The following is a 105,947-nucleotide window of genomic DNA, read 5'->3' on the forward strand; positions in this document are numbered from 1 at the left end:
TCTGCTTTGCCTTCGATTTCGGCCAGCGGTTTTTCGAAATCCATATACTGGGTCATGTGATGCCTCTTGACGATACGCTGGTCCCGTATATGGCGCTGATTTGCCGGGTTTGCAACGTGGCGTCAGCGGCGGGTCACAGTTGCAGAACCGGATAGAGCGAGGCCACCAGAAGGAGAGCCATCGTCCAGTTGAAGACCGCCAGCCTGCGCGGGTTGGTCAGGACGCGCTGCAATTGCTGGCCCGCGACGGTCCACATCGTGACCGATGGCAGGTTCACGGCGGCAAAGAGCATCCCCGCGAGCGCCAGCAGGAGCAGCCCGCCATCGCCCACGTAAACGGTGATCGCGGTGAGCGCCATGGCCCAGGCCTTGGGGTTTACCCACTGGAAACCCGCCGCCTGAAGAAAGCTCATCGGGGTGCCGGCGGAGTCGGATTTGCGCACCGGTGCGGCATGGGCGATTTTCCACGCCAGCCAGAGCATATAGATCACGCTGCCGATCTTGAGCGCGGTATAGACCACGGGAAAGCGGTCAAAAATCTGCACCAGCCCCGCGCCCACGGCAAACATCATCACCATGAAGCCGACGGAGATGCCCAGCATATGCGGGATCGTCCGGAAAAAGCCGAAGTTGGCCCCCGAGGCCATCAGCATCAGGTTGTTGGGCCCCGGTGTGGCGGAGCTGACGAAGGCGAAAAGCGCGAGGCCGGTGATGAGTTCAAATGTCATACCGCAATAATTGCGCCGCTGTGGGGGTGATAAATTGCGAAATGCGCCGGATTGTGGTTATCTGCGCAATGTATGGCAGATATTGACGAAAAATCACATCAGATATTGCGCGAGTTATCCCGCGACGGCCGCATCAGCAATCTGGAGCTTGCCGATCGGGTGGGCCTGTCGCCCTCGGCGTGTTTGCGGCGTGTGCAGGAGCTTGAACGGCGCGGTGTCATCACCGGCTACCGGGCGGTGCTGGACCCGGCGGCGATGGGCACGGGGTTCGTGGCCTATATCGGTGTTGGCCTGAAGGATCATTCCAAGGCCAGTCAGGAAGCGTTCGAGCGCGCGATTTCGCGTGCCCCCGAGGTGCGCGAGTGTCACAACATCACCGGGTCGATCGAGTATCTGCTGCGGGTGGAAAGCGACGATCTGCGCGCCTACAAGCGGTTTCATACCGACCGGCTGGGCGCCTTGCCGCAAGTGGCGTCGATCACCTCCTATGTCGTGATGGGGTCGCCCAAGGACGAGCGGGCCTGATTGTTTCCATTTTGGCGACAATGCTGACCAAAGGGCGCATTGTTTCGCTGGTGGCGTGGAAACACTGTGTTTCCGCCGCATTTCTTGTGGATTTCCGGGGGGTCCGTATTTTGCGGCTGCCTTGATTGTGCAGACACACTGTGGAGCGGTGCCGATGACGATGTTGAACTATTTGCAAGCTGGCGTGCTGGGCGCGATGTCTGCGCTGTTCGTCTATGATCTGGGCTTTGACCGGGGGGCGCATGGCGCACCGGTGCCGCCCGCCACAAGCGCTGTGCATACCGTCGTCTGAGCGGCGGTTCTTTTTGCAAAACGGCCCGTGCAGGGATGCGCGGGCCGTTTTGCGTTTGACGCGGATCAGCCCGCGATCATTTCGGATTGGCGCACGATGACTTCGGCCTGTTTGATGCTGGCGATGTCGACGAGACGGCCCTTGTAGACCGTGGCTCCTTCGCCGTTGGCCTTGGCCTGTTCCATCGCGGCGAGGATTTCGCGGGCTTCGGCCACGGCAGCGTCGGAGGGGGTGAACACCTCGTTGGCGAGCGCGATCTGTTTGGGGTGGATGGCCCATTTGCCGACCATGCCCAGCGTTGCGGAACGGCGGGCCTGCGCGCGGTAGCCTTCGTCGTCGGAAAAGTCGCCGAAGGGGCCATCGACCGGCAGCACGCCGTGGGTGCGGCAGGCCGCGACAATCGCCGTTTGCGCCCAGTGCCACGGATCGGACCAGTGTTTTTGCCCGTCGTGCAGCATGTAGTAGTTTTCCTGCGTGCCGCCGATGCCGGTGGTCTGCATGCCCATGGAGGCGGCAAAATCCGCGGCGCCGAGGCTCATCGCGGTCATGCGTGGCGAGGCGGCGGCGATTTCCTCGACGTGGGCGACGCCAGCGGCGGATTCGATGATCACTTCGAACTGGATCGGTTTCGTGCGCCCCTTGGCGGTTTCGATTGCCGTGACCAGCGCGTCGACCGCGTAGATGTCGGCGGCGCAGCCGACCTTGGGGATCATGATCTGGTCAAGCCGGTCGTCGGCCTGTTCGAGCAGATCCACCACGTCACGGTACCAGTAGGGGGTGTCGAGCCCGTTGATGCGCACCGACAGGGTCTTGGTGCCCCAATCATGCGCGCCGATGGCCTCGATCACGTTGGCGCGGGCCATGTCCTTGTCGGTGGGGGCGACGCTGTCTTCGAGATCGAGGTTGATGACATCCGCCGCCGAGGCCGCCATCTTGGGAAAGAGTTTGGTGTTCGATCCCGGGCCGAAGAGCTGGCAGCGGTTGGGGCGCGCGGCGGGGGCGGGTTGCAGGCGAAAGCTCATGGGGAAATCCTTCGAGACATAAAATTGCGTCAGACGTTGCGTTGTGATTATTAAATTGCGCGCCATGCCGCAAGTGCATTTTGCACCCGCAGCAAAGCGTGTTTTGCACTGCTACGCACAAATTGTGCACGTAGCGCGAAATTTTCGGCAGGATCGTGCGGAGAGATGCCCGGTGGCGCGCGATACGAGATTGATTTGCGCGCCGTTTGGCGCAATCTGCGCGTAAATCGACACATTTTTCGGGGAGAATCACGTCATGATCGAGACACCGTATCTTTTGTTTCTGGGCGACGCGCCGGACCAGCTGTCTGCGAAGGTCGCACAGGGCATCAAGGACTGGCGCCCGGACAATGCCGTGGGCCAGTTGCGCATGGAAGGCTGCAAGGCCGATGTAGGTCTGACGGACATGACGCTGGCGCAGGCGCGCGAAGCGGGGGCCAAGACGCTGGTGATCGGGGTCGCGAACCGCGGTGGCTATATCAGTCAGGCGTGGAAGAAGGTGCTGATCGAGGCGCTGGGCATGGGATATGATCTGGCGTCGGGGCTGCACAACCTTTTGGCCAACGAGGGCGATCTGGTGGCGGCGAGCCAGATCAACGGTCAGACCCTGCATGACGTGCGTGTGCCCAACGTCGAGTATCCCATTGCCAACGGTGTAAAGCGCACCGGCAAGCGGGTGCTGGCCGTGGGCACGGATTGTTCGGTGGGCAAGATGTATACCGCGCTGGCGCTGGACGAGGCGATGCGCAAGAAGGGCATGACATCGACGTTCCGGGCGACGGGGCAGACAGGGATCCTGATCACCGGGTCGGGCGTGCCGCTGGACGCGGTCGTGGCCGATTTCATGGCAGGGGCGGTCGAATATCTGACCCCCGACAATGACGCCGATCACTGGGACATCATCGAGGGGCAGGGCAGCCTGTTCCACGTCAGCTATTCCGGGGTGACGCTGGCCCTGATCCACGGTGGCCAGCCCGATGCGCTGATCCTGTGTCACGAGCCCACGCGGCCCCACATGCGCGGGTTGCCTGACTATACGCCGCCCAGCCTCGCGGCGGTGCGTGACACGGCCCTGACGCTGGCGCGGGTGGCCAACCCCGCGTGTGAAGTGGTGGGCGTGTCGGTCAACACGCAGCACCTGTCGGAGGCGGAGGCCGACGCGTATCTTGCCAAGGTCGAGGCGGAGATGGGGTTGCCCGCGGTCGATCCGTTCCGTCACGGGGCGGACAAGCTGGCGGATGCGTTGGCGGCCCTGTAAAGCGGGAGCGTCCGGTCGGTTCTGCGGGATCGAGTTTAGGGGCAAGATGAAGGTGCGGACGGCGGGTTTTGCGCGCCGTCGCGCCGGGCAGAAGGGGCAGCATCATGCAGATCGACATACGTCACGACACGTTCAAGTTGGCGCAGGTGTTTACCATCAGTCGCGGATCGCGCACCGAGGCCAACGTGCTGAGCGTGCGGATCGAGGATGCGGGGCATGTGGGGCGCGGTGAATGCGTGCCCTACGCGCGCTATGGTGAAACGCTCGACAGTGTGACCGCACAGATCGAGGGATTGCCGGAGACGGTCGACCGTGCCGGTCTGTATGATCTTCTGCCGGCGGGGGCGGCGCGGAATGCGGTTGATTGTGCCTTGTGGGATCTGGAGGCCAAGCGCAGCGGCACGCCGGTGTGGCAGTTGGCCGGTCTGGAGCGGCCCGCGCCGCAGGTCACGGCCTATACCCTGTCGCTCGATACGCCCGAGCGGATGCAGGCGCAGGCGGCGGCCCACGCCCGTCGCCCGCTGCTCAAGATCAAGCTGGGCACGCCCGATGACATGGCCCGTCTGGAGGCGGTGCGCGCCGGGGCGCCCGACAGCACCATCATCGTGGATGCCAACGAGGGGTGGTCGGCGCAGGTCTATGCCGATCTGGCGCCGCATCTTGTGCGTCTGGGGGTGGCGATGGTCGAACAACCGTTGCCCGCGGGCGAGGATGAAGCCCTGTTGGGGATGGACCGCCCTGTGCCGGTCTGTGCCGACGAGAGTTGCCATGATCGCGCCAGCCTGCCGGCCCTTGAGGGCAAGTATGACATGGTCAACATCAAGCTGGACAAGACCGGCGGGTTGACCGAGGCGCTTGCCCTGCGCGATGCGGCGCGGGCGGCGGGATTTGACGTGATGGTGGGCTGCATGGTGGGGTCGTCGCTGGCGATGGCGCCTGCGGTTCTGGTGGCGCAGGGGGCTGCGGTTGTCGATCTGGACGGGCCGCTGTTGCTGGCCGAGGATCGCGCCGCGCCGTTGACATTCGATGCCGCCGGGGTGCATCCCGCGACGGCGCAGCTTTGGGGATAGAAGAGAATGCGGACAGTTTATGTAAACGGCGAGTACCTGCCGGAGCACGAGGCCACGGTATCGATTTTCGACCGCGGGTTCTTGATGGCCGACGGGGTCTATGAGGTCACGTCGGTGCTGGACGGCAAGTTGATCGATTTCGACGGCCACGCGGTGCGTCTGAGCCGGTCGCTGAACGAGTTGGAGATGCGCAACCCGATCTCCAAGGACGATCTGCTGGAGGTGCACCGCGAGTTGGTCCGCCGCAACGAAATCGACGAGGGGCTGGTGTATCTGCAGGTGACCCGCGGGTCCGACGGTGATCGCGATTTCGCCTTTCCCGCCGAGGAGACGGAGCCGACCATCGTGCTGTTCACCCAAAACAAGCCCGGTCTGGCCGACAGCCCCGCGGCCCGGAAGGGCGCCAAGGTGATTTCCATCGAGGATATCCGCTGGGGCCGCCGCGACATCAAGACGGTTCAGCTGCTTTATCCGTCGATGGGCAAGATGATGGCCAAGAAGGCCGGTTGTGATGATGCGTGGATGGTCGAGGACGGGATGGTGACCGAAGGGACCTCCAACAACGCCTATATCGTGAAGGGCGGCAAGATCATCACCCGTCATCTGGGCAACGAGATCCTGCATGGCATCACCCGTGCCGCCGTGCTGCGCTTTGCCCGCGAGGCCCAGATGGCCGTGGAGGAGCGTAGTTTCACCATCGCCGAAGCGCAGGAAGCCGATGAGGCGTTTACCACGTCGGCGAGTGCGTTCGTGATGCCGGTGGTCGAGATTGACGGGGTCGCGCTGGGCGACGGTACGCCGGGGCCGGTGGCCACGCGGCTGCGCGAGATCTACCTCGACGAGATGCGCAAGGCGGCGCAGTGACATCGCCCGCGCCGCTGACCCGTGAGGCGTTGGCGGCGGCGGTGGGCACCACGGTGGCCCGCTCAGACTGGGAGCGGGTCGATCAGGACCGCATCGATGCCTTTGCGCAGGTCAGCGGCGATCACCAGTTCATCCACACCGACCCCCGGCGTGCCGCGGCGACGCCGTTTGGCGGGACGATCGCCCACGGCATGCTCAGCCTGTCGGTGCTTGTGGGGATGGCCAGCCGCGTTTTGCCCCCGGTCGCGGGGCAGCGGGCGGTTGTGAATTACGGCTTTGACCGGGTCCGGTTTATCGCGCCCGTTCGGGCGGGGGCACGGGTGCGCGGGCAGTTCGATCTGGCGCAGGTGACAGAGCGCGGGCGCGGGGCGCTGATGTTGCGCTATGCCGCGCAGGCGCTGGTCGAAGGGGCCGACCGCCCGGCGCTGCGGGCGGACTGGCTGTTGCTGTACCAGTTCGAGACCTAGCCTTTGTCGGTGCCGACATTTTCGGCGAAGGCGGTTTTGAACGCCTCTTGCTGGGCGCCGCTGGCATCGGTCTGGTAGTTGGCTTTCCACGCGTCCATGGACATGCCGTAGAAGAGCTCGCGCGCCTCCATCTTGTCCATTTCGATGCCCCGTTCGGCGGCGGCTTCCTGGTACCAGCGCGACAGGCAGTTGCGGCAAAATCCTGTCAGATTCATCATGTCGATGTTCTGCACATCCGTGCGGTCCTGCATCAGGTGCTGTTGCAGACGGCGGAAGGCGGCGGCCTGAAGTTCGATTTCGGTCTGGGTGGGGGTATCGGTCATGGGATGCTCCTGTTGTCGGATCAAAGATGGGCGCGGGCGCGGGCCGCTTCAAGCAGGGGGGCCAGCCGGTCGGCCCACGCGTCCTGTTGCGCAGGTGTGGCGATGACGTCGTTGCGCAACTCGATCAGCACATGCAGACGCCCGTGGGCCAACGCGTGACGGTCCATGCTGTCACCGCGCAGCGCACCGGTATAGGGCTGGTTGTCGCCCACGGTCAGATCCTTCTGCGCGCGCAGCAGATCGAGCGTCGGGCCGCTGAGCCGTTGGTCGGCGGCGTAGAGGATGCCGATTTCCCACGGCCGGGGCGGACGTCCGCGCAGCTGTGGCGTGAAGCTGTGGATCGAAACGATGGCGGTTTCGGGGCGGTCGGCCAGCCGCGCCTGTTCGCCGTGGTAGGGCCGGTAGCACAGATCGAGCCTGCGGGCGCGTTCGGTTGGACCGGCGTTGCGGTTGGCGGGGATAAGCGTGCCGTCGTAGAGCTTCATCAGCAGGGTTGGGTCGTCTTCGCCGCGGTTGGGATCGATCACCAGACGCGAGAAATTCGACAGCAGCGCCGGGCCGTTGAGCCGTTCGGCCAGTGCCCGGCTGACCCCTGCCGCGCCGGGGTCATAGGCGATGTGACGGGCCATATCGGCGGGATCAAGCCCCAGATCGCCGCCCGCAATGGCGCGGGGCACCGTGTTGGCGGCATGATCGCAGGTGACAACCCATCCGCCGGTGCGTTCGGACCCGAAAGTATTGAAAGGACGGTAGTCAGAGGTATCTGTCATCGTGGCGTTCCCATAATGGGCCAATTGATAGTCGCGGACGGCGCGAAAGAAAACATCCGCCGCCGTCCGTGTGCACAGCCGCGCAAAAAATGTGGTTGTCGTTGGACACGGGTCGTCAATTGCGTGTATGTGACCGCTAACATAACCGGATCGAAGTCGAGGAACCGCCATGAGACGCCAGAGAAACGTAAAGATTGTCGCCACATTGGGACCGGCTTCGGAGACGATGGAGATGATCGGTGCGCTGCATGACGCGGGCGCGGACGTGTTCCGGTTGAACATGAGCCACGGCAGCCACGAAGAAATCGCTGAAAAGCACCGCATCATCCGCGAGATCGAGGCGGAAACCGGATCGTCGATTGCCATTCTGGCCGATTTGCAGGGCCCCAAGCTGCGGGTGGGGGTGTTTGCCAACGGCTCCGAGGAGCTGGAGGAGGGCGCGCGTTTCCGGCTGGATCTGGACGAGGCCGAGGGCAATCTGGAGCGCGTCTGCCTGCCGCATCCCGAAATTTTCGAAGCACTGGAGCCGGGATCGCACCTGTTGGTCAATGACGGCAAGATCCGGTTGAAGGTGATCGACTGTGGCGGCGACTATGCCGATTGCGAAGTGATCACCGGCGGCACGATTTCCAACCGCAAGGGCGTGAACGTGCCGGATGTGGTGTTGCCGCTGGCGGCCCTGAGCGACAAGGACCGCGCCGATCTGGAATTCGTGTGCGAGCTGGGGGTCGACTGGCTGGCGCTGTCGTTCGTGCAGCGCCCCGAGGATGTCGAAGAGGCCCGCAGCCTGGCCAAGGGCCGCGCGGCGCTGTTGTCGAAGATCGAAAAGCCGTCGGCGGTGGAGCGGTTCGACGATATTCTGGATGCCAGCGACGGCATCATGGTGGCGCGGGGCGACCTGGGCGTGGAACTGCCCGTGCAGAATGTGCCGCCGATCCAGAAGCGTCTGGTGCGCCGCTGCCGTGCGGTGGGCAAGCCGGTCATCGTGGCGACGCAGATGCTCGAATCGATGATCGAAAGCCCGATGCCCACGCGTGCCGAAGTCAGCGACGTGGCCACGGCCATTTACGAAGGCGCCGATGCGGTAATGTTGTCGGCGGAATCGGCGGCGGGCGATTATCCGGTGCAGGCCGTCACCACGATGGACCGCGTTGCCTCGGAGGTGGAGCAGGACCCCACCTATACCCAGATTATCGAGGCCAGCCGCACCGCGGGCCGCGCCACCGTGGCCGATGCCATCGTCGCCGCCGCCCGCGAAATCGCGGAGACGACCGACATCAAGGCGATCTGCTGCTTTTCGCAATCGGGCACCACGGCGCTGCTGACCGCGCGCGAGCGGCCCCGCGTGCCGATCATCGCGCTGACGTCGAATGTGCGCACGGCGCGGCGGCTGGCGCTGAGCTGGGGCTGCAACTGTGTGGTGACGGGAGAGGTCGACCGGTTCAAGTCGGCCGTCGTGAGCGCCGTTCGCGCCGCGCTGAGCGAGGGGTTTGCCACGGCGCAGGACCTTGTCGTCGTCACAGCGGGCGTGCCTTTCAACGTGCCGGGCAGCACCAATATCCTGCGTGTGGCCCCCTGTGACGAAAAATTGATTTTTGCATCTGATCCGGAGTAACGTCTGCAAAAGACTTTACGAAGGAGGCGGGCATGGACCCTGATCTGGCGCTTGTTCTGGGCATAATCCTGGCGGCATTTTCGGTGCCGTCGATCCTGTCGGCGCTGAGCGACAGCCGGGCGCCGCGGGCATCCGCGATCACTATCCTGATTGCCGGGGGGCTGATCATGATCGCCCTGACCGGCAAGCCCGGCGGCTATCAGCTGGCCGATGTGCCCGATGTGTTCGTGCGCGTCATCGGCCAGTACCTGCGCTAGCCGCTGAATCCCTCCGACGGGGGCGATTCAACACTTGCCAAGGGGCGTGGCCCATCCTATACGCCAGCTTCATTCCTGCGCGGCCGGCCGAAGTGGCATGCCGAGTGCGCGCATCAACCGTAGACGATAGGAGACGGAAATGCCCAAGATGAAGACGAAGTCGAGCGCCAAAAAGCGCTTCAAGATCACGGCGACCGGAAAGGTCATCGGCGGTCAGGCCGGCAAACGCCACGGCATGATCAAGCGGAGCAAGAAGTTCATCCGTGACGCACGTGGCACGACAGTTCTGTCCGAGCCAGATGCAAAGATCATCAAGGGCTTCATGCCCTACGACCGCTGATAAGGAGAGCCTGATATGTCCCGTACCAAAGGTGGAACAGTCACCCACGCCCGTCACCGCAAGGTCGTAAAAGCCGCTAAGGGTTATTACGGTCGCCGCAAGAGCACCTTCAAGGTCGCACGCCAGGCGGTAGACAAAGCCAACCAATACGCCACGCGTGACCGCAAGAACCGCAAGCGCAACTTCCGCGCCCTGTGGATCCAGCGCATCAACGCCGCCGTACGCAGCCACGACGAAGCGCTGACATACAGCCGCTTCATCAACGGTCTGAACCTGGCCGGTATCGAAGTGGACCGGAAGGTTCTGGCCGATCTGGCCGTGAACGAGCCCGAAGCGTTTGCTGCGATCGTCAAGCAGGCACAGGCGTCGCTGGCGGCCTGAGCCGACCGAAGCGATCCGGAATTTTGAAAGCCGCCCCTGTCACGGGGGCGGCTTTTGCTTTGCGGGGCAGGGATGGCGCCGTGATCATGCGGCGGCGCTGCCCAGCCCGTCGATGCGCGACAGCCATTTGGCGACCGTTTTGTCCGGCGCCTTGCTCGCGCCCGACAGAAAGGTGAACCGTGCGGGGCGGAACCCGATGAAGTTGAGCACCTGACCGCGCAGCTGGTGAATGAGCGCGCTGCGGTACATCAGCGATAAAAACCAGCGCGGGGTGTCGGAGGTCAGGATCACCCGTGCGGTCCGCCCTTCCAGCATCGGGCGCGGCATCTTGCCCGCCGGAACGCGGGTGTCATAGGCCCGTCCGGGCAGCAGGCTGCGGTCGAAGGCGCCCTTGAGCTTGGCCGGAATGCCGCCCCACCACATCGGCGACAACAGCACGAAGTGTTCGCACCATTCCAGATTGCCGATGAGCTGTTCCAGCCCGTCCTCGAGCGGTTTGTGGTGCTGCGTTCCGGCGAGGCCGTAGTCGATATCGAAATCCAGCGTGTCGATATGGATCAACCGGACCTCGTGCCCTGCCGCCCGCGCCGCCGTGGCGTAGCAGGTGGCCAGCGATTTGTTCAAAGACTTCTGCGCCGGATGACCGTTGAGGATGAAAATGCGTTTCTTCATGGGAGTTCTCCTGAAAATGACCGTGGTCAATATTGAGTAATTCCAAAAATGACCGTGGTCAATATAAATTTGACCGCGGTCAGAATTACTGCCAGAAGGGGGTATGGACAAACCATTGCAACCCCGCGCGCTGGCCACCCGTGCCAAGCTGATCAATGCCGCCGAAACCCTTGTGGAGACAGGCGGATTCGAGGCGCTGCGCGTGGAAGAGGTGGTCGCGGGGGCGGGGGTGGCAAAGGGGACATTCTTTGCACATTTCCGCGACAAGGACGCGCTGATGGAGCGGTTGATCGGGGCGCGGTTCGAGGAGCTACTGCGGCAGATGAACGAATCGGACACGCCAAGGGACGTGCCGCAGTTGGTGGCGGCGCATCTGCCCCTGATGCGGTTCATGACCTGCGAGCGGTATGTTTTCGATCTGATCCTGCGCTATTCCGGTGCGGCCCTGATCGAGCGGATCGGCCCCATTGCACAGTGCATCGGCCAGCACGAGGCGCTGCTGCAACGCTGGATCGCGCAGGGGGCGTACCGCACGGATGCCCCGCTCAGGCTGCTGGCCGAGGGGGTGCAGGCCTTTGTCATCCAGACACTGGCGCTGACGTTTTGTGCACTGCACACCGATATGGCGATGCAGCGGCGGCTCGAGACCTATGTGCAGGCGTGGTTGCTGCCGGCGGCCTAGGGCCGTTTGTGGGCCGTGGGCAACCCTTCGGCGAGCGTGTGATAGGGCTGTTGATCGCAGGTAAAGATCGCCATTTGCGGACCGGAATAGACCGATGGGTCATCGAGCGTGCCGACCTTGACCACCACGACCGGCCGGTCGGGCAGGCGGGTGACCAGATGCGTGCCGCAGGTGGGGCAGAAGTCGCGGGTGCGCGGGGCTGGCAGATCGCTGCGGGCGAATTGTGTCACGGTGCCTTGGGTGGTGCGGTAATCGTCGGCGGCGACCATCATGAAGAAGTTCGGCCCGCCCCCCGAGATATACTGGCATTCGCGGCACATGCACTGGGCCTGCCACTGGATGTCGCCGGTCACTTCGTATTTGATTTCGCCGCAGTAGCAGCCGCCGGTGATGGTCATGGCGCGGGTCCTTTTGCTGGGGTCGGGAAAGGGTACAAAGGCACCCTAGACCATTGCGCGGCGTGTCCAAAGCCCCAAGCGCGGCGGCCCTGACGGGTTGCGTTTGGGCGGAGGTGTGGTAGCACCGCGTGCGATACCACGAAGGACGTGATGGACATGGACGACCTCAAGCAGAAATACCTGACCCGAATTGCCGATGCTGCCGATGAAGCAGCACTTGAGGATATCCGGCTGGCCGCCGTCGGCAAGAAGGGCGAAGTGGCGCTGAAGATGCGCGAGTTGGGCCGCATGACCCCCGAGGAGCGGCAGACGGCCGGCCCCGCGCTCAACGCGCTGAAGGACGAGATCAACAGCGCGCTGGCCGCCAAGAAGGCCGGTCTGGCGGATGCGGCACTGGATGCGCGGCTGCGCGACGAATGGCTGGACGTGACATTGCCCGCCCGCCGCCGCCCCGCAGGCACGATCCATCCCGTCAGCCAGGTGACCGAAGAGGTCAGCGCCATTTTTGCCGAGATGGGGTTTGGTGTGGCCGAGGGCCCGCGCATCGACACCGACTGGTACAACTTCGACGCGCTCAATATTCCCGGCCACCATCCGGCCCGCGCCGAGATGGACACGTTCTACATGCACCGCGCCGAGGGCGACGACCGTCCGCCCCACGTCTTGCGCACCCACACCAGCCCCGTGCAGATCCGCACGATGGAGGAGCGCGGAGCGCCCCTGCGGATCATTTGCCCCGGCGGTGTGTACCGTGCCGATTATGACCAGACCCACACACCGATGTTCCATCAGGTCGAGGGGTTGGCCATCGACAAGGATATTTCGATGGCGAACCTCAAGTGGGTGCTGGAAGAGTTCTTTGCCGCGTTTTTCGAGATCGACGGCATCAAGACCCGGTTCCGCGCGTCGCATTTCCCGTTCACCGAACCCTCTGCCGAAGTCGATATCCAGTGCTCGTGGGTCGACGGGCAGTTGCGCATCGGCGAGGGCGACGGCTGGATGGAGGTGCTGGGCTCCGGGATGGTGCATCCCAAGGTGCTGGCCGCCGGTGGCATCGATCCCGAACAGTGGCAGGGCTTTGCCTTTGGCATGGGGATCGACCGGATTGCGATGCTGAAATACGGGATACCCGACCTGCGCGCGTTCTTTGACAGCGATCTGCGCTGGCTCCGGCACTATGGATTCGCAAGTTTGGATCAGCCGAACCTGCACGGTGGCCTGAGCCGCTAGCGCGACCGGTGGGGCGCGTGATCGCAGCACCACGCTATCGTGAGGTGACAGCGGCGCACCTGTGGCTAGGGTCGGCGGTATGAGACTATTTTTGTTGCTGTTTGCCGCGGTGTTCCTGCCTGCGATGGGGTCGTCCAAAGCGGTGTGTCACGCCGACGTGCCCTGTACGCTGGGCGATCGGTCGTATCACGTGCGTGCGCCCGATGACTGGGACGCGGCCACGCCGATGCCGGTGCTGTTGCATTTCCACGGCTGGGGCCGACAGGGCGATCTGATCGTCAACCACGGCCGCATTGCCGGTCATACCCGCAACCGTGGCGTGCTGTTGCTGGCGCCCAACGGGTTGGGCCGCAGCTGGGATTTCTGGCGCGCGGGCAGCCGCGACACCGATTTTGCGCTTGCCGTCATCGAGGACGCGGCCAAACGCTATCCCATCGACCGCAGCCGGATTTACGTCTCGGGCTATTCCTATGGGTCGGCGATGGCGTGGCGCTTTGCCTGCGAGGGCGGTGACGGGGTGGCGGCACTGCTGGCGATCAGCGGAACGATCCCACAGGACGAAACATGCGCCAGCCATCCGCGTGACATACGCCACGTGCACGGATTGGCCGATCCGGTGCTGGAATATCCCTTCGGGCCGGGTGGTGATCCGCGCGGTGCCGTGCGTCTGTGGCGCGACACGCTGGGCTGCGGTGCGGGCGAGACGGCCCCCGATTACGCGATCCGCCCGTTCCTGACGTTGAGCCGGACCGTCTGGGACAGTTGCGCCGCGGGCGGACGTGTCACGCTCGACACGCATCCGGGCGGCCATTTCATCCCCCACGGCTGGATCGGCTGGCAGCTGGACCAGTTGGCGGGCCGCGCGCCGCGCTATCCCTGAGGGGCCTTAATCTGCGTTGAAACCAGCGCGATAAGGCGTTACCCACGGGACCGAACCGGGGCAGCCCGCCCACGTTGAGGACGCACGCGATGAAATTCACCCTTTCCTGGCTCAAGGACCACCTTGAGACGACCGCTTCTGTCGATGAGATTACCTATGCGCTGACCGATCTGGGGCTCGAGGTCGAGGGGGTCGAGAACCCCGCCGCAAAGCTGGCGGATTTCACGCTGGGCTATGTCAGATCGGCCGAAAAGCACCCCGATGCAGACCGGTTGCGCGTCTGTCAGGTGGACACCGATGAGGGCGTGCAGCAGATTATCTGCGGTGCCCCGAACGCCCGCGAAGGCATCACTGTCGTCATCGCCAAGCCCGGCGTTTATGTGCCCGGCATCGACACGACGATCGGTGTGGGCAAGATCCGCGGCATCGAGAGTTTCGGCATGATGGCGTCCGAGCGCGAGCTGGAGCTGTCGGAGGAACACGACGGCATCATCGAGCTGCCGTCGGGCGATGTGGGCGACAGTTTTGTCGACTGGCTGGCCGAGCATGACCCCGCGAAGGTCGATCCGGTGATCGAGATCGCCATCACGCCCAACCGCCCCGATGCGCTGGGCGTGCGCGGGATCGCCCGCGATCTGGCGGCGCGCGGTCTGGGCAAGCTCAAGCCGCGTGACGTGGATGCGGTCGAGGGGGCGTTTGCCTGTCCCGTCAGCGTCAGCATCGACGACGACACGCTGGAGCAGTGCCCGGTGTTCTATGGCCGCGTGATCCGTGGCGTGAAGAACGGGCCGAGCCCTGCGTGGCTGCAGGACCGTTTGCGCGCCATCGGTTTGCGCCCGATCAGTTTTCTTGTCGATGTGACCAACTTTTTCACCTTCGACCGCAACCGGCCGCTGCACGTGTTTGACGCGGACAAGATCGCGGGCAATGCGCTGCGCATCCACCGCGCTGTAGGCGGCGAGACGCTGGTGGGGCTCGACGAGAAGGAATATACCTTTGCCGAAGGGATGACCCTGATTTCGGACGCAGACGGTGTCGAGAGCATCGCCGGTGTCATGGGCGGTTTGCCCAGCGGGGTGACCGAGCAGACGGTCAATGTTTTTGTCGAGGCGGCCTATTTCGATCCGGTGCGCACCGCCTATACGGGCCGCGCGCTGAAGATCAATTCGGACGCCCGCTACCGGTTCGAGCGGGGCATCGACCCCGAGTGGACGCCCTACGGTATCGAACACGCCACGCGGATGATCATGGATCACGCGGGCGGCGACGCCTCGGAAGTCGTGATCGCGGGCAAGGTGCCCGACACATCGCGGGCCTACAGGCTCGATGCCAAGCGGGTCATATCACTGGTCGGTATGGAAATCCCCGAGAGCGAGCAGCGCCAGACGCTGACGTCGCTGGGCTTCCGGCTGGACGGGGATATGGCGCATGTGCCCAGCTGGCGCCCCGATGTGCAGGGCGAGGCCGATCTGGTCGAGGAGGTCGCGCGGGTGGCGTCGCTGACCAAGCTGGAAGGGCGGCCCCTGCCGCGCCTGAGCGCGGGCGTGCCGCGCCCGATCCTGTCACCGCAGCAGCGCCGTGAAGTGGCCGCGCGCCGCACCGCGGCGGCACTGGGGTACCACGAGTGCGTCACCTACAGTTTCATCGACCGTGCGTCGGCGGGCCTGTTCGGCGGCGGCGATGACACCACGCGGCTGGAGAACCCGATCAGCAGCGACATGAGCCACATGCGCCCCGATCTGCTGCCCGGTCTGTTGCAGGCCGCGGCCCGCAATCAGGCGCGGGGCCATGGCGATATGGCGTTGTTCGAGGTCGGCCCTGCGTTCAGCGGGGGCGAGCCGGGCGAGCAGCATCTGCAGGTCGCGGGCCTGTTGGTGGGCCGGACGGGCCCAAAGGACGTGCTGGGGGCTGCGCGGGATGTCGATGTGTTCGACGTGAAGGCCGACGCCGAAGCGGTGCTGGCGGCGATCGGTGCGCCCGCGAAGGTACAGATCCTGCGCGGCGCTGCCGACTGGTGGCATCCGGGCCGTCACGGCAAGATCTGTCTGGGTCCGAAAAAGGTGCTGGGGGTATTTGGCGAGATCCATCCCCGCGTGCTGGCCGCGATGGATGTGAAGGGCCCGGCGATGGGGTTCACCCTGTGGCCCGCAGAAGTGCCTTTGCCGCGCAAGGCCGGTGCGACCCGTCCGGCGCTGCGCACCACCGATCTGCAGGCGGTGGAGCGTGATTTTGCCTTTGTCGTGGACGCCGGGGTCGAGGCGCTGACGCTGGTCAATGCCGCGATGGGGGCCGACAAGGCGCTGATCGCCGACGTGCGCGTGTTTGACGAATTCATTGGTGGCAGTCTGGGTGCGGGCAAGAAGTCCCTCGCCCTGACCGTCCGGTTGCAGCCCACCGACAGGACCTTGAAAGATGCCGATATCGAAGCAGTTGGTGCCAAGGTTGTCGAGAAGGTGACCAAGGCGACAGGTGGTGTTCTGCGCGGATAGGTCTGCGTTTGGCGCCCTTGTCGGAATGAGTTTAGGGGCAAGATGAAGGCCGGGCTGCGGTGGGTGCCGCGCCCGGGGCTGTCATGGAAGGGAGCGTTCGATGCTGAGAGTTTATTTATCCGGTGAGATCCACACCGACTGGCGCGCGCAGATCGTGGCGGGTGCGCAGGGGCTGGATGTGCAGTTTTCCGGCCCTGTGACGGATCATGCGGCCAGTGACGATTGCGGTGTTGCGATCCTTGGTGCCGAGGACAAAAAGTTTTGGCACGATCGCAAGGGCGCGCAGATCAACGCGATCCGGACCCGCAAGGGCATTGCCGATGCCGACGTTGTCGTCGTGCGGTTCGGGGACCAGTACAAGCAGTGGAACGCGGCCTTTGACGCAGGTTATGCGGCGGCGTTGGGCAAATCGCTGATCATCCTGCACGGGCCCGATCACGCCCATGCCCTGAAGGAAGTGGATGCGGCCGCGCTTGCGGTGGCGGAGGCGCCGGAACAGGTTGTCGATATTCTGCGCTATGTGCTGGAGGGGCAGATGCCGGGCTGATCAGCCCGCGGTCTGTGTTTCGCGCCAGCCCTTGATGACGAGCGCGAGCCCGACGCCCAGAAGCCCGAGAGCGGCGAGCCGGTCGATGTCGATGCGGTGCGCGGCGGTGGCGACCACACGCCGGGCCAGCAGCGCGTAGGCCCAGATAGAGGCGGCATCGAGCGCGATGAACACAACCCCGTAAATTGCCGATTGCACCACGATCGAATGGTCCGTCGAGATGAAGCCCGGAAACAGCGCGATGAAGAACACGATCGCCTTGGGGTTCGTCACGCAGGCGAAGAAGCCCGCAAGAAATGCCGAGCGGTCGTTTTGCAGCGCGGGGCTGTCGGCGGTGGCGTGACGGGTCCAGCTTTGCCATGCGAGGTAGATGACGAAGCCGCCGCCCGCCATTTGCAGGAGGGGCAGCACGGTATCGGCCAGCCCGATCAGTGTTTTCAGCCCCACGACCGCGATGGTGATATGCACCGCCGACCCCAGTGCATCGCCCGCGATGGTCAGTCCAGCGGTGCGGGGGCCGTATTTGACGACCTGTGCCGCTGCCAGCGCGCATGAGGGGCCCGGCAGCGCCACGATGAGCAGGGTTGCGACGAGAAAGCTTGTAAAGAGGATCGGATCCATGCGGCACCTTTGTATCAGCCGGTGCAGCATGTCCCCGTTGCCCGCCCGTTTGCAAGGGCGAGCAGGGAGGTGATCAGTCCCGCGGGGGTGTCACGAGGCCTTTTTGCACGGCGGGGCGTGCTTCGAACCGGGCGACATAGTCGACGAGATTTGTGTGCGCGTCCCAGTCCAGCGTGTCCTTCACCCCGTAGAAATCAAGCGCGCGCAGCCAGGGGGCGATGGCGATATCGGCGATGGTGTAGCTGCTGCCGGTGATCCATTCCTTGCCCGCGAGTTCGAGGTTGAGCACGGCCAGCAGGCGTTTCGCTTCGTCGATGTAGCGCTGCTGCGGGCGTTTGTCTTCCCATTCGCTGCCCGCGAATTTGTAGAAAAAGCCGAGCTGGCCCAGCATCGGGCCAAGGCCGCCCATCTGGAACATCAGCCATTGCAGGGTGTGCGCGCGTTCGGTGCCGGTGCTGCCCATCAGCGTGCCGGTTTTTTCGGCGAGGTAAATCAGGATCGCGCCGCTTTCGAACAGGCCCATGGGTGTGCCGTCGGGGCCGTTGGGGTCGATGAGGGCGGGGATTTTGTTGTTGGGGTTGAGCGACAGGAATTCGGGGCTTTTGACGTCCGAATCCGACAGCGTGACTTTATGCGCCTCGTAGGCAAGGCCCATTTCCTCGAGCGCGATCGACGCTTTGACGCCGTTTGGCGTGGGGAAGGAATAGAGCTGGATGATGTCCGAATTGGCGGCGGGCCATTTCTTGGTGATGGGGAAGGCGCTGAGATCAGCCATGGGAGGCTCCTTGTTGTGATGTCATCAACCTAGGGTTTTTTCCCCGCAATAACAGGATGGGAAATGTGCGTTTCCGTGGTACCAGATGTGCATCGGCGCATAGGGTGGGAGCCTTGGGGCCGTAATTGAAACCAGGGACAGAATTATCATGCTTAACGAATTCAAGGACTTCATTGCCAAGGGCAACGTCATGGACATGGCGGTCGGGATCATCATCGGGGCGGCGTTTACCGCGATCGTCAGCTCGCTTGTTGCGGATTTGATCAACCCGATCATCGGTCTTTTCACCGGCGGTGTCGATTTTACCAATAACTACGCTGTGCTGAGCGGATCTGTGCCGGATGGTGCATCGCTGGAAGAAGCGCGCGAGTCAGGTGCGGCGGTCTTTGCCTACGGGTCGTTCATCATGGCGGTGATCAACTTCCTCATCATTGCGTTTGTCGTGTTCTTGCTGGTCAAGCAGGTGAACCGCATCAAGGCGATGACCGAGAAGCCGGAAGACGTGGCCCCGGAGACCGATACCGGTCCGAGCGAGCTGGATGTGCTGTTGGAAATCCGCGATCAGTTGGCCAAACAGCCCTGAGCGGGTGGCACGTTGAAATCTGAAGGAAGGGCGCCCGGCGAGGCGCCCTTTTTTCGTTCTGGCCGGTGGCCGGTTCAGATGTCTTCGGTGTTGCCCGGCACGATCCGCAGGATTGTGCCGCGTGCCTCGCCAGTTTTGGCGTCGGTCAGGGTGATGCCCTGCGCGGTTTTGCTAATCTTTGTGCAGCTGTTCTGCGGCCCGTTTGTCCAATCGACACAGTAGCCGTCACCATTGATGGACCATGTGCCGCGCAGGGCCGGTCCGTTTGGCAGGTTCGCCCCGGTGCTGCCATCGGCACCGTAGTAGACCGGCGCTTCGCCGGCGGGTGTCTGGATATAGACCGTGTGGCCGGTCAGCAGCGCGTCGATCTGGCGGCTGTCCAGTGTTGTTTCGGCACAGGCGCTGCCGGCGGCCAGTAAAGTTACCATTGCAAGACCCTTCATTTTCGGACTCTCCTGTCGATGAGTGAATATAGTCAACATACTTGTCTAAAAGAGATAGTCAAGTATGTTGACCAGTGGGGGCGTTATGTCTGAAGTGCCGGATCATATTGGAGTCGATTTATGGCGGAGTTTTCGCGCGTTCGAAGCGCGGATGTACGACCGGCTGGCGCAGGCGGGCTTTGACGACGTCACGGTGGCCGATAGCGAGGTGCTGGTGCAGATCGGCCCGCAGGGCAAAACCATGGTGGCGCTGGCGCAGGGGCGGGGGGTGTCCAAGCAGGCGGTGCAGGGGCAGGTGGCGAGCCTTGTGCGGCGCGGATATCTGGAAGTGGCCCCCGATGCGCAGGACCGGCGCGCGCGCCGTGTGACCCACAGCGCGCGGGGCCGCGAAATGGTCGCGGCACTGGCCAGCATCAAGTCCGATATGCAGGCCGAGCTGACGCAGACGGTCGGGGCGCAGGGCCTGCAGCAGTTGCGCGAGGCGCTGGCGCAGCTGCGCGATGCGCTGCGCCAGACTTAGGCGTTATTTCAGCGCCAGTTGCGGCGAGATCACATCCATGCCGAGCGCCTTGCCCACCGCGTAATACGTCAGTTTGCCCGCGTGCACGTTCAGCCCGGCCAGCAGGTGCGGATCATCGGTGCAGGCCTGTTTCCATCCCTTGTCGGCCAGCGCCAGCATGAAAGGCATCGTGGCATTGCCCAAGGCGATGGTCGAGGTCCGCGCAACCGCCCCCGGCATGTTGGCCACGCAGTAGTGCATGATCCCGTCCACGTCATAGACCGGATCTTCGTGGGTGGTGGCGCGCGAGGTCTCGAAACACCCGCCCTGGTCGATGGCCACATCGACAAGCGCCGCGCCGGGTTTGAGTTCGGACAGCTGTGCCCGGCTGATGAGTTTCGGAGCGGCGGCACCGGGGATCAGCACCGCGCCGATGATCATGTCGGCCGCGCGGGCCAGTTCGATGGTGTTGCCCGCACTTGCGTAGCTGGTTTTGAAGGTGCCGCCGAATGCGTCGTCGAGATAGCGCATCCGCGCCAGTGAACGGTCCAGCACGGTCACATCCGCGCCCATGCCAGCCGCGATGCGCGCGGCGTGGGTGCCCACGACCCCGCCACCGATCACCACCACGCGGGCAGGGCCGACGCCGGGCACGCCGCCCATCAGCACGCCGCGTCCGCCGTTGGCCTTTTGCAGCGTCCACGCGCCGACCTGTGGCGCCAGACGGCCGGCGACTTCGGACATGGGGGCCAGCAGCGGCAGGCCGCCCGCGGCATCGGTCACGGTTTCATAGGCAATCGCGGTGCAGCCGCTTTCGAGCAGGTCGCGCGTTTGATCGGGGTCGGGGGCGAGATGCAGGTAGGTGAACAGCAGCTGGCCCTCGCGCAGCATCTTGCGCTCGACGGCCTGCGGTTCCTTGACCTTTACGATCATGTCGGCGGTGGCGAAAATCTCGGCTGCGGTGTCGATGATCTGCGCACCCGCGGCGGTATAATCGGCATCCTCAAAGCCCGCGCCCACGCCTGCGCCGGTTTCGATCAGGACGCTATGGCCGTGGTTGACGGCCTCCTGGGCTGCGTTCGGCGTCATGCCGACCCGAAACTCCTGCGGTTTGATTTCCTTGGGGCACCCGATTTTCATGCTGCGTTCCTCCTCGCATGTGTTGCGTGAACGGTAGCGCCAGTCGGGTGCAACTTGGCGTCGATTATCGCTCGTCAAAGGGGGCATTATTAGAATAGATTGCGCTAACTCTTCTGTTTGACGCAAAGGATGTGCGCCGATGAGCCTGGATTCGATTGATCGCAAGATCCTGCATGCTCTGCAGCGGCGGGGCCGGATGTCGAATGCCGACCTGTCCGAACAAGTGAATCTGTCGCCCTCTGCCTGCCACCGCCGGGTGCAGCGGATGGAGACGGAGGGGTATATTCGCGACTATGTGGCGTTGCTTGATCCGCGCAAGTTGGGCGTGCCGACGACCGTCTTTGTCGAGATCACGCTGCAGGGGCAGGCCGACGAGGTGCTGGATGCGTTCGAGCGGTCAGTGGCGCGGATACCGGATGTGCTGGAGTGTCACCTGATGGCGGGATCGGCGGATTACCTGCTCAAGGTGGTGGCCGAGAACACCGAGGATTTCGCCCGCATCCACCGCCAGTATCTGGCACGGTTGCCCGGCGTTGGGCAGATGCAGTCGAGTTTTGCGTTGCGCACGGTGTTCAAGACGACCGCCCTGCCGGTGTAGCTGCCGCCGCGTCAGAATGGATTTTCGCGCAGCACTGTTCCACGATGCACGCTGGGAGAGGCAAATGACGCGACTGAAGATCATGTTTTCGCATGCCGCCGTGGTGGTGATGGCGCTTGCCGCGCTGGCGGGGATCGTGACGCTGGCGCTGGGTGCGCCCGCGTGGGTGTGGCTGGCGGTGCCCTTGGGGGTCGCGGCGCAGATGCTGAATGAATACAACCTGCACCGTCATGTGTTCCACCTCGCCCCGCCGCGCCGCCAGTGGGCGTTCGATCTGCTGTACCAGGCGCATTATGGCCACCATGATTTCCCCACCAACACGGCACTGTTTTTCGTGCCGGTGTGGGTGGCGGTGCCGATGCTTGTGGTTAACTTTGCGCTGGTCTGGGCGATTGCCGCGTTGGCGGGTGTGGGGGCGGCGTTTTACGTGGCGGTGGCCATCGTGCCGGTGGGCGGGGTGCTGACGTTTCTGTGCTACGAATGGTTCCACATGACGGCCCATCTGACGGTGCCCAAGACGCGGGTGGAGCGGCATGTCACGCAGTTGCACAACCAGCACCATTTCCGCGATTTCGCCAAGTGGTTCCACGTATCGCCCGGAGGCGAGATCATCGACCGCGCGATGGGCACCGCGATCGACCGGGACACGCTGAAATCGCAGCAACGCATCGAATTCATCCGCACGCTGGGCATGCGCCCCGATGATCCGCGTCTGGTGGCGGCGCGCCGCCGGTTCGCCAGCCGCTATGGGCTGAGCGCGCGGGACATCGAACGCGCCGCGGCGGCTTAGTCGGGCATCTGCCAGTAGGTGCCGTGGCTGTTTTGCCGTTCGCGCACGGTGGGCATGCGGGCGCTGGGGGGTCTTTCCCCGGTTTTCAGCAAGCGGCCCAGATCGTCGAGCACCCCGCGGTTGCGCGCGTAGATGTTGTGGTTGAGCGAAAACACCTCGGTGCCCACGGCGCTGACGTCGATCGTATCGACACCTGCCACAACGGTCGGCCCTTCGTCGCCCACATCGCCCAGCCGTATGTAGTTCTTGCGAAGCGATTTGGACGCCAGCAGTGCCAGATCGGTGGAGGCGGCGTAGAGGGTCACCCCTTTGGCAAAGCGGGTGAACCTGTCGGCGATGCTGCGGAATTGGTCCGCGTCCAGATCGGGGGCCGCGAGGATCAGCTGATCGATGGGTTTGTCGGTGCGCTGTTCCAGCTTGGTGCCCGCGCGCTTGAACAGTTCGGCCAGCGCTTCGTTGCCCATCGAGTGGGCAATCAGATGCACCTTTTGCACCCCCTCGACGCGGAACACTTCATCGAGGAAGGCGTCGATGTGCGGTGCCGCGTTTTCGGCGCTGTCCATGTCGGCGCCATAGTCCTGTGTCGCCCCGACGCTGGGCCAGCTGTAGAGAAAGGTCGGCCCGTCGAATTGCAGGTCATAGGCCAGTTGCGCGGTGCGAAAGGAGGCCGCGCGGAAGGTCGTGTTGAAGCCGTGGATGAACACCAGTGCGGTATCTGCATAAGCCTCTGCGTTGGCGGCGGCCTCGGCGGCCATTGCGCGGAATGCGTCGGGCTCCAGTATCGCGGTTTCATGGACGGTGAAATGGCGCGCGGGGTCTTCGGCCTCTTGGTAGAGGGTGACGGAAAACACGGTGATGTTGCGCGGCAGTTCGATGCGCCCGACCTTGTGGGCGTTGGTGGGGATCGTGATGTCGGTGTAGCCCAGCGTTAGCGCGGCGGCGCGGTCATATCCGAACACCGGGCCTATTTCGGTGTCGCTGGCCACTTTGCGGTCGGTGCCGAAAAACACGCGCTGGGCGGTGAAATCGGTGCCGCCTTCGATGATGGCCGGTTCCTCGATGGTGGGGGGCATTTCGATGGCGTCGGGTTGTTGGCCTGACAGGGTTCGGTAGAGCAGATCGTCGATGGCGTAAAAGTTGAAGTAGACCAGAACACCGCCGAGTACGAATGCCAGCGCCGCCAGCAAGCCCGCGGTGGAGCGCGATACGCGTTTCATCAAGATCCCCCATCCGTAAAGTTGACCCTACGTTACCACAGGTTGTATCCGAATGCGCGTGTCTTGAGCGGGGCGGCCAAAGAAAAACCCCCGCGACCGGTGGGTGCGGGGGTTCCAATTTCCGAGCATCGCAAGGATGATTTACATCATACCTTCGCGTTGTGCTTTCTTGCGTGCCAATTTACGGGCACGGCGGATCGCTTCGGCTTTCTCGCGTGCTTTTTTCTCGGAAGGTTTCTCGAAATGTTGCTTGAGCTTCATTTCACGAAACACACCCTCGCGCTGAAGTTTCTTCTTCAGGGCGCGCAGCGCTTGATCGACGTTGTTATCGCGAACACTAACCTGCATGTGGTTTTCACCACCTTTCTAAGTTGAGTTGCAAGGATTTGCAGGAAGTGGCCTATTAGCAAAGCTGTGCTAGTTTGTCCAGCGTTGCGCCAGCCGAAGGATGAAACCATGACCGATGCCGCCCAATCCCCCAAGGACCGCCTGTTGGAGGCTGCATTGATGCATGTGCCGTTCGATGGCTGGTCCGATGCGACGTTCCGCGCGGCGGTGGCCGATTCGGATGTGGACAGGGCGGTTGCCGACAGCGTGTGCCCGCGCGGGGCGGTGGATCTGGCGCTGCATTACCACCACAAGGGCGATGCCGCGATGCTCGCGCGGCTGGAGGATGCCGATCTGGAGGACATGCGGTTCCGCGACCGGATTGCGGCCGCCGTGCGGTTCCGGCTGGAGGCGGTCGAGGACAAGGAAGCGGTCCGCCGCGGCACCACGCTGTTTGCCCTGCCGATGTATGCCGCGGACGGCGCGCGCGCGATCTGGGGGACCTGTGACGCCATCTGGACCGCGCTGGGCGACACGTCGGACGATGTGAACTGGTACACCAAGCGGGCCACGTTGAGCGGGGTTTATTCGTCGACGGTACTGTACTGGCTGGGCGACAACAGCGAAGGGCATGCCGACACATGGGCGTTTCTGGACCGGCGCATCGACAATGTGATGCAGATCGAGAAGCTCAAGGCGCAGGTCAACGACAATCCGCTGCTGAGCAAGTTGATGACCGGTCCCAACTGGCTGCTGGGCCAGATCAAGGCGCCGGGGCGGGTGCCGCGCGGCGATCTGCCGGGGCGGTGGACCACGCCGCCTGTGGATTAGGGTTTTGACCCGCCGCGCGGGCTGCTAAAGGGGCCCGAAACGCAAGCCCAAGGTGGTTGTCCGGCCCGTGCCCAGTGATCTGATCGACCTCGAAAACATACATCTGGTGCGCGATGGCACGCCGGTGCTTGGCGGTGTGACGCTGCGCGCGTCGGAGCGGCGGATTGCTGTTCTGGGGCGCAACGGCTCTGGCAAGACCACGTTGGCGCGGGTGATGGCCGGGGTGCTGCCGGTCGACAGGGGCCGCGTGCGCATTGCCGGTGTCGATGTGGCCCGCGACAGGCGCGGCGCGTTGGGTGCGGTTGGATTGCTGTTCCAGAACCCCGACCAGCAGATCATTTTCCCCACGGTCGCCGAGGAGTTGGGATTTGGCCGACGCCAACAGGGGCGCAGCGCGGCCGAGGTTGCGCAGGATGTCGACGAGGTGCTGGCGCGGTTCGGCAAGCGCCATTGGCACCATGCGGCAATCGCGCGGTTGTCGCAGGGCCAGCGGCAACTGGTCTGTCTGATGGCCATCGTGATGATGCAGCCACGGGTGATCGTGCTGGACGAGCCGTTTGCCGGGCTCGACATTCCCACGGCGATGCATCTGACGCGTACGCTGTCGCGGATTGACGCCTGTGTCGTGCACATCACCCATGATCCGGGCAGCGTGGCAGGATACGACCGCGCGCTGTGGATCGAAGGGGGTGCTGTGGCGCAGGATGGACCGGCCCCGCAGGTTGCGGCCGCCTATCAGGCGCGGATGGAAGCGATAGGAGCGGTGGATGATCTCTCTGACCTCGCCGGTTAGAACGCGGGCCCATGGCTGGCCTGCGGGCGCCAAGCTGGCGGCGCTCTGCGTCGCGACGGTTGCGCTTTTTGCGTGGTCGTCGCTGTGGGTGCAGGGGGCGGTTGCGCTGCTGGTGCTGTGCATTTACGCGGCGCCGGGGCCGGTGTTCCTGCGCTACGGTCTGCGCCGTCTTTGGCCGCTGTGGCCGTTTGTGGTGATCTTGCTGGGCTATCATCTGTGGATCGGCAGCCCGGAGACCGGAGCGGTCATTGCACTGCGCATGGTGTCGGCGGTGGCGCTGGCCAATTTGGTGACGATGACCACCGGTCTGACGCAGATGATGGGGGTCGTGTCGTGGATGCTTGCACCAACGCGCCGCCTTGGCATCGGCACGCGCGCGATTGAGCTTGCGGTGGCGCTGGTGGTCCGCTTTACCCCGGTTCTGGCGGACAAGGGGCGCGGGTTGACCCAAGCGTGGCAGGCCCGCGCGGCCCGCAGGCCCGGATGGCGCATCGTGGTGCCGTTTCTGGTGCTGGCGCTGGACGATGCCGATCACGTGGCCGATGCCCTGCGGGCGCGTGGCGGGTTGTAACGATGATTTGGAAATTGAACGAAAGAGTATGCCGATGGAACGCGATGTAGCACGAATTGCCCTGTTTGCGGCGCTGATTGCAGCACTGGGTCTTATCCCGCAGATTACGCTGGCTTTCGGGGTGCCGATCACGGCGCAGAGCCTGGGCGTGATGCTTTGCGGGACGGTTCTGGGGGCGCGGCGCGGGGCGCTGGCGGCGGCCCTATTCGTGGGGTTGGTGGCGCTTGGTCTGCCGTTGCTCGCGGGCGGGCGCGGGGGTCTTGGGCTGTTTGCGTCGCCCACGGCGGGGTTCCTGATCGGGTTTCCGGCGGCGGCCTTTGTGGCGGGGGCCGTGACGCATGGTTTGCGGGCCATGCCGGTCGGCGTGGCGGCGGGGATCGGTGCCGTCGTGGGCGGTGTCGGGGTGCTTTATGCGTTCGGGATCGCGGGGCTGGCGCTGGTGCTGGACAAATCGCCGGCAGAGGCGGCGCTGCTGGTCACGGCGTTCCTGCCCGGGGACGTGATCAAGGCGGCGGTGGCAGGTGCCGTGACAGCGGCCCTTTACCGCGCGCGGCCTGCGGTGGTGGCGTCACGCGCCTAGGATCAGGGTGGTGGCGATGCCACCGGCCGCCGCAATCGTGGCGAGACCGGTACCGCCCGCGTGCGTTTTCATGTCGTGCCAGAGCCGAACGGCGTTGATGGTGCCTGATGCGCCGATGGGGTGGCCACGCGCCAGCGCCCCGCCCCCCCGGTTCACGCAAGCCGGGTCGAGGCCCGCGCCCTGCACACAGGCGATGGCCTGCACGGCAAAAGCCTCCATCACTTCGATATGATCAAGATCGGACGGCGACATCCCGCAGGCCGACAGCGCATCGCGGGTGGCGGCGATGGGGGCTGTGCCGGGTTGATCGGGCGTCGCGCCGCGGGTGACGCCGCCCAAAATGACGGGGGCATGGGTCTGGCCGCCCCGTGCACGGATGATCCGCTCGGACACGATCACGCAGAACGCCGCTGCATCGGCGGCAACGGCCATATTCGCGGCGGTAATCGTGCCGGTCACCACGGGCGCGCGGGCGGCGATACGTGTGTTGAGCGGCCGCGCGAATGCGTCATGATCAAGCCCCGCCAGTGCGGTGATTTCGCCCGGCGGGACGGGGCTGGCGAGCGCCTTGCGATGGCTGTCACAGGCCCATCCATCCTGCCGGGCTCGGTCGATGCCCTGATCGCGGGCGAGCCTGTCGGCGGCCTGCGCCATATCGGGGTCGCGCTCGGGCCAAGGGGTGAAGGGCGGTTGATCGTAGGGGCGCGGAGGGCCGCCGCCCGGATCGGTTGCGAACCGCTGGGGTCTGCGCGAATAGCTTTCGACGCCGCCGGCGATCACCACATCCGCGGCGCCGGATTGTACCAGCCGCGCGGCCAGCAGCAGCGCATCCAGCCCGCCCGCGCACTGCCGGTCGATGCTCAGCCCCGCGACCGTGTCGGGCAGCCCCGCCGCCAGCCCGATCAGACGCGCGGGATTGCCGCCACCACCCATGGCGTTGGACACGATCAGCTCATCAACCTGCGCCGCATCGATCCCCGCCTGCCGCAGTGCGGCGTTCAGCACGGGCGCGCCCAGATCCGCCAGCCCGAGGTGGGCCAACGCGCCACCGCGCGGCGCAACCGGAGAGCGGGTCGCGGCCAGCATGTAGGCCTTCATGTGGTGGCCCGCGCCAGATCAGCGGTGGCCGTCAGGTCCGGTTTGCCGGAATCGAGCAGGGGCAGCGCATCGACGAACAGGATCCGGTGCGGGACCGCATGCGCCCCGAAAGCGGTGCGGCATTCGGCCCGCAATTCGGCCTCCAGCGCGGTGTCGGCGCGGCTTTCGACCACGAGCGACACACGCGCGCCGCGTTTGCTGTCGTCTTCGGCGATGGCCACGCAGGGGGGGATATCGGTCTTGTCGGCGAGAAACCGGTCGATTTCGTCGAGAAACAGGTTCTGGTCGGCCACCGTGATCATGCGCCCCGCCCGTCCGCGCAAGAACAGATTGCCCTGCGCATCCAGCCGCCCGCTTTCGCCAAGGCTGAGCCAGCCGTCGGCGTCGCGGCGGGTGTGGGGGTTGGTGCCGGTGAGGTAGCGCTCGAACACATAGGGGCTGCGGACCCAGATGATGCCATCGCGGATGTCGAGCGCGACCCCGTCGTAGGCCCGCCCGACCGATGCCGCAGGCGTGGTCGTGTCGCAGATCGTGATAAAGCTGGTTTCTGCCGCGCCGTAGAACACCAGACATTCTGCCTTGGGGCAGGCCTTTGCCATGGCTTCGCGGGTTGGCGCGTCGAGCGCCCCGCCGCCGCACAGCACCAGCCGCAGATCGGGCAGGGCGGGACCGTCCGCCAGCAACAGGCGCAGCTGTGTGGGCGTCGCATAGAGCACGCTGACCCCTGATTTGCGCAGGGCGGCGGCCTGTGCTGCGGGTTTGTCTCCGTCGAGTGCGGAGTAGGCGAGACCCAGATGCAGCGCTTCGAGGGCGGCGTAGAGGGTGAGCGAATGGCTCAGCCGCCCCAGCGTCGCGATATGGTCGTGGGAGGTGTAGGAGAAGGCGGCGGCATTGGCGCGAAAGCTCGCGATCCAGCTGGCCTGCGTGCGCAGGACCTGCCGCGGTGCCCCCGAGGTGCCGCCCGTCAGGGTGACGAAGTGATCGGCGGGAATATCGGGCAGGGTGCCGCCGCTGGAGGAGACGCAAAAGCCCCGGTCGCGGCCCAGAGTGGCCCCCAGCAGCCCCAGTGCGCGGCCCGACGGGCGGTCCGCGATCCCCGTTTGCGGGGGGCCGTCCGCAGGGCGGATGCACTGGCCCTGTGCATGGACGGTCGCATCGGCGTGCCACTGGAATCGGGTTTCGGAGTGCATCTGTAGGCTCTGGCAATTCGGGTCGGGCTGCAAAGGGGTCTCGCGCCGCGCTGCGTGCTATCCTAAGCTGTGCGTCGACCGATACCACCCCTGAAAGGAATACCCATGACCCAGATGATGCGCGCTGTCGAGATCACCAGCCCCGGTGGCCCGGAGGTTCTGGCGTTGACGCAACGCCCGGTGCCGCAACCGCAGGCCGGACAGGTCGTGCTCAAGGTGGCCTTTGCCGGGGTCAACCGGCCCGATGCATTGCAGCGGGCGGGGGCCTATGATCCGCCGCCCGGGGCCAGCGATCTGCCGGGGTTGGAGGCCGCCGGCGAGGTGGTTGCCATCGGCAGTGGCGTGTCGGGGATCGCGCTGGGCGATATGGTCTGTGCCCTGCTGCCCGGCGGGGGGTATGCCGAATACGTGGCGACGCCCGCCGCGCATTGTCTGCCGGTGCCTGCGGGCATGGACATGGCGCAGGCCGCCTGTCTGCCGGAGACGTTTTTCACCGTCTGGTCGAACGTGTTCATGCGCGGTGCCTTGCAGGCCGGCGAACGGTTTCTGGTGCACGGCGGGTCCAGCGGCATCGGCACCACCGCGATCCAGTTGGCGCATGCCTTTGGCGCGCGGGTGTATGCCACCGCGGGATCGGATGAGAAATGCGCCGCCTGCACCGATCTGGGGGCCGAGCGGGCGATCAACTACAAGACCGAGGATTTCGTGGCGGTGATGAAGGAGGTTGGCGGTGCGAACCTGATCCTCGACATGGTGGGCGGCGCGTATATTGCGCGGAACCTCAAGTCCCTGGATATGGACGGACGGCTGGTGCAGATCGCGTTCCTGCAGGGCCCGAAGGCCGAGATCAATTTTGCGCCGCTGATGGTGCGGCGGCTGACGGTCACCGGATCGACGCTGCGGCCCCAGTCCGATCTGGCCAAGGCGCGTATCGCGGAGCAGTTGCGCGAAGCGGTGTGGCCGCTGCTGGCGGCGGGCAAGGTGGCGCCGGTGATGGACAGCACCTTTGCACTGGAGGATGCGGCCAAGGCCCACGCCCGCATGGAAAGCAGCGATCACATCGGCAAGATCGTCTTGCAGGTCGACGCCTGATAAATCGAAGGGCTGCCTGCACCGCAGACAGCCCTTCCCCCCTTACATCGGGTGGTCTCAGGTGCCGTAGACGACCCCCCACATGTAATCCTCGAACCGGCCTTCGGAGAGCGAAACGGGCAGGATGCCGCCCCAGCTCCAGACGCGGAATTTGAAATGGCCGCTGTCGTGGCGCCACCAGTCGCCGTGGTCGATGTTGAGCGCGCCTTCGAACACGACCCAGTGGTCGGGAAAGGCCACGCGCGGCGCCGGATTACCCGCCAGTGCCGCGCTCACCATCATCAGGCCCACGCCACCCGCCTTGCACGCGGTATCGCAGGATTTGACCGCGGCCTCTTCGCCCCAGACGGCGCAGCTTTCGTAGGTCACATCGCCCAGCATCAGCATTTCGCGCAGCCAGCCCTTCATCTCCCACGGGGTCGTCACACCCTGAACGATGCCCTGCTCCCAGCCCTGTTCGGTGCCGTCGATGTCAAACAGCGCATTTTCCGCGTCCCGCATGGCGGCCATCACCATCCAGTCGGCCTGATTGACGAGCCCTGCGGGGCTGCTCGATTTGACGAGCGCCGAGGGATGCAGGGTTTTCGTGCGCATCCGTGCGTGTCCCTTTTCGAACAGGTCGATGCAGAAGCGGGCGTAATCGTCGGGGCGCCGCTTGGCATAGAGATAGACGATCGCCGCGGGGCCACACAGCGGCGTGCGGGCCTGATCGACAATCAGCGGTGTGGCAATATTGGCCGCGATCTGGTCGGCGACGGTGGCGCGGTCCAGTTCTGGCCACGCGCCGGGGCCGGTGCCTGCACGAAAGGCGGCCAAACGGTTGGTGTGGTCCGTCGGCACGGGGCGGGCGGGCGCTGCACCACCGACACCGGTCCAGACCGATTGCGGCTTGGGATAGCCTGCGTCGACCCGTTCGGTCGTGGTGTCGTACCTCCAGTATTCGTCCCCCGAAAAGAAGTACACTTTGCCCGCCCGGTCCCCCGTGCCGCCCAGAACCGCATCGAACGGACCGGTCAGGCCGGACCACGCCGATGCGATGGATTTGGGGTAGCCTGCGTCGATCTGGTTCTTGTCCCAGTCGTAGCGCACGTAGTGCGACCCCTTGAAAAAGTAGAGTTTGTTGTTTGTCGGCAGGGTGACGGCCGCGTCGACGCCGCTGCTCCAGACGCCGGACCAGCCCGATGCGATGCTGCGCGGATAGCCCGGATCGGTGTGGTTGGTCTGCGTGTCGTAGCGGGTATAGCGATCACCCGAGAAGAAGTAGATCTTGTGCGCCCTGTCGCCCTGGCCTTCGACAACGGCATCGGGGTTGCGCGGCACCCCTTTCCAGAAGCGGGCGATCGGCTGCGGATAGCCGGGGTCCGTGCGGCCCCGTGCCAGATCAAATCGCCAGTACTGGGCTCCGGAGAAGAAATACATTTTGTTGTTTGTATGGGTATGCGCGGCGTCCAACATGTGAATGCTCCGATGGCTGAAAATATGAATTTGTCCAAGTCCCGCAAAATGGCGGGCTTCATATCTTAGGCACGGGGCGGGCGTTCCCGCTATGGGGGAATACCCTACTTTGGGGGACTTATTTGCCGCTCAGCGGATGGGATCGAACAGCGCATCGGTCATGCGGCAGTCGCGCAGCACGTCGCGTCCGCAGGGCACGGGGTCAAGCGATTTGGACAGGCAAATCCGTGCTTCGTGGATGTAGCCGTCGCGGCAGGTGATGGTGATGCCGTCGGCCTCCAGATCGGGATTGGCGTCAAGAAACGCCTCTTCGATGACGGCTGCGGGCAGTTTGACCTGACGCTCCAGTTGCCGCAGCACGGCGGGCCGGGTGATGCGGGCGTAGGCGTCGCGCGACAGGGCGTAATAGTCGGTGGCGGTCAGATCGGTGCAGGTGCCGTGTTTTTTCCACTGGTGCCACGCCAGACCGCCGGTGCCCATGATATCGGCCATGTCGGCCGTCATGCCCCGCGAGGGCGGGCGTTTGGCGCTGCGGCAGTAGGAGGGGAAGCCACGCTCGAACTGCGGCCAGAGCCCGTGCAGGATCCAGCCGTGGTCGTGACGCGCATCGCATTGCGGCGAATTGCGCGCATCGCCTTCGCGCGCGCACCAGTTGGCCGACCAGCTGAGCGCCATGACGTAATAGTCGAATTCGCCGGCCACCTCGCCTTCGGCCGCGGCGGGCAGCGCGGGGGTCAGCGACAGCAATAGGGCGGCAATCAGGCGGCGCATCTGGGGTCTTTCCTTATGGGCGGTTGCCCTCTATATAAGCCACAAGTTCCCCCACAATGGAAACGGTTCCGGTTCTCGGGACAGCCCAGCCAGGCGACGGGGAAGTTGTGTTCATAGGAGAGAGACATGTCGAAACTGCTGCACCCCAAGGCGACCGCCGTTTGGCTGGTCGACAACACCACGTTGAGCTTCAAGCAGATTGCCGATTTCACAGACATGCACGAGCTGGAAATCCAGGGCATCGCCGATGGCGACGTGGCCGTGGGTGTGAAGGGGTTCGACCCCATCGCCAATAACCAGCTCGAGCAGGCAGAAATCGACAGCGCAGAGGCCAACCCGCTGCACAAGATGAAGCTGAAGCCCAATGCCGCCGCTGCGGGCGAGGAAAAGCGCCGTGGTCCGCGCTATACCCCGCTGTCCAAGCGTCAGGACCGGCCTGCGTCGATCCTGTGGCTGGTGAAGTTCCACCCCGAACTGGCCGATGCGCAGATCAGCAAGCTGGTGGGCACCACCAAGCCGACCATTCAGGCGATTCGCGAGCGGACGCATTGGAACATCGCCAACATCCAGCCGATTGATCCGGTGGCGCTGGGCCTGTGCAAGCAGTCCGAGCTGGACGCCGCCGTGCAAAAGGCCGCGGCCAAGCGGGCCGCCGAAGGGTCGGTGATGACCGACGACGAACGCCGCAAGCTGGTCAGCACCGAGCAGAGCCTTGGCATGGACAACGAGCCGCGCATTCCGACCGCCATCGAGGGTCTGGAGACGTTCACGTTGACCGATGATGCGTCCGACGACGAGGAAGACACCAAGAAAGACAGCGATTTCGCGGATGCCGACAGCTTCTTCAACCTGCCCGAAGGTGACGCGGACGCCGAGGACGACGACAGCAAGTAAGAGGTGCTGCGGGAACTTACCGGCCTGCCGGTGGTTGCATTGATGGGACTGCCCGGTCTGGGTGGTCCCTTTTTCACCTCTGGCCGGGCCGCGCAAAGACACGAGGACGCGATGATCGAAACCAGCGTGATGATTCTATGGGGACTGTGTGTCCTGATGCTGTTGATGAGTGTTGCGCCGCTCAGCAAGCTGCCGCACGGGGCGATCCGCGGGCTGGCGTTTCCGCGCCAACAGCTGTTTTGGGCCGGTGTCGGCGGTGGTGTCGCTGCCGTCGTGCTTGGCGGCGGGATCTGGCTCGTTCTGGGCTTTTTCGTGGTTGCCGTGATCCAGGCCGTCTATATCGCGAAATTCACGCCGTTCTGGTGGCGCCAGTCCGTGGCGGCGGATGATGCTTTGCTGGCCGATACCGACCGCCATCTGGCGCTGCTGGCCGCCAACGTCAAGAAATCGAACCGTTCCTACGACCGGCTGGTGCAGATGATCCAGCGCGAGAGCCCCGATATCGCCATGGCGATTGAGGTGGACCAGCCGTGGATCGACGCGCTGAAAGGGCCGCTGGAGCGGCATTATCCCCATTGGATCGAAGTGCCGCTCGATACCGGATACGGCATGTGCGTGATGTCGAAGCTGAAGCTGAGCGACTGGGAGGTGCGCGAGGTCATCACCGAGGGCGTGCCGTCGATCCGCACGGTGGTCGAGTTGGCATCCGGCGGGCACGTGCGGTTGTATGTGGTCCATCCCGAACCCCCCATCGCCACCCACGACACCAAGGGCCGCGACGGCGAGATTGCGTTGGTCGGTCTGGAGGCCGAGCGCGACAGCATGCCCACGATCGTGACCGGGGATCTGAACGACGTGGCGTGGTCGACCACAACGCGGCGGTTCCAGCGGTTGTCGGGATTGCTGGACCCGCGGGTCGGGCGCGGTTTCTACAACACGTTCAGCGCCTTTTACTGGTGGGCCCGCTGGCCGCTGGACCATCTGTTTCACGACCCCCAGTTCCGGCTGATCGGGATGGAGCGGTTGGGCAAGATCGGGTCGGACCATTTCCCGATGATGTTCAAGCTGGCGTTGGCCAATGCGCCCGCGCAGGAAACCGACCCCGGTGCGAAATGCCCCGTGGAGGAAGAAGAGGTGCGCGACATGATCGCCGAAGAGCGGGACCGCAAACGCACCGCGATCGGCAGTGATTGGGAAGACGAATAGCCACATCCCGCACCCCTGTTTTGCAAAATCGCGCGGAGACGGTTGCCAGAGCTTTTCGATTCGGGTGATAAGACGCTGATCCGCGTCAGTGGACGCATGAAATTTACCGGTTTTCCGCTGCTGTACGCGGTCGCCCCGCGCGGGGCTTGATCGCGAAAGGCCGGAAAGGGCCGCCTGCTTTGGGAGGAGCGGGCGGCTCGTTTATTTTCAGAGGGATTTGCGGGCCTGCATGGCGGCGGTGATGGTCCCGTCGTCGAGGTAGTCGAGTTCTCCGCCGATGGGCACGCCCTGGGCAAGCGAGGACAGGGTCACCTGACCGTCGAGTTGGTCGGCGATGTAATGCGCGGTGGTCTGGCCGTCGATGGTGGCGTTGAGCGCGAGGATGACTTCGGTGACGTTTTCCATGGCGATCCGGTCGAGCAGGCGCGGGATGCGCAATTCCTGCGGGCCGATGGCGTCGAGCGCCGACAGCGTGCCGCCGAGCACATGGTAGCGCCCCTTGAACACGCCCGAGCGTTCCATGGCCCACAGATCGGCCACGTCTTCGACGACGCACAGCTCGCCGTTGGCACGTTTCTCGCTTTCGCAGATGTCGCAGATGTCCGATGTGCCGACGTTGCCGCAGTTGAGGCATTCGCGGGCGGTTGCGGCCACATCCTGCATGACCTGTGCCAGGGGTGTCAGCAGCAGGCTGCGCTTGCGGATCAGGTGCAGGACCGCGCGCCGCGCCGACCGCGGCCCCAGACCCGGGAGCTTGGCCATGAGTTCGATCAGGGCTTCGATATCGCTGGTCGAACTCACGCGGCGGCTCCGGGTCGAGAGGGGGGGATTGAGTTTAGGGGCAAGATGAAGGGGCGGTTGCGATCAGAACGGCAGCTTCATGCCCGCCGGCAGGCCGAGGCCTTCGGTGAGTTTGCCCATCTCTTCCTGCGCGCGGTCGTTGGCTTTGCCCTGTGCGTCCTTGATCGCGGCGAGGATCAGGTCTTCGACGACTTCCTTGTCGTCGCCGTTGAAGATCGAGGGATCAATGTCGAGGCCCTTGAGTTCGCCCTTGGCGGTGCAGGTCGCCTTGACCAGACCGGCGCCCGCTTCGCCCTCGACCATGATGTTGTGCATTTCTTCCTGCATCTCGGCCATTTTGCCCTGCATTTCCTGGGCTTTTTTCATCATCCCGGCCATATCGCCGAGCCCGCCTAGTCCTTTGAACATGGGTGTTCTCCTGTCGTTGTGTTGGTGTTGATATGTGGGTTGCGCCTGCGCGCGGCAAGGTCAGTCTTCCTCAAAGGGGTCCCATTCGTCTTCGACTTCGGGCAGGGCCTCTTGGACGGCCTCTGCGGCGATGTCTTCGGGGGTGCGGATGGCGGTGATCTTGGCCGTGGGGAACTGCGCCATGACCGCCTGCATCAGGGGGTGCGCTTCGGCGTCGGCCCGCAGGGCATTTTGTTTGGCGTCGCGCACGGAGGCGATGGTCGGCGCGCCGCCGTCGTTGACCACCGTGACCGCCCAGCGGTTGCCGGTCCACAGTTGCAGTTTCGCGCCCAACCGCTGGGCCAGATCGCGCGGTGCTGCATCGGTGGGCACAAATTCGATCCGGCCGAGTTGGTAGGCGGCCAGTTGCAGGGTCGTTTCCACCTCGACCAGCAGTTTGACGTCGCGGTTGTGGCGGATGAGGTCCAGCACGTGATCGAAGCTGGGATAGTGCGCGAGGGCCGAGACGGCCTGTGGCGCGATGGCGGTGGCGGGCCCTGCCGCGGGCGCCCCGCTTTGCTGTGGCATCGGGGTGCCGGTGGCCTGTGTCCGGCCCGCACCCGCGGTGCCGCCGCCCGAACCGCCACCACCGTTGCCGCCGGGTGGAGGGGGCGTGTTTTGCAAGCTGCGCACCAGTTCGTCGGGGGCGGGCAAATCGGCCACATGGGTCAGCCGGATGATCGCCATTTCGGCGGCCATCATGGCGTTGGGGGCGCCTGCGACCTCGTCCAGCGCCTTGAGCAGCATCTGCCACAGCCGTGTCAGCACGCGAATGGGCAGGGCATCGGCCATGGCGCGGCCCCGATCGCGTTCTTCGGGCGAAATGGTCGGATCCTCAGCGGCGTCAGGGGTGATTTTCACCACGCTGATCCAGTGTGTGATTTCGGCCAGATCGCGCAGCACGGCCATCGGGTCGGCCCCTTCGGCGTATTGCGCGGACAGTTCGGTCAGCGCCCCTGCCGCGTCGCCGCGCAGGATCATGTCGAGCAGGTCAAGCACGCGGGCGCGGTCGGCAAGCCCCAGCATGGCGCGCACCTGCACGGCGGTGGTTTCGCCCGCGCCGTGGCTGATGGCCTGGTCCAGCAGGGAGGTGGCATCGCGGGCCGATCCTTCGGCGGCGCGGGTGATCAGGGCGAGCGCGTCATCGGCGATTTCCGCGTCTTCGGCGGTGGCGATCCTGCGCAGCAGGGCGATCATCACCTCGGGTTCGATCCGGCGCAGATCGAACCGCTGGCAGCGCGACAGCACCGTGACCGGCACTTTGCGGATCTCGGTGGTGGCGAAGATAAACTTCACGTGCTCGGGTGGTTCTTCGAGCGTTTTAAGAAGGGCGTTGAAGGCACCGGTCGACAGCATGTGCACTTCGTCGATGATGTAGACCTTGTAGCGTGCCGAGGCGGCCCGGTAGTGCACGCTGTCGATGATTTCGCGGATGTTGGCGACACCGGTGTTGGAGGCGGCGTCCATCTCGATGACGTCGACGTGCCGGCCTTCCATGATGGCGGTGCAGTGTTCGCACACGCCGCAGGGGTCGGTTGTGGGCCCCGATGTGCCGTCGGGTCCGATGCAGTTCATGCCCTTTGCGATGATCCGCGCGGTCGTGGTTTTGCCGGTGCCGCGGATGCCGGTCATGATGAAGGCCTGCGCGATGCGGTCTGCCTCGAACGCGTTTTTCAGCGTGCGCACCATCGCTTCCTGTCCGACGAGATCGGCAAAGGTTTCGGGGCGGTATTTGCGGGCAAGCACGCGGTAGGCGGCGGGTTCTGTCATGGCGGCTTTCGCTGGCGGATGTGGGGGCGGATTCGGATGCAGCCCCTAGGCTAGAGCATCCAGAGGATACCGCCAACCGCAATGCTCCCCAGTGCGAAGATCGTGGCGAGCAATTTCATGCGCCGTGTCGGTTGGGCGTGGGTTTCGGTTTCGGACAGCCGGTTAAGTGTGGCGCAGGCGGCGTCCTGTGCGGCCCAGAAGATATAGACGGCGGTGACCACGAAAATCGAGGCGACGGCCTTGGCGGCCCATGTCGGTTCGAAGGCACCGAACACGGCCTTGAGGCCCACGGCCACGGCAAGCGAGGCCATGCCCGTGCGCATCCAGCCCGCAAAAGTGCGCTCATTGGCCAGTACAGTGCGGTCTTCGGCCCAGTCGGTGCGGTCCTGGGCGAGGTCATTTTTGTTTCCCATTGAACTTATGTGGGGCGGTTGCGTTAATCTGGCAAGCGAAAGGGAGAAATGACATGCGGCTTAGGGGGATTCGGCGCAGCCGGAATGTGGAGGTCCGGCGGGGCGGTCGGGGTGGACGTGGCGGCCGTGCGGGTGGTCTGGGCATCGTTGGCATCATCGTTGTGTTGGCCATCGGATATTTCACCGGCATCGATGTGTCGCCCCTGTTGCAGGGGGGCAGCGCGCCACAGACCCAGACCAGCCGAGGCGTGACAGAGGCCGACGCGGCCGCGACGCAGTTCAGTGCGCAGGTTCTGGCCACGACCGAGGATGTCTGGACGCAGGTGTTCCGCGAGCAGTTGGACCGTGAATACGTGCCGCCCAAGCTGGTGGTGTTCAGCGGTGTCACGCAAAGCCCCTGCGGCAATGCGAGCGGGGCCACCGGACCTTTCTATTGCTCGGCCGACGACAAGGCGTATCTCGATACCCAGTTTTTCACGGCGCTAGACCGTCAGATGGGGGCCGGTGGCGATTTTGCCGCCGCTTATGTCATTGCCCATGAAGTCGCCCACCACGTGCAGAATCAGTTGGGCATCCTGCCGCAGGTCAATGCCGCCCGCCAACGGTCCAGCACGGTGGAGGCCAATGCGCTGACCGTGCGGTTGGAGTTGATGGCGGACTGTCTGTCGGGCGTTTGGGCACGCAATGTGCAGGGCCTGATGGAGCGCGGTGATCTTGACGAGGCGCTGAATGCGGCGCGCAAGATCGGGGATGACTATCTGCAACGTCAGGCGGGCCGTGTGCCGCAGCCCCATACGTTTACGCACGGCACGTCGGAACAGCGCGCGCGGTGGTTCGGGCGGGGCTATGACACGGGTCAGGTGGGCCAGTGCGATACGTTTGACGCACAGCGCCTGTAAGACCGTTTGAAGGGGGGCGCGTTGCGCTGCCCTTCAGGGGTGTCGGTTGTGAGAAACCTTTGTCGGGGCGATGTGCTTTCCTGCGCAAAATACCGGATATGGTTTGGGACAGGGGTGTGATGGCCCCTTTCGGTATCTTTTCTTTAAAAAGACCCTGTCGGGGCGACGCGCTTTGCTTTGCAAAGCGCTTGGGTGAGAGATTGATAACGACCCAAGCGGGACTCGTTACGGCTGCTTCCTTCCGGATCTGACCGGGTTGGCGAGGCGCCTGCCCGCACCAACCTCTCGACCGCTGATATAGGCAAAGCGGCGCGGTGATGCAAGATCACAGGATGACCTGAAGGCGCGCAAATCCATTTTCCGTCATGCCCTGCACAGAGGGCGCCAGATGGGCGATGTCGCTAAAATGGGCCTGTGCCTGCGGACTGATGTCCATATGCACGGGCCGGGCGCCCAAGGCGGCAAAGGACCAAGGCACCGCGCCTGACCACGGATCGGCGGGGTCGGTGCGCAGAACGAACGCCAGCGCGCGCGGCAGATCGCCCAGATCATGGTGCAGGATATCGTCCAGCGCGCAGCCGGGATAATTGCCACCGCCCGCCACACGGAACTGCGTGGTCAGCAGGGCAAAGCGGTCGTCGTCGCGCAAGGGGATGCCGTTGCACATCATGTCGCCGATCCGTTCGCCGGGTTTGCGCGACAGGTCGATCCGGTAGCGCAGGCCGAAGATCGTGTCGTACTGGAAAGCGGGAACATCGGGGTTGAGCAGCGGCTGGCTTTCGTCGCGCGGCTGGATTGTGTGGAACAGGCTGGCGCTGTGTTCGAGCCATTCGCGCACGGCGTGGCCGCTGGTCCGCACGCACATCAGCTGGTCGTTGAACGGCACGAGCCCCGCGATGTGGCGGCGGCGCACGACACCCGGCGCGATCTGCACATAGTTTTCCGGCCCGTCGCGCCCACCCGTCCCGTGTGCGGCGGTGGCAGCAATGATCGGCAGGCCGCCGAGCGAATTCTCAAGCCCCTGTTGCTGCGCCAGCAGGTGCATCGCGCGGGCAATCAGGCGCTGTGTGGGGGCAGGGGTCAGCAACGAAAAGCAACTGTGCAGCGTTTCACCGATCTGGGCGACGGGTTCTTCCAGCGCGCGTTGGGTTGCGATGTGTGCGGGCGTGCAGATCGCCGAGACATCCGGATCAGGCGGCGTGTGCAGGTGTTGCGGGCGCAGGGCGCTCTGGGCCGTGGCGATTTGCCAGCCACCCTGCGGCCCGCGCTGCATTTCGATGTCGATGAGCCCCAGATCGGAGCCGTTGTGTCCGGGCATCACCGCGGGCACCCCGGCAAGCGTGCCGCCTTCGCTGTCGATGCCGATGCGTTTTTCGTAGGTGAGCGACGGCAGGCGGCGGTGGGTGTGGCCGATGATCATGGCATCGACCGTGTTGGTCTGGGCGATGGCCAGCGCCCCGCGCAGGCGTGGTTCTTCGGTTGCGCCATAGCCCGCGCCCATGTGGGCCAGCACGATGATGATATCCGCGCCGCGGGTGCGCAGGTGCGCGCTGGCCTTGCGTACGAACGGGCCAGGATCCTCGATTTCGAGAGCCGCCCCGAGGTGGTGACGGTGCCAGTTCGCGGTTTCCTGCGGCAGCACCGACAACAGACCGATACGCAGCGGCGCGTCGGGGTGCCCGTCGAGCGGCACGTCGATCAACGCGCTCGATTCCAGCGGGGTCAGGTCAACACCGCTCAGATTGGAGGTCAGGATGGGCATGCCGAGCCGTCCGGCAAGGGCGGCAAGATAGGGTTGGCCGTGGTCGAAGTCGTGATTGCCGACACCCACGGCCGTATAGCGCAGGTGGTTGAACGTATCGACGATGCAGTTGGGTTCGGATGGGTCCGCCTGTGCCAGCCACGTGGCCAGCGGCGTGCCCTGAAACGTATCGCCGTTGTCGAACAGGACACACGCGCGTCCGTCCTCTATCGCTTCGTGGCGGGCCTGCGCGATCAGGTGGGCGAGCCCGGCAAGCCCCGTGCCGGGAGCCGGTTGGTCCTTGATGTAGTCATGCGCCAGCATCGTTCCGTGCAGATCCGTCGTCGCCAGCACCCGAAGTCGGGCGCGCGCGGTCGGGGCGTTGGGATCGGCATGCAGCATGGAAAAGCGGTTCTTCTACCTGTGGTTGGTAAAGACATGCCACAGCGCGCCGGGGGCGGCAATATCATCCGTTTGGCTGGCCTTGGCGCAGGCGAGCGGCTACATCGCGAAATGAACAGGGTGGGACTTGGTATGAGAATTGCGGAAAATGTGACGTTCGGGGGGTCCGGGCTGGACCGTGCAGGCGATATTCGCGGCGATGCGCAGGCGCTTGCGGCGGCGCGGCGCGATCCGGCAGCCACCACGATGGTGCTGTGGCGGGGCAAGCCGCTGATCTCGATGGACAGGCCGGCGCATCTGGCGCGCATCGCGCTGGACCATCCCGCGCTGGCCGGTGCCCGCGATCCCGCGATCCTGCTGGGCCGCGAGGACGGCGCCCCGGTTTTCGCAAGCGACCTGTCGCACTGGACGCCCGAAGGGTTGGACGAAAGCGCCTTGGGCGGATTCCTTGACCCCAGCGAGCAGCGCCATCCCGATCTGCCCGACACGCTGGCCTTTGCCGAATTGCGACGTGTGATGACGTGGCTGAACCCGCGGGATGCCGAGCTTGCCGCGACGGGCAAGGCCGTGTGGGGCTGGCACGCCACCCACCGGTTCTGCGCCCGCTGCGGCAGCGACAGCGACATGGCCGAGGGCGGATGGCAGCGCCGCTGCCCCAGCTGTGGCGCATCGCATTTTCCGCGCACCGATCCGGTTGTCATCATGTTGATTACGCACGGGAATTCGGTGCTTGTCGGGCGTTCCCCCGGCTGGCCGGACGGAATGTATTCGCTGCTGGCCGGTTTCGTGGAACCCGGCGAGACGCTGGAGGCCGCCGTGCGCCGCGAGGTGATGGAAGAGGCGGGGGTGCAGGTTGGCGAAGTCGGCTATCTGGCGAGCCAGCCCTGGCCGTTTCCCGCGTCCCTGATGATGGGGTGTTGGGGCCGTGCCACCAGCCGCGATATCACGATCGACCCCGCCGAGATCGAGGATGCCCGCTGGATCAGCCGCGAGGAGATGATGGAGATTTCGGCCGGCGATCACGCCACCATCCTGCCCGCCCGCAAAGGCGCGATTGCACAATTTTTGATTGAAAACTGGCTTGCGGATCGACTGGATTAGCTAGAAAATGCCGCTCAATAATGAAAAATCTGGGCAACATGCGGGTCAGCAATGAAATTCTCTACCAAGGAAGACATCGAAGCACCGATTGATGCGGTTTTCGACATGCTGAGCGAATTCGAAAACTTCGAGCGGTCTGCCATGCGCCGGGGGGCCGAGGTACAGCGGGTCGATACGCTGAGCGCGCCGGGCGTGGGCATGATGTGGCAGGTGGTGTTCGATCTACGCGGCAAGAAGCGTGATCTGGAAATCGAGTTGATCACCTACGACCGGCCCGGCGAGATGGTGTTCGAATGTACGTCGCAGGGTTTGATGTGCCTGATGTCGATCGAATGCATGGCCCTGTCGCGCAGCCGCACCCGTGCGATGATCGCGCTGGATATCAAGCCGCTGAACCTGTCGGCGCGGTTGCTGGTGCAATCGCTGAAGCTGGCCAAGACGTCGCTCACGAAGAAATACAAACTGCGGGTGGCGGAATACGCCAAGACGCTGGAAGACCGCTACAACCGCACCGCCTGAAAGCGCTAGGCCGGAATGTCCCAGCGGCCCGGATGTGCCGGGTAAACGCCCAGAATATCGAGCATATTGGTGAAATATCCCAGTTCGTCCAGCGCGCGTTTGACCGCCGGATCGTCGGGATGCCCTTCGATGTCAGCGTAGAACTGCGTCGCGGTGAAGGACCCGCCCACCATATAGCTCTCGAGCTTGGTCATGTTCACACCGTTGGTGGCAAAGCCGCCCATCGCCTTGTAGAGCGCGGCGGGGATGTTGCGCACTTCGAAGACGAAGGTGGTCATCATGCGGTCACCGCGGCGGGTGTTGTCGATGTCAGGCGCCATCAGCAGAAATCGGGTGGTGTTGTGGTCGAGATCCTCGATCCCGTCGGCGAGCACGTCGAGTCCGTGAATCTGCGCGGCGACCGCGCTGGCCAGCACGCCCTGATCGGCGGCACCGCCCGCAGCCAGCTCTTCGGCGGCACCGGCGCTGTCAGCGGCCGCTTCCCACGTGATGCCACGCGCTTCGAGAAAACTGCGGGCCTGCGGCAAGAGCACCAGATGCGCGCGCACATGTTTGATCTGGTCCAGAGTAACGCCGGGTTTTGCCATCAGCGCAATGCGCACCCGCACAAACGCCTCTTCGATGATGTGCATACCGCTTTGGGGCAACAGCCGGTGAATATCGGCAACGCGCCCGTAGGTGGTATTTTCGACCGGAAGCATGGCCAGATCGGCCCGCCCTTCGCGCACGGCCCGCAGCACACCTTCGAATGTGGCGCAGGGCACCGGAATACCGTCTGGCCGTGCCTGCAGGCAGGCTTCGTGGCTATAGGCACCCATGGCCCCCTGAAAGGCGATGCGCGGGGCTTTGTTCGCACTCATCTCGTCGGTCCTTTCGAAAAACTGTGAATGGGGGCGTTTGGTCGCGGTAACTACACCTTGCCTGTTGGAAGGGAAAGCAATAGATACCGCTCCAAATCGACACGAACAACGCAAAGTGATGGACCCCCGATGGATACAATGATGGTTACCAAAGTTGCCGCTGGCGTTCTGGGCGCGTGGCTTGTTCTGCTGCTGGGCAAATGGGCCGGCGAGGAAATGTATCACGCCGAACTGCATGGCGAGCCGTCCTATTCGATCGAAGTGGCGTCGGATGAGCCCGAAGAAGAGGTCGAAGAGGTGCCGTTCGAAGAACTGATGGCCGCCGCCGACATCGACGATGGTGCAAAAGTGTTCCGCAAATGCTCTGCCTGCCACAAGGTCGAGCCCGGCGCGAATGGCGCTGGTCCCTATCTGCACGGTGTTGTCGGCCGCGATATCGCTACCGCCGACGGCTTCAGCTACTCCGGTGCCCTGTCCGAAAAGGACGGTGAATGGGATGTGGCCGCACTCAACGGCTTTCTTGAAAAGCCATCCGACTGGGCACCCGGTACGTCGATGGGTTTCAGCGGTTTGAACAAGCCCGAGGACCGCGCCAACGTCATCGCCTATCTCGACAGCCTGGACGACTGATCCACCGCGATCTGTGACAGAATTGCCAAAGGCCGCCCTTCGGGGCGGTCTTTTTGCATATTGCGGCGTCATTTCGGCAAGATCACAGAGTTGCAACTTGTCACTTGGCCCGCGCCGCCTTTAGCCTACATTTTCCGGAACCCGTTCGGTCAAATGCCTAAAGGAGCCTCTTATGATGCAGCCCCGTGCCCAAACCCTGCCCCGGTCCAGACCGCTTTGGTCGGGTCTCATGGTTCTTGCCGCCGCTGTCGGGATCGGCACAGCGGCAGCCGCAGACGGACACGAGACCATCATCGAGAGCCACGGGTATTCGTTTTACGGGGATCTGAAGTATCCCGCGGATTACACCCATTTCGACTATGTGAACCCCGATGCCCCGAAGGGCGGTGAGATTTCGCTGCCCTTCGTGGGCACGCTTGATTCGATGAACCCCTATTCGGGCAAGGGGCGCGCGCATCTGTTTTCGATCTTTGCCTACGAGAGCCTTTTGGGCGAATCGCCCGCGCAGGACGGTCTGCCCGCCGATGTTTACGGCGAGGCCTATTGCCTGCTGTGCGAAACGCTGGAGTACCCCGAGGACAAATCCTGGGTGCAGTTCAATATGCGCAAGGACGCGACGTTTTCGGACGGCACGCCCGTCACGGCGCATGACATCGCGTTTTCGCACAACCTGCTGCTGGACGAGGGGCTGCAATCCTACGCCAATGCGGTGCGCAAGCGCATCCCCAAGGTCGAGGTCATCGACGACCACACGATCAAGTTCTATTTCGCGGAAGGCATTTCGCGGCGCAGCCTGATCGAACAGGTGGGCGGCGTGCCGGTGTGGCCGTCGAAGTGGATGAAGGAAAACGGTGTCGGTCTGAAGGACAGCTGGCTCGACAGCCCTCCGGGGTCGGGGGCCTATGTCATTTCGGATGTCGATCTGAGCCGCAACATCACGCTGACCCGCAACCCCGATTACTGGGGCAAGGACCTGCCGATCAACAAGGGGCGTTTCAACTTCGACACGATCCGGCTCGAGATCATCAGCGACGATACCGCGTCTTTCGAGGCCTTCAAATCCGGGCTCTATACCTTCCGCCGCGAGGGTGACTCCAAGAAATGGGCGGCGGGATACGAGTTCCCGAAGGTGACCAACGGCTTCATCAAGAAGGAAGAATTGCTCGACGGGTCGCCCCCCACGCCTTCGGGGGTGATCTTCAACCTTGGCCGCGAGGTGCTGCAGGACCGTGACGTGCGCAAGGCCATTTCGCTGATGTTCAACTTCGAATGGACCAACGAATCCCTGCAATACGGATTGTTCGAGCAGCGCACGTCGTTTTCCGAAGGCACTCCCGTGATGGCACAGGGCGTGCCGGAAGGGGCCGAGCTGGAAATATTGACGTCGCTGGGTGATCTGGCGCCGCCGGACATGCTGAGCGATGAGGTAGTGATGCCGCACACCTCCAGCGCCGCGCGCCTGCTGGACCGTCGCAACGCGCGTGCGGCGCAGAAACTGCTCGACGATGCGGGATGGGAAGTGGTGAACGGCCAGCGCCAGAAGGACGGCAAGCCGCTCAAGCTGAGCTTCCTGTTCAATTCGACCGCGTCCCCGACCGTCACGGCGGCAATCGAGAATTTCGTGTCCAACCTGACGTCCATCGGCATTGATGTCGCGTTGGAGAAAGTCGACAGTTCGCAATACACCACCCGCGAGCGGGCCCGCGATTATGACATGGTTTATGATGCCTATGCCGCGTTTCTGGGCACGGGCACGGGTCTGGCCCAATACTATGGATCAGAGGCGGCGGAATATTCGCTGTTCAACCCCGCCGGATTGGCCAGCCCGATGGTCGATGCGATCATCGAGGCATCGCTGGCGGCAGAAACCCGCGAGGAAGAGCAGGCGGCCATGACCGCGCTGGACCGTGCGCTGCGCTATGAATTCTTCATGATCCCGATGTGGTACAACCCTGTGACATGGGTGGTTTATTACGATCAGTACAACCACCCCGAAACCCAACCGCCATATGCCACTGGTCATCTCGACTACTGGTGGTATGACGAAGAAAAGGCGCAAAAACTGCGCGACGCAGGCGTGTTGAGGTAACAAGACCCCATGGGCAGCTACATTCTTCGGCGGCTATTGCTGATCATACCGACGTTGTTCGGGATCATGCTGGTCAACTTTGCGCTGGTGCAATTCGTGCCCGGCGGTCCGGTCGAGCAGGCCATTGCCCGTGCGCAGGGCGGCGGTGATGTGTTCGGCGGGTTTGCGGGCACCAACAACGACGGTGGCGACGACGCGCTGTCGCAAAGTGCCAGCAGCGAATATGTCGGAGCCCGTGGTCTGCCGCCAGAGTTCATCGAAGAGCTGGAACGCGAGTTCGGGTTCGACAAACCGCCGGTCGAGCGGTTTTTCACGATGCTGGGCAACTACGTGATGTTCGATTTCGGAGAGAGCTATTTCAGGTCGATCTCTGTCATCGACCTGATCAAGGAAAAGCTGCCGGTGTCGATCACGCTGGGGCTTTGGTCCACGCTGATTGCCTATCTCGTGTCGATCCCGCTGGGCATCAAGAAGGCGGTCAAGGACGGGTCGCGGTTTGACACATGGACATCCGGGGCGATCATCGCGGCCTACGCGATCCCGGGCTTCTTGTTCGCGGTGCTTTTGCTGGTGCTGTTCGTGCCCGCCAACTGTTTTCGCATTCCGGGGCTTGCCGACATCTGGGAAAACGGAGCCACGTTCAACCCTACCTGCTACGAGCTCTTCCCGCTGCGCGGTCTGACGTCGGAGAATTTCGATCAGCTGAGCGCGTGGGGCAAGGTTAAGGACTATGTCTGGCACATCACATTGCCGGTGCTGGCCTCGACCATATCGGCGTTCGCCACGCTGACGCTGCTGACCAAGAACAGCTTTCTCGACGAGATTAAGAAGCATTACGTGATGACCGCCCGCGCCAAGGGTCTGTCGGAGCGCAAGGTGCTGTACGGCCACGTGTTCCGCAACGCGATGCTGATCGTCATCGCGGGCTTTCCTGCGGTGTTCATCGGGGTTTTCTTCGGCTCCAGCCTGATTATCGAGACGCTGTTCAGCCTTGATGGCCTCGGGCGGCTGGGGTTCGAGGCAGCGGTCGCACGGGATTATCCGATCGTGTTCGGCACGCTGTTCATTTTCGGGCTGATCGGGCTGGTGGTCGGCATCCTGTCGGACCTGATGTACGTGCTGGTGGATCCGCGTATCGACTTTGAGAAGAGAGAAGGCTGATGCAGGCGCCCAATCCGACCCCCGCCAGCGACGCGCCCGCGCCCGTTGTGCCCGCACGGCGCCGCATGTGGCTGTCGCCGCTCAACCAGCGCCGCTGGCGCAACTTCACGCGCAACCGGCGGGCCTATTGGTCGCTGTGGATTTTCGCGGTGCTTTTCACGCTGTCGCTGTTTGCCGAGTTTCTGGCCAACGACAAGCCGATCCTGATCCAGTATCGCGGCGCCTATTACACACCGATTTTCCAGTTCTATCCCGAAACCGAATTCGGCGGGGATTTCCGGACCGAGGCAGCCTACCGCGATCCCGAGGTGCGCTGCCTTGTGGCGACGGGCGGGCTGGACCTGTGCTTTGACGATCCCGAGGGGTATCTGGAGGACGCGCAGGACGGTGTGGTCGAAGGCGAAGAGATCGCGCAGGGCTGGATGATCTGGCCGCTGATCCCCTATAGTTTCGACACGCCGGTGGACCGCCCCGGTGCAGCACCGCTGCCGCCCAACGGCGAAAACTGGCTGGGCACGGATTACACGAAACGCGACGTGCTGGCGCGGGTGATCCACGGTTTCCGGCTGTCGATCCTGTTCACGCTGCTGGTCACCGGTCTGTCGACGGTGATCGGGATCATCGCGGGCGCGGTGCAGGGGTTTTTTGGCGGGTGGCTGGACCTTATATTCCAGCGCATCATCGAAATATGGACATCAACGCCGTCGCTGTATGTGATCATCATTATGTTTGCCATTCTGGGGCGAAGTTTCTGGCTGCTGGTCTTTTTGCTGGTGCTGTTCAGTTGGACGTCATTGGTGGGCGTGGTGCGGGCGGAATTTCTGCGAGCGCGGAACCTTGAATACGTGCGGGCGGCCCGTGCGCTGGGCGTCAGCAACACCACGATCATGTTCCGCCACATGCTGCCCAACGCGATGGTGGCGACGCTGACCATGCTACCGTTTCTCATTACCGGTGCCATCTCCTCGCTGGCGGTTCTGGACTATCTGGGCTTTGGCCTGCCCGCATCGGCCCCGTCGCTGGGTGAGCTGACGTTGCAGGCGAAACAGAATCTGCAGGCGCCGTGGCTGGCGTTCACCGCGTTCTTCACCTTTGCGATCATGCTGTCGCTGCTGGTGTTCATTTTCGAAGGGGTCCGCGATGCGTTCGATCCCAGAAAGACGTTTTCGTGATGGCAGACAATCGGCTTCTGGACGTGCAGGATTTGCGCGTGTCCTTCCGGCAGGATGGCAAGATGGTGCCCGCCGTTAAAGGCGTGTCGTTCCATGTGGCGCGGGGTGAAACCGTGGCTTTGGTCGGCGAGAGCGGGTCTGGCAAATCGGTGTCGGCGTTGTCGACCGTCAGCCTTCTGGGGGAAACCGCGCAGGTCGAAGGGTCGGTGACCTATGAAGGCCAGCAGATGATCGGCGCCGATGAGGCGTTGCTGCGCAAGGTCCGCGGCAACGACATCAGCTTTATCTTTCAGGAGCCGATGACGTCGCTGAACCCTTTGCACACCATCGACAAGCAACTGGCCGAAAGCCTCGCGCTGCATCAGGGTCTGACCGGCGATGCCGCGCGGACGCGTATTCTCGAGCTGCTCGACAAGGTGGGGATCGTGGATGCCGAAAGCCGATTGGGCAGCTATCCGCACCAGCTGTCGGGCGGGCAACGCCAGCGCGTGATGATCGCGATGGCGCTGGCCAACAAGCCTGACGTGCTGATTGCGGATGAACCGACGACGGCGCTGGACGTGACCATTCAGGCGCAAATCCTTGAACTGCTGGCCGATCTGAAAAAGACCGAAGGCATGGGGCTGTTGTTCATCACACACGATCTGGGCGTGGTGCGCCGCATTGCGGACCGGGTGTGCGTGATGCAGCAGGGCGAGATTGTCGAACAGGGCCCCACGGCGCAGATTTTCGACGATCCGCAGCATCCCTATACCAAAAAGCTGCTCGGCGCGGAGCCGGAAGGCAGCCCCGCACCGGTGCCCGCCGATGCCGAGACGATTGCCGAGACCGAGAACCTGAAAATCTGGTTCCCGATCCAGCGCGGATTGATGCGCCGGACGGTCGGCCACGTCAAAGCCGTGAACGATGCCACGCTGAGCGTGCGGGCCGGCGAAACCATCGGGATTGTGGGCGAAAGTGGTTCGGGGAAAACGACGCTGGCGCTGGCGATCATGCGGCTGATCGCCTCCGAAGGGCGCATCACCTTCATGGGCGATGATATTCGCAAATGGTCGACCAAGCAGCTTCGGCGCTTGCGCAAGGACATGCAGATCGTGTTTCAGGACCCCTTTGGCAGCCTGAGCCCGCGGATGACGGCGATGCAGATCATCGCGGAGGGTTTGACCATTCACAATGTCGATCCGGACCGCAACCAGCGTGAGTTGGTGCGCGATGTGATGATCGAGGTGGGGCTGGACCCGGCCACGATGGACCGCTATCCGCACGAATTTTCCGGCGGCCAACGCCAGCGGATCGCCATTGCGCGGGCCATGGTGCTGCGACCGCGCCTGTTGGTGCTGGACGAGCCGACATCGGCGTTGGACATGACGGTGCAGGTGCAAATCGTCGACCTTTTGCGGTCCTTGCAAGTCAAATACGGACTTGCCTATCTTTTCATCAGCCATGACTTAAAAGTTGTGCGTGCTATGTCTCATCGTGTGATGGTGATGAAACGCGGCGATGTGGTGGAATATGGCGACGTGAACGATTTGTACGACAACCCCAGGACGGACTATACCCGTACCCTGCTACAGGCGGCCACGTGAGCCTCTATTCGAGGTTTATGAAATGGCGCGAAAGCGATGATAACGCGGCCGGTATGCCGCCGTCGCTCTACCGCTATGTGTTTCGCAATTCCCGCAAATCGCAGATATCCGTCACCGTTCTGACGCTGATCCTTGCCGCCCTGCAACCCGCGACGCTGGAGCTGCAGCGGCGGGCATTGGATGATGCGGTTGCCGACAGCAATTACGATCTGCTGATCTGGCTCGGCATGCTGTATCTGGCGGCGCTGGTGGCACAGGCGCTGGTCAAGTTCGCCATGCGGGTTCTGCGCGAGATGATTTCGACCGGGATGGTCCGGACCCTGCGCGGATCGGTCTACAACTGCGTCTACACCAAACGCCCGCCCAACGCGAAAGCCACCGATGAAGTCGACGACGGAGCGGTTGTGTCGATCCTCGCCAACGAGGTCGAAAAGCTGGGCGGGTTTGCGGGCTCTGCCGTGTCGGGGCCGTTATTGCAGGTGGGCACGCTGGTTTTTGTGCTGGGCTATATGCTCTATATTGACCCCTTGATCGCGACCATTGCCATCGTGCTGTATGCGCCGCAGTTCGTCATTGTGCCGCTGTTCCAGCGCAAGCTGAACGATCTGTCCCGGACCAAGGCGCAGCGGCTGCGCACGCTGGGCCAGAACGTGATCGAAAGGCCGGATGACGAAAAATACGGGAAAGAACCGCCGCAAAGCTACAACCGGCTGAGTGACGAGATCCTCAAGCTGCGCAATCGCTTCGTGCTGACCAAACATGTGATGAAGGCGATCAACAACATGCTGATTGCGCTCGGGCCGTTCGGGGTGATTTTCTACGGCGGCTGGCAGGTGATCGAGGGCAATACCGAAGTGGGCGTGATTGTCGCCTTTATTTCGGGGCTGGAACGGATCGGGGGGCCGATCCGCGAGCTGGTGCAAAGCTACCGCGAGATTGCGGATGCGCATATGCGCTACGATCTGTTGCTCGACACTTTCGAGAAGGTCGAGGAAGGCAGCATGAAGCAGGCCGCCGAAGCCTGAACGGCGTCAGCTGGGCCCGATCATGAAGCAGTTCACGTTACGCGCCTGTAGCCTGCGGCACGCGAGGTCCGCGGTTTCGCGCGTCATTCCGAGGAAATTGGCGTCAAAGCCCTGCGGTTTGCGGATCACCTTGCGTAGGCTGCCGTCAAGCGTCGCCATTTCGGCGAGTGCGGTTTTCAGCAGCACCTTTTCTGCCTTGTAGCGGCTTGCGTAGCGCCCGACGTTCACGCCCCAGTGGCGGCCGCCCGATGTCGACACGCGGGTGACGACTTCTTGCGGCGCGGCTGCTTTTGCCCGCGGCTGCGCGCCGATGACCACGAGACCCTTGGGCCGGAGGGCAGGGCGCAATGTGGCCGCGGCGGACGCAAGGACAACCTCCTGTGCGGGGGTCGCGGTGACGGTGCTGGACGCGGTGGCGGTCACGGCAGCGGCAACAGCGGCGTTGATGGCATTGTCGAGTTCGGCGTCAGAGACGCCAGCCACGACCACCGGTGCTGCCGGTGCGGCGGATGTGCCGGGCCGCAGTTTTGGCCGTTTGGACGATTTGACCGCGCCGACAAGGCGGATGGTCTTGCCCGTCGCGCCCGGTGCCGGTTTGCCGTTATCGGCGATATAGGCCGGTGCCTTGGGCTTGCGCAAAGGTGCTTTGGACGGGGCGCGGCGGAAGCCGAGATCCATCAGCTCCGCGACCTTGGCGTTGCGCGATGTGGTCGATTTGCCGCCGAAAACGGTCACGATGATACGCTCGTTGCCCCGCTCGGCGGAGGCTGTCAGGTTGAAACCCGCAGCGCGCGTATAGCCGGTTTTGATCCCGTCTGCCCCTTTGTAGGCGCCCAGGAAGCGGCGGTTGGTGTGGGACACTTTCTTGACGCCCGCATCGGCGGTAATGCGTGAAAACAGGTTATAGTATTGCGGAAAGTCATAGAGCAGGTGGCGGCCCATGATCGTCATGTCATGCGCCGTCGACATATGGCCGTTCTCGGTTAGACCGTGCGCGTTCTTGAAGGTGGTGCGGGTCATGCCCAGCTGTTTGGCCGTTCGGTTCATGCGGCGGGCGAATTTGGCTTCGGAGCCGCTGATCGCTTCGCCGATCGCCGTGGCCGCGTCATTGGCCGAGCGGACAGCGGCGGCACGGATGAGATACCGCAGCGCGATGCGCTGGCCGGACCGCAATCCCAGCTTGCTGGGCGGTTCGGCCGCGGCCTTTTTCGTGACGCGCACCTTGGTGTCGAGGCTGATTTCGCCTTTCTCGATGGCCTGGAACGCGATGTAGAGCGTCATCATCTTGGTCAGGGAGGCGGGGTGCAGACGGGTGTCGGCGTTGCGCGCGTGCAGCACCTCACCGGTACGCGCATCGATCACGTAGGCCGCATAGGGGGCAGCCATTGCGCTGATCGGGACCAGTACCAGAAACCAGACTGCTGCTAGAATGAATAGCCCGAAACGGGCCGGCTGCATGCGCCGCACCTTCATTGGAAACCTGCCTTATCTGCCTCGGGGCCCCCGATTTTTCGAGTGACCATATTTTTGATTGTCAAAAACGTAGCACGGTTGCGTGCCCCAAGAAAGCCTTATTGCTAAAGGCAAATCATGAATGTTGCCTTACCGTCACCGCAGATATTGAGGTGGGTCCAGCGGGGGGCACTACACCGGCGATTGTGGCGGGAATGTGGCACGAATGGGGCGGGCTGCCGCATTTCAAAGACCCGAGTCAGTGCGCGGTTGTCAGGGTGTCGATCAGCTTTGGCAGCTGTGACAGATCGGTGATTTCGGCGAACCGGTCGCTGTCGGGCGGCTCGGCGTGTTCGATGGCCCAGGCATGTCCGTGCGGCACCATGATCCCCCAGCCGCCCGCATCGATCATGGGGCGCACGTCAGAGGCCATCGAATTGCCCGCCATCAGACCCTGATCGGCGCCGGTGCCATGCGCGTCGAAGATGCGCCGGTAGGTGGGGGCGGTTTTGTCCGACACGATTTCCACCCCATGAAACAGATCACGCAGCCCCGATTGGGCCAGTTTGCGTTCCTGATCCAGCAGATCGCCCTTTGTGATCACGAGCAGCTTGTACCGCTGACGCAGGGTTTCGACCGCGTCGGCGGCATGGGGCAACAGCTCGACCTCGTGGCTGAGCATGTCGCGGCCCGCGTCGAGGATCTGCTGCAAGACCTTGGCCGGCACCCGACCGTCGGTTATTTCGATCGCGGTCTCGATCATCGAAAGGGTGAACCCTTTGATACCAAAGCCATAATGCGGCAGATTGCGCCGCTCTGCGGCCAGCAGACGCGCCATCAGATGCGGCCCCTCGGCGTGCTCGGACAGGAGTGCCGCAAAATGGTCCTGCGTCATGGCGAAGAACCGCTCGTTGTGCCAAAGTGTGTCGTCGGCATCGAGGCCAACGGTGGTGATGGTGTGGGGCATTGTCGACAGGGGCCTTTTCTAACGGGCGCATGACGTTATATAGACAGCCTAACGCCTAGCTGAAAATTGATTTACCGCAGGAGCAGAAATGCACCTTGTTCCCTATATGATGGCCGGTCCCCAAGACGGTGACGACACCGAATTGCTGACCAAGGTCAAACCGAAGACCAAGCGGCCGCCGATGTACAAGGTGATGCTGCTCAATGATGACTTCACACCGATGGAGTTCGTTGTGCATGTTCTTGAGCGCTTTTTCGGGCTCAATCATGCGCAGGCGTTCGAGATCATGCTGACGGTGCACAAAAAGGGGCTGGCCGTGGTTGGCGTGTTCAGCCACGAAATTGCCGAGACCAAGGTGGCGCAGGTCATGGATTTCGCCCGCCGGCATCAGCATCCTTTGCAATGCACCATGGAAAAAGAAGAGTAGATGCTCGATTCCCGTTTGCCGCTTGCCCTTGACGGGGGCGGGCTGGAATGGCCCGAAGAGGGCAAGATCGCCGTCTATGGACCCGCCGCCGATGCCGATCTTGACGGTGTGCCCAAGGACCGTGCGGAGATCATTCAGGGGTTCAAACCCGTCTACGATGTCTGGGCCGCGCGGGGATATGGTGTATCGACCGTGGGCGAAGGCCCCTATGCCGCAGCGCTTGTATGCCTGCCACGCGCCAAACGCGAGGCGCGGACCCTGATCGCCGAAGCCTGCGCCGCAAGCGAGGGCGTGGTCGTCATTGACGGGCAGAAGAACGAAGGCGCCGACAGCCTTCTCAAGCAGATGCGCGCCCGCGTGACGGTGCATGGCCCGATCTCGAAGGCCCATGGCAAGCTGTTCTGGATCGACGCACCCGCTGCGGATAATTTTGCCGATTGGCAGGCGGGGCCCGAACGCACGGATGGTGGTTTCTGGACCGCGCCGGGGGTGTTTTCCGCCGATGCGGTCGACGTGGCGTCGGCGCTTCTGGTCGACGCGTTGCCCGAGAAGCTGGGCAAACAGGTGATCGATCTGGGCGCGGGCTGGGGGTTCCTGTCGGCGCATGTCCTGACGCGCGAGGACGTCGAAGCCGTGCATCTGGTCGAGGCCAACCACATGGCGCTGGAATGCGCGCGCCGCAATGTCACCGATCCACGGGCAATGTTCCACTGGGCCGATGCGACCGAGTGGACCTGCGAGGCGCGCATCGACACCATCGTGATGAACCCGCCCTTTCACACCGGACGGGCGGCGGAACCCCAGATCGGGCAGGCTTTCGTAGCGTCAGCTGCGCGTTTGCTGTCGCCGCAGGGCCATCTTTGGATGGTGGCGAATCGTCATTTGCCCTATGAAGCGGAGCTGAAGACCCGTTTTGCCCAGGTTGAAGAGATCGGCGGCGATGCGCGGTTCAAACTGTTCCACGCGACCCGGCCCCTGCAGGCGCGTCGCTGAGGCTTCGGGCCAGAGGATAGACCCCCATGTCATTTTCGATTTCCGGCAAGACGGCGATTGTCACCGGTGCTGCCAACGGCATCGGTTTGAGCATTGCCAAGCGGTTCGCCGACAAGGGCTGCAACGTGATGTGCGCCGACATGGACGAAAAGAAGCTCAAGGAAGAACTGGGCGATGCCCGTGACGAAGGCAACATCCGCTTTTTCGCGGGCGATCTGCGCCAGCGGTTGACCATCGCCAATCTGGTGTCCGCCACCATCGACGCATTCGAACAGGTCGACATTCTGGTTAATGCCTCGCGGCAGGTGATGCCGACCGATGCGCTGAATGTCGATGATACATCGGTGCAGGTCTTGATGGAGCAGAATGTGATGACCGCGCTGCAGCTCAGCCAGCAGGTCGCCAAGCGCATGATCAAACAGGCCGATGACCAGCCGGAGGGGCAGATCGGGTCGATCATCAACCTCAGTTCCACGGCCGCCCACAACACGCAGCCCGAATTGATGGGCTATTCGATGGCCGCAGCCGCGCTGGACCAGATGACGCGGTCGATGGCGCTGACGCTGGCGCCGCACCGGATCAGGGTGAACGCGGTCGCGTTCGGGTCGGTGATGTCCGCGTCCCTCAAGGCGTCGGTCGCCGAAAACCGCGAATGGCGCGACGATATTCGCAACCACACGCCACTGGGCCGGATTGCGGCGCCCTCCGAGCTGGTCGAAGCGGTGCAGTTTCTGGCCGCCGACAGCAGCAGTTTCATGACGGGCGAGATTATGGTGGTGGACGGCGGTCGGTCTTTGTTGGATGCTGTCAGCGCGCCCGCCCACTAGGGTGTCACGACCACCTGACAGAAAGACCGCTCATGACTGCCCCTTTCGAGACCGAAAAGACCCGCGCCGCCACTTGGTTCCGGGAGCTTCGGGATCAGATCGTCGCCGCGTTCGAGGGGCTGGAGGACACCGATGCCGCAACTGACAAGCCTGTCGGTCGGTTCGAGGTCACCGAAACATCCCGCAGTTCGGAAGACGGATCGGACGCAGGCGGTGGGCTGATGAGCGTCATGCGGGGGGGGCGTGTTTTCGAGAAGGTCGGCGTCAATGTGTCGACGGTGTACGGCACCCTTGGCGCACGCGCCCAAAAGGCGATGGCCGCCCGCGGTGTGCCGGGCATGGAAGACGATCCGCGGTTCTGGGCCTCCGGCATCAGTCTGGTGGCGCATATGCAAAACCCGCATGCGCCTGCGGTGCATATGAACACGCGTATGTTCTGGACGCCGGGCGCATGGTGGTTCGGCGGCGGATCTGATTTGAACCCCTGCATCGAATACAGCGACGACACGGCCCATTTTCACGCCACCCAGCAGGCGCATCTGGACCCGCATGGCACCGACATCTACCCCAAGCTGAAGGCCTGGGCCGACGAGTATTTCTATATTCCGCACCGGCACCGCGCCCGTGGGGTCGGCGGTATCTTTATGGACGATCGCAACACCGGCGACTGGGAGGCGGATTTTGCCCTGACCCAAGATATCGGCCGCGCTTTTCTGCCCGCTTATCTGCCATTGGTCGAACGCCGCCGCACGCAGCCCTGGGATGATGCCGACAAGGATGCTCAACTGGTCCACCGCGGGCTCTATGCCGAATATAATCTGGTCTATGACCGCGGCACGAAATTCGGGCTGGAGACAGGGCATGATGCAAATGCCGTGCTGATGAGCCTGCCGCCGTTGGCGAAGTGGCACTGAGCGTCGATATTGCTGTTTTCCGGCTTGACGCGGGACGGGCACTGTCATAATCCACCGCCCACGGCGGCGTTATAGCTCAGTTGGTTAGAGCGAACGACTCATAATCGTTAGGTCCCTGGTTCAAGTCCAGGTAACGCCACCATTTTCCTCCCGATTTAGATCGTCTCCGGCTGCGTTTCGCGCGTGGTATGGTGATGCGCGGCCTTTCCCCAAACGCCCTTGATAGTTACAATTACAACTGTTCTGCCTTGGGGCAGCGCGCGGCGGGTCCGACGGCCAAGGGGTCGAATCTGTCGTGACAACACATCCATCGTCGCCTAGCGTCGATCACGACAATAACCGCACGGCCGCGCCCCGAAAGGGCGGCACGCAAGCGGACCAAAAGGGAGACAACGATCCATGATCTTTACACGCAAATCCTTTCTCGGGCTGGCGGGTGCCACGGCGTTGGCCACGGCGCTGGGTGCCGTGCCTGCACTGGCGCAAGACGTGACACTGCGCATGCACCAGTTCCTGCCGCCACAGGCCAATGTGCCGAACCTGATCCTGTATCCGTGGGCCGATCAGGTCGAGGAGGCCAGCGGCGGGCGGATCAAGATCGAACGCTACCCCGCGATGCAGCTGGGCGGTAAGCCACCGGAATTGATGGATCAGGCGATCGACGGCGTGGCCGATATTGTCTGGACCGTTGTGGGATACACCCCCGGCCGCTTCCCCTCCACCGAGGTGTTCGAGCTGCCGTTCATGATGTCGGACGCGCGGGCGGCGTCTTCGGCCTATTGGCAGATGTTCGAAAAGCACATGAAAGATACCGAATTTGCCGATGTGAAGATCCTTGGCACGTGGGTGCACGGACCCGGCGCGATCCACGCCAGCAAAGAGGTGCGCACACCCGCGGATATGGAAGGCCTGAAGGTGCGCGGCGGATCGCGCCTTGCCAACGAATTGCTGAGCAAAACCGGGGCGACCCCCGTGGGCATGCCCGTACCGGCCATCCCCGAAGCGTTGAGCAAGGGTGTGGTCGATGGCGTGACGATCCCGTGGGAAGTGACCGGCGCGCTGAAGGTGCCGGAACTGGTGGGCCACCACACCGAATTCGAAGGCAACGCGCTTTATACGCTGACCTTTGTGCTGGCGATGAACAAGGACAAGTTCGATAGTCTTGATCCCGAGCTGCAACAGGTCATCGAAGACAATTCCGGTCTGGAATTCTCGATCTTTGCGGGTGGCACGATGCAGGATGCGGACGGACCGTCGCGCGATGCTGCGGTGGCTGCGGGCAACAACATCGTGACCGTATCTGGTGATGATCTGGAAAGCTGGCGCACCGTGTCGCAGCCCATCTATGACGAATGGATTGCCGAGATGGACGGCAAGGGCATTGACGGTCAGGCGCTGATCGACGAGGCCCGCTCGCTGATGGACGCCTACCAGCAGTAATCCCGAAACAGACCGAGGCCTGCGCCGACCTTTTGGTGGCGCAGGCTTTTTATCGCCCCTCCCTCCCTTTTGCGCGCCAGAGAGTTGCCGATGCACCGCATTATCCGACTATTGACCCATGTCACGGCGCTGATCGGGGGGATCGTGCTGATGGCATTGATCGTGCTGACCACCCTGTCGATCATCGGGCGCACCCTGAACAAGATGCTGCATGCCGATTTTTTCGATACGCAGCTGACCGGGGTATCGCAATTCCTGCTTGATCTGGGGGTGGGCGAAATCAACGGCAACTACGAGCTGCTCGAGGCGGGCGTTGCCTTTGCCATCTTTGCGTTTTTGCCGGTGTGCCAGTTCTACGGTGCGCATGCCAAGGTGGATGTATTCACCTCGGCGCTGCCGACCCGCGTCGTGCGCTGGATCGTGGCGTTCTGGGAAATCGTGCTGGCGGCCGTCATCGTGTTGATCGTGTGGCGGCTCGCCGGGGGGATGGAGCGGTATTACAGCAACGGCGAGACGACGTTCTTTTTGCAGTTTCCCGTCTGGTGGGGATATGCGGTCAGCTTTGTCGCCGGCGTGGTTGCCTGCATCACGGCGGTCTATTGCGCAGGCGCGCGTGTGGCAGAGGCGCTGCGCGGCGTGATGATCCTGCCGACCGAGCACGGGGAGCATTGAGCATGAGCAACCTCGAACTGGGCTTCTGGTCTTTTCCCGTTCTGCTGCTGATGGTGTTTTTGCGCGCGCCGATCGGGTTGGCGATGCTCCTGTGCGGTTTTGGCGGCTGGTTCATGGCAATGGGGGGCAATCCCACGCCGTTGCTGGCCAAGCTGAAATCCGAGACCTACACCACTTTTTCCAGCTATTCGCTAACCATCATTCCGCTGTTTCTACTGATGGGGCAGTTTGCGACCCTTTCGGGGATGAGCCAGGCGCTGTTCCGCGCGGCCGAGAGCTTTCTGGGGCACCGGCGGGGCGGGGTGGCGATGGCGGCGGTGGGGGCCTGCGCGGGCTTTGGCGCGATCTGCGGGTCGTCGTTGGCCACGGCGGCCACGATGTCGAAGGTCGCGCTGCCCGAACTTCGGCGCTACGGCTATTCGGGCGGGTTTTCCACGGCGACGCTGGCGGCGGGCGGCACTTTGGGCATCCTGATCCCGCCCTCGGTGATCCTCGTCATCTACGCAATCCTGACGGAGCAGAACATTGCCAAGCTGTTTCTGGCGGCGTTCATTCCCGGCATTCTGGCCGCCTTGGGGTATGTGCTGACCATATCGATCTATGTCCGTCTGCACCCCGATGCGGCAGGCACACGCCCGCCTGTGCCGATGGCCGACAGGTTCCGCGCGCTGGGGGCGACGTGGCCGGTTCTGGTGATTTTCCTCGTTGTCGTCGGTGGCATCTATCTGGGCTGGTTCACTCCGACCGAAGGCGCGGCGGTGGGGGCCGCGGGCACCGGTCTGGCGGCCCTGCTGCGGGGATCGTTGGGGTGGCACGTGCTCAAGCAAAGCCTGATCGGCACCGCCCGTACCACCGCGATGATCTTTTTCATCGTGCTGGGGGCCAGTTTCTACAACGGATTTCTGGCGCTGTCGGGCGTGCCGCAGTACATGGCGGATTGGGTCGTCACCCAAGGGTACAGCCCGTGGCTGGTGCTGAGCATCATCCTCGTTTTCTACCTAATCTTCGGGTGTCTGATGGACAGCCTGTCGATGATCCTGCTGACGGTGCCGATCTTCTTTCCGGTGATTTCGGCGATGGATTTCGGGATGACGCCGGAACAGGTGGCGATCTGGTTCGGCATATTGGTTCTGATCGTGGTGGAGGTGGGGCTGATCACGCCGCCGGTCGGGATGAACCTGTTCATCATCAATTCAATGGACCGCCAGACCCCTATGACCCAGACCTACAAGGCGGTGATGTATTTCGTGGGCTCCGATCTGGTGCGGGTGGTGATCCTGGTGATGTTCCCGTCCATCACCCTTTTCCTGCTGTCCTGAGGGGCGGTTCATCCACAACGAAAAAGGGCCGCGCATGTTGCGCGGCCCTTTGTGTTTTAACGGACAGGGATGCTTATGCGTCGCCGGTCCACGCCATCCGCGCGGGATGGTATTCAAAGCTGATGTGGTGCTCTGCGCCGACCAGACCCTCTTTGGTGTGGTTGTAGAGCGACCGCCAGTACGGCTGGATCGTGACGCCTTCTTCGAGAACCAGCTGCTCGGCCTTTGCCATGATCGCGCGGCGTTTTTCAACGTCGGCTGTGGCAAGTGCTTCGGACAGCATCGCATCGAATTCCGCGTTGGACCAACCGAATTCGTTCCACGCCTCGCCCGAACGGTACGCCAGCGCCCAGACCTGTACGCCCAGTGGACGGTGGTTCCAGTTGGTCGAGGAGTAGGGATACTTCGCCCAGTCGTTCCAGAAGGTCGAACCGGGCAGGATCGTCCGCTTGACCTTGATGCCCGCGTCGCGCAGCTGGGCTGCGACCGCATCGGTGGTGTCCTTGCGCCATGCATCGTCGATCGACGTCAGCTCGTGCTCGAAGTCGGCCATGCCGGCTTCTTCCATCAGCGCCTTGGCACCTGCAGGGTCATGCGCGATACGCTCGACGTCGGCGTATTCGGGGTGCATCGGTCCCACGTGGTGGTTGTTCGCCACGATCCCGCGACCGCCATAGCCCAGCTCCAGCAGGACGTTGTTGTCCACGGCCATCGCCAGCGCCTTGCGCACGCGTGCGTCGGCGTAGGGCTTCTTGCCATCCACTTCGGCCAGCTGGTTGGGGCGGATCACGATGGTCGATGCCGACGCGATTTCGTTTTCGACCCAACCGTCGAGGCTCGACATGATGTCGATGAACTCGCCTTCCATGGAATAGAACGCATCGACTTCCTCGCCTTCGGCTGCCGCAACCCACAGGGCCGGATCGGTGCCGTAGTCGATGTATTCCAGACGGTCGATGTAGGGGCCGCCATACACGTCGGTGCCCCACCATGTGTGGTCCTCGTTCTTGACCAGAACCGCCTTCACGCCCACTTCGAGCGATTCAGGCAGGTAGGCGCCGGTGCCGATGGGGTTGTCGACCATCGAATCCGCGCTGAACGAGCTGTGGGTGATCGCCGCGGGATAGTCCGCCATGCCGGCAATCAGCGTGATGTCGGATGCGGGCAGCGACAGCTTGACCGTGTGGCTGTCGACCACTTCGATCGCGCCTTCGATCGCCTGCTCGGTGTCGGCGTCGATCAGCGTGGCAAAGCGGCCCGCCATCGAGTTGCCTTCGAGCTTCTTGTCGCACCAGCCGGTGATGTTGCGCGCCACGTCTTCGGCGGTGAAGTCGTCGCCGTTGTTCCACTTGACGCCCTTGCGGACATTCAAAGTGTACTCGGTCGCGTCATCGTTGATTTCCCAGCTTTCGAGCAGTGCCGGAGAGAAGGTGCCGTCGTTCTCGTAGATCGCGAGATATTCCAGCCACCCGCGCGAGAAGTTGGCAATCTGGCTCCAGTCGTAGGTGCGCGGATCCTTGAGGGCGCGCACTTCTTGCTGCATGCGCACGGTGCCGCCCATTTTCTTGTTTGCATGTGCAGCAGCCTGCGCCGGTGCGGTCATGCCCATCATCGCGTATGCGGTCGCCGCCGTGGCGCCAAAGCTGCTGGCGGTTGCCAGAAACTCGCGGCGGCTCACTTCATCACCGCGGGCCGCTTTCGCGCCATCAATCACGGTTTGCGGCAGTGGTTTGCCGGTGCGTGTGGTAAATGTCATTGTCTTCCTCTCTGTTGTCGGCGGCACGCTTGCGCGCCTTTGTCCGCCTTGTGCCACGATTTTACCGTGGCTGGTGATCGCAGTTTTCTGCTTTTTAGCCCGCCGTCCCGCAGCGCGGGCGTGGGCGAACCGTATGGCCGGATGATCCGACGAAGAGTGACCGCCCGTCAAGCAACCTATGACGTGGTGGGCCGGAAATGGGGCAGATTTCGCGGGTGAATCCATGACACGGCCCTGCGCAATGGGGCAGAGCCCCTCAATGGTGTGGCGCGGGGCGCGAATCTGTGTCCGAGCCTCACAGGTTTGTGAACTGCGATTGCGCGGCTGTATTCCGGCTAACTCGCGGAATCGGCTTGATTTACCCAAGGTCACCTTCGCGGTTTGGCCTCGGTGCCGTCGCGTCTCAGCGGGGAGCGTATTGGCGGCTTTCCGGACTTGCGCCATGCGGCCTGTGCGTGGCCCGGAAATCCGCCGAGCGGACGGCAAAAGGGCGCGCCACCGTGGACGCATCCGCGTGAATTTTCCCCGTGGGCGACGCGCCAATTTCTCCCGACCCAACGCGCCTTAGCTGTGCCGCATCGCAGCATCACGCCATTGCACAAGCGGCGCCCGACCGGCGACAAGCGCATTCGTGTCCTCGACCGCACAGGTCATCAGATCGCCGACATCGAGGTCTTCGACCATCTGAACTGGCAGACCCAGCGCCGCGCGGGCGTCGGTCGTGATCATCGGCAGCCAGTCCGCCATGGGCGGATCCAGATGGGCACCGAGTGCCGCAAGATGCAGCGCGGCCATTGGATCAAACTGGCCCATGGGACAAAAGGCATCCGCAATGTTGTCTGACGCGGTGAGCACCGGCACCCCGCCTTTGCGCAGTTCACGCAGGCGCGTCAGGCCGCGTCGGTCGGGGGTGCCGGAGCGTCGATCCTGCAGATACAGATTTGTCGTCGGCAGGGCGCATACCGACGCGCCGCAGTGGGCGAGTTTGTCGATGATGCGCGCCACGTCATCGGGCGCGCGGTCCATCAGGCTGACGGCATGGCCGCACAGGATCGGCCCGTTGAACCGGACATCGCGCGCGGCGTCGGCAATCGCCTCGAGCCCGTTGAGATCGCCAAGGCCCTCATCGACGTGGAAATCCACCGGCAATCCGGCCTCCGACGCTGCGCGGAACAGGGCGCGTATTCCGTCGATCATCCGGTCCTGACCGTGCACGAAAGCGCCCAGAACCCCACCGTCCGCCGCGATCCGTGCGACGAGCGGTCTGACGAAATCGGGATCGGCATAATCCTCGATTCCCACAAGGCAGGCGCGTTGCAGCGTCAGGTCGGGCGTGTCGGCGGCCAGTTCGGCAAAGACCTCCCACGCCAATGGCGCCTCTGGCGTATCGCCCCAATCGACATGGGTGCGCAGGGTGCGGGTCCCTGCGGCGCGGGCCTCCGAAATGCCGCGCCGTGCGCGCTGTCGCAGGTCATCGGCCGTCCAGTGCTGTTTGTCGGCGCGTTGCGCCGCGATCGCCTGTTTCAGATCGCCCGCCACTGCGCCCATGCGGTAGATCGTGTGGCACTTGTCCAGATGGCAATGCGCTTCGGTCAGGGGCGGGAGGATCAACGGGGCTGGCCCTTCTGGCGCACCAGGCCGCAGGTGTCTGAGCTTGCCGTTTTCGACAACGGGCACACCGCGCAGGCAATCGCCCGCCGGCGTGCCGCCCATGCGGTCGGGATCGCGCAGAAGCGTTCGGGGGATCATCACCTGTGTCATCGGCCGCCTTTCATCGTGTCGCCTCACAGCTAGGCCGCGGGCGCGGGGCGTCCATCGCGCAGGGACTTGTGCGGGGATGGCAAAACAGGCACCTGTTGCGGATGAATGATCAAATCAAGGGTTTGCTGCTGACAGCGCTGGGGGTGCTTTTCGTTGTGCCAGACAGCCTGTTCGTGCGGCTGATAGATGCGCCACCGCTTACAATCGCGTTCTGGCGGTTGCTCAATTCCGGTCTGCTGATCGCGGTTGGATTGCTGATCTGGCAAGGAACGGCCCCGTTTCGCGCCGTGCTGGGCAGCGGTTGGGCCGGGGTCATCTATGGTGCGGGGGTGGGCCTCAGCGGTCTCTTGTTCGTGTTGGCGGTCGAGAACACATCCGTGGCCAACGTGGTATTCATCATCGCGTCGATGCCGGTGTTCGCGATGCTCTTCAGCCGTGTCTTTCTGGCCGAGCGGATCAGCCCGCGGATGCTGCTGACGACGGTGGCGGTGTTTGCGGGGTTGGCCATCATCGCCTACGGATCAGGCGAAACCGAAGGCGCGTCATGGCGCGGCGATATGCTGGCGTTGGGCGTGTCGGCGATTTTTGCCGGCGCATTGACCGCGGCACGCCACGCAAAACACGTGTCGATGGTGGCGGCTGTCCCGATGGGGCATGTGGCGATGGCGCTGCTGATCCTGCCGTTTGCCACACCGTTCGCCGTGGCAGTCGATGCGGTGCCCGTGCTTGGCCTGCATGCCGGTTTCATCATGCTGAGTTCGATTTTTCTGGCGCTGGGGCCGCGGTTCATCACCAGCGCCGAAGTGTCCTTGCTGGTGCTGGGCGAGAGCGTTTTCGCGCCGCTTCTGGTGTGGGCGATGCTGGGCGAAGACCCGGGCCGCTGGACGCTGATCGGCGGCACGGTCGTTCTGGCCGCGCTGTTTGCGTCAAACCTTTGGGTGTTGCTCAGAAATCGGCGGAAACACCCGGCAGGTTGAGCGCCTTGACCAGATCGCGCAGTTCCTGACGGGCCGCGATGTTCGAGATGTTGAGCTGTTTGACCCCGATATCCTTGAGATCAAGCAGGGTCAGCCCGCGGGGAAACAGCTCGCGGAAAATGACCCGTTCGTTGAAGCCCGGTGCAATGCGGAACCCGATCCGTTTGGATAGGTTCTGGACCGCGCGCTCCATCTTTTCCTTGTTGACCATGCGTTGTGCGCCCATGCGGTTGCGCACCACGACCCAGTCGATGGGCGGCAAGCCGGCCTGCGCGCGCAACTGCCGCGCGTTCCAGACCATTTCGGAATAGACGGACGGGCCGGTGATCTTTTCGCCGCTGGCGTCGGTGTGGGCCAGCAGATCGAAATCGATGAAGCTGTCGTTCAGCGGTGTGACAAGCGTGTCGGCCAGACTGTGGGCGACCTGGCTCAGCCGCGTGTGCGATCCGGGGCAGTCGATCAGGATGAAATCGTTGTTCGGCTCCAGCTCTGCCACAGCGGCGGACAGGCGGTGGTCATAGACGTTTTCACCGGGCTTGAGCGCAGAGGCGTCAATTTCCGGCAGTTCGTGGCATTTGGGGCTGGGCAGGTCCAGACCGCTCTCGGCCAGAAATTTCGCCCGGTTGTCGGTGTAGCGCCCGAAGGTGCGTTGACGCAGATCCAGATCCAGGGCGCTGACCTTGTGCCCCATGCGCGCCAGTGCGGTGGCCAGATGCATCGAAACGGTTGATTTGCCCGCTCCGCCCTTTTCGTTTCCAACGACGATGATATGCGCCATGCCCGTGGTCCCTTTGCCATTCCTGCCTTTGCGCAGGATATTGTTGTAGGACACTATATGTGGGGTTTGGGCCTTTGGGAAGCGGCGAACGCCCCGAATCCGGTGGATCGGGGCGCTCTTGGGTCAGTTCACAGGCCGATAAACAGGTCCGCGAGCCAAATCCACAGCGGAATGCTCAGGATCGCGACGGGAGTGCCCAGACCGGTCGAGGCGCCCACATAGGCCGACGGATTTGCTTCGGGCAGCGCGCCGCGCATTGTAGGCGGGCCGGAAATGTCCGAACTTGAGGCCGCCATCACCGCCAGCAGAACAATGCCGCCTGCCGAAAATCCGGTGAGCTGATGGGCGATCATGCCCAGACCAAACCCGATTGCCCCGTGCACCAGCGGTGCGCTCAGACCATAGAGCACGTAGGCGTGGGCGACCTTGCGCAGCTCCGACAGCCGCGACCATGCTTCCATGCCCATCACCAGCATCAGGATCGACAACAACCCCCGGAACAGCGGCTCGTAGAAGCTGGCATACACCGCTTCGGGACGGCCCAGCACGCCGATCGCGATGCCCAGCAGTAAGGCCGAGATGGCACCGCTTTGCAGCGTGTCCGTCAGGATCCCCCGCACAAGGGTCCGGTTCTCGGAGGGGCCATCGTTGTCGGCGCTGCCGGTTCCCCCCAAGGCCATGGTCGCGGCGCCATTCTGCGGGATCACGTTGCGCGACCGCGCCTGTGCCATCTTGGCCATCAGGATCGCCGTGACGAGCGCCGCGATATCCATGAAGGGATAGAGCGCCCCGATGAACCCTTCGTAGGCGATGCCGTCCGCATCCAGCATGGCCATTGCGGCCGCGAGCGTCGAGGCAGAGACCGCGCCGAACAGACCCACCGTGGCCATCCCGTCCATCGGGGACACGCCCCGCAGCCGCGCCAGGCTGCGTGACCCTAAAAGCACGATTGCGATACCGGTGAGCGCCGCCGCCGCTGCGGGCACTGCGAGCGAGACGAGATCGGCTTCGCGGATCGAAATGCCCGCGCCCAGCCCAACCTTCAGCAGCAACAAAAGCACCACGAATTTATAGACCGGTGTCGGCACTTCCAGCTTGCTGCCCAGAGCGGCGAGCATCATGCCGCCCAGAAGAAAGGCCAGCGTCGGCTTTTGCAGCTGGCTGAGCACTGTGGTGGCGATGTCTGCGAGTATATCCATGATCGGGCTCCTGATCGGTGGGGTTTCGATGGATATGGCGCAGCGGCGATATGAAGAAAAATATAACTTTTGGGTATTTTCGTTCTATTTATGTGAACGAAAGGGGCTGTCATGTTGAATTACCATCATTTGCGGTACTTCCGCGCTGTCGCGCACGAAGGCAATCTGACTCGCGCTGCGGAAAAACTGAACCTGTCGCAATCGGCGCTCTCGACCCAGATCAAGGCGCTTGAGGCGCGGCTGGGCCAGCCGTTGTTCGACCGCGTCGGACGTCAGTTGCAACTGACCGAGGTGGGGCGCATCGCGCTCGATCATGCGGACCGTATTTTTGCGACGGGGGCAGAGCTCGAGGCGACGCTGGCGCAGACCGCAACCCACGTGCCGCCGCTCAGGGTGGGTGCGCTGTCCACACTCTCGCGCAACTTCCAGATCCAGTTTCTGCGGCCCGTATTGGCGGGCGGGGATACGGAAATCATTTTGCGGTCGGGCGGTGCGGATGATCTGCTGGGCAGCTTGCGGGCGTTGGGGCTCGACGTTGTGCTGACCACCGAAGCGCCGGGCACCGCGGTGGCGGGGGAGTTCAGGACCCACCGCATCGCGGCACAGAGGGTGGCCCTGCATGGCCCCCCCGCACGGTTGCGGCACAAGACCCTGCGCGATCTGTTGCGGGCCGAGCCGCTGATCCTGCCGACGGGGTCGATCAGAACCGGGTTTGACGGGTTGATGGCGCGTCTGGACGTGACGCCGCGCATCGCCGCCGAAGTGGATGATATGGCGATGGTGCGGTTGCTGGCCCGCGATGATGCAGGTCTGGCGCTGGCACCCGATGTGGTGCTGGCCGATGAAATCGCGAGTGGGCGGCTGGTCACCGCACCTTTCGATCTGGACCTGACAGAGACATTTTATGCGGTGACCGTTCCGCGCAGCTTTCCGCATCCGTTGCTTGAAGGATTGCTGCGCTAATGCGCGGGCGTGTCCTGGCTGAAGATGTTGCGCCATCCCTGCGGGTATCGCTGCCAGATGGAGCTGACAAACATCGTCTCCTCCGCCTCACGGCCCCGGCGGCGATAGGTGGCGCGGTAGCTGATAAGCGCGTAATCAGCGCCCATCGCCCGCACGCGGATGTCCGTGAGCGTGTAGTGGTCGACACCGGGGCCATCGTGCAGTTGGCTCACATGTGCGTCCTTGCCCGCAAAACCGTCGGGATATACACCCAGAAAACTGTCGTGCAGCGCGGCGGCATCGGCGGCGGGGTCCCCCGCGACAAGCGCCTCCCAGACCGCTCGTTCGCACGTCTCGATTGTGTGTCGCAGAGTGTCGGTCACGGCTGCCCCGTGCCCAAACGAAAAAGGCGCAGCCACGGGGGCTGCGCCTTTGAAAAACACATGGCAGGGTGCGGGATCAGAAGCCCAGACCTGCGTATTTGTTCTTGAACTTGGACACGCGGCCACCGGTGTCCATCAGACGGCTGGAGCCGCCGGTCCATGCGGGGTGCACGGAAGGATCGATGTCGAGCGACAGCTGGTCGCCTTCGGCGCCCCATGTCGATTTCATTTGCACCACTGTGCCATCGGTCATTTTGACGTTGATGACGTGGTATTCGGGATGTGTATCGGCTTTCATCAATCTGACCCTTACGCTTTGAGTGGCTTGTAGTTGGCGTTTTCGGTGATACGTGCCGATTTACCGCGACGCGAGCGCAGGTAGTACAGTTTGGCACGACGCACACGGCCGCGGCGGACCACGGTGATGCTGTCGATGTTTGTCGAATGCAGGGGGAATACACGCTCCACGCCTTCGCCAACCGAAATCTTGCGAACCGTGAAGGAACCGGCAATGCCCTTGCCGTTCTTGCGGCTGATGCAAACGCCTTCGTAGTTCTGCACACGGGTGCGTGTGCCTTCGGTCACGCGGAAGCCGACACGAATGGTGTCGCCTGCGCGGAAGTCGGGGATTTCATTTCCCAGTTCGGCGACTTGTTCCGCCTCGATTTGTGCGATCAGGTCCATCTGATCTTCTCCTTTGATGCTCGTGGTATGCCACGAAGATGTTTGTCATGATCCCAGAGCTTCGGTCTGTTCTGTCGGGCCTACCGCGGTGGCCCATCGAAGGTAGCATCGTCATTTCTTAGGTCTGTCGACGCCACGCGCCAACAACCGGAATCGCATAGCGCTCCGGTTGCGCGCGGTATAGGGGGGATTGCGGGCCGGATCAAGGGGCCGCGGTGCGCCGCTACTTGCTGTATTTTTCCCACATGTCGGGGCGCCGGTCCCGCGTCAGGGCCTGTGCCTGCGCGTGGCGCCACTTCTCGATCTCGGCGTGGTTGCCCGACAACAGCACCGGCGGAATGGCGCGGCCCTGCCACTCGGCGGGTTTGGTGTACTGCGGATGCTCCAGCAGGCCGGCGGAATGGCTTTCCTCAACGGTGCTTTCGGCGTTGCCGAGCACGCCCGGCAGCAAGCGTACGGTCGCATCGATCATCGCCTGCGCGGCAAGTTCACCGCCCGTCATCACGAAATCCCCCAACGACACCTCGGTGATGTCGTAATGCTCGATAACCCGCTCGTCGACGCCCTCGAACCGCCCGCACAGCATGGTCACACCGTCACAGGTGGCCAGGTCGCGCGCCATCGCCTGGTCAAAGCGGCGGCCCCGCGGGCTCATGTAGAGTATTGGCCAGCGGCCTGTGGTCTGACGCTGGACCGCATCGATGGCGGGTCCCACCACATCGGCGCGCAGGACCATACCCGCGCCGCCGCCCGCGGGGGTGTCATCGACATTGCGGTGCCGTGTCAGCCCGTGGCGGCGCAGGTCATGCGGGTGCAACTGCCAGCGCCCGTCCTGAAGCGCCTTGCCGGTCAGGCTGGCACCCAGAGCACCGGGAAAAAGCTCGGGAAACAGGGTGATGATGTGGGCCTGCCAGACACCGGCATAATCAGGCGTTTCGCGCATCAATTCGCGCGGCTGCAGGGTCGGGCGCACCCGTTGTTTGCCGTGGGAACGGTTTGCGGCGCTCATGTGGTCTGTCCCGATGTAAGAATGGCGTGTTTGGCGGCCTTGCGGGCCGCTTTGTCGGTATGGGTCCGGTTGGCCTGCAAAAGGGCCGCCAGCGTCGCATCGTCGGCGCGGCGGTTCTGCGGCGGCTGCGGTTCCATGCGGGCGCGCAGATCGGTGGGCATATCGCATAGATCCAGCACCGGATCGGCGGGGCCCAGCGGCCCATCCGCGTGGTCTTCGAGCGCGAAGCGTTCGACGCGGGCGGGTACCCGTGCGGCAATATCGTCGATCACGCCATCGAGGTCGGATGCACCGGGGTACTGCGCGGCAAACGCCGCAAAGTCGAGCGTCAGCGAGGAGGCGGTGACATGCTCGGCCCAGGCCGATCTGATCCAGTGATCCGGTTGGCGCGTCCCAAAGCAAAAGACAATCTCGGCCTGGGGGAAGGCCGCGCGCGCACGGTCCCAGTAAAGGTACATCAGAACCGGTGCCGCGCTGTAGTCGGCCAGCGGGCCGCGCCCTGGCAAATGGCCCGACAGCTCTTCGGCCGACAACAACAGCGTGCGCCGCGGCATGCCCGGCAGACCGGCGAGCAGCGCATCGAAGCGGCGCTGCACTTTATCCAATGCGTCGGGGGTGCCGTAGGTCGAGTAGCCCCGCGTGGCGTGCATCAGATCGGTCATCTGGCCCTTGAGGCGGATGGCCAGCGCAGGCATCAACAGCTTCCGGTTGGCCCGCAGCACCGACTGCACCGAGGATGTGCCGGTTTTGTGAAACCCTGCGTGGATGACGATACGGCGGGGCATCAGGCGGCCCTTGCGATCAACGCGCGTTTGGCATCGCGCAAATCGGTGCCCTGCATATCGCCGCGGTTCAGCTCCAGCAGGGCGGCATCCAGCGCGGGATCGGGATCGGCGTCTGCATCGGGCGGCGGGGCGAGCCCCTTGCGCCGGGCATCCGGCACCCCAACGCAATCCAGCAGCAGATCAAGAGTGCCTAACGGGCGTGTGTTTTCAGCCGCTGCATCGGCGCGCAGAACCGACAGGTGGGGCACTGCTTCGGCCACGGTGTCCACGGCGGCGGACAGATCGGCAGACCCGGCAAAGCGCGACACGTAATCGTCCCGGTCCAGCACCATGCGCGCGGTGCGCAAATGCTGGCGGTAGGACCGGTGCAGCCAGCCGTCCGCATCCCGTATCGTGTAGAACAGGATGATTTCGTCGTCCGGTACCGCCGCTTCGAAGGCCAGCGCGATTGCCTGCGCGAGCTTTGGTGCCGCCGTGTAGCCGCGCAGCCCCTTGCGGCCCGGCAACCGGCCCGACAGCGCTTCGGCGGACAGGATAATGGTCGGCGCGCGAACCTCGCTCAGGCTTTGCGCAAGGGACGCGGCCTCGAATTTGACCATTCCGAGGTCCAGATCGCTGCGGCTGACGCTGTAGGCGCGTGCGGATGTGCACAGCGCGGCCATGCCGGGGCGAAACAACATGTGGACATGCGGTGCAAGCGCCGCGCGGTTGGCGCGCAGGGTCTTTTGCAGGCGGCTGGCGCCCGTGTGGTGAAATCCCGGATGGATGAGGATGCGGCGCACGTCAGTCCTTGGCCTGCGGCAATATTCCGTCGGGCGGATCGGCGATCAGGCGTCCGGCAGCCAGATCGACCGTGGGCACAGCTGCTTTGGTGAACGGCAGGAACGTGGTTGTGGAGGTTCCGCTCAGCTGCAGTTCCAGCAGATCGTCGGCGCCGTGGTTCTGCACCGTCTTGACCCGCCCCAGCTGCACGCCGCCGGTGTCGAAAACATCGAGGCCGATCAGATCGGCGTGGTAGAACTCATCGTCGGGCAGCGACGGCAGCTGATCACGGTGGGCGAAAAGCTGCACACCGCGCAGCGCGTCTGCGTCTTCCTTGGTGGCGACATCCGCGATGCGGGCCGAAAACCCGTTTTTGATCGGCCGGATCAGCGCAAGGCTGAACTGGCGCGTGCCGCTTTCATCGCTGAGCGGGCTATAGGTTTCGATGTCTTCGGGCGTGGCGCAAAAACTCTTGATCCGCAGCTCTCCCTTGACCCCGTAGGACCCGGATATAACGCCCACACAGACGGCTTCATCACTCATTGCAGCAACTCCGAATCAACGCAGATCGTGCCGGTCCACTGGCCCTCGCCCGCGGCGCATTCGCTGCGCATCAACAGGCCGTTGAGATGAAAGCCCAGCACCGCGCCAAGCATCAGCACGGTCAGGAATTTTAGCAGGCGGAACATCAGCGGTCCTCGATGTGCAGGGCGGGCGCGCGGCGCTCCCAGCCCTTGGTTTCAAGCTCTGGTGTCAGGGATACATCCTTGGGCCAGCCAAGGCAAAGGTAAGCCACCAGTGTCCAGCCGTCGGGCACATCCAGATCGCGTGCAAGGCGGGCGGGTTCGAGCACGGAGACCCACCCGATACCAAGCCCGTGCGTCCGCGCGTGCAGCCACATCAGGGTCACCGCACCCACGACCGAGTAGCGGCGCATCTCGGGCATGGTGCCGGCGCCCAGTCCGGCGCCCTTGTCGGTGGTATCGTCGCAAAAGATCGCCAGCTGCTCGGGCGCTTCACGCATGCCGCTGAGTTTCAGCGAGGCATAGAGCTTGGCCGTATCGCCGGCGTAACCGGCCAGCGCGGCGTCATTGGCGGTCTGGAAGTTGTCGAGTGCGGCGGCACGGGCGGTGTCCGAGCGGACGCGGATCACGCGCCAGGGCTCCGACAGGCCGACGGAGGGGGCCAGCGAAAGCGTGGCGAGGCACGCGTCGATGAGCGCCTCGTCCACAGGGTCTGTCTTGAAGTGGCGCACGTCGCGGCGCCACTTCATCAGGTCGGTCAGACCGGCACGAAAATCGTCCGAAAACTCATGCATGCCGGGCTGATCCGCCTTATTCTTCTGCCGCTGCGGGCTCTTCGGCGGGCGCGTTGGCGGCTTCGGCCGCGGCGGCGGCCTTGTCAGCCTTCTCCTGGGCGCGGTCCTGGGCTTTCTTGCCCGGTGTGCCTTTGTTGGGGTTGTTGCGCTCGGTCTTCTCACGCACGCCGGCAGCTTCCAGCATCCGCTGGATACGGTCGGTGGGCTGGGCGCCGTGGTCGAGCCAGTACTGGATGCGCTCCATGTCCATTTTCACGCGCTCTTCGCTGTCTTTGGGCAGCAGGGGCGAATAGGTGCCCAGCTTTTCGATGAAGCGACCGTCGCGTGGCATGCGGCTGTCGGCAGCAACGATACGGTAGAAGGGGCGTTTCTTGGAGCCACCGCGGGCGAGACGAATTTTCATAGCCATGATATTGGTTTCCTTAGCTTTTATCGGTGTGTTGTTTGTGGTGCTGAATGACTTCAGCGATGATGAAGTTGAGAAACTTCTTGGCAAATTCCGGATCGAGATCCGCCTGGTTTGCCAAATCTTCGAGCCGTGCGATCTGGTCCGCTTCGCGGGTTGGATCGGACGGGGGAAGGTCGTGGCTGGCTTTGAGTTTCCCCACTGCCTGCGTATGTTTGAACCGCTCGCCCAGCGTATAGACGAGGATGGCGTCGAGCCGGTCGATGGAGGCGCGGTGGTCGGCCAGCACTTCGGCGGCGCGTGTTACGGGATCGGTCATCGGGGCCTCCGTAGGGGTGTCTGGCGGGTGTCACACGATGTGCACAGCCTGTACACAGGGCGTACACCGGCGCGGTGTGCAAGCAAACGGAGCCGGGTCATTGCGCGAGCTCCGCGGGACCGGGATGCCGGTACAGCATTTCGGTGCCCATGTTGATGTTGTCGTAGGTCCGCTCCAGCGTGGCGCCCAGACGTTCGGCCAGCGCGACCGAGCGCGTGTTGCCCGGCACGATGTTGCTGGTCAGGGTGGTGAACCCCATCACGTCATAGGCATGCGCGCGCACGGCGGTGGCGGCCTCGAATGCGATGCCGCGGCCTTCGAAGTCGGGATAGACGATCCAGCCGATTTCGGGTTCGGGCCAGCCGTCGGGGTTCCAGATGCCGCAAATGCCGATCGGCGCGTCCGAGCCCTTGAGCGTGATGGTCCAGAAGCCGTAGCCGCGCAGGTGCCAGTGACCGATGACGCTGGCAAACCAGCGCCACGCCTGATCCCGCGGCATCACGCCGCCAAATCCGACAGAGCGCACGGGATCGGCATAGAAGGCGATGATGCCATCCACGTCGTCGGCCACGGGGCCGCGCAGGACCAGCCGGTCCGTTTCGATCCGGGGCGCGGGGGTCATCACAGGCCCAGCTCCTCGACCGAGACGCCGTCAAGCAGCGGTTTGGTGAACGACCGGTCGTAGCGCAGGATGCATTTGGTGCGTTTCGCGTGATCGTAGGCGCGCAGGCAGTCGGGGTCCTGCCACATCCGGTCGCGGTAGATTTCGTAATCGGCCAGCGACGGGAAGGAGAAGTGGCAATAGGCGATGTCGTTTGGCCCCTCGTGCGGCATGTGATAGCCGTGATGGGTGCCGCCCAGCTTGGCCACAAGATGCAGCCACGCCTTGGCGTAAATCTCGAACTCGGGCAGTTTTGCCGGATCGATTTCGTATCTGACGGTGCAGGTGATCATTTCTTTTTACCGAACCCCGACAGGCCGGGGGGCAGGGCCATGCCGCCGCCGCCCAGACCGGGCAGTTTGCCGCCAATCTGTTTCGCCGCCGCTTCGAGGGCTTTCGGGTCCATGCCCTGCGCCATCGCTGCGGGGTCCATGCCGCCCTTGCCCATCATGCCCTTCATGGCCTGTTTGAGCATGCCGCCTTTGCCCATCTTGCCCATCTTTTTCATCATGTCCGACATCTGGCGCTGCATCTTCATCAGCTTGTTGAGGTCGGAGACTTCCATGCCCGCGCCGCGCGCGATGCGCTTCTTGCGGCTGGCCTGAAGGATCGCGGGGTTGGCGCGTTCCTTTTTGGTCATGGAGTTGATGAGCGCGATCTGCTGTTTGAGGATCTTGTCGTCAAGACCCGCATCCTCGACCTGTTTGGCCATTTTGCCCATGCCGGGCATCATGCCCATCATGCCCTGCATGCCGCCCATCTTGATCATCTGTTCCAGCTGCATCTTGAGGTCGTTCATGTTGAACTGACCCTTGGCCATGCGCTTCATCATCTTTTCGGCCTGTTCGGCCTCGATGGTTTCCTGTGCCTTTTCGACCAGTGCGACGATGTCGCCCATGCCCAGAATACGGCCCGCGATGCGTTCCGGCTCGAATGTTTCGAGCGCGTCCATCTTTTCGCCCAAGCCCACGTATTTGATCGGCTTGCCGGTGACCGCACGCATCGACAGGGCGGCCCCGCCGCGCCCGTCGCCGTCCATCCGGGTCAGCACCACGCCGGTGATGCCGATGCGGTCGTCGAAGTTCTGCGCGGTGTTGACCGCGTCCTGACCCGTCAGCCCGTCCACCACCAGCAGCGTTTCGCGCGGGTTGGCGACATCGCGCACCGCTTCGACCTGCGCCATCAGTTCTTCGTCGATGGACAGGCGGCCCGCGGTGTCGAGCATGTAGACGTCATAGCCGCCCAGACCCGCCTGCGTCTTGGCGCGTTTGGCGATGGCGACAGGCGTTTCGCCCTTCACGATGGGCAATGTGTCGACACCGATCTGCGTGCCGAGAATCGCGAGCTGTTCCATCGCGGCGGGCCGGTTCACGTCAAGCGAGGCCATCAGCACGCGCTTGCCGTCTTTTTCCTTGAGCCGTTTCGCCAGTTTCGCGGTGGTGGTCGTTTTACCGCCGCCCTGCAGGCCGACCATCAGGATCGGCGCGGGCGGGTTGTCGATTTTCAGCGCGCCGGGTTCGCCTTCGCCGGTGAGCGTGTCGATGAGCGCGTCATGCACGATCTTGACGACCTGCTGGCCCGGCGTGATGGATTTGGTGACGGCCTGTCCGGTGGCCTGATCCTGCACCGCCTTCACGAAATCGCGGGCCACCGGCAGGGACACGTCCGCCTCGAGCAGGGCCACGCGGACCTCGCGCAGGGCGGTTTTGACGTCCTCTTCGGAAAGCGCGCCCTGTTTGGTCAGACGGTCAAAGACACCCGAGAGGCGTTCGCTGAGATTTTCAAACATGGGCGGCGGCCCCTTTTCATCGGTTGCGGGATGCCCCCAATCTAGGAAGGCCCGCGTGAATACTCAAACCCCGTACCGGTGAAACCGGCGAAACCATGCAGTTTTGCCCCCGTGGGCGTATGACGCTGACGGGGGGCGATCCTGAAACAGACAGGACCGGAAGGCACGGCTTCCGGGGAATTTGGGCCGCATTTACGGGCTGCGGGCGTCCGAGTCAAGCCGGACGCCCGCGGGGGATCAGAGTGCCGCGATTTTTGCGCGCGCGTCGCTGACGGCCTGATCGCCTTCGGCCATGATCCGGTCGGCGGCGATGATTTCAACATCCGTGATGCCGATGAACCCCATGATGTGGCGCAGGTAGCCGGAGGCGAAATCGATGTCGGAGCCGACCTTGGTGCCGCCGCTGGCCAGCACGATGATCGCCCGTTTGCCCTGCAGCAGCCCCACGGGCCCGTCGGGGGTGTATTTGAATGTCAGGCCGGCGCGGCAGATGTGGTCGATCCAGGCCTTGAGCGTCGAGGGCACCCCGAAGTTATAGACGGGCGCTGCGATGACCAGCGTGTCGGCGGCCTCGACCTCGGCGATGAGTGTGTCCGACAGGGCCAGCCGGTTGCGCTGCACCGCGCTGCGGTCATCGGCGGGGGTGAAATTGGCGGCGATCCAGGACTGGTCGATGGGGATCAGGCCTTTGTTGGTGTCGCGCACGACGACCGGGCCGCCCAGCTTTTCGGCGGTTTCACGGCCCAGCGTGTCGGAGGTCGAGGCGCCGGGGTTGGCGGAGGAGGTAATGTAGAGTGTGGACATGATGCGTTCCTTGCGTTGCTTGACGTCCAAGGTAGCGATTGCAAATCCGCACGATAGCCCTAAGATCGAACATTGAGTGTTCATTTATGCACGGCTTATTTCGTGCCTGAGCGAGAGACGATGCGATGGAAAACTGGGACGAGGTCAAGACTGCCTTTCAGGTGGCGCGGATGGGGACGGTGAGCGGTGCTGCGGATGCGCTGGGCGTGCATCATGCCACCGTGATCCGCCACGTCGACGCGCTGGAGGGGCGGTTGGGCGTAAAGCTGTTCCAGCGCCACGCCCGCGGCTATACCGCCACCGAGGCGGGCGAGGATCTGCTGCGCGTCGCACAGGCCACCGAGGACCAGTTCGGCCAACTGCTCAACCGGATCAAGGGGCGCGGCACGGATGTGTCGGGCGAGCTGGTGGTGACATCGCTGGTGTCGATGACGCCGCATGTCGCGCCGCTGCTGGCGGCGTTCCAGCGCGAACACCCCGAGGTCATCGTGCGCTACATGACGGGCGACCGGTTGTTCCGGCTGGAATACGGCGAGGCCCATGTGGCGATGCGCGCGGGCGTCCAGCCCGACCAGCCCGACAATGTGGTCCAGGCCTTTGCGGCGCAGCGCGTCGGTCTTTATGCGGCGCGGTCCTATGTGGCGCAATACGGCGTACCGACAGGGCCCGAGGATTACGTCAACCACCGCTTTGTCGGGCATGACGACGTAGACAGCCGCGCGCCGCATTTCAAATGGATGTCGGCGCATTTGCCGCGCGACTGCGTGGTGTACCGCAGCCGCGACAACAGGGTGCTGGACGATGCAGTGCGCGCGGGCGCGGGGATCGGCTTTCTGTCGGTCAGGGCCGCCGCCGAAAATCCCGACCTGATCGAGATCGAAGCGCCCCGCGCGGAATGGGAAGGCAAGTTGTGGCTGGTCACACACGTCGATCTGCACCGCACGAGCAAGGTGCAGGCGCTGCTGACCTTCCTCAAGGCGCATGTGAGCGAGACCGGCCTGTGACGCCATCGGCGCAGGGCCATCTGGCGATGCTGAGCTTTTCGGCGCTGGTGGCGGGGTCGTTTTCTCTGGGATCACTGGTGGCCAACGAGATTTCACCACTGGCGCTGAACACGGCGCGGTTTTTCATTGCGACGGCAGTGGTGGGCGCGGCGGTGATGGCGCGGGGCGGGGTGCCGCGTGCAGCGCTGCGCGCGCCGTGGCGGTACCTGCTGCTGGGCGGGTTGTTCATCACCTATTTCGTGCTGATGTTCGAGGGGCTGAAAACCGCGCCGCCGGTCAGTTCGGCCGCGGTGTTTACGCTGGTGCCCGCCATTTCGGGGGTCGTGGCGTGGTTCATGCTGCGCCAGCGCACCACGCCGCGCATGGCGTTGGCACTGGCGATTGGCGGGGCCGGCGCGCTTTGGGTCATTTTCCGCGCCGATCTGGCGGCCCTCTTGGCGTTCGACGTGGGGCGGGGGGAGATCATATTTTTCTTCGGATGTGTGGCCCACGGGATCTATACGCCGCTGGTGCGGCGGCTGAACCGGGGGGAAAGCGCGCTGGTTTTCAGCTTTGGTACGCTGATTGCGGGATCGCTATTGCTGTTGGTGGTGGGCGCGCGGGACGTGTGGGCGACCGACTGGACGGCGCTGCCGGGGCTGGTGTGGATCACGATTTTCTATGTCGCGATCGCGGCCAGTTCGATGACCTTTGTCCTGCTGCAATTTGCCAGCCTGCGCCTGCCCAGTGCCAAGGTCATGGCCTATACCTATCTGGTGCCCACGTGGGTCATTTGCTGGGAGGTGGTGCTGGGTGCGCGGTTGCCGCCCGCGCCCGTGGCGGCAGGCATCGGTCTGACGGTGCTGGCGCTTGTGCTGCTGCTGCGGGACGACGGTGTGCAAAAGGCCGGGAACCAATAGTCCGCTTCGTGCGTTGTCACTGCAATTATCGTTTAGAAAGGACAGAAAATGCGCACCATCATCTACCTCGTCGGCCTTGTTGTCGTCGTGGTTGTAATACTTCGACTGCTCGGCGTCGCGTAACGCCGCCCGAACCCTTTCAAACGAAACTACCACCAAAGGAGCGCCCAAATGCGCAATATTATTTATCTCGTCGGCCTGATTGTTATCGTTCTGGCCATCGTCCAGTTCGTTTTGTAATCAATCAGGGGCGTCTGTTACGGCAGACGCCTCTTTTGTTTTGACGTCGCGCAGTTCCGTTTCCAGAAAACGTTCGAACGCGTCGAGGTTCACCGGTTCGAATTGCCCGAACCCCTGCATCCAGACAGACGCGCCCCGCATCGCGTCCGGTTCCAGTTTGCACCATTTCACCCGCCCGCGTTTTTCCTGCGTGATCAGCCCCGCCTGTGTCAGCACCTGAAGGTGTTTCGAGATCGCCGCCAGTGACATGTCGAACGGGTCGGCCACATCGGTGACGGCCATGTCATCCTCCAACAGCATCGTCAGGATCGCCCGTCGGGTCGGATCGGCGAGGGCGGCAAACGTGGTGTCGAGCGCGTGGGTCATGCCCTTGTCATAGTCGCTGGTCCGGCGGAGGGAAAGCGATCTGCGTCCGCGGGGCCGCAGGCCGTCGCCCAAGATCAACCAGATGGTTGAATAAGACAAATGCGGTTCTGCGGCGTTGATTGCGCGTGAAATGGCCGGAATGCCGCAGGACGTACGATTTAATATCAAGCGATTTCAGTGTCTTGGCAGCGCTTCACGGCCTGTTGACTCGGGGCGGCGGCCCAAGTACCACCCTGCCAACACATCCAATCGGGATATGCGTGTGACAGATCAGGACCGCCAAGAGCAGCTCAAGGCACTCGAAGCCCGGATCGCCAGCGCAAAAGGGCTGCAAGAGCCCAAGCCCCGGGCGGATGAGCATTATTCCCAGGCCCAGATGGCCTGGCGGATGGTGATCGAGCTTGTGGCCGGTCTGGGGATCGGTTTCGGCATGGGATACGGTCTGGATGTCCTGCTGGGGACGCTGCCGCTGTTCATGGTGCTGTTCACGATGCTGGGTCTGGCGGCGGGCGTCAAAACGATGCTGCGATCCGCAACCGAGATGCAGGATAAAAAGCTGGCCGATGAGGCCGGTGAGGTAAAACCACCCCGCAAGGGTGACGAGAGTGAAGGGGCCTGAAGATGGCAACAGAAGCGAACGGCGGCGAAGAAGGCGGTTTGGTCTTTCACCCGATGGACCAGTTCATCGTGAAGGATCTTTTCGGTGACGGCGCGGTAGGTATCTTTACCTTTACCAATGCCGCGCTGTGGACATGCCTTGCCGTTCTGGTCGTGTTTCTGCTGCTGGTTGTCGGCACCTCCAAGCGCGCGGTCGTTCCGGGCCGGATGCAGTCGGTGGCCGAGCTGGCCTACGGTTTTGTCTACAAGATGGTCGAGGACATCTGCGGTAAGGAAGGGGTCAAGTATTTCCCCTATATCATGACGCTGTTCATGTTCATCGTCTGTGCCAACTTCCTCGGCCTGATCCCCACCGCCTTTACGCCCACGTCGCATTTTGCGGTCACCGTGGTGCTGGCGTTTGCGGTTTTCATCACCGTGACCGTGCTGGGCTTTGTCAAGAACGGCGCGTCGTTCCTGAGCCTGTTCTGGGTGTCCTCCGCGCCGCTGGCGCTGCGCCCCATTCTGGCGGTGATCGAGCTTATTTCCTACTTCGTGCGCCCCGTGAGCCACTCCATTCGTCTGGCGGGCAACGTCATGGCGGGCCACGCGGTGATCAAGGTTTTCGCGGGTTTTGCCGCCCTGCTGGCGGTGTCGCCCATCGCGATCCTCGGCATCACGGCGATGTACGGTCTGGAGGTCCTCGTGTCCTTCATCCAGGCCTACGTCTTTACCATCCTGACATGCGTGTACCTCAAGGACGCGCTGCATCCGCACCACTAACAACCACACGACCCTTTCCGGCGGGCTTTGCGGCCCGTCAGACTACCCTCAACTTCCAATCGTAAGGAGAATTCACATGGAAGGCGAACTCGCACACATCGGCGCAGGTCTGGCAGCAATCGGTTCCGGCGCAGCCGCGATCGGTGTTGGCAACGTGGCCGGCAACTATCTGGCCGGCGCTCTGCGCAACCCTTCGGCAGCTGCGTCGCAGACTGCTACACTGTTCATCGGCATCGCTTTCGCAGAAGCCCTGGGGATCTTCGCGTTCCTCGTTGCTCTGCTGCTGATGTTCGCCGTCTAAGCGTCTGACGTTTATTCCTTACGCATTGGGCGGTGCGGGCCACCCCGCATCGCCCATTGGATTAAATGTTCTGACAGGAGGCCATGATGGCAACTGAACCAATTGATGTCGAACTGGCAGGCACATGCGTCGGCCCTGACGGCTCTGCCATCGGGATGCCTCAGCTGTGTTTCGACTGGTGGGGAAACCAGATTTTCTGGCTTGTTGCGGCGCTGGTCGCGATCTTCCTGATCCTGTCGCGCATCGCATTGCCCCGGATCGCCGCCGTGCTGGCGGAACGTCAGGGGACCATCACAAACGACATCGCCGCGGCCGAGGATCTCAAGGCCAAAGCTGTCGACGCCGAGGCTGCCTATGACCAGGCGCTGATCGATGCCCGCAGCGAAGCGGCGCGTATCGTGGCCGAAGCGAAAGCCGACATTCAGGCCGATCTGGATATCGCGATCGAGAAGGCAGATGCCGAGATCTCCGCCAAATCCGCCGAGTCCGAAAAAGCCATTTCGGAAATCCGCGCCGGTGCGGTCGACAGCGTCAAGGCTGTGGCCAAGGACACCGCCAAGGAAATCGTGGCCGCATTGGGTGGGACGGCAGACGCCAAGACCATCACCGCGGCCGTCACAGCCCGGATGAAAGGATAAGCCCCATGCGTATCACACTGACATCCGCGCTGGCCCTTCTGGGCGCGACACCCGCGCTGGCTGCGAAAGGTCCGTTCTTTTCGCTGGGCAACACCGACTTCGTGGTGCTGCTGGCGTTCCTGCTGTTCATCGCGGTGCTGTACTATTTCAAGGTGCCCGGCCTTCTGGGCGGAATGCTGGACAAACGTGCCGACGGCATCAAGTCCGAGCTGGAAGAAGCCCGCAAGCTGCGTGAAGACGCGCAGAAGCTGCTGGCCTCTTACGAGCGCAAGCAGAAGGAAGTGAAGGATCAGGCGGACCGTATCGTCACCACGGCCAAGCAGGAAGCGGCAGCCGCCGCCGAGCAGGCCCGTGTCGATCTTGCCAAATCCGTTGAGCGCCGTCTGGCCGCCGCCGAAGAGCAGATTGCTTCTGCCGAAGCCGGTGCCGTCAAGGAAGTGCGCGATCAAGCTGCGATGATTGCCGTGGGTGCCGCCCGCGATGTGATCGCCAAGCAGATGACCGCAGCGGAGGCCAACAAGCTGATCGATGCCGCGATTGCCGACGTGGATGCCAAGCTCCACTAGGCCGCGCTGCAAGGTTCAAGACGACAAAAGCCCCGGTCCTGTGCCGGGGCTTTTTGCATCCAACGGATAGAACGCCCTGACGCGCAAAATGGTTCGCTGCATTTTTGCATAGCTGCTCCGCGATAAATGCCATTCTCAAAGCGCGGAGCAGACCCCATTTCCTTGACAACGGACACAGCGATGTCCCACCGGAAAGGAAATGAAAAATGCTGAAACTTGCCACCGCAACCCTGATCGTCGTCACCGGCCTGAGCGCCCCTGCCTTTGCATTCGGCAGCCCCACGAGCGGTGATCTGACCCCGACCGTTGACTATCCCGGTCCCGACACCGACACCGACCGCGACACAGATCGCGACTGACATCATTTAAAGGCGCGCCTTCGGGGGCGCCTTTCGCTTTTGTATATGTACGTTCGGATGCCGCCAATGCGCGGAAAGAGCGACGGCAGATCAAGATCGGGCGCGATGCCCAGCTGATCCATGGCTGACAGATACTCAGCTTTCTGTTTCGTGATCGAGACGCTGGCGCGCGATGTCTTCGTGCCGGTCGGCGCGTTGTTGATCGACGAGCGATCGTTCCACGTAGGACAGGTGGCTTTCAACGGCGGCGCGGGCGGCGGTAGCATCGCGGTTTACAAGTGCGTCGCGAATCGCGCGGTGCTGGTCCAGCAGGGCGGCGCGGGTGGTCCGCTGTTTGAACATGACCTGACGGTTATAGAACACCCCGCCGCGCAGCAGATCGAACATCGAGCGCATCATGTGCAGCATGACGACATTGTGGCTCGCCTCGATGATCGACATGTGGAATTGCGCGTCGAGGGTGGCTTCGTCCTCGGCGCTTTGGGTGTCGTGGGCGGTTTCCATCTTGGCGAAGATGGCGTTGATGACCGCGAGATCGGTATCGGAGCCCAGACGCGCGGCACGCTCTGCAGCGAGCCCTTCCATATCGCGGCGGAAAGACAGATAGTCGATGACCGCTTCGTCGTGGCGGGCGAACAGGGCGATAAGTGCGGGCGAAAACGCCGAACCCAGCACATCGGCGACATAGACGCCGGCACCCGCCCGTGAGGCCAGAAGGCCCGCGTCTTGCAAGCTGGCGATGGCGTCGCGCAGGGACGGCCGCGAAACCCCGAGACGTTCGGAAAGTTCGCGTTCGGACGGCAGCCGTTCGCCGGGCCGCAGGATGCCACGCAGGATCAGTTCCTCGATCTGCCGGATGACCGCCGAGGAGAGTTTTTCGGGATTGACGGGGCGAAACGGCATGGCGGCATCCTTTAATTGGTCAAATTATATGACCACATGTCCGGCCCAGCAAGCAGCCTTTGTCTCGGGCGCGTTAACCTGTCCTTAACGAAGGCGCGTTTTTGGTGGCGCATGGATGTGCGTGTGGTGTTCTTTTTGATCGGGGTGGCGGGGCTGGCCGCGTGCAACACCGGCGGGCCGCATTTTCGCGGATTGCCCGCGACGGTCGTGACCGTGGAAGGGTCGACCTTTGCCGTGCGGGTGCGCGGGGAGCTGGCAGAGGCCATTCGCACCAACAGCCAGTACGCGCCACGGTTGGGGCCGATCCGGGCGCGGGCCGCGCAGGCGATGGCGCAGGTGTCGGGCTGTCCGGTGATTGAAGTGCGCGGCGATCAGGCGCAGGCGCTGGGCATTCTGGATTGTGGGGCACCGGGCCGGCGTATCCCGCCCGAAGCCAATGCCCCGCTGGCCTATGACTGCGTCCCGGTGCGCGGCAGTGAAATCCGCGAATTGGGGGGGGTGCGGGTCGAGATCGACTGCGAGCCGTCGTTGTAGGCCCAATATCTTGTGGATAAGTGTGGCCTTGCCGCCGTTGGTTGTGTGTCCCTGTTGACAGAGGGCCGGACAAACCCGCACGTTTGGTCACCTTTGGAATCACCCGCGGGAAGGACCCCGTTTGCGCTTTTCGAAACTCAGGCTGACCGGCTTCAAGAGCTTCGTCGATCCGACCGACCTGATCATCGCGGATGGTCTGACGGGGGTCGTGGGGCCGAACGGCTGTGGCAAATCCAACCTGCTGGAGGCCTTGCGCTGGGTGATGGGCGAAAACCGCCCCACGGCGATGCGCGGCGGGGGGATGGAGGACGTGATTTTCGCCGGGGCGGCCACGCGGCCCGCGCGCAATTTTGCGGAAGTGTCGCTGCATATCGATAACGCGGAGCGGCTGGCGCCCGCGGGGTTCAATGACGACGACAATCTGGAGATCGTGCGCCGGATCACCCGCGATGTGGGCAGTGCCTACAAGGCGGCGGGCAAGGATGTGCGCGCCCGCGATGTGCAGATGCTGTTTGCCGATGCGTCCACCGGTGCCCATTCGCCCGCGCTGGTCCGGCAGGGCCAGATTTCCGAGCTGATCAACGCCAAGCCCAAGAACCGGCGCCGTATTTTGGAGGAAGCGGCGGGGATTTCGGGGCTGTATGCGCGGCGTCACGAGGCGGAGTTGAAGCTGAACGGGGCGGAGGCCAATCTGGCGCGGGTTGACGATGTGATCGAGCAACTGGCCGCGCAACTGGCGCAACTGGCGCGGCAGGCCCGTCAGGCCGCGCGGTACCGCGAGATCGGCAATGAGCTGCGCCGCACGGAAGGCACGCTGCTGTACCGCCGCTGGCGCGAGGCGGATGATGCGCGGGGGGTGGCCGAGGAGGAATTGCGCACGCGGGTCAGTGCCACCGCACAGGCCGAAGGATTGGTGCGCCAGTGTGCCAAGGGCCGCGAAGAGGCCGAGACCGTCCTGCCGTCGCTGCGCGAGGAGGATGCGATCGCCGCGGCCGTCGTGCAGCGGTTGCTGGTGCAGCGGGACACGCTGAGCGATGAGGAAGGCCGCGCGCAGAGCCTGATCGAGACGCTGACGGGCCGGATTGCGCAGCTGGGCCGTGACATCGAGCGCGAGGGCGGATTGAACCGCGATGCGGTCGATACGATTGCGCGGCTGGAATGGGAAGCGACCGAACTTGCCAAGGCGGGCGAGGGCCACGCCGACGCGCTGACTGCTGCATCCGAGGCCGCACAGGAGGCTGCATCGGTGTTGCAGGCGCGGGAGGGCGATCTGAGCCAGCAGACGGAGGACGTGGCGCGGCTGGCGGCACGGCACGGATCGGCGCAACGGTTGCTCGACGATAGCCGCAAGACACAGGCGAAATCGGAGACCGAAGCCGAAGCGGCCCGGATCGCGGTGGCATCGCATCAGGAAAAGCTGACGAAAGCGGCCGAAGATTTCGCCATCGCGCAGGCAGATGAGCAACGCGCCGTGGCCGCGGCGAGCGCGGCGGAGGGTGCGTTGATCGCAGCCGAGGAAGCCCGCGCGCAGACCCAGTCGCGCGAGGCGGATGCCCGTGCCGAACGGTCGCAGGCCGAGGGCGAGATGAACGCGCTGCGCGCCGAGATGACCGCGCTGGCCAAACTGGTTGAACGTGACACCGCCGAGGGCGGCCAGATCCTGGACAGGTTGCAGGTCGAACACGGGTTCGAAAAGGCGCTCGGGGCAGCGCTGGCCGATGATCTGCGCGCGCCCGAGGTGGATGAGGATGGCCCGTCGGGCTGGGCGCCACTGCCCGGCTATGACAGGGCCCAGCCCTTGCCCGCCGGGGTGACGCCGCTCACCAATCACGTGTCCTGCCCCGATGTGCTGGAGCGGCGGATGGGCCAGATCGGTCTGGTCGATCCCGACGACGGTCCACGCCTACAGGCGGCGCTGCAACCGGGCCAGCGTCTGGTGTCACCCGAGGGCGATCTGTGGCGCTGGGACGGGTTTCGCGCCTGGGCGGAGGACGCTCCCTCGGCCGCCGCGCTGCGTCTGCAACAGCTCAACAAGCTGGAGCGGCTCAAGCAGGGGCTGGAGCAGGCCAGCCAGCGCGCCGAAGGGGCCCGCCGCGCGCACGACAGTCTGACCGAACAATTGCAGGCCGAAACGGAGGCCGACAAACGCGCCCGCGATGCCCGCCGCGACGCCGACCGTGCCGTGGCCGATGCGGGGCGGGCGTTGAGCCGGGTCGAGGCGGATCGCAATCTGGCCGAAGGGCGGCTGGAATCGCTCGGGCTGGCGGTCAAGCGCCACGAGGACGAGGCGATCGGCGCACGGGCCCGTGTGCGCGAGGCCGAGAACGCGCTGTCCGATCTGGGTGATTTGCAGACCGCGCGCGACAGTGTCGAGGATTTGCGGATGACGGTCGAGGCCGCCCGCATCACCATGATGTCGCGCCGGTCGGCCCACGACGAGCTGCGCCGCGAGGGCGAGGCCCGCACCCGCCGCAGTCAGGAAGTGACCAAGGAGTTGAGCGGCTGGCGCCACCGTTTGGACACTGCCGAGAAGCGCAGCGCCGAGTTGGTCGAGCGCAAGGAAGCATCAGAGGCGGAGCTCAGCGTTGCGGCGGCGGTGCCCGCCGAGATCGCCGAGAAACGCGAGGCGCTGGGCACCGAGATCGCCCGCGCCGAGGCCCGCCGCGCACAGGCGGCAGATACATTGTCGGCGGCGGAGACCGCGTTGCGGGCGGCAACGCTGGCCGAGCGTGACGCCGAGCGCGAAGCCTCAGAGGCCCGCGAGGCCCGCGCCCGTTCCGAGGCGCGCAGCGATGCGGCCCGCGAGACCGTGACCGCCGCCGCCGAGCGCATCGCCGAGGACCAGCAGCTGACCCCGAACCAGTTGCTGACACAGCTGGATGTGAACCCCGACCAGATGCCTGCCGCGGATGTGTTGGAGGCCGACGTGGGCAGGCTCAAGCGGCAGCGCGACGCGCTGGGGGCGGTCAACCTGCGGGCCGAGGAAGACGCTAGGGATGTGCAGACCGAGCACGACGAACTGGTGGCCGAAAAGGCCGATCTGGAAGAGGCCATCAAGACCCTGCGCGCGGGCATTGCCAGCCTTAACCGCGAGGGCCGCGAGCGGCTGCTGACCGCGTTCGAGCAGGTCAATTCCAATTTTTCGTTGCTCTTTACCCATCTGTTTGGCGGCGGCGAGGCCAATCTGGTGATGGTCGAGAGCGATGACCCGCTGGAGGCCGGTCTGGAGATCATGTGCCAGCCGCCGGGCAAGAAACTGTCGACCCTGAGCCTGTTGTCGGGGGGCGAGCAGACGCTGACCGCGATGGCGCTGATCTTTGCGGTGTTCCTGGCCAACCCTGCGCCGATCTGTGTTCTCGACGAGGTCGATGCGCCGCTGGATGATGCCAACGTGGGCCGGTTCTGTGATCTGCTGGACGAGATGTGCCGCCAGACCGACACCCGTTTCCTGATCATCACGCACCATGCGGTGACCATGTCGCGGATGGACCGGTTGTTCGGCGTGACCATGGCCGAGCAGGGCGTCAGCCAGTTGGTGTCTGTCGATCTGAAGAAAGCCGCGCAGATGGTCGCGTAAACGTGCATGGCGCGGGCGGGCCCGCGGGCATAGTTTGACCGCCATGAGACTGCTTTTGACCCTGCTTGCCTGTCCCACCGCGCTGTTGGCGGATTTTGCCGTTCTGGCGGGCGATGTGCCCCTGTCGCGCACGGAGGTCGTTGCCCTGACCGCGGGGCCGGATCTGGCGTTTTTTGCGGGGGGCGTGTCGCGCTATTCGGCGGGGGGTGCGTATAGTTTCACCTACGACAGCGGGCAATCGGCCTTTGGCACCTATGACGTGGGCCCCGACGGGGTGATTTGCATCGCCTACCGCAATGGCCGCAGCCGCTGTGACCGGTTTGTGCGCAGCCACGGGCGGTTGGTGATGTTGACGCAGGCCGGTGACAGGTTTCCGGTGCGCCCCTAGGCGGGGGTGTCGTCGCGCTGCACTGGACCGCCCGCTTTTGCCCACGCGCCAAAGCCCTCGCGCAGGTGGGCCGCGTCAAACCCCATGTCTCGCAGCGTGGCGACCGAGATGGCCGAGCGCCAGCCCGAGGCGCAGTGGAAGACGAATTTCTTGTCCTGCGCAAAGACGTCCTTGAAATAGGGGCTGTCGGGGTCAACCCAGAATTCCAGCATGCCGCGCGGGCAGTGGAAGCTGCCGGGGATGTAGCCGCTGCGTGCACGTTCGCGCGGATCGCGCAGATCGACGATCTGGACCGACGGGTCATCGACCATCGCGATGGCGTCTGCGGTTTCGATTTCCTCGATCCGGGCGCGCGCGCGCTCGACCATTTCTGCGGCGGTGATTTTCAGGGGCATGGGTGGTCCTTTCAAAGCTGGCCAAGCAGGGCGGGCGTGGGCCATGCGTCGGCGGGCAGGCCCAGCCGCAGTTGTTCGGCCTGTACCGCAGCGCGGGTTTTCGCGCCCAGAATACCGTCGATATCGCCCACGTCATAGCCTTTGTCCTGCAGCTTGCGCTGCAGCTGTTCCATCTGGTCGCCCGTCAGCCCCGTGTCGGGGGTGCCCGCCGCATAGACCTGCGCGCCTTCCAGGCGGGTGGCGAAATAGGCGGCGGTCAGAACGTAGGTAAAGCTCTGGTTCCATTCGAAATAGACGCGGAAGTTGGGGTAGGCGAGGAATTTGGGCCCGCCGCGCCCCTGCGGCACGATGAGCGAGGCGGGAAGATCGCGGGCCAGTGCCCCGTCGCGGGCCGTGATGCCGAAGGCGGCCCATTCGGCACCTGTCCTGGTGGTTGTCAGCCCGCTTTGCGACCAGTCGAAACCTTCCGGCACGGTCACTTCGTCGATCCACGGCTCGCCCGCGCGCCAGCCCAGATGCTGCAGCATCTTGCCGCCCGACACCAACGCATCGGGGGCAGAGGTTTTCAGCGACACCGCGCCGTCGCCGTCGCCATCGGTGCCGTTTTCGAGAATGTCGCGCGGCAGCATCTGCACCATGCCGATTTCACCGGCCCATGCGCCGGTGGTGGTGGCGGGATCGAACGCGCCTTGGGCAAAAAGCTCCATCGCGGCAAAAACCTGCGGGCGAAACAGGTCGGGGCGGCGGCAGTCGTGGGCGAGCGTGACCAGCGCGTTGGCGGTGTTGAAATCGCCCTGAATCGCGCCGTAGTCGGTTTCGAACGCCCAGAAGGCCAGAAGCACGCCGCGCGGCACGCCGTACTCCCGCTCGATCCGCTCGAAGATCGCATCGTATCTGTCCCCGTTGGATTTGCCCCGGTTGATCCGGTCGTTCGAGATCAGACGCCGCGAGAAATCGACGAAGGGGCGCTGGAACACGCCCTGTGCACGGTCGGCCCGCAGAACCGCGTCATCCTTGCGCACGCCGCGCAGAAATGCATCGGCAGTGGCAGCATCGATGCCGCGGGTCACGGCCTCTTGCGCCAGTCCGGCCTTGAAGGCGTCAAAGCTGCCGCCGCAGGTTTGCGCCGCGGCATGCAGCGGCAACAGCGACACGATCGCAGCACAGGTCAGGGAAAAGAATTTCATGTCGGTTCTCACTTTTTACAACAGGGTTGCGAGCGTCAGCACCGCCACCAGAAATAGGGCCCAGGCCTGCCAAAGCCGTGACGCCGCCGCGTCGATTGCGAGGGCGCCGATGTGTTTTGATCCTGCGGGGTTCACCCACGCGAAATCCTGCATCACGCCATCATAGGCACGCGGACCTGCAAGGGCCACATTGATGGCGTAGGCCATGGCCGCTTCGGGCCAGCCCGCGTTGGGCGAGCGGTGCAGGCGCGCATCTGCCGCGATGGCCCGCCAATGGCGCGGTATGCCGTCCGACAGTGCAATCAGCACCGCCGTCAGCCGTGCGGGCAGCCAGTTGAGCAGATCGTCCAGCCGCGCCGCCGCCTTGCCGAATTGTTCGAAGCGGTCGGTGCGGTAGCCGATCATGCTGTCGGCGGTGTTGACGATCTTGTAGGCCAGCAGCCCCGGCAGACCGCCCAGCACAAACCAGAAGGCGGGCGCGATGACCCCGTCGCAGAGATTTTCGGCGCCGCTTTCGATGGCGGAGCGGGCAACGGCGGAGGGCGTCATGTCGCCGGTGTCACGGCTGACGATCATCGCAACGGCGGCCCGCCCGGCGGCGGGCGACATGCGCAGGCCGGTGGCCACGGCGCGGACATGGTCGAGCAGTGATTTTTGCGCCAGCAGCACCGCGCAGACCAGTATTTCCACAACCCAGCCTAGCTGTGCGAGGGCCTGACCCAGAAGCAGCATTGCGGCGACGAGCGCGGCAATCACGGCCCCGCCTTTCACCATGCGGTTGGTGCCGGAGTTGAACCGTTTCTCGGCCCCGCCGACCAGCCGCCCCATAAGCACGGCGGGATGCGGCAGGCGTGCCCACAGCCACTGTGGTTCTCCCAGCAGCGCATCGAGCACCAGCGCCAGTGTCAGGACGGCGGTGGTGGTCATCGCGGCAGGGCCCGTTCGAGCCGTTCCCAGCCGGTGCGCGGCGGCAGGCCCAGCCGCAGCCACGTGGGGTCATAGGGAAAGACCCGCGACCAGATATGGTGGCGCGCCAGCCGGTTCTGCCATGCGGCGGCATCGTCCACGCGGTAGAGCCGGAACAGATCGGTGCCGCCCGCCCCCTGCGCGCCCGCGCCTGTGACCAGAGCGTCGAGCCGTTGTGCATCGCGGTGCAGCGTCTGGCGGGTTTCGTCGGCCCAGCGGGTATCCGCGAGTGCGGCGCGTCCGATCTCGAGCGCCGGACCGGCGACGGGCCAGGGCCCAAGGCGCGCCCGCAGCGGCCCCACCACTGCCGGGTCACCGATGACAAAGCCCAGCCGCAGGCCGGCGAGCCCCCAGAATTTGCCGAAACTCTTGAGGATCACGGTGCCCGGTGTGGTGGCCTGTGCCATCAGGGTGGTGTCGGGGGTCACGTCGCCAAAGCTTTCGTCGATGATCCGCAGGCTGCCGTGCAGGTCGCGCGCGGTATAGCGGCATCCGTCGGGATTGTTGGGGTTGACCAGCACGCAGGCCTGCGCGGTTTGGCCCGGTGCGGTGATCTGCCAGCCTGCGCCCGTGAAGGCGGCGGCGTGTTCGTTGTAGGTGCGCGCCGCGATGGCGACACGGCCCGCGGGGCGCAGGGTGGGGAGCATCGCGATCGGGGCCGACGCACCGGGCGTGGCCAGCACATCGGCCTGTGGCGGGACGTTCCAGTGCTGCCGCGCGGCGCTGACAAGGGCGTCCTGTGCTGCGCTGTCGGGCAGGGCGGTCCAGCTGTCGGCGGAGAGGGGCGGCAGGGGAAAGGGGGCCGGATTGATGCCGGTCGACAGATCGATCCAGTCGCCGCGTGCCCCGCCAAAACGCCGCGCCGCCGCGTCCAGCCCGCCGCCATGATCTCTGCTCGAATGGGTCACGCGTGATGCCTGTCGTGGATGTATGCGGCGCCGGTGCGGCCCCGCGTCTGCCGCCTGACAAAGCGGAAAAGGGCGGCGTTTTCAAGCGTGCAGGCGGGACGATCAGCTTGCAGTTGTAAATTGTATCCGAATCCGCATAGCTGTGTTAAGTTGACGTGAAGGTAAAGGAGGGCTGCGTGCCGGATGGTTCTGATGTCTATGGCGACGAAACGACCGTTTTGATCGTCGAGAGCGTGCCAGAGCTGGCTGTGCTGTGGCGCAACCACCTTGCGCGGAAGGGCATGACCGTCACGATTGCGCGCGGCCAGCATGATGCGACCAGTTTCATCAGCGAAAATCCGGTGGACATCATCATCCTCGATCTGGTGCTCGACGAAGGATCGGCGCTGGCGATTTCGGATTTCGCCAACTACCGCCGCCCCGACACCCGGGTGATTTTCGTGACCAACACGACCTTTTTTTCGGATGGGTCGATCTTTGCTCATTCGGCCAACGCGCGCGCTTTTGTCCAAAGCAATACGCCGCCCGAGGATCTGGCCGCGATGGTGGCGCATTACGGATCGGAAAGCCGCGCGTCCTAGCCGCGTGTGTGCGGTTCTGACCAGTCGATAACGGGATTGATCGGCACGATGCGGTGCGGATTGATCGATTCGTGGCTGTAGTGGTAGTGCCGCACGATATGGTCGAAATGCACCGTTTCGGCGACCCCGTCCCACTGAAACAGCTCGCGCGTATAGTTCCACAGGTTGGGGTAATCCACGATCCGCGCACGGTTGCATTTGAAGTGCTGGTGGTAGACCAGATCGAACCGCAGGAGCGTCGTGAAGAGCCGCCAGTCGGCTTCGGTGATTTGCGTGCCTGCGAGATAGCGGTTGGTGGCGAGGATGCCTTCGATCCAGTCGAGGCTGTCGAAAAGCGGATGCACGGCGGCATCGTAGGCCTGCTGCGTGGTGGCAAACCCTGATTTATAGACGCCGTTGTTGACCGTGTCGTAGATGCGGGCGTTGATCGGGTCGATCACGTCATGCAGGGCGGCGGGGTAATAGTCATCCTCATTGCCGGTCAGACCGTTGAAGGCGCTGTTGAACATGCGGATGATTTCGGAGGATTCGTTCGAGACAACCGTGCCTTCGTGTTTGTCCCACAGGATCGGCACTGTGACGCGGCCGGTAAAGTCCGATTGCGCGCGGGTATAGATGTCGCGGGCGAAGGGCAGGCCGAACTGCCGGTCGCCGGTGGCACCAGGAAAGTCTGTCGCAAAGGTCCAGCCGTCGCCCATCATGTCGGGATGCACGACCGACACGTCGATGTGCTGGGCGAGCCCCTTGAGGCTGCGGAAGATGAGGGCGCGGTGGGCCCACGGGCAGGCGTGGCTGACGTAGAGATGATAGCGCCCCGATTCGGCGGCAAACCCGCCCCGACCGGACGGACCGGTGCTGCCATCCGCGGTGATCCAGTTGCGGAATTGCGATTCCTGCCGTTTGAAGGCGCCGCCGGAGTCTTTCGTATCATACCAGCTGTCGTGCCACGTGCCGTCGATCAAAAGTCCCATGCCATCTCCATGATTTATTCATGTTTTATCTAATACGGTAGTGGGCCAAAACGTAGCTGCGCAGGCGCGCAACCGGTCTGCACAGACGCACAGCGCGGATATTAAATGTCGCAAAACCCCGCGGTTGCGCAATGATTAACAAATTATTCTTGTCTTATGGACGGGCCAGAACAACTATAGCGGTACCAATGGGGAAAAGTTTATGGATGTCATACTACCAAACGACTTCAAGCCCGGTCAGGGACGCCGCCGATTGGCGGCCTTTGGCGGACCCAACAAGGCCAGCGTAGAGGCCGATGGCATCCGGTTGTCGGTCCTGCAATACACCCGCGACAGCTTTACCCTCGCCGATCAATGGCCCGCCCGTCTGAGCGGCGTCGTGGATTTCTATCTCGAGGGGCAGCACCAGTTCAGCTGCCTGATCACCAGCTGCACGGTGAACAATGCCGAAGCGATTTACACCTTCCGGCGCCAGTCGGCCCAAGCCTACCACATTCCGGTCAAACCCGGCACGCCTGCGGGGCGCAGCGCCGGGGTGATGCGCCGCTAGACGCGGCCACACGGCGTATCGGAGCGTATCAAGGCGGGCACAGGCCCGCCTTTCTGATTTTATTGCAGGTCTTTGAAGGCGTCCGCCAGACGGGCCACCGCTTCTTCGACGCGGGCGCGCGGGGTGGCGATGTTGAACCGCAGGAAACTGCCGCCGCCCTGACCGAAGGTCGGCCCGTGATTGGCCGCGATGCAGGCGTCCTGTTCCACACGCCGGGTGAATTCGGCGCGGTCCATGCCGGTGTCGGCAAAATCCACCCACGCCAGATAGGTTGCCTGCAGCGGCATGGATTTCAGACCGGGGATGGCATCGATGCCCGCATCGAACACCTGACGGTTGCCATCCAGATACGTGACCAGGTCATCCACCCACGCGGCCCCTTCGGGCGAATAGGCGGCGGTCGCCATGAACAGGCCAAAGCTGTTGGGGCTCATCCCGAGCGCGTTCATCCGCGCCTCGAATTTGCCGCGCAGTTCTGCATCTGCGATGATGACGTTGCCCGAGTGGCTGCCCGCGATGTTGAACGTCTTGGTGGTGGCGGTCATCATCACCAGCCGGTCCGCGACCCCGTCGATCAGCGCCATGGGCGTGTGGGTCTGGCCCGGCATCACCAGATCGTGGTGGATTTCGTCGGACACCAGCACCAGATCGTGACGCTTTGCAAAATCGGCCACGGCCTGCAGCTCTGCGCGGGTCCAGACGGTGCCACCGGGGTTGTGCGGCGAGCACAGGATCACCATCCGTTCGGACCCGTCCATCTGCGCATCGTAGGCGTCGAAGTCCATCGCGTAGCGGCCGTTTTCCTGTGTCATTTCGCATTCGACGACACGGCGGCCGGCGGCTTTGATGACCTTGGCGAAGGCGTGATAGACCGGCGTGAACAGCACCACACCGTCGCCCGGCGCGGTAAAGGCATCGACGCACATGGCGGTGCCGTTGACCAGCCCGTGGGTGGTGAAGATATGCGCCGGATCCAGATCCCAGCCGTGCCGTTCGCGCATCCACCACTGGATCGCGGCGCGGTATTTGCTGTCATCGCCGAAGTAGCCGTAAACGCCGTGATCGACCATGTCCTGCACCGCGCGCTGGATCACCGGGGCGGCGGCGAAGTCCATATCGGCCACCCACATCGAAATGCCGTCATCCGCGGGCACACCATAGATCTTTTCCATCGCGTCCCATTTGACGCAATGTGTGCCGCGCCGGTCGATGGGGGTGTCAAAGCTGGTTCTCGGGCTGTCGAAACTCATGAAGCTGTCTCCTGAAACATGACCGGACCCTAGCGCCAGCGGGCCGATGTGCAAGCCTTCGGTTGCAGGCAGGCAGGGCTTGTCCTACATCAGGCGCATGAAGCGCCCAATTCTATATCACCCCGATCCGCGTCTGAAAAAGACATGCGCCCCCGTTGCCGATGTGTCGGATGACCTGCGCAGTCTGGCGGACGATATGCTCAAGACGATGTACGAGGCCCCCGGTGTGGGGCTGGCCGCGCCGCAGGTGGGGGTGCTGGACCGCTTGATTGTGCTCGATTGTGTGAAGGAAGAGGGCGAAAAGCCGCGTCCGCTGGTAATGTTCAACCCCACCATCACCGCCGCGTCCGATACGCTGAACACTTACGAGGAGGGCTGTTTGTCGCTGCCCGATCTGTTCGCCGATGTGACCCGCCCCGCCGAGGTCGAGGTCGCCTGGATCGACCGTGACGGCAAGGAGCAGCGCGAGGGCATGGACGGGTTGTGGGCCACCTGTGTGCAGCACGAGATCGACCATCTGGATGGCAAGCTGTTCATCGACTATCTCAAACCGCTCAAACGCCAGATGATGACCCGCAAGATGGTCAAGTTCAAACGCGAGCTGGCGCGCGGATGAGCGTGCTGCCCCTCGTCTTGTGGCCCGATCCGCGGCTGGCCGAAACCTGTGCGCCGGTGACCGAGATCACCACCGCGATCGAGACACTGGCGGCCGATATGCTGGACACGATGTATGCCGCACCCGGCCGGGGGCTGGCAGGGCCGCAGGTGGGCGCGATGCTGCGGATTTTCGTGATGGATGCGGGATGGAAAGAGGGCGCGCCCGACCCGCTGGTCTGTATCAACCCGATGTTGCAGGAAATTGGCGAGGAGCGCGTCACGCGGGAGGAGGGGTGCCTGAGCATTCCCGGCGTCACCGCGCAGATCAGCCGCCCGTCGCAGGTGCAGATGGTTTGGACCGGCCTGAACGGCGGGCGCTATGTCCAGAGTTTCAGCGGGTTTGCCGCCGCCTGTGTGCAGCACGAGATCGACCATCTGGACGGTATCGTGACCTTTGACCACCTCGATGCCGACACCCGCGCCGATCTGGTTGCCACCTTCGAGAAAGCCACCGCATGACCGTTCGCCCCATTCTGCAGTGGCCCGACAAGCGTCTGCGCACCCCTGCCGCCGATGTGCCCGAGATCACCGATGCCATCCGCGCCATATGGGACGACATGATCGACACGATGGACGCGATGCCCGGCGTCGGGCTGGGCGCGCAGCAGATCGGTGTGATGCAGCGTCTGGCGGTGGTGGACGCGTCGGACGCCCGCACCAAGCGCATCCGGCTGGCCAACCCTGAAATCATCGACGCGTCGGCGGTCCTGCACGAATACGAGGAAAGCTCGCCGTGTTTGCCGGGGGTGTCGGCGGTGGTCAAACGGCCGCGCGGCGTGCGGGTGCGCTACATGGACGAAGGCGGTGCCTTTATCGAACGGGATTTTGTCGGGCTGGAGGCCACGAGCGTCCAGCACCAGATCGACCATCTGGCGGGGCGGCTCTATTTCGACCGGTTGAGCAAGGTCAAACGCGACATGCTGCTGCGCCGTGCGCGCAAGTTGAAACACTGAGCCCGAGCCGAGGAGCCTGTCTGCATGCGTGTGATATTCATGGGAACGCCCGAGTTTTCGGTGCCGGTGCTGGACGCGCTGGTGACGGCGGGCCACGAGATCGTCGCGGTATATTCGCAGCCTCCGCGTCCGGCGGGCCGCGGCAAACGCGACCGCCCCGGACCCGTCCACGCCCGCGCCGAGGCGCTGGGCCTTGAGGTGCGCACGCCCGTGTCGCTGAAAACCGAGGCCGCGCAGGCGGAGATGGCCGCACTGGATGCCGACATTGCGGTGGTGGTGGCCTATGGGCTGATCCTGCCGCAGGCGATCCTTGATACGCCCGAACGCGGGTGCCTGAATATCCACGCCAGCCTGCTGCCGCGCTGGCGCGGGGCGGCCCCGATCCACCGCGCGATCATGGCGGGCGACACCCGGACCGGGGTGTGCATCATGCAGATGGAAGCGGGGCTCGATACCGGCCCTGTGCTGCTGCACGATACGCTGGCCATCGGGCGGGAGGAGACGACCGCGCAGTTGCACGACAGGCTGAGCGCGATGGGCGCTTCGTTGATCGTGGATGCGCTGGCGCGGTTGGACACGCTCACCGCCGTGCCGCAACCTGCCGACGGTGTGGTCTACGCCAAGAAGATCGACAAGGCGGAGGCCCGCATCGACTGGACCCAGCCCGCCGAGGTCGTCGACCGCCAGATCCGCGGCCTGTCGCCCTTTCCCGGCGCGTGGTTCATGCACGAAGGCACCCGGATCAAGGCGCTGGGCGCGCGGTTGGGCATCGGTGCGGGCAAGCCCGGTACGGTGCTTGATGACGCGGTGACAGTGGCCTGCGGGTCCGGCGCAGTGCAGCTGACACGGTTGCAGCGGGCGGGCAAAAGTGCGCAGGATGCAGAGGTGTTTCAGACCGGATCGCCCATTGCCGCCGGTGCCGCGTTGAACAAAGGATAACGCCCATGTTGCCCACCCTTATCGGCACCGTCGTGATTGCGGGGATCGTCGGCTATGTCGCGGAGAAATCCGGGTTCACCCACAACGGGATCCTGCAAAGCATCATCATCTGTATCGGTGGTGCGTTCCTGTTCTATTTCGTGCGCATCATGTTCGGTTTCGGCTTTTCCAGCCACGGGATGAACGCGATCGTGTCGTCCATCGGGGCGCTGGTGATCGTGCCGTTCCACTGGCGCCGCTAGGCCATCAGCTTTTGGGGGGTGTGCTGCGGTAGACGGGTAGATGCCAGCCGAACAGGATCGACCCCGCGCGCAGCACGAAGGTAACGGCCGCCCCCGCCAGCAGGCCAAAGGGCATATCGGGCAGATAGTTGTCGAAGGCCACGATGCTGGCGGCCCCTGCGAAGGCGGCGGTGACATACAGTTCGCCCTGTTTGAGCACAAGGGGCACTTCGCCCACCACCACGTCACGCATCAGCCCGCCCATGCAGCCGGTCATCATGCCCATCAGCACGATCACGGCGGCAGAATGGCCCAGTGCCGTGGCCACCCCGGCCCCCGCCCCGACCGCAATGGCCAGCGCCACCGCATCGAGCCAGATGATCGCGCGCAAACGGCTTTCGAGGAAATGGGCGGTAAAGAAGATCACCAGCGCCGCCGCTGCCGCGGCCCCCAGATACGAGGGTTGCGCGATCCAGAAGATCGGGTTGCGGTCCAGCAGCACATCGCGCACCGTCCCGCCGCCCACCGCTGTCAGGCAGGCGATAAAGGCAAATCCCACCAGATCCAGCTGGGCGCGGCTGGCCACCAGCGCGCCGGTGATCGCGAACACCACGACCGACCCGTAATCAAGGATGCTGACCCAGTTCATTTCTTCTTGAACGGTGCCATGCCAGCGCGCGCCAGTTCATCGGCGCGTTCGTTTTCGGGATGGCCCGCGTGGCCCTTGACCCATTCCCACGTGACCTTGTGCCGCGCGTTTGCTGCATCCAGCCGCTGCCACAGTTCGGCGTTCTTGACCGGCTTCTTCGCGGCGTTTTTCCAGCCGTTTTTCTTCCAGCCGAAGATCCAGCCGGTGATGCCATTCTTGACGTAGTTGCTGTCTGTCACGACCGTGATTTCGGAGGTCCGCTCCAGCGCTTCGAGCGCGTTGATCGCGGCCAGCAGTTCCATGCGGTTGTTGGTGGTGGCCGCTTCGCCGCCCTTGAGTTCGCGTTCCTTGACGACCGTGTCACCGTCACGCGCCTGCATCAGGGCTCCCCAGCCGCCGGGGCCGGGATTGCCGCTGCAGGCGCCGTCTGTGTATGCGTAAAGTCTAGCCATATGCGCCGAGTGCTATCCAATCGGCATAGGTGCCGTCCAGCCCTTTATCGCGTCCCGTGGTGACTGTTTTCACGCTCAGGCCCGCGTCTGTCAGCAGGCGGTGCAATTCGTCCTGGGTGACGTAGGTATAGCGCCGCCCGATGGCATCGCGCCGTGTGCCGGTGCCGGTTTTCATGGCGATGTGCAGCAGCCCGCCGGGACGCAGGGCGCGGGCAATGGCGGCCAGATGTACCGGCAAGGCGTCGCGCCCGGCGTGCAGCAGGCTGAAGTTGGCCCAGATGCCGTCGTAGAGGTCGGTGCCCTCGATCTGGTCGAAGGTGGCCACCCGTGCATCGACGCCGGGATGTTGTGCGGCCATCGCCACCATTTCGGGCACCGCATCGGTGGCGGTGACCCGCAGGCCAGCCCGCGCCATCGCCGCGGCAAATCCGCCCGGCCCGCAGCCCAGATCCAGCACCGTGCCGCCCTGTGGCAGTGCCGCGATGAAGGCATCGAGCAGCGGATCATCCGCATGGCCCATGATGCGGGCGTATTCGTCGGTCTTGGCGGCGTAGACCCGCAGCGTTTCGTCGTCGCTCATCCGAAGGCTCCCGTTCCAAGGCATATCACCACGATCCCCGTCAGCAGCAGCCGCAGCGACATCCACCAGCGCGGCGCCAGCCCCCACTGCCAGAAGGCAAAATCGAGCAGCAAGAGCCCGGCAAAGCCGATCATGAGGTTCAGGCTGGCGCTGGTGGGGCCGTTGCCGGTCATGAAAAAGGCCCACAGCGCGGGCAGGACCGACAGCGCGTAGCCGGTGGCCGCCCGTGCGCCATCGGCCTTGGTGGCAAACCCCCACAGCACGCCCGACATGAACGACAGGATGATCGCGCCGTAGAACAGTTGCACGTAAGGTCCGATGAACCGCGCCCCGAAGGTGGCCAGCCCCCAGTCCGCCAGAGCGGGGCTGAGCGTGGTGGCCGCACCCCAGACGAAGGGGATGAGCCCCGCAAGGCCAAGGATCAGGGGGGCGCGGGGGATCGGATGCATCGGGAATTCTCCTGTGGTGGGACGCTGCGATATAGCCTAGGCGCGTTCAAACGCCAGTCGGCCCGCCAGCAGGGCGAACACGGCGGCAAAGGACCGGCCCAGCCACGTCATGACCCGTTCGGACCCCAGAAGCCATTGACGTGCGGCGGCGGCGAAGATGCCGTAGCCCATGAAGATCACGAAGGTCAGCGCCATGAACACCGCCCCCAGCAGCGCCATTTCGGCGGTGGCCGTGGCGGCGGACCCGCTGAGGAAAGGCGGCAGCAGCGCCAGAAAGAAGATCGACAGTTTCGGGTTTAGGATGTTGATGAGCGCGCCGCGCCGCGCGATCACCCAGCCGCTTTGCGCGCGGTTGTCGGCACGCACGTTGAGCGTTCCGCCCGCGGTCAGGCTTTGCCAAGCCAGATACAGAAGATAGGCGACGCCCGCCCATTTCACCACGCTGAACAGCAGTGCGGAGGTGTGCAGGACCGCCGCCAGCCCCAGCGTTGCCGCCGCCAGATGCGGCACGATCCCGAAGGTGCAGCCCGCCGCCGCCCAAAGCGCCGCCCGCCGTCCCTGTCCCAGCCCGAGGGCCAGCGTATAGATGACCCCGGTGCCGGGAATGACGACGACCACCAGAGCGGTGAGCAGAAATTGGAAGGTGATCATGGGGGCGGCCTCCTGCGGTTTTGCAGACTGTCCGCCTATTTGCGGCGTCTGTCCAGATCAGGCCGGTTCGCGCAGCACGCGGGGCACTTTGAATTCCACGTTTTCCACGGCGGTTTCCACCAGTTCACGGGTCACGTCGTAGCGCGCGCCGAAGGCGTCGATGACTTCGTTGATCAGCACTTCGGGGGCGGATGCGCCGGCGGTGATGCCGACGCTGGAGATGCCGTCCAGCGCCCGCCAGTCAATGTCATCGGCACGCTGCACCAGTTGGGCATAGGCGCAGCCCGCGCGGGCGCCGACCTCGACCAGCCGTTTGGAATTGGAGGAATTGGGCGCCCCCACCACCAGCATCGCGTCGCATTTGGGCGCCATCGCCTTGACCGCCTCCTGGCGGTTGGTGGTGGCGTAGCAGATGTCTTCCTTGTGGGGGCCGACGATATCGGGAAACCGCGCCTGCAGGGCGGCCACGATATCGGCGGTATCATCGACGCTGAGCGTGGTTTGCGTGACATAGGCGAGTTTGGAGGGATCGCGCACATCGACCCGCGCCACGTCGGCGGGGGTTTCGACAAGCAGCACCTCGCCCTCGGGCAGCTGGCCCATGGTGCCCACGGTTTCGGGGTGACCCGCGTGGCCGATCATGATCATCTGCAAGCCCGCGTCGGCGTGACGCTGCGCTTCGATGTGGACTTTGCTGACCAGCGGGCAGGTGGCATCGACATAGACCATGTTGCGGGCCTGCGCGGCGGAGGGCACCGATTTGGGCACCCCGTGCGCCGAAAAGATCACCGGACGGTCATCGGGACATTCGGACAGTTCTTCGACAAAGACGGCGCCCTTGTCGCGCAGCCCGTCGACGACGAATTTGTTATGCACGATTTCGTGCCGCACAAAGACCGGCGCGCCCCATTTTTCGATCGCCATCTCGACGATCTTGATCGCCCGGTCGACGCCCGCGCAGAACCCGCGTGGCGCGGCAAGGTAGAGGGTGAGAGGGGGCTTGGTCATGGTGTGTCTCCGGTCGTTGCGGCGCATCCTAACCGCTTTGTCCGGCGGGGTGAATGCCGCGCGACCGTCCTAGCGCAGCAGGGTCGTCGCCTGCACCGCGTTGGTCACGCCGAGCTTTTTGTAGCCTGCTTTGACGTAGCCCGACAGGGTGTTGACCGATATGCCGCAAATCTGCGCGCTTTCGGCGCGGGTCTTGCCCTGACACAGCAGCAAGATGACTTCGGTCTCGCGAGCTGTCAGCGCATCGAACACCGGCGGCAGTTCGCGCCCGACGAGACCCGGGCGCGTGTCGGAAGCGGACGGCATTGCGGCGGGGGAGTTCAGCTCCTCGATCCGGCGGTGCACGATCATGCAAAAGAGCCGCAGCTCTTCGGCGCGCCGCGAGACGTTTTTTTCGAATTCGACCAGCGCCTGTCCGTTGCCCAGCAAAAAGCAACCGAAACGGGCGGCCCCCATCAGGCGCATCGGAATGCCCAGACCGGCCCGGAACCCCAGCGTGGCCGCGCGCGTGATAAAGGCGCGTTCAGCGTCGTCGATATAGGGATGACGGTGCATGAACACGGTGCCGATCTCGATGATCTTGTAGCTGGTGCAGCAGTGGATGAGGAACGGATCCTCGTGCGGGGGGCGTTCGCTGTACAATTCGGGGATCGAGGTCAGAACGAAGGGATCGGACATGTCATTGGCCACGCTGACGTAGATTGCGTGGTCGATTCCCACCGAGGGTAGAATCGCCATGAAGTCCTGCCACAAGTCGTCAATGCTTTGGGATTGTTCCAATTTTGCGGCATGATCGAACAACATAAAGGTAATTCCTGATAAATAACCCCCAATTTTGGGGGGAGCAAAATCTTAATATTCTGTTAACATAAAAGATGGGCAGCACGTAAATGCGTGTGCATTTTTTGCCTGATAATTTAAGAATTCACGGCCCCGGTCGTCTTCGGACGGCCGGGGAAATTTTTTTGGAAGCTGGAAATTCAGTCTTCGGAACCGGAGGCCGGTGTCTCGCGCGGGGCGCGTCCCACGACGTCGCGCAGGTCGTCCAGTTCGATGAAATTATCGGTCTGGCGGCGCAGTTCGTCGGAGATCATCGGGGGCTGGCTGCGGATGGTGGATACAACCGAGACGCGCACGCCCTGACGCTGCAGCGACTCCACCAGCGGACGGAAATCGCCGTCGCCCGAGAAGATCACGATGTGATCCACGTGCGGGGCCAGTTCCATCGCGTTGACGGCCAGTTCGATGTCCATGTTCCCCTTCACCTTCCGGCGGCCCATGCTGTCGGTGTATTCCTTGGCGGGCTTGGTCACGATGGTGAAGCCGTTGTAGTGCAGCCAGTCGACCAGCGGGCGGATCGGGGAATATTCGTCGTTTTCGAGCAGCGCCGTATAGTAGAAGGCGCGCAGCATCTTGCCGCGGCGCATGAATTCCTGCCGCAGCAGGCGGTAGTCGATGTCAAAGCCGAGCGTTTTTGCCGCGGCGTAAAGGTTTGATCCATCGATGAAGAGCGCGAGCCGCTCATCTTTGTAGAACATGTCTCGTTCCTTTTTGTGCCGTTTGCGGCACTGAATTTCGAAATGGTCCGGGCTTGCGCGACCGGACATGATGGCACAATTACTTTTACACGGGCGCCAAATTGTCGTTGTAGGCGCAGGCATACGGGAAATTATTGATGTCGCAAGCGATAACTGAGGGGAACTTTGGCGGTTCTCCGCCCATTACAGGCGCGCAACTGCTGGTTGCCGTAGGGTCAAATAGAGCGTCTACGTCAGGCGGGCCGGTGGAAATTATCCAAGCGGGGTTTGAGGCTATCGAAAATCGCGGTGCCGCGATTCGCGCATGCAGCAGATTCTACCGCACGCCCGCGTTTCCCGCGGGTAACGGTCCGGATTTTGTGAATGCCGCGATTGTGCTTGACGCGCCGTGGTCGCCACAGCAGGCGGTCGAGGTTTTGCACGAGGTCGAATCACTGATGGGCCGCACGCGGCGCGAGCGCTGGGGCGAACGGACGCTGGATCTGGATCTGCTGGGGGTGGGGCAGACCGTGTTGCCGGACGCGCAGACCCACGCATACTGGCGCAATCTGCCGCTGGAGGCGCAGATGCAGCAGACGCCGACGCAGTTGATCGTGCCGCATCCGCGGCTGCACGAGCGCGCGTTTGTGCTGGTGCCGCTGGCCGATGTGGCGCCCGACTGGGTGCATCCCGTGCTGGGCCGCAGCGTCCGCGAGATGTGCGATGACCTTCCGTCGCAGGCCCGCGCAGAGGTCGTTGCGCTATGAAAACCTGCTTGTAAATCGCCCCGATGCGCCCTAAGTAACGCTTTCTGTCTGATCCCTGTTGTATTGGAGCATCCAATGGCCCGCGTCACCGTCGAAGATTGTGTGGATAAAGTCCCGAACCGGTTTGAACTGGTTATGCTGGCCGCGCACCGTGCGCGCGAGATTTCCGCGGGTTCCGCCGTGACTGTGGACCGCGACAACGACAAGAACCCTGTCGTGTCGCTGCGCGAGATTGCGGAAGAGACACAGGCCGCCGATGATCTGCGCGAGCGGATGATCGAGAGCAACCAGACCCAGATCGAGGTCGACGAACCCGAAGAAGACGCCATGGCGCTTTTGATGGGTGCCGAGCAGGACAAGCCCGAAGAAGACAGCATGTCCGAAGAAATGTTGCTGCGTCAGCTGATGGCAGCGCAGGGTCAAGGGTAACGGCGGAGTACGTCCTCCCGCCATCAGGCGCGCTTAGAGGCAGAACATGACAACCACTGCCGACGACCTGATCCGCCTTGTCAAAGGCTTCAACCCGAAAACGAACGAGAAGCTGATCCGCGATGCCTTTGCCTATGGCGAAGAAATGCACGAGGGTCAGTTTCGCCATTCCGGCGAGCCATATTTCACGCATCCCGTTGCCGTTGCGGCCATTCTGGCCGAGCAGCAGCTGGATGACGCGACCATCATCACCGCATTGCTGCACGACACGATCGAGGACACCAAGGCCTCCTATGGCGAGGTGGCCAAGAGGTTTGGCGATGAGGTGGCCGAGCTGGTCGACGGGGTCACCAAGCTGACCAACCTGCAGCTGACCTCGACCGAGACCAAGCAGGCCGAGAATTTCCGCAAGCTGTTCATGGCGATGGCCAAGGACCTGCGGGTCATTCTGGTGAAGCTGTCGGACCGTTTGCACAACATGCGCACGATCAAGGCGATGCGCCCCGAAAAGCAGGCCCAGAAGGCCCGCGAGACCATGGACATATTTGCACCGCTGGCGGGCCGGATGGGCATGCAATGGATGCGCGAGGAGCTTGAGGATCTGGCGTTCCGCGTGCTCAACCCCGAGGCGCGGGCGTCGATCATCCGCCGTTTCATCACCCTGCAGAAAGAAGCGGGCGACGTGATCCAGCGCATCACCGCGGACATGCACAAGGAGCTCGAAGGGGTGGGCATCAAGGCCGAGGTGTTCGGACGTGCCAAGAAACCCTATTCGATCTGGCGCAAGATGGAGGAAAAGGAGCAATCCTTCTCGCGGCTGTCCGACATTTACGGGTTCCGCATCATCACCGCCTCCGAGGAGGACTGCTACCGCGCGCTGGGCGCGATCCATCGGCGGTGGCGGGCGGTGCCGGGCCGTTTCAAGGACTACATCAGCCAGCCCAAGACCAACGGCTACAGGTCGATCCATACCACCGTGTCGGGCCGCGACGGCAAGCGTGTCGAGGTGCAGATCCGCACGCAGGCGATGCATGATGTGGCCGAGACGGGCGTGGCGGCGCATTGGTCCTATAAGGAAGGCGTGCGGTCGGAAAACCCGTTCGCCGTTGATCCGGCCCGCTGGATTGCGGAGCTGACCGAACAGTTCGACAGCGAGGACGACCACGAGAGCTTTCTCGAGGCGGTCAAGCTGGAGATGTACACCGACAAGGTGTTCTGCTTCACGCCCAAGGGCGAGGTCATCAAGCTGCCGCGCGGGGCGACGCCGATTGATTTTGCCTATGCCATCCACACGCGCATCGGGTCGGCCTGTGTCGGGGCCAAGATCGACGGCATCCGCGTGCCTTTGTGGACCCGGATCAAGAACGGCCAGTCGGTCGAGATCATCACCGCCGAGGGCCAGACGCCGCAGGCCACGTGGCTGGACATCGCGACGACCGGCAAGGCCAAGACCGCGATCCGCCGGTCCCTGCGCGAGGTTGACCGCGAAAGATTCATCAAGCTGGGCCGCGAGTTGGCCCGCTCCGCGTTCGAACACATCGGCAAGAAGGCCACCGACAAGGTGCTGGCCACCGCGGCCAAGAACATGCGGCTGGGCGGGGTTGATGCGCTGCTGGAACGTCTGGGCAGTGCGGAGCTGACGGGGCGCGAAACGGTGCAGTCGGTCTATCCCGAACTGGCCGAAAACGGTGGCGACGAAATCGATAGCCGCCGCGCCGTGATCGGTCTGGAACCGGGCCAGAAATTCGACCGCGCGCCCTGTTGCGAGCCGCTGCCGGGTGAACGCATCGTGGGGATCACTTTCCGCGGCAAGGGGGTCACCCTGCATGCCATCGACTGCGACCGGCTGAGCATTTACGAGGACCAGCCCGAACGCTGGCTGGACCTGCGCTGGCACGACGGCAGCCATCCGGCCGAATATGGCGCAACGCTTGACCTGACCATTGGCAACGACCGCGGCGTTTTGGGCCGCATCTGCACCTTGATCGGTGAAGCGGCCGCGAATATCTCGGACTTGAACTTTGTGGAGCGCAAACCGGATTTCTTCCGCCTGCTGGTGCATGTGGAGGTCCGTGATGCGGCCCATCTGCATTCGCTGATGCTGACGCTTGAGGCCGAGAACGACGTGGCAGAGATTACGAGATATCGCCGGCCGCAAGGGGCCGATCCCGCGCCGCTGGCGGCGGAGGGGCTCGCGTGATTTTCAAGCGGCGCGACCCCAAACCTTTCTTTCGCGCGGTGTTCGAATTTCTCTGGCCGCGGGGCGGGTGGACGCGCGCGTTCCATTACGTCAAGCACCGCATGCGCCGGTTGCCCGACAGCCCCGAACGCATTGCGCGGGGCATCTGGGCGGGGGTATTCACCACGTTCACGCCGTTCTACACGCTGCATTTTCTGGTGGCCTATCTGGTGGCGCGGGGGATGCGGGGCAATGTGCTGGCCGCGCTGATGGCGACGTTCTTTGGCAAT

126 protein-coding genes, 1 tRNA gene and 1 other RNA gene (2 of these 128 only partly in view) are annotated in these 105,947 nt (G+C 63.8%); 67 read left to right on the top strand and 61 right to left on the bottom strand.

Features of this window, described 5'->3' with window-relative positions; genetic code table 11:
• On the bottom strand, nt 1-56 hold the beginning of the coding sequence (locus K3756_RS01940) for an acetyl-CoA carboxylase carboxyltransferase subunit alpha (protein ID WP_259990374.1). It extends 907 nt beyond the left edge of the window; the window shows 56 of its 963 coding nt (coding positions 1-56); its start codon is at nt 54-56; the stop codon falls past the left edge of the window.
• A gap of 77 nt (nt 57-133) precedes the next feature.
• Entirely contained in the window at nt 134-727 is a 594-nt protein-coding gene (locus K3756_RS01945; RefSeq protein WP_259990376.1) for a LysE family translocator, read from the bottom strand.
• Between the two features lie 72 nt (nt 728-799).
• Here K3756_RS01945 and K3756_RS01950 point away from each other — a divergent pair, with 72 nt between their 5' ends.
• Both K3756_RS01950 and K3756_RS01955 read left to right on the top strand, forming a co-directional pair.
• A complete protein-coding gene (locus K3756_RS01950; RefSeq protein ID WP_259990379.1) occupies nt 800-1,252 on the top strand; it encodes an Lrp/AsnC family transcriptional regulator in 453 nt (150 codons plus the stop codon).
• Between the two features lie 154 nt (nt 1,253-1,406).
• Nucleotides 1,407-1,544 carry a hypothetical protein gene (locus tag K3756_RS01955; RefSeq protein WP_259990381.1) on the top strand — a complete coding sequence of 46 codons (138 nt, stop codon included), beginning with the start codon at nt 1,407-1,409 and terminating at the stop codon, nt 1,542-1,544.
• 65 nt (nt 1,545-1,609) lie between these two features.
• Here the strand turns inward: K3756_RS01955 and K3756_RS01960 are convergent, their stop codons facing one another.
• A complete protein-coding gene (locus tag K3756_RS01960; protein ID WP_259990383.1) occupies nt 1,610-2,566 on the bottom strand; it encodes an L-malyl-CoA/beta-methylmalyl-CoA lyase in 957 nt (318 codons plus the stop codon).
• Nucleotides 2,567-2,822: 256 nt separating this feature from the next.
• Here K3756_RS01960 and dgcN point away from each other — a divergent pair, with 256 nt between their 5' ends.
• The 4 genes from dgcN (at nt 2,823) to K3756_RS01980 (ending at nt 6,225) form a co-directional block, all read left to right on the top strand.
• On the top strand, nt 2,823-3,824 hold the full coding sequence (gene dgcN / locus K3756_RS01965) for an N-acetyltransferase DgcN (protein ID WP_259990385.1): 1,002 nt from the start codon (nt 2,823-2,825) through the stop codon (nt 3,822-3,824).
• Nucleotides 3,825-3,928: 104 nt separating this feature from the next.
• The gene (gene dgcA, locus K3756_RS01970; protein WP_259990386.1) at nt 3,929-4,894 is read left to right on the top strand and encodes an N-acetyl-D-Glu racemase DgcA; all 966 of its coding nucleotides are present in this window, start codon (nt 3,929-3,931) and stop codon (nt 4,892-4,894) included.
• Nucleotides 4,895-4,900: 6 nt separating this feature from the next.
• A complete protein-coding gene (locus K3756_RS01975; RefSeq protein ID WP_259990389.1) occupies nt 4,901-5,758 on the top strand; it encodes a D-amino-acid transaminase in 858 nt (285 codons plus the stop codon).
• Complete coding sequence (locus K3756_RS01980; protein WP_259990391.1) at nt 5,755-6,225, top strand: MaoC family dehydratase; 471 nt, start codon at nt 5,755-5,757, stop codon at nt 6,223-6,225. The genes K3756_RS01975 and K3756_RS01980 overlap by 4 nt, the downstream gene beginning before the upstream one ends.
• Here K3756_RS01980 and K3756_RS01985 read toward each other — a convergent pair.
• Both K3756_RS01985 and K3756_RS01990 read right to left on the bottom strand, forming a co-directional pair.
• Nucleotides 6,222-6,548 (bottom strand): DUF1244 domain-containing protein, encoded by a 327-nt coding sequence (locus K3756_RS01985; RefSeq protein WP_259990393.1) that lies wholly within the window; start codon nt 6,546-6,548, stop codon nt 6,222-6,224. The two genes, K3756_RS01980 and K3756_RS01985, sit on opposite strands and share 4 nt — an antisense overlap.
• Nucleotides 6,549-6,568: 20 nt before the next feature.
• A complete protein-coding gene (locus tag K3756_RS01990; RefSeq protein WP_259990395.1) occupies nt 6,569-7,318 on the bottom strand; it encodes an N-formylglutamate amidohydrolase in 750 nt (249 codons plus the stop codon).
• A 169-nt stretch (nt 7,319-7,487) separates the two neighbouring features.
• On the opposite strand from K3756_RS01990, the gene pyk reads away from it, so the two are divergent.
• The 4 genes from pyk to rplT all read left to right on the top strand — a co-directional run bounded on the left by pyk (nt 7,488) and on the right by rplT (nt 9,911).
• On the top strand, nt 7,488-8,933 hold the full coding sequence (pyk, locus tag K3756_RS01995) for a pyruvate kinase (protein ID WP_259990397.1): 1,446 nt from the start codon (nt 7,488-7,490) through the stop codon (nt 8,931-8,933).
• 32 nt (nt 8,934-8,965) lie between these two features.
• Entirely contained in the window at nt 8,966-9,190 is a 225-nt protein-coding gene (locus K3756_RS02000) for a hypothetical protein (protein WP_259990398.1), read from the top strand.
• A gap of 139 nt (nt 9,191-9,329) precedes the next feature.
• On the top strand, nt 9,330-9,530 hold the full coding sequence (gene rpmI, locus K3756_RS02005) for a 50S ribosomal protein L35 (protein ID WP_013960190.1): 201 nt from the start codon (nt 9,330-9,332) through the stop codon (nt 9,528-9,530).
• A gap of 15 nt (nt 9,531-9,545) precedes the next feature.
• Nucleotides 9,546-9,911: a 50S ribosomal protein L20 gene (gene rplT, locus K3756_RS02010; RefSeq protein ID WP_259990402.1), complete on the top strand. Its 366-nt coding sequence runs from the start codon at nt 9,546-9,548 to the stop codon at nt 9,909-9,911.
• 84 nt (nt 9,912-9,995) lie between these two features.
• Here the strand turns inward: rplT and K3756_RS02015 are convergent, their stop codons facing one another.
• A complete protein-coding gene (locus K3756_RS02015; protein ID WP_259990405.1) occupies nt 9,996-10,583 on the bottom strand; it encodes an NAD(P)H-dependent oxidoreductase in 588 nt (195 codons plus the stop codon).
• Nucleotides 10,584-10,686: 103 nt separating this feature from the next.
• Here K3756_RS02015 and K3756_RS02020 point away from each other — a divergent pair, with 103 nt between their 5' ends.
• Nucleotides 10,687-11,265 (top strand): TetR/AcrR family transcriptional regulator, encoded by a 579-nt coding sequence (locus K3756_RS02020; RefSeq protein WP_259990407.1) that lies wholly within the window; start codon nt 10,687-10,689, stop codon nt 11,263-11,265.
• On the opposite strand, the gene K3756_RS02025 is transcribed toward K3756_RS02020, so the two are convergent.
• Nucleotides 11,262-11,663 (bottom strand): GFA family protein, encoded by a 402-nt coding sequence (locus K3756_RS02025; RefSeq protein ID WP_259990410.1) that lies wholly within the window; start codon nt 11,661-11,663, stop codon nt 11,262-11,264. The two genes, K3756_RS02020 and K3756_RS02025, sit on opposite strands and share 4 nt — an antisense overlap.
• Before the next feature lie 156 nt (nt 11,664-11,819).
• Between K3756_RS02025 and pheS the strand changes: the two genes are divergently transcribed.
• The 4 genes from pheS to K3756_RS02045 all read left to right on the top strand — a co-directional run bounded on the left by pheS (nt 11,820) and on the right by K3756_RS02045 (nt 16,809).
• The gene (pheS, locus tag K3756_RS02030) at nt 11,820-12,893 is read left to right on the top strand and encodes a phenylalanine--tRNA ligase subunit alpha (protein WP_259990412.1); all 1,074 of its coding nucleotides are present in this window, start codon (nt 11,820-11,822) and stop codon (nt 12,891-12,893) included.
• A gap of 79 nt (nt 12,894-12,972) precedes the next feature.
• Entirely contained in the window at nt 12,973-13,773 is an 801-nt protein-coding gene (locus K3756_RS02035) for a PHB depolymerase family esterase (RefSeq protein WP_259990414.1), read from the top strand.
• 89 nt (nt 13,774-13,862) lie between these two features.
• Entirely contained in the window at nt 13,863-16,262 is a 2,400-nt protein-coding gene (gene pheT, locus K3756_RS02040) for a phenylalanine--tRNA ligase subunit beta (protein WP_259990416.1), read from the top strand.
• 100 nt (nt 16,263-16,362) lie between these two features.
• Entirely contained in the window at nt 16,363-16,809 is a 447-nt protein-coding gene (locus tag K3756_RS02045) for a YtoQ family protein (protein WP_259990418.1), read from the top strand.
• On the opposite strand, the gene K3756_RS02050 is transcribed toward K3756_RS02045, so the two are convergent.
• Nucleotides 16,810-17,430, bottom strand: a complete 621-nt coding sequence (locus K3756_RS02050) for a LysE family translocator (RefSeq protein ID WP_259990420.1) — start codon at nt 17,428-17,430, stop codon at nt 16,810-16,812.
• Between the two features lie 73 nt (nt 17,431-17,503).
• Entirely contained in the window at nt 17,504-18,205 is a 702-nt protein-coding gene (locus K3756_RS02055; RefSeq protein ID WP_259990422.1) for a glutathione S-transferase family protein, read from the bottom strand.
• A gap of 148 nt (nt 18,206-18,353) precedes the next feature.
• On the opposite strand from K3756_RS02055, the gene mscL reads away from it, so the two are divergent.
• A complete protein-coding gene (mscL, locus tag K3756_RS02060; protein WP_259990424.1) occupies nt 18,354-18,788 on the top strand; it encodes a large conductance mechanosensitive channel protein MscL in 435 nt (144 codons plus the stop codon).
• A 74-nt stretch (nt 18,789-18,862) separates the two neighbouring features.
• On the opposite strand, the gene K3756_RS02065 is transcribed toward mscL, so the two are convergent.
• Nucleotides 18,863-19,231 carry a hypothetical protein gene (locus K3756_RS02065; RefSeq protein WP_259990426.1) on the bottom strand — a complete coding sequence of 123 codons (369 nt, stop codon included), beginning with the start codon at nt 19,229-19,231 and terminating at the stop codon, nt 18,863-18,865.
• An 85-nt stretch (nt 19,232-19,316) separates the two neighbouring features.
• On the opposite strand from K3756_RS02065, the gene K3756_RS02070 reads away from it, so the two are divergent.
• Nucleotides 19,317-19,751: a MarR family winged helix-turn-helix transcriptional regulator gene (locus K3756_RS02070; RefSeq protein ID WP_259990428.1), complete on the top strand. Its 435-nt coding sequence runs from the start codon at nt 19,317-19,319 to the stop codon at nt 19,749-19,751.
• Between the two features lie 3 nt (nt 19,752-19,754).
• Here K3756_RS02070 and ald read toward each other — a convergent pair whose 3' ends face one another.
• On the bottom strand, nt 19,755-20,870 hold the full coding sequence (gene ald, locus K3756_RS02075; protein WP_259990430.1) for an alanine dehydrogenase: 1,116 nt from the start codon (nt 20,868-20,870) through the stop codon (nt 19,755-19,757).
• A 139-nt stretch (nt 20,871-21,009) separates the two neighbouring features.
• Between ald and K3756_RS02080 the strand changes: the two genes are divergently transcribed.
• Together K3756_RS02080 and K3756_RS02085 are read left to right on the top strand one after the other, a co-directional pair.
• Nucleotides 21,010-21,468, top strand: a complete 459-nt coding sequence (locus K3756_RS02080) for an Lrp/AsnC family transcriptional regulator (RefSeq protein WP_259990432.1) — start codon at nt 21,010-21,012, stop codon at nt 21,466-21,468.
• 64 nt (nt 21,469-21,532) lie between these two features.
• Entirely contained in the window at nt 21,533-22,258 is a 726-nt protein-coding gene (locus K3756_RS02085) for a sterol desaturase family protein (RefSeq protein WP_259990434.1), read from the top strand.
• Here the strand turns inward: K3756_RS02085 and K3756_RS02090 are convergent.
• Nucleotides 22,255-23,475 (bottom strand): alpha/beta hydrolase, encoded by a 1,221-nt coding sequence (locus K3756_RS02090; protein WP_259990436.1) that lies wholly within the window; start codon nt 23,473-23,475, stop codon nt 22,255-22,257. The genes K3756_RS02085 and K3756_RS02090 overlap by 4 nt on opposite strands.
• 141 nt (nt 23,476-23,616) lie before the next feature.
• Nucleotides 23,617-23,823 carry a 30S ribosomal protein S21 gene (gene rpsU, locus K3756_RS02095; protein WP_007118112.1) on the bottom strand — a complete coding sequence of 69 codons (207 nt, stop codon included), beginning with the start codon at nt 23,821-23,823 and terminating at the stop codon, nt 23,617-23,619.
• Nucleotides 23,824-23,931: 108 nt separating this feature from the next.
• Between rpsU and K3756_RS02100 the strand changes: the two genes are divergently transcribed.
• The 4 genes from K3756_RS02100 (at nt 23,932) to K3756_RS02115 (ending at nt 26,577) form a co-directional block, all read left to right on the top strand.
• Complete coding sequence (locus K3756_RS02100) at nt 23,932-24,633, top strand: COQ9 family protein (RefSeq protein ID WP_259990437.1); 702 nt, start codon at nt 23,932-23,934, stop codon at nt 24,631-24,633.
• Between the two features lie 67 nt (nt 24,634-24,700).
• The gene (locus K3756_RS02105; RefSeq protein ID WP_259990439.1) at nt 24,701-25,426 is read left to right on the top strand and encodes an energy-coupling factor ABC transporter ATP-binding protein; all 726 of its coding nucleotides are present in this window, start codon (nt 24,701-24,703) and stop codon (nt 25,424-25,426) included.
• A complete protein-coding gene (locus K3756_RS02110) occupies nt 25,401-25,997 on the top strand; it encodes an energy-coupling factor transporter transmembrane protein EcfT (RefSeq protein ID WP_259990441.1) in 597 nt (198 codons plus the stop codon). Before K3756_RS02105 ends, K3756_RS02110 begins: the two co-directional genes overlap by 26 nt.
• 34 nt (nt 25,998-26,031) lie before the next feature.
• The gene (locus K3756_RS02115; protein WP_259990443.1) at nt 26,032-26,577 is read left to right on the top strand and encodes a biotin transporter BioY; all 546 of its coding nucleotides are present in this window, start codon (nt 26,032-26,034) and stop codon (nt 26,575-26,577) included.
• On the opposite strand, the gene K3756_RS02120 is transcribed toward K3756_RS02115, so the two are convergent.
• On the bottom strand, nt 26,566-27,675 hold the full coding sequence (locus K3756_RS02120; protein ID WP_259990445.1) for a thiolase family protein: 1,110 nt from the start codon (nt 27,673-27,675) through the stop codon (nt 26,566-26,568). The two genes, K3756_RS02115 and K3756_RS02120, sit on opposite strands and share 12 nt — an antisense overlap.
• The gene (locus tag K3756_RS02125) at nt 27,672-28,865 is read right to left on the bottom strand and encodes an AMP-binding protein (RefSeq protein ID WP_259990447.1); all 1,194 of its coding nucleotides are present in this window, start codon (nt 28,863-28,865) and stop codon (nt 27,672-27,674) included. Before K3756_RS02125 ends, K3756_RS02120 begins: the two co-directional genes overlap by 4 nt.
• Nucleotides 28,866-28,970: 105 nt before the next feature.
• On the opposite strand from K3756_RS02125, the gene K3756_RS02130 reads away from it, so the two are divergent.
• Entirely contained in the window at nt 28,971-29,957 is a 987-nt protein-coding gene (locus tag K3756_RS02130) for an NAD(P)H-quinone oxidoreductase (protein WP_259990448.1), read from the top strand.
• A 57-nt stretch (nt 29,958-30,014) separates the two neighbouring features.
• On the opposite strand, the gene K3756_RS02135 is transcribed toward K3756_RS02130, so the two are convergent.
• Nucleotides 30,015-31,412: a hemopexin repeat-containing protein gene (locus tag K3756_RS02135; protein ID WP_259990449.1), complete on the bottom strand. Its 1,398-nt coding sequence runs from the start codon at nt 31,410-31,412 to the stop codon at nt 30,015-30,017.
• 129 nt (nt 31,413-31,541) lie between these two features.
• Complete coding sequence (locus K3756_RS02140) at nt 31,542-32,183, bottom strand: ribonuclease T2 (protein ID WP_259990450.1); 642 nt, start codon at nt 32,181-32,183, stop codon at nt 31,542-31,544.
• Nucleotides 32,184-32,309: 126 nt separating this feature from the next.
• On the opposite strand from K3756_RS02140, the gene K3756_RS02145 reads away from it, so the two are divergent.
• Together K3756_RS02145 and K3756_RS02150 are read left to right on the top strand one after the other, a co-directional pair.
• Nucleotides 32,310-33,077, top strand: coding sequence for a DUF1013 domain-containing protein (locus tag K3756_RS02145; RefSeq protein ID WP_259990451.1), 768 nt, complete (start codon nt 32,310-32,312; stop codon nt 33,075-33,077).
• A gap of 3 nt (nt 33,078-33,080) precedes the next feature.
• Nucleotides 33,081-34,283 carry an endonuclease/exonuclease/phosphatase family protein gene (locus K3756_RS02150; protein ID WP_259990452.1) on the top strand — a complete coding sequence of 401 codons (1,203 nt, stop codon included), beginning with the start codon at nt 33,081-33,083 and terminating at the stop codon, nt 34,281-34,283.
• 207 nt (nt 34,284-34,490) lie between these two features.
• Here K3756_RS02150 and recR read toward each other — a convergent pair whose 3' ends face one another.
• From recR to K3756_RS02170, 4 genes are all read right to left on the bottom strand, one after another.
• Nucleotides 34,491-35,084: a recombination mediator RecR gene (gene recR / locus K3756_RS02155; protein ID WP_259990453.1), complete on the bottom strand. Its 594-nt coding sequence runs from the start codon at nt 35,082-35,084 to the stop codon at nt 34,491-34,493.
• Between the two features lie 63 nt (nt 35,085-35,147).
• Nucleotides 35,148-35,492, bottom strand: a complete 345-nt coding sequence (locus K3756_RS02160) for a YbaB/EbfC family nucleoid-associated protein (RefSeq protein WP_259990456.1) — start codon at nt 35,490-35,492, stop codon at nt 35,148-35,150.
• Nucleotides 35,493-35,552: 60 nt separating this feature from the next.
• Nucleotides 35,553-37,301, bottom strand: a complete 1,749-nt coding sequence (locus K3756_RS02165) for a DNA polymerase III subunit gamma/tau (RefSeq protein WP_409202417.1) — start codon at nt 37,299-37,301, stop codon at nt 35,553-35,555.
• Between the two features lie 50 nt (nt 37,302-37,351).
• Nucleotides 37,352-37,714 carry a DUF202 domain-containing protein gene (locus K3756_RS02170; RefSeq protein WP_259990457.1) on the bottom strand — a complete coding sequence of 121 codons (363 nt, stop codon included), beginning with the start codon at nt 37,712-37,714 and terminating at the stop codon, nt 37,352-37,354.
• A 53-nt stretch (nt 37,715-37,767) separates the two neighbouring features.
• Between K3756_RS02170 and K3756_RS02175 the strand changes: the two genes are divergently transcribed.
• A complete protein-coding gene (locus K3756_RS02175; RefSeq protein WP_259990458.1) occupies nt 37,768-38,613 on the top strand; it encodes a neutral zinc metallopeptidase in 846 nt (281 codons plus the stop codon).
• Nucleotides 38,614-38,803: 190 nt separating this feature from the next.
• Here the strand turns inward: K3756_RS02175 and ffs are convergent.
• Nucleotides 38,804-38,901: signal recognition particle sRNA small type (ffs, locus tag K3756_RS02180), an RNA gene on the bottom strand.
• 37 nt (nt 38,902-38,938) lie between these two features.
• Nucleotides 38,939-40,756 (bottom strand): bifunctional UDP-sugar hydrolase/5'-nucleotidase, encoded by a 1,818-nt coding sequence (locus tag K3756_RS02185; RefSeq protein WP_259990459.1) that lies wholly within the window; start codon nt 40,754-40,756, stop codon nt 38,939-38,941.
• Between the two features lie 132 nt (nt 40,757-40,888).
• Here K3756_RS02185 and nudC point away from each other — a divergent pair, with 132 nt between their 5' ends.
• On the top strand, nt 40,889-41,857 hold the full coding sequence (gene nudC, locus K3756_RS02190; RefSeq protein ID WP_259990460.1) for an NAD(+) diphosphatase: 969 nt from the start codon (nt 40,889-40,891) through the stop codon (nt 41,855-41,857).
• 51 nt (nt 41,858-41,908) lie between these two features.
• Complete coding sequence (locus K3756_RS02195) at nt 41,909-42,376, top strand: SRPBCC family protein (protein ID WP_259990462.1); 468 nt, start codon at nt 41,909-41,911, stop codon at nt 42,374-42,376.
• Between the two features lie 5 nt (nt 42,377-42,381).
• Here K3756_RS02195 and K3756_RS02200 read toward each other — a convergent pair whose 3' ends face one another.
• Complete coding sequence (locus K3756_RS02200) at nt 42,382-43,236, bottom strand: prephenate dehydratase (RefSeq protein WP_259990464.1); 855 nt, start codon at nt 43,234-43,236, stop codon at nt 42,382-42,384.
• A gap of 141 nt (nt 43,237-43,377) precedes the next feature.
• On the opposite strand from K3756_RS02200, the gene K3756_RS02205 reads away from it, so the two are divergent.
• The 6 genes from K3756_RS02205 (at nt 43,378) to K3756_RS02230 (ending at nt 50,899) form a co-directional block, all read left to right on the top strand.
• The gene (locus K3756_RS02205) at nt 43,378-43,866 is read left to right on the top strand and encodes a cytochrome c family protein (RefSeq protein ID WP_259990466.1); all 489 of its coding nucleotides are present in this window, start codon (nt 43,378-43,380) and stop codon (nt 43,864-43,866) included.
• Nucleotides 43,867-44,038: 172 nt separating this feature from the next.
• Complete coding sequence (locus K3756_RS02210) at nt 44,039-45,955, top strand: extracellular solute-binding protein (protein ID WP_259990467.1); 1,917 nt, start codon at nt 44,039-44,041, stop codon at nt 45,953-45,955.
• Between the two features lie 9 nt (nt 45,956-45,964).
• Entirely contained in the window at nt 45,965-47,116 is a 1,152-nt protein-coding gene (locus K3756_RS02215) for a microcin C ABC transporter permease YejB (protein ID WP_259990468.1), read from the top strand.
• A 65-nt stretch (nt 47,117-47,181) separates the two neighbouring features.
• Nucleotides 47,182-48,288, top strand: a complete 1,107-nt coding sequence (locus K3756_RS02220; protein ID WP_259993466.1) for an ABC transporter permease — start codon at nt 47,182-47,184, stop codon at nt 48,286-48,288.
• The gene (locus K3756_RS02225) at nt 48,288-49,874 is read left to right on the top strand and encodes an ABC transporter ATP-binding protein (RefSeq protein ID WP_259990469.1); all 1,587 of its coding nucleotides are present in this window, start codon (nt 48,288-48,290) and stop codon (nt 49,872-49,874) included. The genes K3756_RS02220 and K3756_RS02225 overlap by 1 nt, the downstream gene beginning before the upstream one ends.
• Nucleotides 49,871-50,899, top strand: coding sequence for an ABC transporter ATP-binding protein (locus K3756_RS02230; protein WP_259990470.1), 1,029 nt, complete (start codon nt 49,871-49,873; stop codon nt 50,897-50,899). The genes K3756_RS02225 and K3756_RS02230 overlap by 4 nt, the downstream gene beginning before the upstream one ends.
• Nucleotides 50,900-50,905: 6 nt before the next feature.
• On the opposite strand, the gene K3756_RS02235 is transcribed toward K3756_RS02230, so the two are convergent.
• Nucleotides 50,906-52,372 carry a D-alanyl-D-alanine carboxypeptidase family protein gene (locus K3756_RS02235; protein ID WP_259990471.1) on the bottom strand — a complete coding sequence of 489 codons (1,467 nt, stop codon included), beginning with the start codon at nt 52,370-52,372 and terminating at the stop codon, nt 50,906-50,908.
• Nucleotides 52,373-52,610: 238 nt separating this feature from the next.
• On the bottom strand, nt 52,611-53,318 hold the full coding sequence (locus tag K3756_RS02240; RefSeq protein ID WP_259990472.1) for an HAD family hydrolase: 708 nt from the start codon (nt 53,316-53,318) through the stop codon (nt 52,611-52,613).
• Between the two features lie 88 nt (nt 53,319-53,406).
• Here K3756_RS02240 and clpS point away from each other — a divergent pair, with 88 nt between their 5' ends.
• From clpS to K3756_RS02280, 8 genes are all read left to right on the top strand, one after another.
• Nucleotides 53,407-53,745 carry an ATP-dependent Clp protease adapter ClpS gene (gene clpS / locus K3756_RS02245; RefSeq protein WP_259990474.1) on the top strand — a complete coding sequence of 113 codons (339 nt, stop codon included), beginning with the start codon at nt 53,407-53,409 and terminating at the stop codon, nt 53,743-53,745.
• Nucleotides 53,746-54,738 carry a class I SAM-dependent methyltransferase gene (locus tag K3756_RS02250; RefSeq protein ID WP_259990475.1) on the top strand — a complete coding sequence of 331 codons (993 nt, stop codon included), beginning with the start codon at nt 53,746-53,748 and terminating at the stop codon, nt 54,736-54,738.
• Nucleotides 54,739-54,764: 26 nt separating this feature from the next.
• Nucleotides 54,765-55,565 carry an SDR family NAD(P)-dependent oxidoreductase gene (locus tag K3756_RS02255; RefSeq protein WP_259990476.1) on the top strand — a complete coding sequence of 267 codons (801 nt, stop codon included), beginning with the start codon at nt 54,765-54,767 and terminating at the stop codon, nt 55,563-55,565.
• 32 nt (nt 55,566-55,597) lie between these two features.
• Complete coding sequence (hemF, locus tag K3756_RS02260) at nt 55,598-56,479, top strand: oxygen-dependent coproporphyrinogen oxidase (RefSeq protein WP_259990477.1); 882 nt, start codon at nt 55,598-55,600, stop codon at nt 56,477-56,479.
• 65 nt (nt 56,480-56,544) lie between these two features.
• A tRNA-Met gene (locus K3756_RS02265) sits at nt 56,545-56,621 on the top strand.
• Nucleotides 56,622-56,878: 257 nt separating this feature from the next.
• A complete protein-coding gene (locus K3756_RS02270) occupies nt 56,879-57,919 on the top strand; it encodes a TRAP transporter substrate-binding protein (RefSeq protein WP_409202418.1) in 1,041 nt (346 codons plus the stop codon).
• Between the two features lie 90 nt (nt 57,920-58,009).
• Entirely contained in the window at nt 58,010-58,591 is a 582-nt protein-coding gene (locus K3756_RS02275; RefSeq protein ID WP_259990478.1) for a TRAP transporter small permease, read from the top strand.
• 2 nt (nt 58,592-58,593) lie between these two features.
• A complete protein-coding gene (locus tag K3756_RS02280) occupies nt 58,594-59,910 on the top strand; it encodes a TRAP transporter large permease (protein ID WP_259990479.1) in 1,317 nt (438 codons plus the stop codon).
• Between the two features lie 73 nt (nt 59,911-59,983).
• On the opposite strand, the gene K3756_RS02285 is transcribed toward K3756_RS02280, so the two are convergent.
• Nucleotides 59,984-61,666, bottom strand: a complete 1,683-nt coding sequence (locus K3756_RS02285; RefSeq protein ID WP_259990480.1) for an ABC transporter substrate-binding protein — start codon at nt 61,664-61,666, stop codon at nt 59,984-59,986.
• 564 nt (nt 61,667-62,230) lie between these two features.
• Entirely contained in the window at nt 62,231-63,427 is a 1,197-nt protein-coding gene (locus K3756_RS02290; RefSeq protein WP_259990481.1) for an amidohydrolase family protein, read from the bottom strand.
• Nucleotides 63,428-63,528: 101 nt separating this feature from the next.
• Here K3756_RS02290 and K3756_RS02295 point away from each other — a divergent pair, with 101 nt between their 5' ends.
• Nucleotides 63,529-64,404 carry a DMT family transporter gene (locus tag K3756_RS02295; protein ID WP_259990482.1) on the top strand — a complete coding sequence of 292 codons (876 nt, stop codon included), beginning with the start codon at nt 63,529-63,531 and terminating at the stop codon, nt 64,402-64,404.
• On the opposite strand, the gene K3756_RS02300 is transcribed toward K3756_RS02295, so the two are convergent.
• Together K3756_RS02300 and K3756_RS02305 are read right to left on the bottom strand one after the other, a co-directional pair.
• On the bottom strand, nt 64,373-65,182 hold the full coding sequence (locus K3756_RS02300; RefSeq protein WP_259990483.1) for a division plane positioning ATPase MipZ: 810 nt from the start codon (nt 65,180-65,182) through the stop codon (nt 64,373-64,375). The two genes, K3756_RS02295 and K3756_RS02300, sit on opposite strands and share 32 nt — an antisense overlap.
• A 128-nt stretch (nt 65,183-65,310) precedes the next feature.
• Nucleotides 65,311-66,381 (bottom strand): sodium-dependent bicarbonate transport family permease, encoded by a 1,071-nt coding sequence (locus K3756_RS02305; protein ID WP_259990484.1) that lies wholly within the window; start codon nt 66,379-66,381, stop codon nt 65,311-65,313.
• A 111-nt stretch (nt 66,382-66,492) separates the two neighbouring features.
• On the opposite strand from K3756_RS02305, the gene K3756_RS02310 reads away from it, so the two are divergent.
• Nucleotides 66,493-67,344, top strand: a complete 852-nt coding sequence (locus tag K3756_RS02310) for a LysR family transcriptional regulator (RefSeq protein ID WP_259990485.1) — start codon at nt 66,493-66,495, stop codon at nt 67,342-67,344.
• Here the strand turns inward: K3756_RS02310 and K3756_RS02315 are convergent.
• From K3756_RS02315 to K3756_RS02385, 15 genes are all read right to left on the bottom strand, one after another.
• A complete protein-coding gene (locus K3756_RS02315) occupies nt 67,341-67,706 on the bottom strand; it encodes a nuclear transport factor 2 family protein (RefSeq protein WP_259990487.1) in 366 nt (121 codons plus the stop codon). The genes K3756_RS02310 and K3756_RS02315 overlap by 4 nt on opposite strands.
• 76 nt (nt 67,707-67,782) lie before the next feature.
• Nucleotides 67,783-68,004, bottom strand: coding sequence for a 50S ribosomal protein L31 (rpmE, locus tag K3756_RS02320; RefSeq protein ID WP_259990489.1), 222 nt, complete (start codon nt 68,002-68,004; stop codon nt 67,783-67,785).
• Between the two features lie 11 nt (nt 68,005-68,015).
• Nucleotides 68,016-68,390, bottom strand: coding sequence for a 50S ribosomal protein L19 (rplS, locus tag K3756_RS02325; RefSeq protein WP_259990491.1), 375 nt, complete (start codon nt 68,388-68,390; stop codon nt 68,016-68,018).
• Nucleotides 68,391-68,613: 223 nt separating this feature from the next.
• Entirely contained in the window at nt 68,614-69,399 is a 786-nt protein-coding gene (trmD, locus tag K3756_RS02330; protein ID WP_259990493.1) for a tRNA (guanosine(37)-N1)-methyltransferase TrmD, read from the bottom strand.
• A complete protein-coding gene (locus K3756_RS02335) occupies nt 69,396-70,184 on the bottom strand; it encodes a hypothetical protein (protein ID WP_259990495.1) in 789 nt (262 codons plus the stop codon). Before K3756_RS02335 ends, trmD begins: the two co-directional genes overlap by 4 nt.
• Nucleotides 70,184-70,966 carry a hypothetical protein gene (locus K3756_RS02340; protein ID WP_259990498.1) on the bottom strand — a complete coding sequence of 261 codons (783 nt, stop codon included), beginning with the start codon at nt 70,964-70,966 and terminating at the stop codon, nt 70,184-70,186. The genes K3756_RS02335 and K3756_RS02340 overlap by 1 nt, the downstream gene beginning before the upstream one ends.
• Nucleotide 70,967: 1 nt before the next feature.
• Nucleotides 70,968-71,489 carry a ribosome maturation factor RimM gene (gene rimM, locus K3756_RS02345; RefSeq protein ID WP_259990500.1) on the bottom strand — a complete coding sequence of 174 codons (522 nt, stop codon included), beginning with the start codon at nt 71,487-71,489 and terminating at the stop codon, nt 70,968-70,970.
• Nucleotides 71,486-71,635 (bottom strand): hypothetical protein, encoded by a 150-nt coding sequence (locus K3756_RS02350; protein ID WP_259990502.1) that lies wholly within the window; start codon nt 71,633-71,635, stop codon nt 71,486-71,488. Before K3756_RS02350 ends, rimM begins: the two co-directional genes overlap by 4 nt.
• A complete protein-coding gene (bluB, locus tag K3756_RS02355; RefSeq protein ID WP_259990504.1) occupies nt 71,635-72,264 on the bottom strand; it encodes a 5,6-dimethylbenzimidazole synthase in 630 nt (209 codons plus the stop codon). Before bluB ends, K3756_RS02350 begins: the two co-directional genes overlap by 1 nt.
• Nucleotides 72,265-72,280: 16 nt before the next feature.
• Nucleotides 72,281-72,673 (bottom strand): 30S ribosomal protein S16, encoded by a 393-nt coding sequence (rpsP, locus tag K3756_RS02360; protein WP_259990506.1) that lies wholly within the window; start codon nt 72,671-72,673, stop codon nt 72,281-72,283.
• Nucleotides 72,674-72,686: 13 nt separating this feature from the next.
• The gene (locus K3756_RS02365) at nt 72,687-72,989 is read right to left on the bottom strand and encodes a chorismate mutase (RefSeq protein WP_259990508.1); all 303 of its coding nucleotides are present in this window, start codon (nt 72,987-72,989) and stop codon (nt 72,687-72,689) included.
• A 97-nt stretch (nt 72,990-73,086) separates the two neighbouring features.
• Nucleotides 73,087-73,611 carry a GNAT family N-acetyltransferase gene (locus K3756_RS02370; RefSeq protein ID WP_259990511.1) on the bottom strand — a complete coding sequence of 175 codons (525 nt, stop codon included), beginning with the start codon at nt 73,609-73,611 and terminating at the stop codon, nt 73,087-73,089.
• A complete protein-coding gene (locus tag K3756_RS02375; RefSeq protein WP_259990513.1) occupies nt 73,611-73,943 on the bottom strand; it encodes an NIPSNAP family protein in 333 nt (110 codons plus the stop codon). Before K3756_RS02375 ends, K3756_RS02370 begins: the two co-directional genes overlap by 1 nt.
• Entirely contained in the window at nt 73,940-75,439 is a 1,500-nt protein-coding gene (ffh, locus tag K3756_RS02380; protein WP_259990515.1) for a signal recognition particle protein, read from the bottom strand. Before ffh ends, K3756_RS02375 begins: the two co-directional genes overlap by 4 nt.
• Before the next feature lie 237 nt (nt 75,440-75,676).
• Nucleotides 75,677-76,243, bottom strand: a complete 567-nt coding sequence (locus K3756_RS02385) for an FMN-dependent NADH-azoreductase (protein ID WP_259990518.1) — start codon at nt 76,241-76,243, stop codon at nt 75,677-75,679.
• A gap of 125 nt (nt 76,244-76,368) precedes the next feature.
• On the opposite strand from K3756_RS02385, the gene K3756_RS02390 reads away from it, so the two are divergent.
• Nucleotides 76,369-77,247: a LysR family transcriptional regulator gene (locus tag K3756_RS02390; RefSeq protein WP_259990520.1), complete on the top strand. Its 879-nt coding sequence runs from the start codon at nt 76,369-76,371 to the stop codon at nt 77,245-77,247.
• Nucleotides 77,244-78,146: a DMT family transporter gene (locus tag K3756_RS02395; RefSeq protein ID WP_259990523.1), complete on the top strand. Its 903-nt coding sequence runs from the start codon at nt 77,244-77,246 to the stop codon at nt 78,144-78,146. Before K3756_RS02390 ends, K3756_RS02395 begins: the two co-directional genes overlap by 4 nt.
• Before the next feature lie 240 nt (nt 78,147-78,386).
• Here K3756_RS02395 and K3756_RS02400 read toward each other — a convergent pair whose 3' ends face one another.
• Entirely contained in the window at nt 78,387-78,752 is a 366-nt protein-coding gene (locus tag K3756_RS02400; RefSeq protein WP_259990525.1) for a helix-turn-helix transcriptional regulator, read from the bottom strand.
• Nucleotides 78,753-79,014: 262 nt separating this feature from the next.
• Here K3756_RS02400 and K3756_RS02405 point away from each other — a divergent pair, with 262 nt between their 5' ends.
• From K3756_RS02405 to K3756_RS02430, 6 genes are all read left to right on the top strand, one after another.
• On the top strand, nt 79,015-79,371 hold the full coding sequence (locus K3756_RS02405) for an AtpZ/AtpI family protein (RefSeq protein ID WP_259990527.1): 357 nt from the start codon (nt 79,015-79,017) through the stop codon (nt 79,369-79,371).
• Nucleotides 79,372-79,373: 2 nt separating this feature from the next.
• Nucleotides 79,374-80,132 carry a F0F1 ATP synthase subunit A gene (locus tag K3756_RS02410; protein ID WP_259990529.1) on the top strand — a complete coding sequence of 253 codons (759 nt, stop codon included), beginning with the start codon at nt 79,374-79,376 and terminating at the stop codon, nt 80,130-80,132.
• Between the two features lie 76 nt (nt 80,133-80,208).
• On the top strand, nt 80,209-80,433 hold the full coding sequence (locus K3756_RS02415; RefSeq protein WP_011567586.1) for a F0F1 ATP synthase subunit C: 225 nt from the start codon (nt 80,209-80,211) through the stop codon (nt 80,431-80,433).
• Nucleotides 80,434-80,519: 86 nt separating this feature from the next.
• On the top strand, nt 80,520-81,071 hold the full coding sequence (locus K3756_RS02420) for a F0F1 ATP synthase subunit B' (protein WP_259990538.1): 552 nt from the start codon (nt 80,520-80,522) through the stop codon (nt 81,069-81,071).
• A gap of 5 nt (nt 81,072-81,076) precedes the next feature.
• Nucleotides 81,077-81,637, top strand: coding sequence for a F0F1 ATP synthase subunit B (locus tag K3756_RS02425; protein WP_259990540.1), 561 nt, complete (start codon nt 81,077-81,079; stop codon nt 81,635-81,637).
• Nucleotides 81,638-81,843: 206 nt separating this feature from the next.
• On the top strand, nt 81,844-81,996 hold the full coding sequence (locus K3756_RS02430) for a hypothetical protein (protein WP_259990542.1): 153 nt from the start codon (nt 81,844-81,846) through the stop codon (nt 81,994-81,996).
• A gap of 135 nt (nt 81,997-82,131) precedes the next feature.
• On the opposite strand, the gene K3756_RS02435 is transcribed toward K3756_RS02430, so the two are convergent.
• Nucleotides 82,132-82,899 carry a FadR/GntR family transcriptional regulator gene (locus tag K3756_RS02435; protein ID WP_259990544.1) on the bottom strand — a complete coding sequence of 256 codons (768 nt, stop codon included), beginning with the start codon at nt 82,897-82,899 and terminating at the stop codon, nt 82,132-82,134.
• Nucleotides 82,900-83,025: 126 nt separating this feature from the next.
• On the opposite strand from K3756_RS02435, the gene K3756_RS02440 reads away from it, so the two are divergent.
• The 3 genes from K3756_RS02440 (at nt 83,026) to K3756_RS02450 (ending at nt 87,398) form a co-directional block, all read left to right on the top strand.
• A complete protein-coding gene (locus K3756_RS02440) occupies nt 83,026-83,433 on the top strand; it encodes a hypothetical protein (protein WP_259990547.1) in 408 nt (135 codons plus the stop codon).
• Nucleotides 83,434-83,554: 121 nt separating this feature from the next.
• Nucleotides 83,555-87,010, top strand: coding sequence for a chromosome segregation SMC family protein (locus K3756_RS02445; RefSeq protein ID WP_259990549.1), 3,456 nt, complete (start codon nt 83,555-83,557; stop codon nt 87,008-87,010).
• A 43-nt stretch (nt 87,011-87,053) separates the two neighbouring features.
• On the top strand, nt 87,054-87,398 hold the full coding sequence (locus tag K3756_RS02450) for a hypothetical protein (RefSeq protein WP_259990552.1): 345 nt from the start codon (nt 87,054-87,056) through the stop codon (nt 87,396-87,398).
• Here the strand turns inward: K3756_RS02450 and K3756_RS02455 are convergent.
• From K3756_RS02455 to cobD, 4 genes are read right to left on the bottom strand one after another with little or no spacing between them, the layout of a single operon-like run.
• On the bottom strand, nt 87,395-87,793 hold the full coding sequence (locus K3756_RS02455; RefSeq protein ID WP_259990554.1) for a rhodanese-like domain-containing protein: 399 nt from the start codon (nt 87,791-87,793) through the stop codon (nt 87,395-87,397). The two genes, K3756_RS02450 and K3756_RS02455, sit on opposite strands and share 4 nt — an antisense overlap.
• 11 nt (nt 87,794-87,804) lie before the next feature.
• Nucleotides 87,805-88,980: a lytic murein transglycosylase gene (locus K3756_RS02460; RefSeq protein ID WP_259990556.1), complete on the bottom strand. Its 1,176-nt coding sequence runs from the start codon at nt 88,978-88,980 to the stop codon at nt 87,805-87,807.
• A 15-nt stretch (nt 88,981-88,995) separates the two neighbouring features.
• Entirely contained in the window at nt 88,996-89,907 is a 912-nt protein-coding gene (gene cbiB, locus K3756_RS02465) for an adenosylcobinamide-phosphate synthase CbiB (protein ID WP_259990557.1), read from the bottom strand.
• A complete protein-coding gene (gene cobD / locus K3756_RS02470; RefSeq protein WP_259990559.1) occupies nt 89,904-90,854 on the bottom strand; it encodes a threonine-phosphate decarboxylase CobD in 951 nt (316 codons plus the stop codon). Before cobD ends, cbiB begins: the two co-directional genes overlap by 4 nt.
• A gap of 176 nt (nt 90,855-91,030) precedes the next feature.
• Here cobD and K3756_RS02475 point away from each other — a divergent pair, with 176 nt between their 5' ends.
• Nucleotides 91,031-91,435 carry a response regulator gene (locus K3756_RS02475; RefSeq protein WP_259990561.1) on the top strand — a complete coding sequence of 135 codons (405 nt, stop codon included), beginning with the start codon at nt 91,031-91,033 and terminating at the stop codon, nt 91,433-91,435.
• Here K3756_RS02475 and K3756_RS02480 read toward each other — a convergent pair.
• On the bottom strand, nt 91,432-92,406 hold the full coding sequence (locus tag K3756_RS02480) for a glutathione S-transferase family protein (protein ID WP_259990563.1): 975 nt from the start codon (nt 92,404-92,406) through the stop codon (nt 91,432-91,434). The genes K3756_RS02475 and K3756_RS02480 overlap by 4 nt on opposite strands.
• Before the next feature lie 202 nt (nt 92,407-92,608).
• On the opposite strand from K3756_RS02480, the gene K3756_RS02485 reads away from it, so the two are divergent.
• Nucleotides 92,609-92,956 (top strand): hypothetical protein, encoded by a 348-nt coding sequence (locus K3756_RS02485; RefSeq protein WP_259990566.1) that lies wholly within the window; start codon nt 92,609-92,611, stop codon nt 92,954-92,956.
• Between the two features lie 59 nt (nt 92,957-93,015).
• On the opposite strand, the gene K3756_RS02490 is transcribed toward K3756_RS02485, so the two are convergent.
• A complete protein-coding gene (locus tag K3756_RS02490) occupies nt 93,016-94,206 on the bottom strand; it encodes a MalY/PatB family protein (RefSeq protein ID WP_259990568.1) in 1,191 nt (396 codons plus the stop codon).
• 97 nt (nt 94,207-94,303) lie between these two features.
• Between K3756_RS02490 and def (K3756_RS02495) the strand changes: the two genes are divergently transcribed.
• Genes def (K3756_RS02495) through K3756_RS02515 form a run of 5 tightly spaced genes read left to right on the top strand, consistent with a single transcriptional unit; the run spans nt 94,304 to nt 96,997 of the window.
• On the top strand, nt 94,304-94,822 hold the full coding sequence (def, locus tag K3756_RS02495; RefSeq protein ID WP_259990570.1) for a peptide deformylase: 519 nt from the start codon (nt 94,304-94,306) through the stop codon (nt 94,820-94,822).
• On the top strand, nt 94,819-95,322 hold the full coding sequence (gene def, locus K3756_RS02500) for a peptide deformylase (RefSeq protein WP_259990572.1): 504 nt from the start codon (nt 94,819-94,821) through the stop codon (nt 95,320-95,322). Before def (K3756_RS02495) ends, def (K3756_RS02500) begins: the two co-directional genes overlap by 4 nt.
• Nucleotides 95,319-95,816, top strand: coding sequence for a peptide deformylase (def, locus tag K3756_RS02505; protein WP_259990574.1), 498 nt, complete (start codon nt 95,319-95,321; stop codon nt 95,814-95,816). The genes def (K3756_RS02500) and def (K3756_RS02505) overlap by 4 nt, the downstream gene beginning before the upstream one ends.
• A gap of 24 nt (nt 95,817-95,840) precedes the next feature.
• Nucleotides 95,841-96,755 (top strand): methionyl-tRNA formyltransferase, encoded by a 915-nt coding sequence (fmt, locus tag K3756_RS02510; protein WP_259990576.1) that lies wholly within the window; start codon nt 95,841-95,843, stop codon nt 96,753-96,755.
• Nucleotides 96,756-96,760: 5 nt separating this feature from the next.
• Complete coding sequence (locus K3756_RS02515; protein WP_259990578.1) at nt 96,761-96,997, top strand: hypothetical protein; 237 nt, start codon at nt 96,761-96,763, stop codon at nt 96,995-96,997.
• Between the two features lie 4 nt (nt 96,998-97,001).
• Here K3756_RS02515 and K3756_RS02520 read toward each other — a convergent pair whose 3' ends face one another.
• The 8 genes from K3756_RS02520 to K3756_RS02555 all read right to left on the bottom strand — a co-directional run bounded on the left by K3756_RS02520 (nt 97,002) and on the right by K3756_RS02555 (nt 102,303).
• Nucleotides 97,002-97,625, bottom strand: a complete 624-nt coding sequence (locus K3756_RS02520) for a trimeric intracellular cation channel family protein (protein WP_259990580.1) — start codon at nt 97,623-97,625, stop codon at nt 97,002-97,004.
• Nucleotides 97,622-98,077 carry a ribonuclease HI gene (gene rnhA, locus K3756_RS02525; protein WP_259990582.1) on the bottom strand — a complete coding sequence of 152 codons (456 nt, stop codon included), beginning with the start codon at nt 98,075-98,077 and terminating at the stop codon, nt 97,622-97,624. The genes K3756_RS02520 and rnhA overlap by 4 nt, the downstream gene beginning before the upstream one ends.
• Nucleotides 98,070-98,657 (bottom strand): bifunctional 2-polyprenyl-6-hydroxyphenol methylase/3-demethylubiquinol 3-O-methyltransferase UbiG, encoded by a 588-nt coding sequence (locus K3756_RS02530; protein WP_259990584.1) that lies wholly within the window; start codon nt 98,655-98,657, stop codon nt 98,070-98,072. Before K3756_RS02530 ends, rnhA begins: the two co-directional genes overlap by 8 nt.
• Nucleotides 98,654-99,106 (bottom strand): DUF3429 domain-containing protein, encoded by a 453-nt coding sequence (locus K3756_RS02535; protein WP_259990586.1) that lies wholly within the window; start codon nt 99,104-99,106, stop codon nt 98,654-98,656. Before K3756_RS02535 ends, K3756_RS02530 begins: the two co-directional genes overlap by 4 nt.
• Nucleotides 99,107-99,142: 36 nt before the next feature.
• Nucleotides 99,143-99,757 (bottom strand): LysE family translocator, encoded by a 615-nt coding sequence (locus tag K3756_RS02540; RefSeq protein WP_259990588.1) that lies wholly within the window; start codon nt 99,755-99,757, stop codon nt 99,143-99,145.
• A gap of 57 nt (nt 99,758-99,814) precedes the next feature.
• Nucleotides 99,815-100,765: a 4-hydroxy-3-methylbut-2-enyl diphosphate reductase gene (gene ispH / locus K3756_RS02545; protein ID WP_259990591.1), complete on the bottom strand. Its 951-nt coding sequence runs from the start codon at nt 100,763-100,765 to the stop codon at nt 99,815-99,817.
• Nucleotides 100,766-100,834: 69 nt separating this feature from the next.
• The gene (locus tag K3756_RS02550; protein WP_259990593.1) at nt 100,835-101,569 is read right to left on the bottom strand and encodes a LuxR family transcriptional regulator; all 735 of its coding nucleotides are present in this window, start codon (nt 101,567-101,569) and stop codon (nt 100,835-100,837) included.
• A 176-nt stretch (nt 101,570-101,745) separates the two neighbouring features.
• A complete protein-coding gene (locus K3756_RS02555) occupies nt 101,746-102,303 on the bottom strand; it encodes an NYN domain-containing protein (protein WP_259990595.1) in 558 nt (185 codons plus the stop codon).
• Nucleotides 102,304-102,440: 137 nt separating this feature from the next.
• Between K3756_RS02555 and folK the strand changes: the two genes are divergently transcribed.
• The 4 genes from folK to K3756_RS02575 all read left to right on the top strand — a co-directional run.
• Nucleotides 102,441-103,049 carry a 2-amino-4-hydroxy-6-hydroxymethyldihydropteridine diphosphokinase gene (gene folK, locus K3756_RS02560; RefSeq protein ID WP_259990597.1) on the top strand — a complete coding sequence of 203 codons (609 nt, stop codon included), beginning with the start codon at nt 102,441-102,443 and terminating at the stop codon, nt 103,047-103,049.
• 75 nt (nt 103,050-103,124) lie between these two features.
• Nucleotides 103,125-103,478, top strand: a complete 354-nt coding sequence (gene rpoZ / locus K3756_RS02565; protein ID WP_259990599.1) for a DNA-directed RNA polymerase subunit omega — start codon at nt 103,125-103,127, stop codon at nt 103,476-103,478.
• Between the two features lie 46 nt (nt 103,479-103,524).
• Nucleotides 103,525-105,678, top strand: coding sequence for a bifunctional (p)ppGpp synthetase/guanosine-3',5'-bis(diphosphate) 3'-pyrophosphohydrolase (locus K3756_RS02570; protein WP_259990601.1), 2,154 nt, complete (start codon nt 103,525-103,527; stop codon nt 105,676-105,678).
• Nucleotides 105,675-105,947 carry the 5' portion of a DUF2062 domain-containing protein gene (locus tag K3756_RS02575; protein ID WP_259990602.1) on the top strand. The gene runs 402 nt beyond the window's last position, so only the first 273 of its 675 coding nucleotides appear in the window; its start codon is at nt 105,675-105,677; the stop codon falls past the right edge of the window. Before K3756_RS02570 ends, K3756_RS02575 begins: the two co-directional genes overlap by 4 nt.

This window comes from Sulfitobacter sp. S190, from assembly GCF_025141935.1.
GTDB lineage: Bacteria > Pseudomonadota > Alphaproteobacteria > Rhodobacterales > Rhodobacteraceae > Sulfitobacter.

What these genes read in the sequence shown, in the direction of transcription:
- K3756_RS02255 (WP_259990476.1), top strand. Translation starts at nt 54,765, where the DNA reads ATGTCATTTTCGATTTCCGGCAAGACGGCGATTGTCACCGGTGCTGCC.
- K3756_RS02295 (WP_259990482.1), top strand. Translation starts at nt 63,529, where the DNA reads ATGAATGATCAAATCAAGGGTTTGCTGCTGACAGCGCTGGGGGTGCTT.
- K3756_RS02415 (WP_011567586.1), top strand. Translation starts at nt 80,209, where the DNA reads ATGGAAGGCGAACTCGCACACATCGGCGCAGGTCTGGCAGCAATCGGT.
- K3756_RS02300 (WP_259990483.1), bottom strand. Translation starts at nt 65,182, where the DNA reads ATGGCGCATATCATCGTCGTTGGAAACGAAAAGGGCGGAGCGGGCAAA.
- K3756_RS01950 (WP_259990379.1), top strand. Translation starts at nt 800, where the DNA reads ATGGCAGATATTGACGAAAAATCACATCAGATATTGCGCGAGTTATCC.
- K3756_RS02050 (WP_259990420.1), bottom strand. Translation starts at nt 17,430, where the DNA reads ATGGATCCGATCCTCTTTACAAGCTTTCTCGTCGCAACCCTGCTCATC.
- K3756_RS01990 (WP_259990395.1), bottom strand. Translation starts at nt 7,318, where the DNA reads ATGACAGATACCTCTGACTACCGTCCTTTCAATACTTTCGGGTCCGAA.
- K3756_RS02045 (WP_259990418.1), top strand. Translation starts at nt 16,363, where the DNA reads ATGCTGAGAGTTTATTTATCCGGTGAGATCCACACCGACTGGCGCGCG.
- dgcN (WP_259990385.1), top strand. Translation starts at nt 2,823, where the DNA reads ATGATCGAGACACCGTATCTTTTGTTTCTGGGCGACGCGCCGGACCAG.
- K3756_RS02530 (WP_259990584.1), bottom strand. Translation starts at nt 98,657, where the DNA reads ATGAGCGACGACGAAACGCTGCGGGTCTACGCCGCCAAGACCGACGAA.
- K3756_RS02460 (WP_259990556.1), bottom strand. Translation starts at nt 88,980, where the DNA reads ATGAAATTCTTTTCCCTGACCTGTGCTGCGATCGTGTCGCTGTTGCCG.
- K3756_RS02310 (WP_259990485.1), top strand. Translation starts at nt 66,493, where the DNA reads ATGTTGAATTACCATCATTTGCGGTACTTCCGCGCTGTCGCGCACGAA.
- K3756_RS02235 (WP_259990471.1), bottom strand. Translation starts at nt 52,372, where the DNA reads ATGAAGGTGCGGCGCATGCAGCCGGCCCGTTTCGGGCTATTCATTCTA.
- rimM (WP_259990500.1), bottom strand. Translation starts at nt 71,489, where the DNA reads ATGAGTGATGAAGCCGTCTGTGTGGGCGTTATATCCGGGTCCTACGGG.
- K3756_RS02120 (WP_259990445.1), bottom strand. Translation starts at nt 27,675, where the DNA reads ATGAAGGCCTACATGCTGGCCGCGACCCGCTCTCCGGTTGCGCCGCGC.
- K3756_RS02290 (WP_259990481.1), bottom strand. Translation starts at nt 63,427, where the DNA reads ATGACACAGGTGATGATCCCCCGAACGCTTCTGCGCGATCCCGACCGC.
- K3756_RS02195 (WP_259990462.1), top strand. Translation starts at nt 41,909, where the DNA reads ATGAAATTCTCTACCAAGGAAGACATCGAAGCACCGATTGATGCGGTT.
- pyk (WP_259990397.1), top strand. Translation starts at nt 7,488, where the DNA reads ATGAGACGCCAGAGAAACGTAAAGATTGTCGCCACATTGGGACCGGCT.
- K3756_RS02210 (WP_259990467.1), top strand. Translation starts at nt 44,039, where the DNA reads ATGATGCAGCCCCGTGCCCAAACCCTGCCCCGGTCCAGACCGCTTTGG.
- K3756_RS02100 (WP_259990437.1), top strand. Translation starts at nt 23,932, where the DNA reads ATGACCGATGCCGCCCAATCCCCCAAGGACCGCCTGTTGGAGGCTGCA.
- K3756_RS02200 (WP_259990464.1), bottom strand. Translation starts at nt 43,236, where the DNA reads ATGAGTGCGAACAAAGCCCCGCGCATCGCCTTTCAGGGGGCCATGGGT.
- K3756_RS02520 (WP_259990580.1), bottom strand. Translation starts at nt 97,625, where the DNA reads ATGAACTGGGTCAGCATCCTTGATTACGGGTCGGTCGTGGTGTTCGCG.
- K3756_RS02225 (WP_259990469.1), top strand. Translation starts at nt 48,288, where the DNA reads ATGGCAGACAATCGGCTTCTGGACGTGCAGGATTTGCGCGTGTCCTTC.
- K3756_RS01975 (WP_259990389.1), top strand. Translation starts at nt 4,901, where the DNA reads ATGCGGACAGTTTATGTAAACGGCGAGTACCTGCCGGAGCACGAGGCC.
- rplT (WP_259990402.1), top strand. Translation starts at nt 9,546, where the DNA reads ATGTCCCGTACCAAAGGTGGAACAGTCACCCACGCCCGTCACCGCAAG.
- K3756_RS02205 (WP_259990466.1), top strand. Translation starts at nt 43,378, where the DNA reads ATGGTTACCAAAGTTGCCGCTGGCGTTCTGGGCGCGTGGCTTGTTCTG.
- K3756_RS02035 (WP_259990414.1), top strand. Translation starts at nt 12,973, where the DNA reads ATGAGACTATTTTTGTTGCTGTTTGCCGCGGTGTTCCTGCCTGCGATG.
- K3756_RS02115 (WP_259990443.1), top strand. Translation starts at nt 26,032, where the DNA reads ATGGAACGCGATGTAGCACGAATTGCCCTGTTTGCGGCGCTGATTGCA.
- ispH (WP_259990591.1), bottom strand. Translation starts at nt 100,765, where the DNA reads ATGACCAAGCCCCCTCTCACCCTCTACCTTGCCGCGCCACGCGGGTTC.
- K3756_RS02080 (WP_259990432.1), top strand. Translation starts at nt 21,010, where the DNA reads ATGAGCCTGGATTCGATTGATCGCAAGATCCTGCATGCTCTGCAGCGG.
- K3756_RS02365 (WP_259990508.1), bottom strand. Translation starts at nt 72,989, where the DNA reads ATGACCGATCCCGTAACACGCGCCGCCGAAGTGCTGGCCGACCACCGC.
- cbiB (WP_259990557.1), bottom strand. Translation starts at nt 89,907, where the DNA reads ATGACCACCACCGCCGTCCTGACACTGGCGCTGGTGCTCGATGCGCTG.
- K3756_RS02215 (WP_259990468.1), top strand. Translation starts at nt 45,965, where the DNA reads ATGGGCAGCTACATTCTTCGGCGGCTATTGCTGATCATACCGACGTTG.
- K3756_RS02125 (WP_259990447.1), bottom strand. Translation starts at nt 28,865, where the DNA reads ATGCACTCCGAAACCCGATTCCAGTGGCACGCCGATGCGACCGTCCAT.
- pheT (WP_259990416.1), top strand. Translation starts at nt 13,863, where the DNA reads ATGAAATTCACCCTTTCCTGGCTCAAGGACCACCTTGAGACGACCGCT.
- K3756_RS02025 (WP_259990410.1), bottom strand. Translation starts at nt 11,663, where the DNA reads ATGACCATCACCGGCGGCTGCTACTGCGGCGAAATCAAATACGAAGTG.
- K3756_RS02165 (WP_409202417.1), bottom strand. Translation starts at nt 37,301, where the DNA reads ATGACAGAACCCGCCGCCTACCGCGTGCTTGCCCGCAAATACCGCCCC.
- K3756_RS02305 (WP_259990484.1), bottom strand. Translation starts at nt 66,381, where the DNA reads ATGGATATACTCGCAGACATCGCCACCACAGTGCTCAGCCAGCTGCAA.
- pheS (WP_259990412.1), top strand. Translation starts at nt 11,820, where the DNA reads ATGGACGACCTCAAGCAGAAATACCTGACCCGAATTGCCGATGCTGCC.
- K3756_RS02130 (WP_259990448.1), top strand. Translation starts at nt 28,971, where the DNA reads ATGACCCAGATGATGCGCGCTGTCGAGATCACCAGCCCCGGTGGCCCG.
- trmD (WP_259990493.1), bottom strand. Translation starts at nt 69,399, where the DNA reads ATGAGCGCCGCAAACCGTTCCCACGGCAAACAACGGGTGCGCCCGACC.
- K3756_RS02450 (WP_259990552.1), top strand. Translation starts at nt 87,054, where the DNA reads ATGAGACTGCTTTTGACCCTGCTTGCCTGTCCCACCGCGCTGTTGGCG.
- K3756_RS02350 (WP_259990502.1), bottom strand. Translation starts at nt 71,635, where the DNA reads ATGTTCCGCCTGCTAAAATTCCTGACCGTGCTGATGCTTGGCGCGGTG.
- K3756_RS02540 (WP_259990588.1), bottom strand. Translation starts at nt 99,757, where the DNA reads ATGATCACCTTCCAATTTCTGCTCACCGCTCTGGTGGTCGTCGTCATT.
- K3756_RS02370 (WP_259990511.1), bottom strand. Translation starts at nt 73,611, where the DNA reads ATGACCCCCGCGCCCCGGATCGAAACGGACCGGCTGGTCCTGCGCGGC.
- K3756_RS02275 (WP_259990478.1), top strand. Translation starts at nt 58,010, where the DNA reads ATGCACCGCATTATCCGACTATTGACCCATGTCACGGCGCTGATCGGG.
- def (WP_259990572.1), top strand. Translation starts at nt 94,819, where the DNA reads ATGAGCGTGCTGCCCCTCGTCTTGTGGCCCGATCCGCGGCTGGCCGAA.
- K3756_RS02070 (WP_259990428.1), top strand. Translation starts at nt 19,317, where the DNA reads ATGTCTGAAGTGCCGGATCATATTGGAGTCGATTTATGGCGGAGTTTT.
- K3756_RS02110 (WP_259990441.1), top strand. Translation starts at nt 25,401, where the DNA reads ATGATCTCTCTGACCTCGCCGGTTAGAACGCGGGCCCATGGCTGGCCT.
- rpmI (WP_013960190.1), top strand. Translation starts at nt 9,330, where the DNA reads ATGCCCAAGATGAAGACGAAGTCGAGCGCCAAAAAGCGCTTCAAGATC.
- K3756_RS02065 (WP_259990426.1), bottom strand. Translation starts at nt 19,231, where the DNA reads ATGAAGGGTCTTGCAATGGTAACTTTACTGGCCGCCGGCAGCGCCTGT.
- bluB (WP_259990504.1), bottom strand. Translation starts at nt 72,264, where the DNA reads ATGCATGAGTTTTCGGACGATTTTCGTGCCGGTCTGACCGACCTGATG.
- dgcA (WP_259990386.1), top strand. Translation starts at nt 3,929, where the DNA reads ATGCAGATCGACATACGTCACGACACGTTCAAGTTGGCGCAGGTGTTT.
- rpmE (WP_259990489.1), bottom strand. Translation starts at nt 68,004, where the DNA reads ATGAAAGCCGATACACATCCCGAATACCACGTCATCAACGTCAAAATG.
- hemF (WP_259990477.1), top strand. Translation starts at nt 55,598, where the DNA reads ATGACTGCCCCTTTCGAGACCGAAAAGACCCGCGCCGCCACTTGGTTC.
- K3756_RS01955 (WP_259990381.1), top strand. Translation starts at nt 1,407, where the DNA reads ATGACGATGTTGAACTATTTGCAAGCTGGCGTGCTGGGCGCGATGTCT.
- K3756_RS02220 (WP_259993466.1), top strand. Translation starts at nt 47,182, where the DNA reads ATGTGGCTGTCGCCGCTCAACCAGCGCCGCTGGCGCAACTTCACGCGC.
- def (WP_259990574.1), top strand. Translation starts at nt 95,319, where the DNA reads ATGACCGTTCGCCCCATTCTGCAGTGGCCCGACAAGCGTCTGCGCACC.
- K3756_RS02430 (WP_259990542.1), top strand. Translation starts at nt 81,844, where the DNA reads ATGCTGAAACTTGCCACCGCAACCCTGATCGTCGTCACCGGCCTGAGC.
- K3756_RS02015 (WP_259990405.1), bottom strand. Translation starts at nt 10,583, where the DNA reads ATGAAGAAACGCATTTTCATCCTCAACGGTCATCCGGCGCAGAAGTCT.
- K3756_RS02135 (WP_259990449.1), bottom strand. Translation starts at nt 31,412, where the DNA reads ATGTTGGACGCCGCGCATACCCATACAAACAACAAAATGTATTTCTTC.
- K3756_RS02160 (WP_259990456.1), bottom strand. Translation starts at nt 35,492, where the DNA reads ATGTTCAAAGGACTAGGCGGGCTCGGCGATATGGCCGGGATGATGAAA.
- rplS (WP_259990491.1), bottom strand. Translation starts at nt 68,390, where the DNA reads ATGGACCTGATCGCACAAATCGAGGCGGAACAAGTCGCCGAACTGGGA.
- K3756_RS02250 (WP_259990475.1), top strand. Translation starts at nt 53,746, where the DNA reads ATGCTCGATTCCCGTTTGCCGCTTGCCCTTGACGGGGGCGGGCTGGAA.
- def (WP_259990570.1), top strand. Translation starts at nt 94,304, where the DNA reads ATGAAGCGCCCAATTCTATATCACCCCGATCCGCGTCTGAAAAAGACA.
- K3756_RS02550 (WP_259990593.1), bottom strand. Translation starts at nt 101,569, where the DNA reads ATGTTGTTCGATCATGCCGCAAAATTGGAACAATCCCAAAGCATTGAC.
- K3756_RS02490 (WP_259990568.1), bottom strand. Translation starts at nt 94,206, where the DNA reads ATGAGTTTCGACAGCCCGAGAACCAGCTTTGACACCCCCATCGACCGG.
- K3756_RS02420 (WP_259990538.1), top strand. Translation starts at nt 80,520, where the DNA reads ATGGCAACTGAACCAATTGATGTCGAACTGGCAGGCACATGCGTCGGC.
- K3756_RS02570 (WP_259990601.1), top strand. Translation starts at nt 103,525, where the DNA reads ATGACAACCACTGCCGACGACCTGATCCGCCTTGTCAAAGGCTTCAAC.
- K3756_RS02535 (WP_259990586.1), bottom strand. Translation starts at nt 99,106, where the DNA reads ATGCATCCGATCCCCCGCGCCCCCCTGATCCTTGGCCTTGCGGGGCTC.
- K3756_RS02145 (WP_259990451.1), top strand. Translation starts at nt 32,310, where the DNA reads ATGTCGAAACTGCTGCACCCCAAGGCGACCGCCGTTTGGCTGGTCGAC.
- K3756_RS02515 (WP_259990578.1), top strand. Translation starts at nt 96,761, where the DNA reads ATGTTGCCCACCCTTATCGGCACCGTCGTGATTGCGGGGATCGTCGGC.
- ald (WP_259990430.1), bottom strand. Translation starts at nt 20,870, where the DNA reads ATGAAAATCGGGTGCCCCAAGGAAATCAAACCGCAGGAGTTTCGGGTC.
- K3756_RS02090 (WP_259990436.1), bottom strand. Translation starts at nt 23,475, where the DNA reads ATGAAACGCGTATCGCGCTCCACCGCGGGCTTGCTGGCGGCGCTGGCA.
- K3756_RS02385 (WP_259990518.1), bottom strand. Translation starts at nt 76,243, where the DNA reads ATGTCCACACTCTACATTACCTCCTCCGCCAACCCCGGCGCCTCGACC.
- K3756_RS02020 (WP_259990407.1), top strand. Translation starts at nt 10,687, where the DNA reads ATGGACAAACCATTGCAACCCCGCGCGCTGGCCACCCGTGCCAAGCTG.
- K3756_RS02270 (WP_409202418.1), top strand. Translation starts at nt 56,879, where the DNA reads ATGATCTTTACACGCAAATCCTTTCTCGGGCTGGCGGGTGCCACGGCG.
- K3756_RS02185 (WP_259990459.1), bottom strand. Translation starts at nt 40,756, where the DNA reads ATGCTGCATGCCGATCCCAACGCCCCGACCGCGCGCGCCCGACTTCGG.
- K3756_RS02400 (WP_259990525.1), bottom strand. Translation starts at nt 78,752, where the DNA reads ATGACCCACGCGCTCGACACCACGTTTGCCGCCCTCGCCGATCCGACC.
- rpsU (WP_007118112.1), bottom strand. Translation starts at nt 23,823, where the DNA reads ATGCAGGTTAGTGTTCGCGATAACAACGTCGATCAAGCGCTGCGCGCC.
- fmt (WP_259990576.1), top strand. Translation starts at nt 95,841, where the DNA reads ATGCGTGTGATATTCATGGGAACGCCCGAGTTTTCGGTGCCGGTGCTG.
- rpoZ (WP_259990599.1), top strand. Translation starts at nt 103,125, where the DNA reads ATGGCCCGCGTCACCGTCGAAGATTGTGTGGATAAAGTCCCGAACCGG.
- K3756_RS02280 (WP_259990479.1), top strand. Translation starts at nt 58,594, where the DNA reads ATGAGCAACCTCGAACTGGGCTTCTGGTCTTTTCCCGTTCTGCTGCTG.
- K3756_RS02055 (WP_259990422.1), bottom strand. Translation starts at nt 18,205, where the DNA reads ATGGCTGATCTCAGCGCCTTCCCCATCACCAAGAAATGGCCCGCCGCC.
- K3756_RS02175 (WP_259990458.1), top strand. Translation starts at nt 37,768, where the DNA reads ATGCGGCTTAGGGGGATTCGGCGCAGCCGGAATGTGGAGGTCCGGCGG.
- clpS (WP_259990474.1), top strand. Translation starts at nt 53,407, where the DNA reads ATGCACCTTGTTCCCTATATGATGGCCGGTCCCCAAGACGGTGACGAC.
- K3756_RS02285 (WP_259990480.1), bottom strand. Translation starts at nt 61,666, where the DNA reads ATGACATTTACCACACGCACCGGCAAACCACTGCCGCAAACCGTGATT.
- rnhA (WP_259990582.1), bottom strand. Translation starts at nt 98,077, where the DNA reads ATGGCTAGACTTTACGCATACACAGACGGCGCCTGCAGCGGCAATCCC.
- K3756_RS02375 (WP_259990513.1), bottom strand. Translation starts at nt 73,943, where the DNA reads ATGATCACCTGCACCGTCAGATACGAAATCGATCCGGCAAAACTGCCC.
- K3756_RS02435 (WP_259990544.1), bottom strand. Translation starts at nt 82,899, where the DNA reads ATGCCGTTTCGCCCCGTCAATCCCGAAAAACTCTCCTCGGCGGTCATC.
- K3756_RS02170 (WP_259990457.1), bottom strand. Translation starts at nt 37,714, where the DNA reads ATGGGAAACAAAAATGACCTCGCCCAGGACCGCACCGACTGGGCCGAA.
- nudC (WP_259990460.1), top strand. Translation starts at nt 40,889, where the DNA reads ATGAGAATTGCGGAAAATGTGACGTTCGGGGGGTCCGGGCTGGACCGT.
- mscL (WP_259990424.1), top strand. Translation starts at nt 18,354, where the DNA reads ATGCTTAACGAATTCAAGGACTTCATTGCCAAGGGCAACGTCATGGAC.
- ffh (WP_259990515.1), bottom strand. Translation starts at nt 75,439, where the DNA reads ATGTTTGAAAATCTCAGCGAACGCCTCTCGGGTGTCTTTGACCGTCTG.
- K3756_RS02240 (WP_259990472.1), bottom strand. Translation starts at nt 53,318, where the DNA reads ATGCCCCACACCATCACCACCGTTGGCCTCGATGCCGACGACACACTT.
- K3756_RS01960 (WP_259990383.1), bottom strand. Translation starts at nt 2,566, where the DNA reads ATGAGCTTTCGCCTGCAACCCGCCCCCGCCGCGCGCCCCAACCGCTGC.
- K3756_RS02425 (WP_259990540.1), top strand. Translation starts at nt 81,077, where the DNA reads ATGCGTATCACACTGACATCCGCGCTGGCCCTTCTGGGCGCGACACCC.
- K3756_RS02410 (WP_259990529.1), top strand. Translation starts at nt 79,374, where the DNA reads ATGGCAACAGAAGCGAACGGCGGCGAAGAAGGCGGTTTGGTCTTTCAC.
- K3756_RS02390 (WP_259990520.1), top strand. Translation starts at nt 76,369, where the DNA reads ATGGAAAACTGGGACGAGGTCAAGACTGCCTTTCAGGTGGCGCGGATG.
- K3756_RS02480 (WP_259990563.1), bottom strand. Translation starts at nt 92,406, where the DNA reads ATGGGACTTTTGATCGACGGCACGTGGCACGACAGCTGGTATGATACG.
- folK (WP_259990597.1), top strand. Translation starts at nt 102,441, where the DNA reads ATGTCGCAAGCGATAACTGAGGGGAACTTTGGCGGTTCTCCGCCCATT.
- K3756_RS02085 (WP_259990434.1), top strand. Translation starts at nt 21,533, where the DNA reads ATGACGCGACTGAAGATCATGTTTTCGCATGCCGCCGTGGTGGTGATG.
- K3756_RS02485 (WP_259990566.1), top strand. Translation starts at nt 92,609, where the DNA reads ATGGATGTCATACTACCAAACGACTTCAAGCCCGGTCAGGGACGCCGC.
- K3756_RS02555 (WP_259990595.1), bottom strand. Translation starts at nt 102,303, where the DNA reads ATGTTCTACAAAGATGAGCGGCTCGCGCTCTTCATCGATGGATCAAAC.
- K3756_RS02000 (WP_259990398.1), top strand. Translation starts at nt 8,966, where the DNA reads ATGGACCCTGATCTGGCGCTTGTTCTGGGCATAATCCTGGCGGCATTT.
- K3756_RS01985 (WP_259990393.1), bottom strand. Translation starts at nt 6,548, where the DNA reads ATGACCGATACCCCCACCCAGACCGAAATCGAACTTCAGGCCGCCGCC.
- K3756_RS02455 (WP_259990554.1), bottom strand. Translation starts at nt 87,793, where the DNA reads ATGCCCCTGAAAATCACCGCCGCAGAAATGGTCGAGCGCGCGCGCGCC.
- K3756_RS01945 (WP_259990376.1), bottom strand. Translation starts at nt 727, where the DNA reads ATGACATTTGAACTCATCACCGGCCTCGCGCTTTTCGCCTTCGTCAGC.
- K3756_RS02140 (WP_259990450.1), bottom strand. Translation starts at nt 32,183, where the DNA reads ATGCGCCGCCTGATTGCCGCCCTATTGCTGTCGCTGACCCCCGCGCTG.
- rpsP (WP_259990506.1), bottom strand. Translation starts at nt 72,673, where the DNA reads ATGGCTATGAAAATTCGTCTCGCCCGCGGTGGCTCCAAGAAACGCCCC.
- K3756_RS02335 (WP_259990495.1), bottom strand. Translation starts at nt 70,184, where the DNA reads ATGCCCCGCCGTATCGTCATCCACGCAGGGTTTCACAAAACCGGCACA.